Here is a 110,647-nt window from a genome sequence, read left to right as displayed (position 1 = left end):
AAGCTCGCCTAGGTCTCTCGGCATAGCTGCAACGCTCAGAGCGACCCGAGATCGGCGGTAGGGAGAATGGACCTTGGACAGATTGACTTTGTCGCAAGCCTGTTTGCGGTCTGAAGGCTGTTTCAACTCGGATTCCCCGTTCACGCGATGATCGAACGTTACAGCAAAACTTCCCGGACGATAAGACTCTTGAGATCTCTACATTATGGGGATGACCAAAACATCTGCGCACAGACGCCCCTTCACACCATTGCCGACGTTGGGGCGGGATGCCGCGAAGGTCTCGAAGGAGCCCAAACCGACCAATGCTGCGCCGGGCCTGAATGGACGCTAGTTGCGCGAAACCGACGTTGTGAAGACCAAGATTGGCCGCCGTTGGCGAGTTGAGATGACGCCATACCGCCGCCTCGGCGCTCCGAGCATTCCCGCAGGTTGCAGTATCTGGCTGAGAGGAAATTTACAGAAAACAGACACTGGCACGAAGGGAACTTTGGGCAGGATCCGTTACACTTTCGGACGGCGTGTTTCAGGAACCTGGGTCGGTTTCAGCCAAGTTGAACGAAACCGAATCCACGTGCGCCATGCGCGAGACGAGATGCGGGGCGCATGATCAGCTCCGGTTTGAACGCTTCTGATTCGGACGGCCCTCCCGGTATAGGCCGCCTCCGGTTGAGAGGCGGCCCCGGGTTTCAGAACCTCAGCCCAAGCTTTGGGTCATACCCCGTCCGACAAGGTTGATGTCATCAGGGTTGATCAAGTCGTTACCGGTCCAACCAGACAAGTCGTAGTCGCCCATACACTGCGCCACGAATGCTTGCATATTGCTCAGATCCCCATTGGCGGTTGCGGTCAAAAGCGTCTCGATCCGCACGTTTTCATAGTTACCGGCATAGTTGCGTTCATAAAGCTCGTGACGGCCACCGAATTCGGTTCCGATTGCATCCCAAAGCAGCTTCAGAAGCTTCACGCGATCAATCGCGGCATAACCATTCGATCCACGAACAAAACGATCAAGGTAAGGCCGTATCGCGTCGCTTTCGAAGTCTGCTGCCGACGATGGCAGATAAATCAAACCTGACGCCACATGCCGTTCGATAAGCTCTTTGATGCGACCGTATGCCATTGGGGCGAACACGCGATAGGCCAAGCCGACATTGGTGTTTGGCAAATTGAAGCCGTCTGTGCCTTCCCAAGGAATTGGTGATTTCACCATTGCATCAGACAGACCATGGAACAAATTACGCCAGGCAAGTACTTCACCCACTGCAGTTTGCACCCCACGGAAATCTTTCGAACCGGTGGCTTCCACCGCCATCGAGAACAGCCCAGCGATAAAGTCCAGCTTGACCGATAAGCGGGTTAAACCATGAAGGGTGAAGCGTGGAACAAACCCTGATGCAGGAAAGAAGCTGTTGATTTTCTCCACGTCGCCATAAACGAACACGTTTTCCCAAGGCACCAACACCTTGTCGAACACCAGAATTGAATCGTTTTCATCCATGCGCGATGACAGAGGATAATCAAACGGAGATCCCGTTGCAGCGGCATTGAATTCATACGACGACCGGGCAATCAGTTTGACACCTTCAGCATCCATAGGAGCCGTGAAGATAAGGGCAAATTCCTTGTCTTTCACAGGAATACCGTAATGCGCGATAAAGTTATAATGTGTCAAAGCCGACCCCGTGGCGACCACTTTGGCACCGGATACGATCAAGCCTTTGTCGGTTTCTTTTTCGACATGCATAAACACATCGCGGACGTCTTCGATTGCTCTGTCTCGGTCGATGGGTGGGTTTACGATCGCATGGTTCCAGTAATCCAGCCGGTTTTGGGTTTTCCCATACCAAGCCAACGCGTTGTCGGCATATTCCCCATAAAAGCTGGAATTTGCCCCAAGCGTGCCCAAAAAGGCTGCCTTGTAGTCAGGCGAACGCCCCATCCAGCCATACGAAACCTTCTGAAGCTCAGCGACCGCATCACGGCTTTTGATCAGATCATCTGATGTGCGCGATCCAAGGAAAAACGGGTGTGTGATGTTGTTGGTGCCATTGTCCGCCAATACACCGATTTCATCTTTTTTCTCGTGAAAGCGATCGTACCAACGGGCCACCATACGGGCGGAGTTGCGAAAGGCCGGGTGTTTGGTAACGTCTTTTACCCGTTCGCCATAAATATAGATTTCGCGGCTGTCCTGAATGCTCTCAAGAAATTCCGTACCTGTATAGGCTTCGGTTTTGCTTGCCGCTTCGTTGTTTTTGGGCATGGTTGTCTCCTCCGAATAAACTGAAACTCTCCGGTTCCGCACATCGGTATCGAAGCGGGTCCGGCGATATCAGAAGCCTGAGCAATTCGTGCGCCTCGCGCTAGGTATCACCCCATACCGTCCGATGTATCGCCGCAAGCACGGCTGGTGGGTATGGTTTGGAAAGGCACACCCCAACGGAGACCTCAGATGTTTGACGAATATGGACCAGCGACGATCTGCACCAACCGCCCGTCAGGGTTATCGGCAAGCGTGCTGACCATTGGCGCATTCGACGGGGTCCATGCTGGTCATCAAGCCTTGATTTGCGGAGCGATTTCGCGGGCACGACACCTCGGGGTTCCGGCTGTTGTCTGGACGTTTAACCCGCCCCCCAAAGTGTTTTTCGGGCGCGCCAATCAATTGACCCCCTTGGCAGCCAAGCTGTCACGGATTTCTGCTTTTGCACCTGACCTGATTGTCGTTTCTGAATTCAATTCAGTCTTCTGTGAAACGTCTGCCGACACCTTTATGGACAACATTTCACGCATCGCCCCAAGGGAAATACACGTTGGCGGTGACTTCCGGTTCGGTGCCCGTCAAACAGGCGACGTTGAATTGCTGGCAACAAGATTTGACGTACGCATCAAACCGCCAATCCTATGTTCTGCGGGTGAAATTGTCTCAAGCACCCGCATTCGTGCCCTACGTGAACAGGGCTTGTTCGACATGGCGGAAACACTTCTAAGCGCCCCGTCCCGACAAAAGGAGCTGACCCTATGACCAAGGTAACCACACGCAGTCTGCGTGATGCCTGTGGGCTGTTCGGCACTGGCGTCAATGTCATCTCGACCCGTCACAGCGATGGCGATCATGGGATGACTGCGAACGCCTTCATGTCGGTGTCGCTTGACCCACCGCTTATTTCGATATCAATCGGCCAGAACGCAAAAATGCTGCCGCTGCTGCACAAGGCAGGACAATTTGCGGTCAGCACTTTGTCAGAGGGAATGGAAGGGCTGGCATGGCACTTTGCTGGCCGTCCGGATGCCTCTTTGTCCGATCCTTTTGAAAATCTTGACGATCTTCCTGTCATTCGCGGCGCACTAGCTTGCTATGCCTGCGACGTCGTGAACGCGATTGAAGCGGGTGATCATACGATTTTCATCGGCGAAGTACGCGGGCTTTCAACAGATTCTGGCGCGCGCCCGCTCATTTTTTACAAGGGCCGTTTTGGTGCCGTCGCGGGACAAATGCCCGCACCTGAACTTTGTGACCCGGTCGCGGAGGCGATTTGGTGATCATTTCTAACAACGTGACGCAATTGGAGGAGAAAACATGCGTAACATTACACTCGATAACATCACCGACGCCGTAACGGGCGCAATGAAAGATGACATTCCCGTTCGCAATCGCGAGATTATGACCTCGGCAATCAAGCACTTTCACGCGTTTGCGAAAGAAGTGAACCTTACCCACGGGGAATGGCTGGAAGGCTGCGAATGGATGCGCCGTGCGGGGGAAATTTCAAGCGAAGCCCGCAACGAATTCATCCTGATCTGCGATATCCTTGGCTTCGAAGTTCTGGTGGATATGCTTGATAACAAAGTGACCGACGGGGAAAGTGAATCAACCGTTCTTGGACCATTTTATCGCGAAAACCCGCCGGTGCTTCCAAAAGGCGCAAGCATCATCCAGAAAGACTTCGACAATCAGCAAACGGTGCGTGTTTCTGGTCGCGTCGTCGACACTGATGGTACCCCACTTCAAAACGTTCAGATCGACGTCTGGGAAGACGCGCCAAACGGATTGTATGAACAGCAAGATCCGGAACAGCCGGATTACAACCTGCGTGGCCGTTTCCTGTCGGACGCTGACGGTTCGTTCGATTTTGTGGGCCTGCGTCCCGAACCCTATCCGATCCCTTATGACGGTGCGGCCGGTGAGTTGTTGAACTTCATGGGCCATCACCCAATGCGCCCGGGCCACATTCACTTCATGATCAGCAAAGACGGCTACAAGCCCCTCATCAGCCAAATCTACGACAGTGAAACCGAATACCTCGACAATGACTCGGTTTTTGCGGTGAAGGAAAGTCTGATCGGACAAATGAAAGCGGCACCATCTGGGGCGGATACCGACCTTGTGATGGAATTCGACTTCAAACTCAAACAAGCCACATCCGCCAAGGCGGTCGCGGCAGAATAACACCTCCCCACTGGGCGCTGCTTAATCGCAGCGCCCCTTTTTCAATATCTATAACCGGAGTAAACCATGACCCAATCCGCCGCTGATCTGATGCAGGATTTCGCCACACGAACTGATCCGGCAAGTGATACCACGATCCGCGAAATCACCACAACGATCATGGCCCTGCCTAGCATACGGCAGCACCGGCTTTCGAACACGGCCTTCAGCACACGTGAATTCGTGTTGGTTCATGTTCGTCTCGAAAATGGCATCGAAGGGATTGGTGAAGCGGCCGTGTTGGGTGGACCACGTTGGGCCGAAGAATCGGTTGAATCCATAAAAGCAGTGATCGACCGCTATCTATCGCCTGTGCTCATTGGATGCCCCGCGACTAACTGGACTGATACCGCCGCCAGAATGAAACGGGCGGCCTTTCGCAACAACGCTGCGAAAGGAGCGGTGGAAACAGCCGTCCTTGATGCGCTGACACGAACACTTAATGTGCCTCTGGTGAATCTGTTTGGCGGTGCATCGCGCGACCGGGTTCCTGTGCTGTGGGCATTGGCTTCGGGTGATGTGGACCAGGAAATCGCCGAAGCACAAGACAAACTGGCACGGCGCGAACACAAGGATTTCAAAGTCAAACTTGGATTCGCAACGCCAAAAGAAGACTTGTTTCGCCTGACAAGACTGCGCGAAGCGTTGCCAGAAATGGGGCGATTGATTGTCGACGTGAACCAAGGTTGGAGCGAAGCCGACTGTTTGCGCTTTCTGCCTGCCTTGGAAGAACTTGATGTCTCGCTGATCGAACAACCGCTGCCCTATGATGATTTCGAAGGTATGGCACGCGTGGCGAGCAAAAGCTCGATCCCGCTTATGGTTGACGAAGCCGCATTCACGCACCGCGAAATCGCGCGTGCCGGTAACATGGGTTGCGGCAGCGTCTATTCCCTGAAAATGGTGAAAAGCGGTGGCTTGATGGCCATGTCACAAGCCGCCAAAGTGGCTGAGTCGTCGGGGATGGAGCTTTATGGCGGTTGCCTGCTGGAAGGCTCAATCGGGGCTGCTGCTCATCTTGCGGTCTTTGCCGCCTTGCCACAACTTACATGGGGATGCGAACATTTTGGCCCCAAGATGCACCGGCGTGAAATTGTACGCGACCCGCTTCAGTTCGAAGACTTTCATCTGCTGTTGCCAGACGGCCCGGGTCTTGGCATGCAATTGGACGAAGACGCGGTTCGCGAATTCGCCCGTGTGGATTGACTCGTTGATACTGTTAGGGTGGGGATATGGACTTCAAACGACTGACCTACTTCGTAGCCGTAGCTGAAGAATTGCACTTCGGCCGCGCAGCTGCACGCCTTGATATTGCGCAGCCCCCTTTAAGCCGCCAGATCGCCCAGCTTGAGGCTGAACTTGGCGTGCAACTGTTTGACAGATCCCGCAGCCAGATCAAACGCACGCAGGCAGGCGATGCTTTGCTTATCCGTGCGCGCGATATCCTTGAACGTCTTGATCGCACCAAACGCGAGGTGAAACGCATCGGTGAAGGTGCCGCAGGTCGTCTTCGCATCGCTTTCATCGGCTCGGCCAGCTACGGAGTGCTTCCCGAACTGATCCGTACCTTCCGAAGCGAATATCCCGACGTTGAACTGGCGCTTTCCGCCCTGAACAACGCGGAACTCAAGACTGCACTGATTGAACGTCAAATTGACATTGCCTTCGCGCGTCCAGCGCTGGAAGACGATGAAATTCGCTGCGAGCTGATCCATCAGGAACCCCTAATTCTGGCAGTACCCGCTGAATCCGATCTGGCCGAAAGTGACGTGTTGAAACTGGCAGAGCTTAAACGCGAAACCTTTGTTTTATATCCACGTCGTCCCCGCCCCAGCTTTGCCGACTATGTGCTGGAGATCTGCAAGAAAGAAGGGTTTATTCCAGGCTCGGAAGTGTTGGCTCAGGACTACCAAACAGCAATCGCGCTGGTATCAGTCGGCGTTGGCATATCCGTGGTGCCGCAATCAGTTTCTCAATCCGACCGGCATGGCGTTGTTTTTCACCCCTTCGAAGGGGGCAATCTTGGAACTGCCATATCGTTGGCGGTGCGACGCGACAATCAAAGCGTCCACACCAACCAGTTCGTGACCGTTGCACAGAAATTTGCTCGCAAGGTCAAAAAGAGATCTGGTCAGGCGGGCAAAGGCGCTGACTGACGCAACCCCAATATACGCCTTGCATCAGTTGGTGATGCTACTTCGCGTTCATATCTCGCGCAATTCTCGACTGTAAGCCTGACAAGCGCCGCATTTGAATGGGCAAGTGTATGGCGATCCAATCGAATATTGTCTTCAAGACCCGTGCGTGCATGGCCCCCCGCAGCAATAGACCAATCATTAAGCTCTGCTTGATGACGACCAATGCCTGCAGCACACCATGGTGCATTTTCACCAAACAGGCGCTGCACCGTTCGAATGTAGTAATCAAACACCGCCTTATCCGCAGGCATTGCGTTTTGAACACCCATAACAAATTGCACATAAGGGACGTCGCGGATTTTACCCTGCTTCCACATTTTCCAAGCCTGAAGGATGTGGGACAGATCGAACGCTTCGACCTCTGGCTTAATACCATGAGTCATCATTTCTCCAGCTAGCCAGTCGACCAGATCCGGTGGGTTTTCATATACGCGTGTCGGAAAGTTGTTCGAACCCACTGACAATGACGCCATATCGGGCGACAACGGCAACATAGCGCCCCGGCTTTTGCCCGCGCCTGATCGCCCACCTGTCGAAAACTGAATAATCATATCGGGACAATATCGCCGCAGCCCTTCCTGAAGTCGTGCAAACTTTTCCGGATCAGAACTGGGTGATCCATCTTCATTACGTACATGTGCATGCACAATGCTAGCCCCGGCGTCATAAGCTTCGTGGGTGCTTTCCACTTGTTCTGAAATACTGATCGGCACAGCCGGATTATCTGACTTCTGGGGAAGACTGCCTGTGATTGCGACACAGATGATGCATGGGTCGAATTTGCTCATCTCAGGGCCTCATACCGTTTCCGTCAAAGCTTGATCCATACGGCCCAAAGCATCACAAAAGAATGGTTTGAATCCGTCTGGATGTTCGCTCATCGGGAAATGCCCCAGCTTATCCATCACCGCGATTGTAGCACCAGGTATGGCATCTGCTGTTCGGTGGGCATCTTCCGGCGTACAGGTCAGATCATAAGCCCCGACCAGTATATGCACGGGCGTGGACGTGGTATCGATCTTTGGCAGCCGAGCAATCAGACTGTCGTCACGGGTATAGAAACTTAGATCACCCCGAAACACACCCGGCCCGCTTGCCATGAACATCCAAAGCGTATTCCAACGTTCAGCCGACGGCGCATAAGGCGATATATTAGCCGACACAAGCGCCGCCCCCATTTCGCCACCGTGGGCGTCGGGCCGGTGAAACCAGTCAATATCATACCATGCGGGCTGAAAATCAGATGCTTCGATCGCGATGAAACCCGAGAACGAACTGGGATGAAGCGCGGCAAGTTGTAATGCGATCCGCCCCCCCATCGAACAACCTGCCAACACTGGACGATCCAAACCAATCCCTTCGACCATCGCCAACACCGTGGCGATATAGCTTTCTGTGGTTAGCAAATATTCTTCTGTTTCATATCCTTCCGGTGGAAGGGATTTTCCGTGCCAGGGCATATCAAACGCAATCAGCCGATGGTTGGCTGTAATCTCGGGATCGTTCATCAGGTGTCGCCATTGTCGCGTATCGGCACCAGCAGTGTGCAGACACAACACCGGCCTCCCCTGCCCCGCCTCTTCGAAATAGATGCGCTGAACCTGCCCCTCGATCTCAACGGTAAGGTAGCGTCCGGTGATAGGTTCGACGGTCATAATGCGGCCTCCTCACGCCCAAGCGCCATGAATTCTTTGAAAAACCGTAAATTCTTGACCAGCGCCAGAATATCGCCGTCAATCTGGGCACGATTGATTGTTACCAACCCGAACAAGTCGTGAAATCCCGCCTGTGGACGCGCTTCCCAGAACGCTTCCAGCGCTTCGGCGTCGGTCTTGATGGCAAAGCGCCAAGGGGTTTTCCGACTGGGTCCTGGCTCTACGCGAACAAGTGCACCTTTATCGAAATGAAGATAAAATTCAGCAGCATCCACCTGCAGCAATACAGTCTCTGAAAACAGCCGACCGAGTCTGACAAGATGTGGTTTGCGGTTAAGTGCATCCCGCATCGTTTCAATTTTCTTGCGCACAGCGTCCTCCGTTATCCGGTCAGGACACATGGTCAACGCTAACCCATGAAAGAACAATGCCGTGACCGGTATCGCGTGATACCGGGAAGGCCCGTTATGCTATAATGCGCCGCGCGAAGAGAGCCGGCAGCAAGAATTTATTTTCCAGGTTAAAAGGGGACAGTGTTTCGATTTCAGCTGTTGATATTGCCGCAAGCGTTACGAGTGCCAACATTGCCGAGCCCTAACAAGCCAATGGTCGCAAAGCGCCAGCACCGACCGTACAAAAAGAGGCAGCCAAGGTCCGTTTTGTCCGCATCTTATCAGTTCGTACACGATGCAGCGAACGGCAGGTGTACGGATAGGGAGGGACTTCTGAGAATTTCATCGTACCAGCCATATGACACACCAATGTCGCCTATTTCACTTGGCCCAAGTATGACGGCGATTGAAACGCATAATGCCCCCTTACTGGCAGCCTTAGCGTGGGATTCCGCTCCTTCAGGCATTCGACCCCACTTACCGATCGGGCGCCGCTTCAAGGGAAGTTTCGAACCGCTTGCCCGCCGCTGCAGCTTCTTTCAAGAGCGCGTCGAAATTGTCAGGTGGGTTGCCATCTTCCAGCATCCCTTTGAACGTCGCATAGGCATCCGTCTTGCTGCCATAGGCGCGCAGGGTCTTGTCGTCGTTCACCCAGGCCACCACGATGACCTTCGCATCGCTGTTGAACCGATAGAACAACCGGTACTGCTGGAAGAATTTCGCCCGGAACCAGTGCTTGCGGTGATCGCCGAGTGTGCCGCCTTGCCGGAAGGCGGCGGCACCCGGATCTGCCGGTATGGCCTCGGTCACCAGCTTGAAGATGGCGGCCAGCCGTTTCGCGGAATTTTTCTTGCGCCAGGTCTTGGGATCGCGTGCCTTACGCGCCTCGACCTCCAGGGTCAGCCCTTCGAGCTGGTCCAGAAAGAGCGGATGCGCATAAATCGACCATCCGTTTACGACAAGGGGCGCTTGAGCGGGCACGCTATCGCCGCTCATTCATCCTCGAGCGATAGCGGCGCATCGAGATCGACGTCAACGTCTCCGACCAGTGCTGCAAGACGGTCATGCAAAGCCCCATCGAACGCCCGAATGCGGTCCGGATGCGCCTTGATATCGGCCTCGACAAAATCGAGAAAGGCGCCGAGCACGGGATCTTCCTCGTCGCTGCGCACGGGCTCGATATAGACCCTGCCACTCGGCTCGGTGCAGTAACGAATCTGGTCGCCCTTTCCCAGCTTGAGCTGTTTGCGCACACCCGCCGGCACGGTCGTCTGATACCGATCCGTGAGTTTCGAGACATCTTGTGCGAGGGCTGTCATGGCAGTCTCCTGAAGAAAAGGGGCTTTGCTGCCCGCGATAGGTAATGCATTTGCATTGCCTTGTCAAGACAAGCCGCAGCATCTGCTGTCGCCGGGCAGGTCAATGAACCGTCCGGCGCAGGACCTAATTTCGCCCCGCCAGGAACTCCGCCAGCACCGGGCTAGCCGCACCTTTCGCGGAGCTGAGCAGCTCCGAGCCCGCAAGCGAGGCCTTCGACAGGCGTACGAGCCCACCAGTTTCCTCGATGCGGTAGCAGCGGCGCTTTTGCCGCCCGCGCCTGTAGTGGGTCGCGGTGACGATCTGGCAGGTACTACCATCGGTCAGGGTCACAGGTGCTGCGAGCTTGATCTTGTCGCCTTCCTCGTAGTCCGGGATCGCAGCCCAGTCCTGGCCGCGCTGGCGCCAGGCATGAGCATAGCTGTCTGGGTCTTTCAGCTCGGACAGCAGGGCCAATAGGCTCAGCGGCGCGCGGGATTCGACCGGTCCCGCGCTTTCCTCCATGTCCTTGTAGCCCCAGCAGCCGTCATCATATCGGGTAAGGAATACGGCGGCGAAAGTGATGGAGCCATCCGCATCGGTGACATAGGTCGTGTCTTCGACAGGGGTGCCGTCGATATTTGTGACCTTTGCCGCCGCGTACCAAGTCGAACCCACCTTGCAGGCTTTGACCAGTTCCGTCTTGCGCCTTTCGCCCTCGAAGGTGCATAGCCGAGCAATCTCCGCTTTCTCATCCGCGTAGGTCTGGACGCGGCCGTCGGTGTAGAAGAGCCAACCCATCACGCCGCCCTCCGGTCATCGATTTCCATCAGCGCATCGAGCGGCACGCGGTAGGGCTGCATGGCGTCGAAATCCTCGCAATTGCCGCAGTTCTGCACGATCGCGAAGGTGTCGCAGGCATCCTTGAGGATGACCCGGAAGGTGCCGCCAAGACCCGAGGGCACCTCGTAGGTTCCGCCGATGAGATAGTCCGAGGCCCGGCGCACGAAGACGCGGATGCTGTGGCCATCGGTAGCGAGCCGGATGGCCCCCCGCCCCCGGTCGATGAGCACCTGCACATCATCGAGGATGTCAGTGTAGAACTGGCCGGTCAGATCGCGAAACGCCATGCGGCGCTGCGCCATCCAGTCGGTGTCCCGAAACGGGTTCATGCCATCGGCGAAAGCAAAGGACGGATCGGCCTGCTCGGTGGTGACGATACGGGTGGTCGTGCCATCGATGCCGTTCGAGCGCAGATGCACGCCATTGCCGACGATGAGGATCAGGGCGGGCCTGTCCACGGGCCCGTTCCAGTTGGGCAGGAAGGTTTTGCAGGCGCGTGCATGGGCGATCTGCGCCGCAACAGCGGACGCAGAGAACTTGAGAATAGCCATGGGGATGTCTTTCTGTTCGGTTTGGAAGGGTCGACCCGCGCGGGGAATGCCTCGCGCGGGTCGCGTGATGGCTCAGGCCGCTTGCGCGACCTCGCTGTCAGGCTCCGGGGTTTCCACAGTGGGCTCCGCCTCGTCACAGGCGACACCGGCGGTCTGCATCATCGGCGGGCACCAGGCGGCCACGGCAGCGCGCTGTGTATCCGTGAGCGTGGCGAAGGGCTCGGCGAAGAGCTTGTCGCAGAAGGCCACGATCTCCTTCTTGCTTGACGAGGCCAGCGTCACCGCCTCTTGGGCCAGGCCCAGATCCTCGCCGAGGATCTTCAGGAGCCAGGCCTTCTTGAAGCGACTGAACAGCGCCGCGTTCGGCGTCCAGTGGGCCCGGATGTCGGGCATGATCTCGATCTCGAAATCATGCATCAGGCTGTCGCGTTGCCGGTCCCGCGCGAAGCAGGACTGCGTGGTGCTGGCCGTGGCATAGGCGACGAGTTTGGCCTTCCTCCCGGCCTCCAGCGCGCGAAACGCCGCGAACTGATCGGCGGGCGAGCGGCTGTCATCGAGCCAGGAGAGGTCAAGCACATCATGCGCCGCCGCCACCTGCTCGAGCGAGGTCTCGTCGATCTCGTCCATCTTGGCGTGGGTGCGGTATTCCTTGCGGGCCTCGATCTTGATCGCCTGCGTAACGCTCATGCCGGTGCCCAAGACGTCGCTCACCAGCTTGAAGAGCGTCAGATCGAGCGTGGCCTCCGGATGCAGTGCCATCGCGGCCCCGAGCGCCATGGCCCGCTCGGTCTTGAGGTCCTCGGCGAGCGAGGCCGGGTAGGTGATCTCACCGCCGTCAGGCGCGTCCTTGCCGCCCTGCGCGCCGGAGGGACTGCGCGCCGCGTCCTGCTTGTCCTCGGGACGCACGAGACCCACGTGGAGCGTCACCTGGCCGTTCGACCAGGACGCAACCACACCGGACCGCGCGAGGTCCTCGGCGCTGTAGGCCTCCTGCAGGTGGCGGGCTTCGTCTTCCAGAGCATCCACGCGCGCGTAGAGGGCATCGTAGCCGCCGTCCTCTAAGCCTTCGTCTTCCATCTCGAGCTGCAATTGCTCGAGTTCCACTGTGATCTCGTCGATGCGCTTTTGGGCAGCCTCATCTGGCTCGATCGGGCCGGGATAGACGCGGCCGTAGTCGGCCATGGTCGCGTAATCATAGCGCACCATCGCATCAGCCCAGGCAAAACCCAGTTTTGCGCGGGCCTCCTCGGCGGCGGCCCCGAGCTTCTCGAGCAGGATGGTTTCGACCAGCGCCGCATCCTCGAGCACGGAATGCTCTTCCAGAAGGTCAGCCGCAATGGCCCCGCCGCGCGCCTCATAGTCCTCACGCACGAATGCCCCGATATCGTCACTGACCTGCACACCACGCGACTTGAGCGCCTGCCGCACCGTGTAGGCCTGCAGGTAGCTGTCCTCCTTGGTGAGCGCCTCATAGACTTCGCGTTGCACCTCCTGGCTCGGATGCTCAGCAAAAGCCTTCATCGTATCGAGCGTGATCGTCTTGCTGCGGGCCGCCGCGCGGATGTCGGGGTGGATGAGCCCGTAGCGCAACCGGCCTTTCACGGCGGCCACCGTGGTGCCGAAGGTCTTTGCGATCGTCTCGGGCGTCTGGCCGTCGACCTCCATCATCCGGGCGAAGGCCTCGAACTCGTCGATGGCATTCATCGGCGCCTGGGTGACGTTCTCGGCGAGCGACAGTGCCGTGGTCACATCGCAGTCGTCCGGCACGAGGCGGCAATCCACCTTGGTCTTCGCCGTGAAGCCTTTGGCGGCCTTGTCCGCGACCAGCTCCTTCAGCGCCGCATGGCGGCGACCGCCGGCGAGGACGGCATATTTGCCGTCGAGTTTCTGGACCAGAAGCGGCTGCAGGAGACCCAGCACCGCGATGCTGGCTTTCAGATGCGCGATGTTCTCGGGGTCATAAGTTTCCGGCGCGTTGCTGCGCACATTGGCGGGATGCGGGACCAGATCGCCGATGGCGACGGTGAGAGGGGAAAAGCTTGTGGTCATGGGATATCCTTCCAGGTGGGTGAGATACGGCCCGCGCGCTTGCGCGTGACCAATCCCCGGCTTCAGGGATCACCACGACAAAAGGCCCACTTCCGTAATGGGGCGGGCCTCTGTCAAGGGTTTCGGGCAAGTCAAAAATCCCGGCGAAGATCTCATTCCTCACCAAGTTTAAGACACAAATTCAGAAGCTTACTTTTCCTTTTTCACTGCAACCGCACATCAGGACTGAGGGACACCCCCTGCACGGGCTTCGCTCTTCCGTCCGTAGTCAGCCTCATAGCTGCCACTCTATGCCTGGTCCAAATCTGGTCCTGGGTGCCCATCTTTCCCGCGTATTCAGCATTTGCTGATAACTTGCGGGCCTTCGGCATCTCCAGGAACCTCGTCCCGGCAAGGGACCTCGACGTACCTGTCATGAGGCGCAGCTCAACCCTCCGCTCTGAATTGTCCTTGAAGCTTCCCGCTCATGCAGTCGCGCCGGAGTTCTGCGTGTAGCGGAACGGCGTGCCGTCTATCCACATGCGGTGCAAGACGACGCCAATGCGTCGAGCAAGTGCAATCATGGCCCTCTTCGCTCCACGCCTGTGCGCTACTTTAAGTGCCCAAGATTGCAGCCAGTTCGGGGCACCACGGTGCATCAGGATCATCGCTGCCTGATACAACGCGGTTCGAAGCCCGCGATCACCGGCTCGCGTGATTTGTCCAACGATGTCCATCTCTCCGGATTGCGTGCGCCTTGGCGTAAGCCCCGCCCACGGTCCGACATCCTTCGACCGCGCAAAGCGGGTCGGATCATCAATCGCAGATTTGACTGTCAGGGCGACGATCGGACCGACACCCGGCATCGTCATCATCAAACGGCAAACATCGTCGTGTTTTGCCAGACCCGCGATTTTGGCATCCAAGTCAGCCAACTCGGCGCGCAACTGGGAACGCGCGCGCAGAAGAGCCTCAGTCGACGCGGACAGGATCTCATTCTGCTCAACCAGTTCCCGCACCCGGGCCTCGTACCTAATCCGGGTGACATGCCCCAGCTTCATGCCAAAGTTTCGCAGAACACCCCGCATGGAAAGCTCAAGGTTGATGATGGCCTGCTGAACTGACTTGCGCGCTGTTAGCAACGCGCGGATTTCCTGGGAGGACACAGATTTGCGGTGCACGGGCCTGTACCATCCCATTTGAAGCAAGCGCGCAATGCCCTGGGCATCGCGCCGGTCGGTCTTGATCGGCATGGCTTTCAAGGCTGCCTTCACTAATCGTGTTTCCATCATGACCACGTCAAAGCCAGCTTCTTCCATTCCCTTGCTCAGCCATTGGGACAAAGGTCCGGCTTCGAGCCCGATCGCATCGATCGAATATGACAATGACGCTATTGCACGTACCAATGCCTCAGGCTCGCTTTCCGCCTGTAATTCTTCAACAATCCTCCCCTGTGGCCCCAGCACACAAATCGCCGTGCTTGCCAGAGATACATCCAATCCGATAAATACATTCATGTCGTTGCCCTTCTATTCTTAGGAATTGAGGCGCATGGAAACATACGACCTCGTAGACGCGCTGCAGGCGCATCAAGGGCAACGGCACTTCAGATCATACTGACAAACAAGCGAAACCTGTCCGATTCGCCGAAAGCCCCATTACGGCATCTTTCCCTTTACTGGCACAAACCGTTCAAGCGGCCTTGGCGCCCTCCCCTGCTCTACCCGCCTCCGACCGTGCGATCAGGTAGTCGCAGGCGCGCTGCGCGTCGGCCGCATGCTTGAAGATCGCATTCTTGTCGGAGCGCAGAACGCGCAGCCAATTGTAGAGGTAAGCGGCATTCATCTCGAGCGTATGCGCTGTGAAGCCGAGCGTCTGGCCAAGGAACACCGAAGTCAGCTCGGCGACGATCTCTTCGCGGGCATAGGCCATGTTGCCGAAGCGTGAGAGGCCGTAGTCGCGGTTCAGCCGATGGCGCGCCTTGGTGGCATGGGCCAGCTCATGGGCCCAGACCCCGTAGAAATTCCGCGGGTTCTCGAAACGCGCGATCGACGGCATGAAGACCTTATCCACGGGCGGCAGATAGTAGGCTTCCGTCCCCGTGAAGACGGTCGTGATGTCGATGGCGTCGAAAAACACCTGCATATGCGGGATGGGCTCGGACGGCGGATGCGCGGGTGCTGGCTCCGGATCGGGGAAGAAGCTCTCGGGCAAGCCCTCGATCTGGCAGGCATTGAAGACGCGGTAGGATTTCTGGAAGCGGAAGATCCGGGCCTCCTCGGAACGATCATCGTTCTCCCTGTGCTGATCCTCATCGCCGGCGTCTTTCCGGCTTTGACCATAGTAGACCACGACGGAGGATTTCTCTCCCTTGCGCACCTTTGCATCCAACGCATTGGCCTGCGGCAGCGTCATCCAGAAGGGCGAGCTGTGGCCCGCCATCACGGTTCGCATGGTCAGCAGGAAGTTGTTCACTCCCTGGTAGGGTTCACCGCCCACGCGCAAGGGTCTGGAGCTACCGCCAGCCGTCCAGGGCTTGCGCCAAGGCAGAACGCCGCGCTCGATGATACGGATGATTTCGTTGGTGATGACCTCGGAGGCATCGAATTTGGGCGTGCGGGATCGGGCCATGGCTGGCGTCCTTTCGAGTTTTGGTGAGAGGGAATGGAGATCAGATTGACCGACGGGGCCGCGGATCGTTGGTGATGCTGGCACCGAGCTTTTCGACCATGTCGATGTAGGTGGTCAGCGAGACGGACCTGCCGGCACCCGAACGGTCCGGGTCGACCGAACCGTCCCGCGTAACTTGCGGCAGGTTCGCGAAGGCGTTGACATTGGTGACGGGTCGAATGTCGATGGCGGGTGTCCCTAGTGCGACCGCAAGCACGGCTAGGGGGAAGCGCTCGATAGGCGCGAGAGTCGACACGGTGGTCCAACCGAGATGGATGAACGTCCCACCATCCCCGCAGATCACATGCGCGTTTGGCAATGACGTAGCCTGCCTGAGATAGCCGAGATCGCGGAGAACGGCTTTCCGCTCGAGCTGCCGTGCCAGCTCCGTCTCGCCGGTTCGGCGCAGCTCTCTATGCCGCCACCAAGAGGCAGCGGTCGCGCGCAACACGCGCAAGACACCTGTTTGCATGGGAATGCCCTTCATCCGGAACGGCAGACCGGAACCCGGCCCGGACCCGTCCGAGGCACCCCAAAGGCCCTCATCCGTCAGTCACAAGACTCGAAGGACACTTTCACTTTTCCCGGGTACGGACCCTGTCCTCCTCAAAATCCAACGGGTCCTCAACAAGCGACTCAATACCGGGCCGTCTTCAGAAGCCCTTGATTTGGAACAGCAAATTCAGAACGGCAGGCAGGATCGGCAACGCATATCGGCAAAACCTTGCCTGCGACTCCAAAATGTGTATGTTTTTCAATTACTTTGCAAACATAGAAGATCGGCAAAAATGCTGGAAACACCCGCCAGAATCGAACCCTGCTTCTTTGAGGAGCATATTCCTACAGAATTGGCAGACCTTTCGGTCGACATCCAGAGGGAAGCCACCGGGCTGGGACAAGGGCTGCATCCTGACAGCGCAGCCGAGCTTGCCGATCTCGTCCGCGTGATGAACTGTTACTACTCCAACCTGATCGAAGGACACAACACACGCCCCCGCGATATTGAAAGGGCGCTGGCTGGTGCAGAGCTTGAAGAGGAAACCCGCCCTCTCGCCCTTGAGGCCCGGGCGCACGTCATCGTTCAACGGGCCATCGACGAGATGCATCGCAAGGGCACCCTGCCCTGCCCCACATCCGTCGAATTCCTGACTTGGGTCCATAAGAGCTTCTACGACGAGATGCCTGACGAGTTTCGGGTCATCGAACATCCCAACGGCACACAGGAGCCCATTGTTCCGGGACGTATGCGCCAGAACGATGATCGAGAAGTCGCGGTCGGGCGCCACCTACCTCCATCATCGTCACGCGTTGCGGCATTCATGGATCACTTTGACAAACGGTTTCAAATTGCGGCGCGGTCTTCAAGCGGACGGATCATCGCGATCGCGTCTGCACATCACCGGTTGAACTACATCCACCCTTTCCCCGATGGCAACGGTCGTGTCAGCAGACTGATGTCTCATGCCATGGCCCTCACAGCGGGGATTGGTGGCCAAGGGCTTTGGTCCGTATCGCGTGGGCTGGCCCGCGGGCTGACCGATCGGGGCGAGTACAAACGGATGATGGATCTGGCCGACAGTCCACGCCGCGGAGACCGCGACGGGCGGGGAAACCTGTCAGAAGCGGCACTGAAGACGTTCAGTGAATGGTTCCTAAAGGTGACGCTCGATCAGATCACCTTCTCAGCAAGATTGTTCGATCTCGGTGGATTGGACCAGCGGTATCGACGTCTTGTTGCAGATACCATTGATGACAAGCGCGCTCCGGAACTGATCTCAGCGGTTCTTCGGCATGGTGCACTGGAACGAGGCGACGCGCAGATTGTGCTCAAGACGTCCGAGCGCACTGCTCGCAACACGCTAAGCAAACTGACCGCCGCCGGATACCTGACCTCCGCGTCTCCGAAGACGCCGGTGCGGTTGGCTTTCCCATTGGACTACCGGGAACGTCTTTTCCCTAACCTGTTTGGCGATGGTGACCTGCCTGAGTGACGGGTAAGGTCGACACACTGCTATCGGCTGGATCGCCAGATGTTCGGACTCTGGCCATGCAGGGAGAAAGTTCACAGCTGTGAACTTGGCGGACAAGGAAGAAACCTCAGCACGGTTCACAACTGTGAACTCCTCATGCAGCATCCCGACGCATCAGCGCCATGATCATCGGCCCGCAAGAGAATTCGCCGATAGCCGCCTTGGCCGACAAGGATCTCAAATACCCACCCGGCGATCGGATATCCCCGAACCGTTCAAGCATCGCAACAACGACGACGGACGCTTCTTCGGGACCCATGTAGCGTTTTGCCTCATCCCAAGCGGACGGTGAGATTCCCATCATGGGCCTGACGATATCAGCAACCCTGACCAAGTCGTGCCAATGGCGCACGGGCTGTTCAGCATATGATTTGAATTCCTGGCAAGATGCGAGAACAAGTCCAAGCGGGATATTCGGCATGAGTTGGTCTTCAGGTTCTTCAGGGGGATCTCCTTCATCCTCAGGACGATCTACACGAACTCCAGCGTCTACTCGTTCAAGCGCTTTGTCTGGATCCCGCGCTTTTTCTAAGCGAGGTTCAAGATCATAAGGGTCTTTATTTGAATTCTGATAGTACTGCTCAGAAATAGCATCATTGGTGCTCATATTTTCTGTATTGCCATCCCCAAGAAGGTCTCGCGCCTGGTCCAAAGCCGCGCCCAAAGCCTTTTCGATCTGCTTGAGATCGGCCATCTCAAGCTTTCTACGAAGATCTCGGGCTGTAAGGACGGCAAGGTCGGAGAATTGATCCCAAAGGCCCAAATCCGGGCGCAGCGAGCTGCCGTACTCTGCCAGACCTGCCAAGTCGCGCCGCATTAGGCTTACGGTGGCGCGGAGGCGCTTGTAACGTTCCTCTGCAGCCCGGACGGCCTCGGCGGCCTCGCAGACCTCCTGAAAGCGCCGCACGAGCGGCGAGAGATCGAACCCGAACGCAACCTTTTCGTCCCCATAGCGGCGCGCATAGCGCTTGCCGTTGGGGCTGTCGCGGCGGACGACGAAACCGGTCTGTACGAGGTTAGAGAGGTGCCGCCGCATTGTGGAGCAGGGCATGCCGTTCAAGCGCTCGCAAATCGCCTTGTTGGACGGATGTACGATCAACTCGCTGTCATTCCCTCCGAGGATCGTCGCTTGGTGAAAGCTGACCAGTGCCTGAAGCACTGTCAGATCCCGATCGGACAAGCCGAACGCGACTCGAGCGGCAGCGAGCTCCCTCAAGACCTCCCACTTGTTGGCGCCGGTCGGGGGCAGGTCTTCCTGGGTCGCTGCCTGATGTTTCAGGATGGCAGCATCTATCGTTCGCCGAAACGGCGTTACGGGCGTGTAGTCCATTTTTTCAATCACGAAGACAAAGAATTCCTGGCCCGCGAATCACTTTGGACTTGCGGAAAACGGCTCCGGACACTACCTTGAAGGTGCTAGAAACAAGTTAGGGTCTCGTGGAGTGGTCGCTTTGCGGGACCTTTTCTTTTGCCTTTTTGTGCCTCCTTCGTTGGTTTCTGCTCTTCCTCAGTCTTCCGAACGGTGCTTCCAACGCTCGTGAAGTTCTTCAATCATATCATGTACTTGCGTCTCGAACCAATCGGCGAAATCTCCGCCTGCCAACTCGATCGAAAGGCCCTTAGCGGTGCGTTTCACCGTGCCGCCACGCTTGCCACCGATCTTCAGCGGTACGCTGGAGGGTCGGGCAGGGGAGGGGGGCTTGGCCGGCTTGACCGCTTTCGTCACGAGCTTGATCACCGCTTCGAACGCCTGGACGGACGGGTCATCGGCGGGTCCGGCGTTATCCACAACCACGGAGCCCTCGGCCCTAACGTGTGCTTCTTTCGCGATCCGGATCAGTTCCTCGCGGTCCAGACCATTCTCGTCGATGGCCCGACCAAGGGATTCCCACCGGGGTCGGCCAATGCCATGCGCGGCACCGATGGCGCGCACCAGATCCGGCCCGACCATGTCCACGATCGCGATTGCCATCGATATGGAAGACTTCGTGACGGTAAGAATCTCTGCAACCTGAGATTGATTTCCAAAGCCGGATGACACAAGTTCCTGCGCGAACAGGGCCTTTTCAATAAAGGACAAATCACGCCGAGCCATGTTCTCGGAAATCTGGGCACGTAGGGCGCTGTCGTCGTCCAGGTTGGCGACCAGCGCGCGAACCTTTGTGATCTTGTCGGATCGGCGGATCGCCTCCAGCCGCCTGCGCCCATAGACCAGGAGGTATCGGTCGGCTTCGCCTGGCGCACGGCGCACGAGGATCGGGACGGTCTGACCGTTCGCCTCGATCGCATCGCGCAGGTCCAGCACATCGGCCGGGTCGAGCCTGTCAGCCATGCGCCCGTCCTCGATGCTCGCCGGGTCCAGCTCCCAGACGTGATGGGCATCGACCGCGTCGCGGGCAGAGCGAAGGGCGCGGTTCGAGGTCATCATCGGTGTCACGGCATTAGCCTGCGGGGCAGGGGAGGGCGCGCTGGCCGTCGCGAGACTGTCCAGCATGGACATGCGCTTCTTCTTACCGCTGGTCATGTGCGCCCCCAGGTTTTCTGGATCAGCTCGGCGATCTCGTCATTCAGCGTGTTCAGGCTCTCGATCGCGCGGTCATAGGTGGAACGGGTGAACGCACTGCGTTCCACTTCGTAGAGCGTCTGCTTGGTCAGGCCAGCATCGGAGATTGCAGTGGACTTCAACATGGGCGAATTCAGAACGGCTTCCCCGTACATCGTTCGCAGGAATGCCACGATCCGGTTCTGCGGCGCGTCCTGCGGCTCGTAGCGGGTCAATACGTAGCGCATCCAGTCATGAGACATGTCGGCGCCGCTCTCCGCGATCACGTCCATAAGGTCGGCGGTCATTCGTAGGAATTGCGACATGGACATCACATCGAGCATTTCGGGATGAATCGTCACTAATACGCCGGTCGCCGCGGATAGTGCGGACATCGTCAGGAACCCCAGCTGCGGTGGGCAATCGATGACAACGACGTCGTAGTCATCATCCACCTGAGCCAGGGCTTCTTTCACGCGGAAGAAGAACAAACCGGCATTTCCCTGCGCCAAAGCACGGGGAGTATCGTGCTCAAACTCCATCAGTTCGAGATTACCGGGGATGAGGTCGAGATTGGGGATATAGGTCTTGCGGATGACCTGCCGGATCGGCTCCGGGTCTTCATAGCGGATCGCATCGTAGAGCGTTCCGCCATCTTCGAGGTCCAATTCCGGCTGAACGCCGTGCAGCGCTGTAAAGGAGGCCTGTGGGTCCAGGTCGATGCCCAGCACGCGATATCCGCGCAGGGCAAGCCGTTGGGCGAGATGAGCAGAAGTTGTCGTTTTCCCTGAGCCGCCCTTAAAGTTCATCACGCCGATGACCTGAAGGTGGTCGCCATCCCGCCGCCCGGGAATGTAATCACCCGGCTTGCGTGCGGTTTTTTCAAGAAGCACGCGCAGCGCCTGAATGTCCTGCGCCGAGTAGAGACGACGGTTGCCAGCAGTCAGCTCGGGAGAAGGCCCCTTGCCATCGAGGTTGAGTTTGCGAAGATAGGAATCGTTGACACCGAGCAGCGCGGCTGCCTCACCAGAGGTGAATTTGCGCATGGTCTTCTCGGCATCTGGTGGAAACAGGCTCTCACGTTGCGAATGCAATTGGTTGGCCAGCCATTCCGAATGCTGGCGGATCACCGCGTTGAGATCTTCATGCACAAAGGTCTTGTTCATCTGCCCTCTCGCCTCCGAGACACCGCTTCTCTGGCGTGTTCACGGAAATTGACGTTTTTTGCCTCGTTTCCGTGACTATTGGCGCAAGAGTCAGATTCGCGCAAGGTTTTTCCACATCTAGTGGACCAGCGCAGCTGAAACACAAGTATGTTCGGCCTGTGGCCTTCGACTACAATGCGGCAACGTACCGGATGAGAATCCGCTGCGGAGCGGCATTCACGTCAACTATTTGCTCATCGCATTGTCATTTTCTAGCAACGCAAGTTGTTCAGCCCGCTCCAGCAGCATCTTCACAGAGGACGGTTGCCATTTGGCCCGTCCACGCGGGGTCCGTTCGCGCATCGCCTCCAGTCGGTCGCAGATCGCCTGCAGCGTGACGTCGGGATCTGCACCCTTGATCGCAGCTACAATCGCCGGCAGGCGGTCGTCGGTTCCGCGGCGCCCTGCGCGGCCAAGCACTTCAGCGGGCAGGAACCCGTCCCGCACATATGCCTTCACAGCGCGGAGTAACCGGCTTTGCGTCCAGTGGCGGCCGTGGGGCAGGGAGCCATTAATGATCCGCAGCACGTCTTCCCAAGCCATATCGGGTCGAAGTCGTCGGACATGTGGCACCCAGTCCTGCGCCGTCTCGTTCAGCCGCTCCATGTAGCCGTCTTGCCGCGCCAGTCGCACCTTGCGTAGCGCCGCTGGATCGCGAGCGCGTAGGCCCGGGTTGCCGCCGACCCGGCCCTTGGTGCGGGCGCTGGCCAGCCCCGCCTTGGTGCGCTCGCGGATCAGTGCGCGTTCAAACTCCGCCGCCGCACCCAAAACCTGCAGCGTGAATTTGCCCTGCGGGGATGAGGTGTCGATGGGGTCCTGCAGGGAGCGGAAGAAGGCGCCCTTGGCCTCCAGACGCTCAATCACCTCGAGAAGATGCGACAAGGACCGCGCAAGGCGGTCGATACGAACGACGACCAGCGTATCGCCGCTCTGGACGCGTTCAAGCACACGCGCAAGCACCGGACGCGCGCGATTGCCGCCGGAGGCGTGCTCTTCGAAGATTTCGGCGCAACCCGCAGATTGGAGGGCCTCCGATTGGGGCAGGGGGGTCTGATCCTCTGTGGAAACACGGGCGTAGCCTATCAGGGACATAAAATCGGGCCGTTTGCAATTTAAGGTATCGCTACTAAACGACCGTTTGAAAACGAATGCAAGCAAGTGATCTCTTGTCGTGCTGGTGCACAATCCCTTGGTTTTCTTGCACTGAGCGCGATCTGAGAGGTTCCGCCGACAGTCGCGCGTCCGTACTATATAAAGAGCGCGGGCAACTGCCACAAAATCGCTTGGGTAATGTGCATAATATAGATATTTTGCACATATGAAGCCGCAAGCATCTACTTTTCCTGATGATTTTGACGACCCCCTCATCACCACCGAGGGGGATGTGGGGGCTCACGAGGACGACCTCTGGTTCCTGCCGGGGCCGCTCGAAGAAGAACCGGATGATTTGCCGCCCGGGCCACGGGCAGAACCGTCCGACATTGCTGTCATCGACGACTGGGCAAAGGCGGAAGCGGCTCAGGCTGCGCGGCTGGCAAAGGTGGCTGGACGCCTGGGTGCGCTGGATGACCGCTTGCTGCGTGGCCCGGATGGCTGGCGACACAGACTGGCACTGATCGAGGCGGCAGACCTCAGCTGGCTTGCAGGGGATCGGGTGAGTTCTGACCGCCTCGCTCTTTGGATATCAATGCGATTGTCTGGCGCACAGGATGACCCGAATGCCTTGGCAAGAGTTGGCTGGGCTGTTCGCCGCCTGATGGGTGGTCCGGGTCCAATGGTCGATCTGGCGGCCTTTCTGGACCGCCGCGATCCCGAGAACATCGAGGATGCCACCGAGCGGCTAGAGGAGCGCGCGGGCGGATGGCTGGAGGTGATGAAATCAGCTGTTCATCTACACCCGATCACGCGGGCTTGCATGGGGTTTCACCTCTGGAGCTTGGCGGGTCTCGGGCAACAAGGCGACCAGATCGAAGCAGCCGTTACCGCGGCAAGGATCACGGCCAGCGACGGAAAGGGAGCGAACTTTGCACCACTAGCTATGGGTGGGGCAGGGGGGTTGCGCGCGTCGGGCTTACCACCGGAGCGTCTTGCTCGCTGGCTGGATGGGATGGAGACTGCCTGCCTGACCGCGATGCGGCACTTGGACTATATCGAGACATGGTCAGCGAGGACAGAAGCAGAGATGAGCTCGCTCTCAGGCAAAACTCCACCGGCTTTGCGTGCCGTGCTGACCGAATGGCCGCTCCTCTCCGCACCGATGGCCGAGGCCCTGACCGGCACTAGCCGAGCGGCGGTCCAGCGGAACCTGACCTGGATGGAAGAAAGGGGATTGGTCCGTGAGGTAACAGGGCAGGGAAAGTTTCGAATGTGGCGGACAGCAAATTAGAATTTGCCTAAATGAGAACAAGAACATGCCCAAGCGGGATTTCAGCCATTCAGTTTCCAGTAAAATACGCGACCTTCAGGAGAGGCGCGAGCACCTCGAAGCCGCGGTGCCGGATCGAGCGATAAATCTTGCGGTAACTCTGTGCCTGCACCTGTCCGAGTTGATCAGCTTGGCCGGCTACGGCCTGATTCGTGGAAGCGGATGTCTAGGAAACTAGGGGCACCTCAGAGCGCGGTTTCTTCGCTGCCCGCGATATTGGTCACGGTGTTCCTAGCGCGGAAGCCAAGGACTGTCCGGTTTGATTGCCGCGGATTTCCTCAAGAAACCTTTTAGGCCTCCTCCCTCAGCGCATCTATGACGGGGCATTCGGGCACATCGTCTCCGCTACATTGCGCCACGGTGGACGACAGGACGTGCTCAATGCGCTTGAGATCCGCGATCTTGGCGCGGACTGAAGCGAGATGCGCATTTGCCAGACCCTGCACCTCGCCGCAGGTCTGGGCCCCGCCATCGACCAATGCGAGCAGATCGCGAACCTCGTCGAGCGTGAACCCCAACTCGCGCGCGCGCATGATGAAGCGCAGACGCGCGACATGTCTGTCATCGTAGACGCGATAATTTTTGCTGGAGCGCGGCGGCTCGGGCATGACGCCGATGTTCTCGTAGTAGCGAATAGTTTCGAGATTACAGCCGGTCAGCTTGGCCAGATCTCCGCGCCTGAGGACCTTCACCGATCTGTGATGATTATTCACACCAAACCCCCTTGAGCCTGTACCAGCTACAGACCCTAGATTGAGATCATCACTGAGGCAAGGATGATTCGAACCATGACTGAAACCACATCCGCCGGCCGCCAGTCGGCAATGGGCGAAACCCCGGCAGCTGACAAAAAGGCATGGGCGACAACCGGGCTCGGCGTACTCGGCGCGCTGGCCATGACCTCCTGTTGCATCCTGCCGCTGGTGCTGGTGAGCTTCGGCGTCACCGGCGTGTTCATCGCCCAGTTGGGCGCGTTCTATCAATATAAGTGGATCACCTTCGCACTGAGTGCCGCTTTCATCGGATACGGCTTTTACAAGGCGTATAGCCCGATCCCGGCCGAAGCCTGCGTTGATGGCACCTGCGCGCGACCGATGAACCGAACACTCATGCGGTCCATTCTCTGGATTGCCAGCGGGATCGTCGCCGTGGCGATGATCTTCCCCTACCTGACCCCCTACATCCTGTCCTACTGAAAGGCGTAACCGATGAAACATCTCTCTCTCGCACTCGCAACTCTCGGCATTCTGGCCGCAATGCCCGCCAGTGCCGAAGAACAGCGCATCAATGTCGGTGTCGCCGAACTGACATGCCCGACCTGCTCGTTCACCGTCGCGGCGGCGATGCGCGGCGTGCCCACGGTCGAAATCGTCGACTTCCAGGAAGGCGAGGAGTTTGGCACGGGCACTTACGTCGTGGCCTTCGACGATCAGGCGGCCAACCCAGACATGATCATCGAGGCGGTTCTGGCCAATGGCTATCCGGCCGAGGTGCTCCAGGCGGGGGAGTCCTGAGCACGGAAGGACGGGTATGGCCATGGATGACAAACATTTGGGCGGGCTTCTGGCCTTCATCATTGCCGCGCCGATCATGGTGATCTGCTGCGGCGGCGGTGGCGTCATCCTAGCCACCATTCTCGGCGGGATTGGCGGGTGGTTGATGGGGCTCGGCGGAATAGCCGCTGTCGTCGCGGCAATTGGCGCGGCGCTGGTTGTTCGCGAGATCAGGCGCAGGGGATCAGCAGGTGTCGATGGCGCACCGGATGAGACTTGCACCAAAACCCGGGCCGCCGGTGAGAGTATCCACCGCCCGGCCGATTTCGCGGCCGAGTAGAGCAACGCACCGGCACAGGTCTTTGGGCTGTTCGGGTCGATCCCGGATCCGGTGGCACCACGCAATTGATGCACCAGACATGAGGAAACAAATTACGATGCCTTCAGACGACACATCTTCGAACGGCCTTTTGAAAGTGGGCATCATCGGCACCATCATTGTGGCGCTCTGCTGCTTTACGCCCATTTTGGTGATCCTCTTCGGCGCGGTCGGCCTGGCCGCCGTCGTCGGATATCTCGACCTCGTGCTGTTTCCGGCACTGGGCATCTTTATCCTGCTGACCATTTACGCGCTCTGGCGCAAGAACGCGCGCGGCTCGGCGTCCTGAGGGAAACTGGGCTGACATCCATCCAAATAGCGCCTCAGACAAAGCATTGAAGAGAAAAACCTTATGACGAAGAGCTACGACCTTATCGTGATCGGCGGTGGAACCGGTGGCAATGGCGTCGCCCGGATGGCGGCGAATGCCGGCTGGAGCGTCGCCAGCATCGACAGCGAGCCCCATGGCGGCACCTGCGCCCTGCGCGGTTGCGATCCCAAGAAGATGCTGATCGCCGTCACCGAGGGCGTCGAGTGGGCGGAAAACATGAAGGGCAAGGGGCTGGAGGCGCAGCCTTCGGTCAACTGGTCCGACATGATCGCCTTCAAGCGCAGCTTCACCGACGCGATGCCACCGCGCATCGAGGCCGGGCTGGAAAAGGCCGGGATCGACGTCTTGCACGGAGAGGTACGGTTTACCGGCCCCGATGCGATCGAGTTGAACGGCGAGACCCTGAGGGCGAAGCATTTCCACATCGCCACCGGTGCCCGACCGATGACGCTGAACATCCCGGGCGAGGAGTATCTCGCCACCTCGACCGATTTCCTGGAACTGCCCGAGCGTCCCGACCGCATCGCCTTTGTCGGCGGCGGGTTCATCGCGATGGAATTCGCCCATGTGGCCAAGCGCGCGGGCGCGCGCGAGGTGACCGTGCTGGAGATGATGGACCGCCCCCTGGGCAACTTTGATCCCGATCTGGTCGCGATGCTGGTCGAGGCGACCGCAGAGCTGGGCGTCGATCTGCGCACCAAAGCGAAGGTGGCGAAGATCGAGAAACAGGGCGACGAAGTCGTGGTCACCGTGGAACGTCACGACGGCACCGAAACGATCACTTGCGATCTGGTGGTGCATGGCACCGGCCGCGTGCCCAACATAGACGGGCTGAACCTCGAGGCCGCTGGAGTCGAATACTCACGCCGTGGCATCAAGGTGAGCGACGCGATGCGCGCCACCAACCCGGCCATTTTCGCGGCCGGCGACTGCGCTGATAGCGGGTTGAATCTGACCCCGGTCTCGGCGGCAGAGGGACGCATCGCGGGGAAGAACATTCTGGGCGGCAAGGACGCGCGGGAGATCAAGTATCCGCCGATCCCGTCAGTGGTCTTCACCCTGCCCATGGTTGCTACCGTGGGCTTGTCGGAAGCGGCGGCCAGGGAGCAGGGGCTGAAGTTCGATGTGCATTTCGAGAAGACGGAGGGCTGGTATTCGTCGCTGCGCGTCGGCGCGAAACACACCGGATTCAAGGTTCTTGTCGAACGGGGCAGCGGGCAAATACTCGGCGCGCACCTGATCGGACCAGGAGCCGAGGAGCAGATCAATCTTTTCGCCATGGCCATGGGTGCCGGGCAGACCGCAAATCAGATCAAGGCGATGATTTTCGCTTATCCCAGTTACGCCTCCGACATCGGGTCGATGGTGTGAATTGAAATTTGACCGCCGCCAAGATGGTGGCGCCCGGTTCAAGTAAAGGAAATGAAAATGGATCAAACCGTCAAGGAACATGATTGCTGCTCTTCGAAGGATGTCGGCGCCGACAGTTATGACCTGATCGTCGTCGGTGCGGGCTCTGCCGGGTTCTCGGCTTCGATCACTGCAGCTGAAGCCGGAAAGCGGGTGGCGCTTGTCGGGCACGGCACCATCGGCGGCACCTGCGTGAACGTCGGCTGCGTTCCGTCCAAGGCGATGATCCGCGCCGCAGAGGCGGCCCATGGTGGCGCGTCCGCTGCCCGGTTCCCGGGCATTGCGTCCTGCGAACATGCGGTGGATTGGCCAGCCGTTGTGAAAGGCACGACCGATCTGGTCGCGGAGATGCGGCACAAGAAATATATCGACCTGCTGCCCGCCTATGAGAACGTCACCTATATCGAGGACGGCCCGGCGCGATTGGTCGAGGGTGGCGTCGCTGTCGGCGGGCGGGTGATATCCGCCCCGCGCATCCTGATCGCCACCGGCTCGCGCCCCCATCAACCTGCCATCAAAGGCATCGACACCGTGGAGACCCTCGATTCCACCGGTCTGCTGACCCTGCCCGACCGGCCCGAAAGCATCATTGTGCTGGGCGGCGGCTATATCGGCTGCGAGTTGGCGCAGATGGCCTCAAGGCTGGGGGTGAAAGTCACGCTTGTGACCCGCTCGCGCCTTCTGCCCGGCGCCGAGCCGGAGGTGGCCCAGGCGCTGACGCAAGCGCTGAAGACCGAAGGCATCGCGGTCGAGACCGGTCTTGCTTACGTCTCGGCCGCGAAAGCTGCGGGCGGCGTCATTCTGACTGTCGAACGCGATGGAAAGACCGAGGTTTTGTCCGCCGAACGGCTGGTTGTGACCACCGGACGGGTGGCCAATTCCGAGAACCTCGGGTTGGAAGACCTCGGGATAGAGACCGACGCGCGCGGCTCGATCAAGGTCGGTCCTGACATGGCCACGACGCGGGCCGGCGTCTGGGCGGCGGGCGATGTCACCGACCGTGACCAGTTCGTCTACATGGCCGCCTACGGTGCCAAGGTGGCAATCAACAATGCCCTTGGACTGGAGCCAATGCGCTATGAGAATGCGGCGATGCCATGGGTCGTGTTCACCGACCCGCAAGTGGCCGGTGTCGGCGTTTCAGAGGCTGGGGCCAAGGCGGCGGGGCACGAGGTCAAGATCAGCGTGATCACGCTCGACAACGTCCCGCGCGCCGCCGCGGCCCGCAACACCCGCGGCGTGATCAAGCTGGTGGCCGACGCCAAGACCGACCGCCTGCTGGGCGGCCAGATCGTGGCGCCCGAAGGCTCGGACACGATCCAGACGCTGGCAATGGCGCTCAAGTTCGGCATGACCTCCAAGGCCCTCGGCGAAACGATTTTCCCATATCTGACCACGGTTGAAGGGCTGAAACTTGCGGCCCAGACTTTCGACAAGGATGTGGCCAAACTCAGCTGCTGCGCGGGGTAATGCCATGGTGCTGAAGGAAAGGACCGATCTTCTGTCGACACTTCCCGGTGCGTTGATCGCGTCGCGTAGCCCTTAATTGGGCTCTGCCTCACTTTGTGTGGCGCAACTATCCTGAAACTGGAAAATTCAGGAGGGATAGTTGTGAGTTCGAAGAAGCACTGGTCGCCGGGCAGCGATGTTGCAGTTCAAAGCGTTGAACGAAGTGAATCCGGCGGGTGGATTGTATCTGGCGTCTTGGCACCCAACGGCATTTGCCCAGACTGTGGATTGCATTCACGCCGACGTCATGGCTGGCGGCGTCGGTGGCTGCAGGATTATCCCGCGCATGGAGACGCGGTAACGGTTGATCTCGCAGTTTGCCGTTGGCGATGTTTGGCGCCTGCTTGCCCGCGCCGGACTTTCTCGGACCAGATCAGCTCGATTGCGCGTCCATTTGCACGTCGTACTTCGCGTGTAGGGGAGATTGTCGGCCATCTTGGGCATGCGACAGGCGGACGGCCTGCGGAGCGGTTGTTGCATCGTTTGGGCCTTGGGGTCAGCGATGACACGGTGCTCAGGCAGCTGAAAAGGTGTGCTCAAGGCACCACCGAGGCGCCGACAATCATCGGGATCGACGATTGGAGCTGGCGGAAATCGCAAACCTACGGCACGATCATCGTGGATCTGGAGCGTCGCGTGGTCATCGACATCCTCGAGGATCGAGATGTCGTCACCTGCACCAACTGACTAAAGCGACACCCCGAGGTGGAAGTGATCAGCAGAGATCGGTGCGGTCTCTACGCCAAGGCTGCCCGGCAAGGGGCACCGCAGGCAAAGCAGGTCGCCGACCGGTTCCATATCGTGCAAAACCTGCGGCAGGCCATTGAGGAACAGATGAACCTTCACGGCCGTGCCACCGGCAGGGCGCTGCTGTCCGACGCCGACAACATCACCGCAGCCGGAAGCCTTCTGAAGTCCCGCCTTGCGCACAGGACGTCCCGGGAAGAGATTTTCACCACCATCCATGCGCTCCGAAATCAGGGACTTTCCTGCAGCGAGATCGGGCGGCGAACAGGGTTTCCGCGTCGCAGCATCGCGAAATGGCTGCAGTTCGAAACACCACCGGACCGCAGGCGGGCCGCTTTGAAGCCGAGTTCGCCATGGTATTTTGAAGAGTTCCTGAGCCAAAGCTGGAAGGAGGGCATTCGAACTGGCAGCGCCCTTTTCAGTCTGATCCAAGAGCGTGGTTACGAGGGGAGCCAGTCGCATTTGCAGCGGCTGCTGGCGGGTTGGCGCAGAGCCGAACAGCAAGCGAGCGATCCCAAGGTAGAACACAAGATCCTGGAGCCGGTTCGGGACCCGGAAACGGGGCACGCGATCTCCCCGGTCATCGCGGCCGCGCTGTGCATCAAACCGCGCGGCAAGCTCACCTCGGATCAGGCGCGTAAAGTCGATGCGCTCAAGACCCGCTCTCCCGCCTTCGTATCGATGCGCAGCCTCGCCATGCGGTTCAATGGTATCCTGCGCGGCCGCGTGGCAGACCCGCTCCCTGCATGGATCGACGACGCGATCGAAACCGACCTGGCGCCCATCGTGCGCTTTGCCCGCACAGTGAACCGGGACTACGAAGCCGTCAAAAACGCCATCGAGATGCCCTGGAGCAACGGCCAAGCAGAAGGTCAGATCAATCGCCTGAAGACCCTCAAACGCGCCATGTACGGCCGAGCCGGTCCAGAATTGTTGCGGGCGAGAATGCTACCGTTCCACCACACAGATTGAGGCAGAGCCGATTAAAGGGCAACGCGACACCAGGTGAATCGGATTCCCGAGCCGCATCGCGCCCATCCAGATCACCAGAAGCGCCATACCGAGAAGAAAGCCGCCATTCACCAGTGCCCCGATGATCTCGGCGCGGTACCAGCCGAAACTCCGCGCCGAATCCGCCGGGCGGCGCGCAATGCGCTGCGCGATGATGGCCACCAGAACGCCGCCAACCGCCGACAGGGTGTGAAACGCATCCGACAGGACGGCAATCGAGCCAGTCCAGAGCCCGACGGCCAGTTCAATCACGAAGTAGACGCCGGTGAGCCAGGCCGAAATCACAAGGGCCTTGCCGGAACTCGGCATATGCCCGGCGTGGGAATGACTGGCCATATCAGCTCTCCTTCCGTTTCGTACCGGTCTTTCGCGTCGCGGCGAAGAGAACCGACAGGCCGGTAAAGCCACCCAGCGCAAGTGCGGTCCATGTGGCAGTGCGGGCATCGCCGTTCATCGCCTGGCTGCCCATGTGAGCGAGCAAGAAACTCGCTGGAATAATCCCGGCCATCGTGGCCAGCGCGAACCTCCAAAGATGCAGCTTGCTCAGACCTGCGGCGTAACTGATCATATCGAAGGACAGAAACGGCAGCAGGCGACTGCCGAAGACCAGGAAGGTCAGAGTGTTCTGGGACCCGAACAGGCCTGCGTTAATCTTCTGACCGAGATGACGCTCAACGAAGGGACGACCCAAGCCGCGGGCCAGACCAAAGGCGGCAAGCGCACCGAGTTCCGCACCTAGAACGACGAAGAGCGTCCCGTACGTGTGTCCATAAGCCGCTCCGGCGGCGAGTGCGATTGGCGCCGAGGGCAGGGGGCTTGCGACAATAGCGATTGTCATGAGCGCCACGATGACAATTGGTCCGGCAAGACCTGCCGCCTCGATCCAGCGGTCAATTTCCGCGCGATCCGGCAGGCGAATGTCAACGCCAAGGACGTCCGGGAAGGCCAATGCGACGACTCCCATCAGGAACACCGCCATAAGAAGGATGCGCATCATCATGGATCAAAACACGGCATAGAGCAGAACGAAGAACGTCGCTGCCAAAAGGTCAAAGGCCACGCAGAATGGAATATACCAGTTCGGAATCCGGGCGAGACGATAAGAATTGTGGTGTGACATGTCCCAAAGGGCGTGAAGGGCCAAGCCCAAGGGGAGGAAGGCCCACTGCCATATCAGCCCCAGGAACGCTGCTAAGCCGAACAAAAGGGCGACCGCGAGCTCTGCCCAGAACACGCGCGCTCTGCCGTCCGCAGCGCCAAAGCCGATATAGGCACCGCCAATCAAAGCAAGCGTGATCGAAGCAAGAGCTATCGAGCTTTGCTCATCCAAAAAAAGGTGAGCCGGCAATGTGAGAACGACAAGCAACACGCCAACCCATACGGGAGATTTCAAGATATCCCCGTGTCGATGGTGCGATACGTGATCGCCTGTCTTTTCGAAAATCTGTGCCATGGCTTTGTACCTAGGGATTCCAGCAACTGGAAGGTCAAGGGCTATTCATCCACGCGCGCAACGCAGCGCTCACTCAACCGTTCCACGGTGAGGTCAAAGGACCGATATCAGGACGTATTTGACGCTGACGCCAAGCTCATGTCCGACGCGCGTGGCGATTTTCAGTCATCTTTCGCCTTCTGCCAGACTTGCTGGCAGGCTGAGTAAAGAAACGTCGCTGACCAGGTCAGCAACATGAAGCCCAAAAGCGATTGCAGCATCAGCAATAGTCGAAAGGGTCCGACCACCTCTATGGACGAATAGCCAAGGGTCGAGAACGAGATGCCCGTAACATAGAGAACATCCTGAAACATCGGAGGGCTGTTGCTGAACGATTGCGGCAGAACGCTTGCCACCACCATCGTGTTGAACACGGCGAGCGTCACAAGTTCCAAGACATGCAGCAACAGCAACGTGGAAAACGTCAGGATGATCCGAAAGCCGGAGCCATCCGACCGCTGCGGGGAAAACTTCAGAATGCCCGACAACGCATAATGATGGACAATTCCCATCACGATCGCCGCGCATATTCCGACAAACATAGCCATCAACTCGGTCATACACCCAAACCCGTCTTCCTGTTCAAACAGGTCAATTTGACCATACATCAGGCTTTTAGCACAACGGGACCAATTGATTCTTCACTGGTCAGGCCAACGCGGGGGGCAACCCGTTCAGGGCGACATCCACCGGAACGGTCGGCAAGTTCGATGCGATCCAGCCAGGCCCTTCGCCTGATCCCAACATCCCTTCCGAGATATCGGCGTAGCCCGAATAACCAGCTTGTCTCAACGCTCGAAGCAGCGATGCGGAGCGTCCGCCAGTGGCGCAGATCAGTCCAACAGTGCGATCACCGCTCAGTTCCTTGGCCCTGAACAATCGGTCCGGAAAACCGGACGCGTGCATGCTTATCGGCCATACACCAGCACCTACGCCGGTTTCTTGCCACTCTTTGTGCGTTCTGACATCGATGATCCGCGCCGTATCCGATAGAAGCGCGTCAAAGGCATTCTCTGCCGACCAGACAGATCGGCTCTGCGCCAACAGCGGTGACGCCGCGACGGTCAGCACCGTCATATGAGCACCCAGAACGAAACGGCGCCGGTTCAAATCAAGAGCCATATTCAAAAACCTCATCCTTTGATCGGTTGCGATCCCAAAGGTCACATAACATACGCGCGACGCTACCCGGGAGCACGACACGGTGCAGGCACAGATTTGTATCCATCTGTAGCAAGGGACTGACCTGATACAAACGGCTACAATTCTGCCCATGAAACAGAATGCAACGATGATCTAGGAAGGACGCCATGGGACCGCCACCTCATATCCTTATCGTGGACGACCACGCTCAGATACGCGAAAGCGTCGCGCGCTTCCTGGAGAAGAACGGAATGCGCACGACCGTCGCCAGGGATGCCGTGGAGATGGATGCCAAGCTGGCCACTGGTCACTTCGACCTCCTCGTGCTCGATGTCATGATGCCGGGCGAGGACGGTTTGTCGGTTTGCCGCAGACTTGCGCCAGAGGGTGATCTTCCGATCATCATGCTGACGGCGCTTGGTGAGGAAACGGATCGGATCGTGGGTCTGGAAATCGGTGCGGACGATTATCTCGCCAAGCCGTTCAATCCACGAGAACTGCTCGCCCGCATCAAGTCGGTTCTTCGGAGAAGCAACCGCGACGAACCTGTGGCCGGAAGCCTCGCTGGGAGGAAAGTCTCTTTTGCGCACTGGATACTGGATACCGACCGGCAGGTGCTGATTGACGAGTCCACCACCGAGACCCCATTGACGACCTCCGAGTTCAAATTGCTGGCGGTCCTGCTGGAACGCGCGAGGATGGTGCTCAGCCGTGACCAGTTGCTTGACCTGACCGCTGGTCGGACGGCAGGCCCGATGGATCGCACCATCGACAATCAGATCAGCCGTCTCCGCCGCAAAATCGAGCCGGATGTACTTAGGCCCAGTGTCATCAAAACGGTGCGGAACGGCGGATACTGTCTGGCTGCCGATGTCGAGGATGCGCCGTGATGCGCCGTGCGATGAGATCTCTGAGCGGCCAATTGATCCTGCTTGTGGTCGCGGCACTTGTCGTGGCCCAGGTGATCAGCCTGTTCCTGTTCGCCGACGAGCGCAGCCTTGCGATCCGTGCAGCTTTAGGATTCGAGGCCGCGGGTCGCGCAGCGAATGTCGCGCGGTTGATCGAAGAGGCCCCGCTGGATCTGCAGGACTCGATCCTTCGCGCGGCAAATTCGCCTCTGATCCGGTTCGATCTGTCGGACGCTCCGATCGTGGATCACACCGGTCATTCGGACGGCGGCATCGTGGAAGCGCGCATACGCGCCCTGATGGATGACAGCTACAGCCGGGATATTCGCGTTGAATTGCACGAGGTCGAGGGCGAGTTGCGGCCTCTTCCCAATCTCTCGGACGAGATGACAGAAATGCATCTCGCGATGATGCGCGGAGAGTTGACAGCGGTTGAAATGAACCTGTCCATCGCCATCAAGGGAGCGCGTTGGCTGAATGTCGGAACGCGGTTCGAGCGACCGCCGATCCAATGGCCTTTCTATTCGATGCTGACCTTCGGGATTTCCGCCGGACTGCTTCTGGTGGCGATCTTCTGGTTTGTAATGACGCGCCTGACGCGTCCTTTGCGGCACCTGTCGAAGGCCGCGGACCATCTTGGCCGGGGCGAAGATGTGGGCGAATTGGCGGTCACAGGGCCGACCGAGGTCAGAGATCTGACCGTCGCATTCAACCGCATGCAACGACGGCTGACCCGGTTTGTCAGTGATCGTACACGTATGCTCGCAGCCCTTGGCCACGATTTACGCTCGCCGTTGACTGCCATGCGTGTCCGCGCGGAGCTGGTTGACGAAGAAGAGACGCGGGACAGCCTCATCGCATCGGTCGAAGAGATGCAGAGTATGGTCGAAGCGACGCTCACCTTTGCACGCGGCCTTACCGGATCCGAAGGTGCCGAAGTGGTCGATCTGCGCAATTTTCTGGACAGCTTGTGCAGCGATATGGCGGCACACTGCACCTTTGCCCCGAGTGATAATGTTGCCGTGCGGCTTCGACCCAACGCGTTCCGAAGGGCACTGAGGAACTTGCTTGAGAACGCCGTTCGCTACGGTGGTGCCGCAAAAGTCAGCTGGGCGACCCACGGTTCGAACCTCGTACTCAACATCGATGACAATGGGCCCGGCATTCCCGTCGACCAGTTGGAAAAGGTCTTCGATCCGTTCTATCGCCTCGAGCAATCGAGGTCTCTGGAAACGGGCGGTTATGGGCTTGGGCTCTCAATCGCGAGGACAATCGTCCAATCCCATGGCGGCGATATCCAGCTGGTCAATCAGAACAGCGCGGGTTTGCGCGCTGTTGTCACCATCCCGTTGGATGAAACCGAACTGATCGAAGGAGAAACAGATGAAACTGAACGCGTTGATCCTGCCGTTGCTGGCCAGCTTGCCCGCCAGCATGGCGCAGGCTGATGGACCAGGCTCCTGGACGGGGCACATGTGGGGCAGTGGCTATGGCTTTATGGGCGGCTTCATGATGCTCGCCTTCTGGGGTGCGCTGATCGCATTGGTGGTGTTTCTGGTGTTCAGGCTGCGGGACAATGGCACCCGTCCCCCGGACTCGGACGCGCAGGAAGCGCTCAGGCGCCGCTTTGCAAATGGGGAAATCGACGAAGAAGAGTTCCGTCGCCGCAAAGCAACGCTCGACGAATAGACCCCGCCGCGGACGCCAAAGCCGTCCGACGCGACGCCCACCGACGCTGAATAGGAAAGAACGCCATGGTCCCGGAAATTGGTCACTTCGCACTGGCCCTCGCACTGGCGCTTGCGCTTGTTCAGAGTGTTCTACCGATTGCAGGTGCGTCGCGTAGAAATGCCGTCTGGATGAAATCCGCCCAGGCGACGGCAATAGGACAAGTGCTGTTTGTGGCCATCGCCTTCGCAGCGCTGATGCAGGCTTTCATCGTCAGCGATTTTACCGTCAGGAACGTCGTCGAGAACTCCCATTCGCTCAAGCCAATGCTCTACAAGGTGGCCGGGACCTGGGGCAGCCATGAGGGTTCGCTGCTGCTCTGGATCCTGATACTCGCGGTGTTCGGCGCGGGCGTCGCCTGGTTCGGATCGAACATCCCCGCCGAGACCAAGGCGCGCACCTTGTCGGTGCAGGCGTGGATCAGCGTCGGCTTCCTGTCCTTCCTGCTGCTGACGTCGAACCCCTTCGAGCGGGTGTTTCCGCCGCCGCTCGACGGCAATGACCTCAACCCGTTGCTTCAGGACATGGGTCTCGCCATGCACCCGCCGCTCTTGTATTTCGGGTATGTCGGCTTCTCCATCGTGTTTTCCTTTGCCGTTGCGGCTCTTCTGGAAGGGCGCGTCGATCCGGCCTGGGCCAGATGGGTCCGCCCGTGGACATTGGCCGCGTGGGTCAGCCTTACGGCAGGTATCGCTCTTGGATCGTGGTGGGCCTATTATGAACTGGGCTGGGGCGGCTGGTGGTTCTGGGACCCGGTCGAGAACGTGAGCTTCATGCCCTGGCTTCTGGGCACGGCGCTGCTGCATTCCGCCATCGTCACCGAAAAGCGCGACGCGTTCAAAAGCTGGACCATCCTACTTGCCATCCTGACTTTCTCGCTTTCGCTGCTCGGGACGTTCATCGTCCGGTCAGGCCTGCTTACATCCGTGCATGCCTTCGCCGTCGATCCAGAGCGCGGGCTTTACATTCTGGGTCTGCTGGCCGTGTCCATCGGTGGGTCGCTGGCGCTCTACGCCTGGCGGGCGCCCGAAATGGAGCCGGGTGGTCTGTTTCGCCCGATCAGCCGCGAGGCCGGGCTGCTCGTGAACAACCTCATTCTGGCCGCCGCTACGGGAACGGTCCTGTTCGGGACGCTTTATCCGCTGATCCTCGAGGCTATCACGGGGGACAAGATCTCGGTGGGTCCACCTTTCTTCAATGCGGCTTTCATTCCGATGATGCTGGCGCTGGTCGTGTTCATGGGTCTTGGTCCATTCCTGTCGTGGAAGCGGGCTGATATCGCCGGGTTGCTCGATCGCATTCGGTTCGTGGTCGTTCTGGCGTTCATCGCAGCTTTGGCCGCATGGTATCTTCTGAACGGTGGGCCGATCATGGCCTATCTTGCCATCCTTGGCGCAGCGTGGCTGCTTTTTGCAACCCTACGGGAATGGGCGCTACGCATCCGCCTGTTCGAGGTTCCCCTTGCAGAGAGCGCGAGACGCGCGCGCAATCTGCCACGCGCCTCTCACGGTATGACACTCGCCCATGCCGGCGTCGCTGTGTTGATGATGGGGATGATCGGCTCGACCGGATGGAAGAGTGAGGAGATCGTCTTTGCCGCCCCCGGGACCGAAGTCACGATCGCGGGGTTCGACATCACCTTCGAAGGGGCCACACAGGTTCAAGGGCCGAACTACATCGCGGATCGCGGCACCCTTGTGGTCCGTCGGGATGGCGAGCTGGTCACGACGCTTTTCCCAGAACGCCGGTATTACCCGGTCGCGGAAAGCCAGACGACGGAGTCGGCCATCCGCTCTACATTGGCGGGTGATCTCTATACGTCGATTGCAACGCCAGCCTCCGATCAAGTGAACAACGCCGGAGCATGGACCCTTCGGATCCTCTATGAACCGCTCGTCAACCTGATCTGGATCGGCTCGATCCTGCTGGTGATCGGTGGCTGTTTGTCCTTGTCGGATCGCCGTTTGAGGGTCGGGGCGCCGCGCCGCGCCAAACAGCCAGCCAGCGATGCTGTTCCTGCCGAGTAGGAGAGAAGATGAAACGTCTCATTGCCGGGCTGCCGTTTATTGCGGCGGTCATATTCGGGGGTTTTTTTCTCTGGGGGCTCAATCCCGACCGGGATCCCAACGAGATCCCTTCCGTCCTGATCTCGCAACCGGCCCCGGCGTTCGACCTCGATCCCGTGCCGGGGTTGGAGACACCCGGCCTGGCCCGAAGCGATCTTGTAGGCAACGAACGACCGGTCGTGGTCAATGTCTTTGCGTCCTGGTGCGTGCCCTGCCGCGCGGAACATGCCGTGTTGACACGCTTTGTCGAACGCGAGGGCATGCGGTTGTTCGGCATCAACTACAAAGACAAACCAGAAGATGCCGTGAAGTGGCTCAATGACCTCGGCAATCCCTACGAACGGATCGGGTCCGACCTTTCAGGCCGGACAGGGATCGAATGGGGCCTTTCAGGCGTGCCGGAAACCTTCATCGTCGATGGCGATGGTACTGTTCTGTTTCGCTATGTCGGGCCGGTCGTGGGTCCGGACGCCGTCGAACGGTTCACGCAAGCCCTGAAGCAGGCAGGCGCACTGCCAAAGGGAGCAGCATCATGAGACAGTTGATTTTCGCGTTTTGCATCGGGCTCTTTCCCTTTGCCGCCAATGCGGTCGAACCAGACGAAATGCTGACCGACCCGGTATTGGAACAGCGTGCGCGGGAGATTTCCAAGGATCTACGATGCGTCGTCTGTCAGAACCAGGACATCGACAGTTCGAACGCGGGTGTGGCGCGGGACTTGCGTCTGCTCGTACGCGAGCGCCTGGTCGTTGGAGACAGCGACGCGGAGGTGATCGAATACATACGGGCGCGGTACGGGGATTACGTGCTGCTGAAACCGCCTCTGGAGCCTGCGACCTACGCGCTTTGGTTCGCTCCGATCGCTTTCGTTCTGATCGGGGTTTTCGTTGGTGGCGGGCTACTGATGAGTCGGCGAAAGCAAGAGGCATTTGAAGACTTGGGCTCGGAGGATGAGAACACCGTGTCCGAAATTCTCAGGCAAAACGAAGCGAGGGATGCGTCATGATCTGGGGTATTTTCGTTCTTTTGACGCTGGTCGCAATCGGAATTGTCCTCTACCCGCTGCTGCTGTCCAAATCGAACACTCTCACCAGAGGGGATGCGGTACCGGCGATCCTCGCCGATCAGATGCGGGAAATCCAACGAGACATGGACCGCGGTTTGATTTCTGAACAGGAAGCTCAAGCGGCCAGACTCGAGATCAAGAAACGGATCCTCGCGACGACCCGCAATTCGGAAGAAAAAGCCGGATCATCCCGTAATGGTGGCAGAGTCACTCTCGTTGTCGCGGCGGTCCTCGCGCCGGTTATTGCCGCGGGCTACTATCTGACGATGGGATCGCCGGAGGTTCCTTCAATGGCCTTCGCTGCCCGTGCAGAGGAGCGGGCACAGACAGATGAAGTGACGGCGCTGGCAATACAACTTCGCGAAAGGCTTGTATCCGATCCGACCGGCGGCCCTAGCGAAGGGTGGATGCTGTTGGGCCAGACCTATCAGCGCATGGGCAGAGCAGCCGATGCCGTCGAAGCCTTCGAAGTCGTTGCCGAACGGGAGGATGCCACCTCCGCGACATTCTCCATGCTGGCAGAGGCTGTCGCGGTTGCCAATGACGGCGTTGTTATTCCACGGGCGAAATTGGCCATTGATCGCGCTTTGGACCTTGACCCATCCAATCCTGCGGCAACCTACTTCGAGTCTCTGTATTACTTTCAGCAAGAAGAGACGCGTAAGGCCTACGATCTGCTTGTTTCACGACTGAATCAGGAAGAGGCTTACGTTCCCTGGATGGAGACCTATGCAGCGCAGATCAACCGGATTGCAGCGGCAGCTGACCTTCCGGTCGTCAATCTACCCAGCGGGCCGACGTCGCAACCGGGCCCGAGTGCCGCAGATGTCGCGGCGGCGTCGGAGATGAATGACGCGGATCGCGCGGAGTTCATCCGATCGATGGTCTCGCGGCTGGCCGAGCGTCTTGAGGATGAACCGGACGATCTGGATGGTTGGATGCGGCTGGCAAATGCCTATACCGTCCTTCAGGAGCCCGATCGCGCCGTTGAGGCCTACCGCAAGGCTGAAGCGCTGTTGGAGCAGCAGCCCGCCAGTGATCCTCGGCGTGCGGCGGTCCGTGCCGCGCTTGAGCGGCTCGGCGGCTGACTACTGCTCGGTGTCCCGGTCGAGCAGGTCACTCCTGTCCGGCAACCTTTGCGGAAACATCCCGACCACTGGCTTGCGCCAAGGCGTTCATCACGTCCTCGGTTTTTAGCAATTCGGACAGCACAATGCCGTTCGGTGCCGATGGTCCGTAGACGGCATTGAAGGGGATGCCGTATCTGCCGAAACTCTCAAGGTAGCGGGAAATGCGCGTGTCCGGGCGTGTCCAATCTGCCTGCATCGCCGTGACTCCAGGCGCTTCAAGCGCGCTCCGGACTGGCTCCCGATCGATGATAAGTGTCTTGTTCGCTTTGCAAGTCAGACACCAGTCAGCGGTCACATCGACAAAAACGACCTCTCCTGCGGACACGCGTTTCGCTATTTCCGAACGATCAAATGCGATCCAAGCCATTGCCAACTGCGGCGTCGAACGCGCAGGTGCTGATTGCTGCAAGAGAGGACCTGCGGCAATGGCCAGGACAAGGCTGGCTATGGCAATAGACCACCTGAATTGGGACTGCACATTCGGGAGAGATAGTATCAGAACGGCGAGACCGGACAACGCCGCGACCGCGATGACAGACGCAAGCCCGGCGACACCGTCGAGCACCCAGAACAGCCACACGGCGGTTGCAAGCAACAAAACCCCCATGACGCTTTTGATGATCAGCATCCATCGACCAGGCTTGGGCATGAATGCGACCAGACGCGGGAACGCGGCGATGACGAGATAGGGCAGGGCGAGGCCGAGCCCGAGGCTCGTAAAGACGATGAGGATGTCCACGCCACGCCCGGCCAAAGCAAAGGCCACCGCGGTGCCGAGGAACGGTGCCGAACAAGGCGTCGCCATGACGGCACCGAACATGCCAGTGAAAAAGTCGGCGGAATACCCGTTGCGTCCTCCGGCCCCTGCAAGCCGCGTCTGCATGCCGTGTGGAAGGGCGAACTCGAACGCTCCGAACAGATTTGCCGAAAAGACGAGCAGGACAGCGATCATCGCCGCAAGAAACAGCGGGCTTTGAAACTGCAAACCCCACCCGACGCTGAGGCCTGCCGTCTGGAGCGCCCAGAGGACGAGCGCCAGACCCCACATGAACGTCATGATGCCGGCGCTGGCAGCGACGAAACCGAACCGGACACGGGTTGTGTCGTGATCGGTGTGTTTGAGCACAGACGACACCTTGATGGACAGCACCGGCAGCACGCAGGGCATCACATTCAGGATCAATCCGCCCAGCAGCGCGATCGCGGCAATCCAGATCAGTTCCATCATGTCCGGTGTCGTGGCGGCCAGTTCAAAGGGTGGTGCTATTCCTTGCGCCACGCGATCCGCGATGATCGTGAAGGCCCGGTTCTCGCCGTCGGTGACGGTAATCGACGGAGCCACTGTCACATCCGTATTCGACGAGAGGATCGGCAAGCGCGCCCAAAGCAAACGATCCTCTTCTCCCAAACGGATATCGGGTTTGCCAAGCGCAACACCCATACCCAGTTCGGGAAACACATCCGGCGACTGGAGTGGTTCATCGACGCGAAGGCTGACGATCAACTCCGTGAGGTCTTCGTCGATGAAGGCATTTGCCTCGCTGACGCCGCTCGTCTTGGCCCCTTCGGGGACGCGCTCGGAAAACGTACCGATCAGCCCAGCCGAAGTGCTGTCGATGACGTTGCCCCGTCCGAGGCGAAGTGACAGGTCAAACTCTTCCGGGACACAGACATTGGAGCACACCAGCAGTTTGACCTGCGCGGAAAGAGTCACAGGTGCGCCGGGATCTTTGAGCGTTATGCGCAGCGGAAAGACGACTTCACCCGCATAACCAAAATTTTCGATGCCGAAGGCGGTGAAGCGCGTCGGGGCGGGCCACATGAATTCGACATCTGCGACGTTTTCGGAACCGCTCCATTCGACCGAAGGCGGTATTCCCACCTCGCCCGCCGACCGCCAATAGGTCTTCCAGTTTTCGTTCAGTTGAAGGTGAAGCCCGGCTGACAGAGTCTGTGTGTTCTCGGGAACGCCGTCCTGTACACTAATGAGATGCGCGGTGAGTGGCGCGCTCTGGTATTCAGCAGAGGTTGCTGCCGCGACACTTCCAGAGACAACGGCCAGGAGCACGAAGGGAATAAGCAAAACCCGTCGCAGGATCAAAAGGCAATCGATCAAGATACCTGCTTTCTTCCCATATTTTCCGCAGATTTCGCCAGGACGGCGGAAATTGCGTCAAAGTCCACCTGTGGCAAAACCCTGACGACCGTCCGCACAGACAATTCGCGCAACGCCAGTCGCAGAAGATGAAAGGGTTCGACACCCATCCGGCAGAAGGTCTGACGCTTGCTTCGTGGACACGATAGCCTTCAGATCTAGGCAGTCTGCAAGGCTTCCCGCGCAACCTCCAAGTAATGTAACCATCAACAGCAATACGAATACCTTTGCTTTCCCTCGCACATCACTGCCTGTTGCGGGCGACGCTAGGAATCACGGAACTTATGGGCTCGGGCGCTTCCTCGATAGTATCGTTTGCCTTGTCGGAATGGCACGATTTCCCCATGAATCTATGCATCACAAGATGCGCTCCAACGCACAACAGGAGCGGGGCGAAAGCCGATGCATTGCCCCACATACCCGCAAGCGTTCCGCCAGCGAGAAAAAAACCGATCACGGGCAACAGCATCACAATGCAACACGCCATCATTCCGTAATGCATGAGCTTGTCTGTAATCGGCTTATTCTTGGGATTTTCGTCGTCCATGACACCCTCTTTGTCTCGTTCCTGGCGTCATTTGCGACCCTCCAGCAGGGTAAGGTCAAGGATACAAATGGATACACTTCTCGCGGCCTTGTCAGGTTGCCTGATGCCGGGTCTCCCGTAAAAGACATGTACAAACCGTAGGCTAGGAGTGTGTCATGACGACATCGCGAAACAACAAGATCAATCGACGAAGCCTGTTGGGGTATGCGGCTGTCGCTTTGGTTGCACCAAGCGTGGTTCGAGCCGAAACCATTCGCCGCAACATTTCTTCTTTCCGAGTTCATGACTGGCAAGACCATTTCGACACGCTCGGCAAAGGGATCATCATCTCAGACACCGTGACGATGGCGCTACAGCACTGGACAGCGGACGGCGAGATGCGGATTTACCCGACATCCGTTCCGCTGACCGACGAACTCACCAAACGCGGTTACACTGAAGTGGTGGAAAAACGCAAAAACCCCAGTTGGGCGCCGACGCCCTCCATGCGGGAACGCAATCCGGAATGGCCGGCACGTATCGAGGGGGGTGATCCGGACAACCCCTTGGGTACTCGCGCACTGTACCTGTCGTGGCAGTACTACCGTATTCACGGGACACAGGACACGCGCAAGATCGCCCGCCGGTCGTCAAACGGCTGCATCGGTTTGTTCAACGAACAGATCGAGGAAGTCTACGAGCGAGCGCCTGTCGGCACTCAAGTCAAACTCATCTGACCCAACGGGCAAGGCGGAAGATACAGGCATGGACAAATTAACTGCGCTGATTGGTGCCGTTTTTGTTATCGGCGGGGGTTTTGCCGTTTGGCAGTTCGTTGGAGCCGAAGATTTAGCGGTTGGCCACTCCATGACGCCACCTGACACAAGCGAGATTGCCGAAGGCGATCCGATCGTCCAGGTCCAGCTGCCTGACGCACTCTCGCAGCAGGCGGCGCTTGGGAAGAACATATTCGAGGCAAAATGTTCCGAGTGTCACGGCGAAAATGCCGCCGGTCGCAACGGTGTTGCGCCGCCTCTCGTGCACAAGATCTACGAACCGAGCCACCATTCGGACATGGCTTTTGTTCTGGCAGCTCAAAACGGCGTCCGTGCACATCACTGGAATTTCGGTAATATGCCTAAGATCGAGGGATTGACCCAAGGAGACGTCAAGATGGTGGCCGCCTATGTCCGCGAATTGCAGCGGGCCAACGGGATCAACTGATGCGTTGGTCGAAGACGAACCGATGGATTCTGTCGGCCGTTTTCGGCCTTTTCCTTGTAGTACTCGGGGTGCCAGAGGCGCCGGTATATCATGGTGAAACGTCGTTGGGGCAGGAATACCATGGTCACGAAGACGCAGGGCCATCGACCGAGGCCTCTGGCCACTGCCATCCAGGCCTCGATTGTTCTGTCCCGGCAGCGTTATTGCTTCAGCCGAACATGGCGTACGAGCCTTCTTTTCTGAAAGCCGTCATGCAAGACGGCGCGATCCAACGAACCGAATTGCGCCCGATCAGCGATCCTCCACCGCCCCGACGGTGGGTCTGATTTCACATCGCTCGAAAAGCAGACCCAAAGAAGGATCGAAGACATGAAAAAGACGACTATCGTAGCGGCAGTGTTGATTGCAGGTACTGCGGTCACGGCATTCGCGCATAGCGGTGCCACCGGCATCGTGAAAGAGCGCATGGATGCCATGCTTGCAATGGGGAAGGCGGTCAAGACCGTGGCCCCGATGATGCGGGGCGAAACGGCCTATGACGCAGAAACAGTGCGCGATGCCGCGCGCCTGTTCCAGCAGCACGCCGGTGAGAGCATGACAAAGCTGTTCCCAGAGGGCACAGGGGGCATGCCCTCGGAAGCCAAGGACGAGGTGTGGACCGACTGGGAGCGCTTCGCGGCATTGGCAAGTCAGCTGGAAGAATACTCTGAGGGCCTGGAACGCGCAGCCGACAATGGATTGGGCGGCATGAGCGGCAATACCTCCATGGATGGCGCCTCGATGATGGGCGGCGGGTCAATGATGGGAGGCGATACAACCATGATGGGCGGGAGCACGATGATGGGCCGAGGCGACATGATGGATGCGGCCGCCATTGCCGAAATGCCCGCCGACGCAGCATTCGCGATGACGACCCAGGTCTGTTCCGCATGCCATGAACGCTTCCGGGCGGAAGAAGACTGACCATGCGCCGGTTCTTGACACTCGTCAGCGGGGCCGCCGTGCTGGGCGCGGCCAGCCTCGGCGTCGTGATTGCATGGCCTGTCGGCAGTGCAGTGACTCCGATTGCAATAGAGGGCAATGTCGACCGGGGCGCATATCTGGCGCGCGCCAGTGGGTGCATTGCCTGTCATACCAATTTTGAAGCGGGCGGCGCACCACTTGCCGGAGGGGCGCCGCTCGAAACCCCGTTCGGAACGTTCTACCCGCCCAACCTGACGACAGACCCGGAACATGGCATGGGCGAATGGACGGCAGAACAGTTCGCAAAAGCCGTGCGGCAAGGCATCGGCCCCGATGGAACGCCGTACTATCCGTCTTTCCCGTACACCTTCTATGCGGATTTTTCTGATCAGGATATCGCTGACCTCTGGGCGGCGTTTCAAACCGTGCCGCCCGTGGACGAGCCTGCACCAGAAAATGATGTCAGCTTCCCATTCGACCAACGATGGGGGCTGAAGCTCTGGCGAGCGGCGTTCTTCTACGATCCGGATACCGAACCGATTGAAGGGCGAAGCGACGCATGGAATCGAGGACGGGAATTGGTGCGCGGTGCGGCACATTGCGGAGCCTGCCATACGCCGCGCAATCTTGCGGGAGGCCGCGATATCGGTGCTTCCTTTGCAGGCAACGCCCAGCTTCCCGGTGGCAGCAAGGCCCCCGCGATACGGCCAAAAGACCTGGTCAAAAATGACTGGACGGTTTCAAACCTCGCTTATGCGCTCCAGACCGGCATCACCCCTTCGGGCGATGCTTTCGGCGGCAGCATGGCGGAAGTGGTTCGCGAGGGAACTCGGTTTCTGACACCTGCCGATCGCGAAGCGATGGCGCTTTTCCTGCTGAACAAGGACACGGTCGAGGCGGAGAACCCCGCGTCGAACTAACACCACGCGGGGGCAACACGCCCCCGCTTTCTCGAGGATCGAAATGAGACAAACACGTCGGGATTTCTTGCGCCATGCAACACTGGCGGCCTGCGCGGCGGCCATCCCGCAGTCGGCTTTTGCCGCGACCCCGTTCGAGGACCTGATTGCCAAGGTTGCACGTCGACAGCTTCTTCCGGACACCTACCCGGAAACAGAGATCTGGGGCTATGACGGCCTCGTTCCGGCCCCGGAAATCAGGGTCACACAAGGCGATCGGGTGCGTCGCAGGTTTCGCAACGAGGTACCCGATCCCAGTTCGGTTCACTGGCACGGAATCCGGATCGACAACGCGATGGATGGCGTTTCAGGGCTGACCCAAGAGGCCGTAGCGCCGGGTGGAACCTTTGACTACGACTTCGTCGTACCGGACGCGGGCACCTATTGGTATCACGCGCATAATCGCTCATACGAGCAAGTCGCGCGTGGTCTGCGCGGTGCCTTGATCGTCGAAGAGGTCGATGGACCGGACATCGACCGCGAGGAAGTCATCGTTCTGGAGGACTGGTTGCTCGACCCTGAGAGCGGGCAGCTGTTCGACAATTTCGAACAGCCCATGATGATGAGCCACGGTGGACGTACCGGCAACTTTATCACGACCAACGGGCGCTATGACCTGACCTTGCCCGCGCAGCGCAACGAGCGCATTCGCTTGCGGATCATCAACGCAGCAAGCGCTCGAATTTTCCCGCTGAGGCTCTCTGGATTCAGTGGCTGGACGGTGGCCGTGGATGGAATGCCAACCGGCCAACCCCAGTCGGTTGACGGCGAGTTGATCCTCGGCCCGGCACAGCGCGTCGACTTAATTGTGGATGTGACCGAAGACGAAGGCGGCACCGCCCAATTGCTTCGCATCGGCGATGATGATCAATTGACCCCGTTGGTGAGTTTTCTGGTCAACGGCACAGCCAGTTCAGTACCAAGAGGCAAGCCACTGCCGTTGCCGCCGAACCCCGCGGCACACGCCCCGGACCTTGCCGATGCGCGTGATTTGCGACTGGTCATGTCCGGCGGGGCAATGGGGCGAATGCAGTCCGCATTGCTTGGCGGGGAACGTCTTGGATTCCGTCAGCTTGCCCAAGCGGGCAAATTCTGGGCCCTGAATGATGTCGCCGAAATGACCTACACGCCACTGGCCGATCTATCCCTGAACGAGCCGGTGCGCCTGAAGATCGAGAACCAGACCGTTTTCCCACATGCGATGCACCTGCACGGGATGCATTTCCGCGAGCTGCGCCCCGACGGCGCGTTCGGGCCGATGCGGGACACGATCCTGTTGGCCGGCAACGAGTCCCGGGAGATCGCCTTTACGGCAGACAATCCCGGCAAGTGGCTGTTCCATTGCCACATGCTCAGCCACGCCGCATCTGGCATGACAACCTGGATACGGGTCACATGAGATATCTCGTTTGGTCCCTTCCGATCACTGTCGCAGCAGCCGCCTTCACGTATTGGCTCTCGACCAGTGCATCCTCGGATGTCGGCAGCGCGTCCAGGGCGGAGAGCTACGACATCGAAGAAGGCGCGTTGCTCTACGCAGAAAACTGTGCGTCTTGTCATGGCGCGGGTCTGGAAGGCCAGCCGGAATGGCGAACGCCCGGCGCGGATGGGCGCCTGCCAGCACCACCACATGATGAGACGGGTCACACCTGGCATCATCCTGACAGCCTGCTCTTCGATTACACAAAACTGGGGGGTGCGGCGCTTCTGGCGCGTCAGGGCGTCGAATTCGACAGTGGCATGCCCGGTTTCGCAGACGTGCTGACCGACCAGCAAATTCACAACATCCTGGCCTTCATCCGGTCCACCTGGCCAGACCGCATCCGCGAAGTCCAGGCCGCGCGGACAGAAGCCGACGAACAACGGGGAGAGAACTAAAATGCGTTTCAGACAAGCCTTCACGACGGTCGCGATAGCTGCCTTGCTTCCGATACCGGCACTCGCGGACGAACTGTCAGAGTCCCGGGTCAAGGAACTTGTGCTCGAGGCAATCCGCGAGAACCCGGAGATTGTCATGGAGGCCGTGGCGATCCTCGAACAAAGGCAGGCGCAAGCGCAGGAGCTCAGTCAGGCCCAAGTTCTGAATGACCAGCGCGATCTAATCGAGAACGATCCGAATGCGCCGGTTCTCGGCAACCTGGAAGGGGACGTCACTGTTGTGGAATTTTTCGACTACAACTGTCCCTATTGTCGGCGGGTCAAACCCGAGGTGCGGGCTTTGATCGAAGACGATCCCAACATTCGCCTCGTCTATCGTGAATGGCCCATTCTCGGAGACGGATCGGTGTTTGCCGCGAAAGCGGCCTTGGCAGCGCGCAAGCAGGACAAATACGAAGAGTTTCACTGGGCAATGATGGGGCTGGAAGGCCGCGCGGAAGAGGCCTCCGTGCTGCGCGTGGCCGAGGAGATCGGCCTGGATATCGCGCAGTTGCGCAAGGACATGGAGGCCCCCGAGGTCGAAGAGCACATTGCGACCTCCATGCAACTGACCCAAGCTCTGGGCTTTAACGGCACGCCGTCTTTCGTGATCGGGGATGCGCTGGTCCCGGGCTTCGTCGAAAAGGCGCAGCTTGCCGACTTGGTCGAGGAAGCCCGCAAAGTCGAAGACTGAAATTCTGTGCCCGGACCACCCTTGGGTGGTCCAGGCACTGCATCAAGCGGCCGCAGGTTCCACGTTGTAGCCCGCATCCCGAATGATCGCTTGGACCTGATCGGCTGGTAACACGCTGTCGACATGCACCTGTCGGGCAGAAAGGTCACATTCTACGCCTGCATTCGGATCTGCGCTCTTCACCGCGCTTTCGATTGCTGCGGTGCAATGCCCACAGCTCATGTCCGGAACGCTGAACTTCATCGGAACCACTCCTTGATCTGATTTCTATCGGTGACATGGGGCTTCCCCCCGCTGGAAGGTCAAGTGAAGAAATTTATTTGGCGCCCTCCCATTGACCCTCCAGTAACTGGAAGCCTCATATTCCACTTCGAATGGAAAAACAGGTGACACATATGCCCGAACCCAAACAGATCAGCCTGCCGATCGAAGGCATGTCATGCGCGTCCTGCGTTGGCAGGGTCGATCGCGCATTGAATGCAATCGACGGCGTAGAGGATGTGTCGGTGAACCTTGCCTCGGAAACTGCTCGCATGAGCGTGGACGCGCTCAAGCGCATTCCCGACATCATCGAATCCCTTCGCGAGCTGGGCTACCCCGCGCGGAAGGCCAGGGCCGAACTCACGATTGCAGCGATGTCCTGTGCCTCTTGCGTCGGGCGGGTCGATAAGGCGCTTGCCGCGGTGCCCGGGGTGGTCGAGGTGAACGTCAACCTCGCCTCAGAGACGGCGACGGTCGTTTACGTCGAAGGTCTTGTCACGACATCCGATCTGATCGAATCAAGTGGCGCGGCAGGGTATCCAGCAACCGTGGCAACGGCCCAGGCCGGTGACGACAGAGTTGCGCGCAAGGAGGAAGAGGCTCAGGCGCTTGCCAAACGGGTCACCTTTGCGGCCATCCTCGCCTTGCCGGTCTTCCTGATCGAAATGGGTGGCCACGTCATTCCGGCCGTTCATATGCTGATCGAGACCACGATTGGCCAGCAGACGAGTTGGCTTCTTCAGTTCGTGCTGACGACAATCGTTCTCTTCGGCCCGGGCCGGACGTTTTACACCAAGGGTTTCCCGGCCTTGTTCCGGGGTGCCCCCGACATGAACAGCCTCGTCGCGGTCGGCACCGGGGCGGCTTACCTTTATTCCGTGGTTGCGACATTCGTACCGTCGGTCCTGCCTGACACGCTGCGCACCGTCTATTTCGAGGCGGCAGCGGTCATCGTCGTTCTGATCCTTCTGGGGCGGTTTCTTGAAGCGCGCGCCAAGGGGAGAACGGGCGCGGCCATCCAGAAGCTATTAGGGCTTCAGGCGCGGACTGCACGCGTGATGCGGGACGGAGAAAGCGTCGAGATCGAGATCGATGCGCTGGTTCAGGGTGACATCGTCATCGTGCGCCCTGGTGAACGCATCGCGGTCGATGGCGAGGTCATCGAGGGGACCAGCCGCGTCGACGAAAGCATGCTGACAGGCGAGCCGATCCCCGCTGAAAAAGGTGCCGGAGATACGGTGACCGGCGGGACGGTCAACGGCGCCGGAAGCCTGCAGTTCCTCGCCACGCGGGTCGGCGCCGACACGACCCTGGCGCAGATTATTCGCATGGTCGAAGAGGCCCAGGGCGCCAAACTGCCGATCCAGGGATTGGTCGACCGGATCACCTTGTGGTTCGTGCCTGCCGTGATGGCGATCGCGGCGGCGACCGTGCTGGTCTGGCTGTTTTTCGGGCCTGATCCGGCCCTGACGATGGCGCTGGTCGCCGGTGTGTCGGTGCTCATCATCGCGTGCCCCTGCGCGATGGGGCTTGCGACGCCGACCTCGATCATGGTCGGGACGGGACGTGCTGCGGAAATGGGTGTCCTGTTCCGTAAAGGTGACGCCTTGCAGCAACTTGATTCCGTTGATGTGGTCGCCCTCGACAAAACAGGCACGGTGACCGAGGGGCGACCCGCACTGACTGACCTTGTGCTGGCGGAAGGGTTCGATCGCCCAACAACGCTCTCGAAGATCGCTGCCGTGGAGTCGCTCTCCGAGCATCCTGTCGCGGACGCCATCGTGCGGGCCGCGCGGGCCGAGGGCGCACCTCTTGTGGCGGCCGAAGGCTTTCAATCGGTCACAGGTTACGGCGTGCGCGCCGTGGTCGAAGACGTGGAGGTGTTGGTTGGGGCCGACCGCTACATGGCGCGCGAAGGCATTGACGTCTCGGCATTGGCTCCAGAGGAAACGAAGATCGCAAGCAAGGGTCGCACGGCGCTTTACGCTGCCATAGATGGGCGTGTCGCCGCCGTGATCGGCGTGGCCGATCCGGTCAAACCGGCAAGCCGCGCAGCCATCGCAGCGCTGCACGAAAAGGGTCTTGCGGTTGCGATGATCACCGGCGACAAACGCGAAACCGCCGAAGCCATCGCCCGCGAAACCGGTATCGACCACGTCATCGTCGGCGTCCTGCCGGACGGCAAGGTTGCGGCGCTCGACAGTTTGCGCCAAGGGAACAAGCGCATCGCCTTTGTCGGCGACGGGATCAACGACGCCCCGGCGCTGGCGCATGCCGATGTGGGCATCGCCATTGGAACCGGCACCGATGTGGCCATCGAATCTGCGGATGTCGTCCTGATGTCGGGCGATTTGCGCGGCGTGGTGAACGCCTTCGAAGTATCGCGGCGGACCATGCGCAACATCCGGCAGAACCTGTTCTGGGCCTTTGCCTACAACGTGGCACTTATTCCGGTCGCTGCCGGGGTGCTTTATCCCGCCTTTGGGTTGCTCCTGTCACCAATCCTTGCGGCGGGTGCGATGGCGTTGTCCTCGGTGTTTGTCCTGACCAATGCCCTGCGGCTGCGGCGCATCGCGCCTGCGATGGACGAGCAGCGCGCAATCCCGGCAGAGCTGGCAGCCGCCACTCCTGCTCCAGCAGAATAACGGAGGTTCGACATGAACATCGGAGACGTTGCCCGACAATCGGGTGTGCCCCCAAAAACAATCCGCTACTACGAGGACATCGGGCTGATCCGCCCGAACCGTAGCGAGAACGGCTACCGCGCGTTCACCGAGAGCCACATTCACAAGCTGGCGTTTCTGGGTCGCGCACGGGCCTTGGGGTTCACCATCGAAGATTGCAGGACGCTCCTGTCGCTCTACGAGGATGAAAACCGCGAAAGCATGCAAGTGAAGGCGGTTGCGGAAGACCATCTGCGCCAGATCGAGGAAAAGATCGCGAAACTGCAATCCATGCGCGCGACGCTCGCCGAACTGGTGGAAAAATGTGCCGGGGATCACCGGCCCGACTGCCCCATCATCGAGGATCTGTCGCCGGAGCGGTTGGCCAAGTGACAGGCAAGAAGGGGCTGTACCTCAGAACCAGATCGCGCGGACCGGCATCCAGATACCCATGAAGATCATCATCAGGTTTTCCGTCAGCGAAATGAACCCCAGCGGGACGGAACTGTCACCGCCGACGCAGGCGCATTTCAGCTCTCTCTTGTCGATATAAACAGCCTTGAACACGCTGACAGCGCCGACCGTGCCGATAAACAGGGCGACAGGCGCCGAGAGCCACAGCAGCGCGCCGGCAGTCATCAGGACACCTGCCAACGCTTCGCCGAACGGGTAGACCTTGCCGTATCGCACCCATTTGCGCGCCAGCAGATCGTAGTTGAGGAACATCGTCGAAAACCCTTCGACATCCTGCAATTTCTGGATCGCGAGAATGGTCATGGACAGCGAAATGAACCATTCGAACCCCCGCAAGGTAAGGACCGACCCGTACTGGTGCCAAGACAGGCCCAATGCCAACAGCGCGGCAACGGAAAAGATCGCGATGACCGGCTGGTAGGTCGTGTCGCTTTGCTCTTCCTCGGGTGGGTCAATGTCGAAAAACACCCTGAGATCATCGTAACCGCCGATCCGTTCGTCCCCGATGAAAGTCTGCGGCGTCGTCTCGACCCCGTGCTTCTCCATGAAAGCATCGGTGTCTTCACGGGTGTCAAGCGGATGGTCTTCCACCTCGAAGCCTTGCCGCTCCAGCAGGTCTTTCGATTTCAGACCGTAGGGGCAGACATGGCCCGGCATGACCATGCGATAAAGCTGCGCGGATTTACTGTCTGTGTCGCGGGGCATGTCCTTTCCTCCTTATCCGCTGCACGTAAGTTGACCACGGAACCCGGCTTCGTAGTCGGTTCCCGCGCTGACGATCAGATCGGTCAGGTCACCGTTCGTCTCTGCGATCTCGGCCGACAGCGGGCCTTCAGAAAATGCATTTTCGCCCTGCGCATTCAGGCGCACCAGATCACCGCTGATCTTCATTGCGGCGGCAGACCCTTCGCCGGTTTCACCAGTCACCAGTACAGCCGGACTGTCCGAGGTGTAAGCAAAGCGGCAATTTCCGCCATTCGGGAACACCGCAGCGATTTCGTCTTCCGTCAGAAACTCAGGATCGACCTTCGACACGACCTCCGTTTGAAGCGCCTGTTGCGCATCCACAACCTGCGCCGGCGTTTCGCTTCGCGTGGCCGATGCTTCGCCGTTTGCTCCAATGTCAGCAATAAGGTAGCGCATTTCGGCGATTTCCTTGTCCTGCGCATAGATAATGTCGTCTGCGAGCCCCCGGACGCGCGGGTCGGTGATCTCGGCACGAGTCGACGTCATGATGGCGATCGAGTGGTGCGGGATCATGGCGCGCATGTAGGACCTGTCCTGTACCGTGAATTGCCCGCGAACCAGCCAGAGGCTCGCCGCGAAAAGGACTATTGCGCCAACGAAAATCGCGATGTTGGCTTTGGTGTTCTGATACATGGACAACATGTACGCCAACATGATCACGGCCATGGTCGCCCCCATCAGGATGGCCATGTAAAGGCGTGTCTCCGAAAAGAAGATATGGCCCCAAAGATAGGTGTTCAGGTACATCAGAACGAACATGACCACGGTCGATGTTCCGATCATCATAAAGAATCGTGAGTAGTGCATTTCCAGTCACCTCCTTGCAGTTCTCTGTAAAACAACAACATTCCAGCGCTGGAGAGTTCCAAAAGCACGAATTTTCGTAGTTTCAAGGCAACAAAGGCGCGTCGTTTGCCCCGGTTCACGGCTTCTTTTCTTTGCCCCTGACGCGCACTGAATTTTCATGGGTCCGAGGAGATCGCGCCATGCAGAATTTCACGAGACGAGAATTGATTTGTGCCGGAGCGATGGGTTGCTTTCTGCCCACAACTGCCTGGGCCCACAAAGTCAAATTGCCCGAACGGTTCGAACCACAATTGGTAAACACCCGTCGTGGTGACTGGGTTAAAGGCGATGTCCACGTCGTTCCCGACGATTTTTTCCTTTATTTCATGCTCGAGGACGGGATGGCGATCCGCTACGGGGTCGGGGTAGGGCGCAAAGGTTTGTACGAACCCGGAGAGTTCACGGTAGCGCGCAAGGCCTAATGGCCATGGTGGCGGCCAACGAACGCCATGATCCGGCGCGAGCCACGCAAATACGCAAAGTACAAGGATGGACTGAAAGGCGGGCCAAACAACCCGCTCGGGGCCCGCGCGCTCTATCTCTACGATGCCGAGGGACGCGATACCTATCTTCGCATTCATGGAACGAACGCCCCGGAGACAATTGGGTCTGCCGTGTCGAATGGATGCGCGCGGTTGACGAATGAACATGTGAAGGATCTGTACGAACGCGTTGAAATCGGCGCCCGCGTCTTCCTGTATCCCAAAGTGACAACGGCGTGAGGAGTGTTCTGTCGCCTTGAAGTTCCTCTTCCGGAAATGGCACAAGTGCGGCAGTTGGCGAAAGCCAGTCTATCATTCATGAGGTGACGGAATTGTCTTTGAGCCGGAGGTCTTTCCTTGGCGGGATGACCGTTGCGCTGGCTGGTACCCGCTTGCCAGCAGCGACACACGAGTTGATCCTCGCGCCCCAATCGATCAAGGCGCACCTTGCTGGGTACGACGTGTCGATGTTGGGCTTCAACGGTGGTCTGCCGGGCCCAGAAGTCAGAATGCGACAAGGACAAACCGCCCGCATTACCCTCGATAACCGATTGGAGGAGGGCGCTCTCGTTCACTGGCATGGGTTGCGGGTTCCAAATCGGATGGATGGTGTCAACGTCCTCACTCAGGATGTGGTCATTCCGGGCGACTCGTATCGTTATCAATTCGGCGTCCCGGATGCCGGCACGTATTGGTATCACTCGCATTACCTGTCTTACGATCAGGTCAGCCGCGGTCTTTTCGGCGCCTTCATCGTCGAGGAGCAAAATGCGCCGGCTGTCGACCATGACATCGTTGTTCAGTTCTTCGATGTCTTGCTAGATCAGTCCGGGCAGTACGACGAAGCGTTCAACCCGGCCCACTTCGCAACCGAGGGCCGTATCGGCAATACGGTCACGGCACTTGTTTTCAATGGAACCGGCAAGACTGTGAAACGAGGCGACCGTCTGCGACTGCGTCTCATAAATCCCTCTATCGACAGGGTGTACCGTGTCGGCCTGGATGGTTTGATAGGCAAGATCGTTGCACTGGATGGCATGCCTCTGGCGCATCCTCGGACGCTCGAACCGATCCTTCTCGCTCCGGGGCAAAGATGCGATGTGATTGGTGATGCGACCGGGCCTATTAGATTCGACGACAGCTTTGGAGAACAGACGTTGAGCCTTGGCGAAATCGCTGTTTCCGGTTCCCGTGAGCCCGCGAAAGCGCCCATCACCGCATTGCCCGCCAACCGAATGCCCGCCCCGAAAGACCCCGGCCAAACCGCGGAGCTGGTGCTCCAGGGAGGTGCGGGAAGCGCGTCCCACAACGGCACAGGGACATGGGCGCTCAATGACGTATCCGGCCTGCCTCGAAGGCCTTTCCTATCCGCCGCGCAGGGGACGACCGCGCGCATTTCGATCCGCAACGAAACCGGGTTCCCACACGTCATGCATCTGCATGGCCACCATTTCTGGGAACTCGATGCGGCGGGTGAAGCCGGTCCATACCGGGACTCGACCTATCTGGATACCGGCGAGACGCGGGATATTCTCGTCGTCCTGGACAATCCGGGATCGTGGATGCTGCATTGCCACATGTTGAGCCACCAAGCCGACGGTATGGCAACGTGGATCAGAGTCGGCTGAGGGTCGAGACGGATACATACCGTTACAAATCTCTGAATGATAACAGGCCTTTCGCCGTCTACGTAACCTGACAAGCGAGAAACAGGTCCATCGACTGCCAATGGGAGCGTTCATTGACCCTGACACCAAAATCTCTCGGCATGACTGCGGCGGCAGGATCAGCCGCCTTGCTGTTGGGGGCCTTCGTTTTCCAGGCTCTTGGGTACGCGCCGTGCGCAATGTGCATCTGGCAACGCTACCCACACGCAATCGCCATTGGAATGGGCGCTCTGTTGCTCTTTGCTCTGCCGATTTTGCCAATCCTGATAATCGGTGCCCTGTCGGTACTCAGCACATCCGCGTTGGGAGTGTTTCATACCGGTGTCGAGCGCGGCTGGTGGGAGGGACCGACTTCTTGCACGGGATCCGGCCTCGATGTTTCCCAAATGTCGGTATCGGAATTGCTGCCCTCTGCCAGTTCAAATACGTCCAATCTTGTTCTGTGCAGTGAGGTTGTCTGGGAATTTCTGACGTTGTCCATGGCCAGTTGGAACGCGATCCTAAGCGGTGTCCTTGCTTGCCTCTGGTTGGTCGCGATCGCAAGACATCAAAAGGTTCGGTGGCATGGGGTCGCGGACGTTTCTTGAATCGTCCCGCATTCATCGAAAACAAACAAAGGGCTTCGCTTCATGGTTACAAGACGACACTTCCTTGCACTTTCCGGCTCGCTGTTTTCAGCGTCTCTGAGTTCGCCAGCATTCGCTAAGACCTGGCCGTCAACAGCCGAAAAAGCAGCTTGGGATGCGCAGATCACGCCCGCCAACTATGACCCGGCAACAACCAACCCATGGGGGCTGCATCCCAGGCTGCTGCCGCAACGCGTTTTGGCGAATGACGGTTTGCGCCCGGGTGACATTCACGTCGATGCGATCGCGCGCTATCTGTACCATATCGAGGAAGGTGGCACCGCGATGCGATACGGGGTGGCGATTGCCAAGGGCGATCTCTATGAACCCGGCACCTATACGATCCGCCGAAAGGTCGAATGGCCGCACTGGACGCCAACGCAGTCAATGATCGAACGCGATCCGGAGGCTTACGAGCGGTTTGCCGACGGTATGGAGCCCGGCCCCAACAATGCCTTGGGCAGCAGGGCTTTGTATCTATTCGTCGGAGATCGGGATACGTACCTTCGAATTCACGGAACGCCGAGCCCTCGCAGCATTGGCGGCCGGGCCAGTTCGGGATGCGTGCGCATGGTGATGGCCCACATCAATGATCTCTATCCGAATGTCGCTGTCGGATCGACGGCGTTCCTTTACTCGGCCGAAGACAGCGTTACCGCTCGAAGCTAACCTATTGCATCTTTGGCTCACACGCCGAGGACTGCGTCGTGCAGGGACATCTTCCAATGAATTGTTGGACGAACACTCACGGCTGTGTCGCAAGTGAACTTTCGAACTGTGCGATCGCTACGGATTTGTCGTCCTCATCGTTCTCGAACAGCTTTGTGGTTCGCACGCCCGGCAACTTGCCAAAATCCGCCATCAGGCGCTTTGGAAAAAATGTGCGTCCGATGGATTCAAATCCTGGTAATTGTCTGAGTACCGCGGAGGTACTGGCACTACAAAAACCGGAAGCGGCTGGGCCGCTGGCAATTGCAAGGCGCAAAGCCTGCTCCGCGACTTCGGGAGACACATCGATCTCTTGTATGACGACATGGTAGGTCTCGCGAGCATGAGCCCGCGCATAAAAATCGGCCACTTGTGGAGTAATGCCATAAAGCACATCTCCCCGTTCCGGTACAGCGCTCAGCCGGACCGTTCCTGCCGGATCGAAGATAACACGCTGCGACCCATTAATCATGACGCTGCTATGCGCACCCGCCCCGGACCTGTTGTTGATCATGGTGTACAACGTCAGCGCGGCCGGTCCATCGTGACGGTAGGATGCGCTACTGATGACTTCGGCTGAAGCATCCGGGCGCATGTCGTTTCCTGCACCGCACCCCGCCAAAATTACCAAGGTTAGAACTGAGAAAATGCGGTTCAAAAAGAGCACCCTGCAGCCTCCTGCCATGGGTTGAATGATTGAATTTTCGGGATATTCAGGGCCTCTAGCAATCTCGACATCAACTCTTCCGGATTTCACCTCTACCGAAACATGGGTTCGGTTTCGGTTGGTATACGGATCCTCGACACCTTTTTTTCTGGATATCGCATGTTTCAGATGAAGAGGAGCGTTCGCCCCGAATTGATTTGTCGCAATTTGTAACAGACCCCGCCTTTGTGACCTCGCGATACAAAACACCGGCTCGCGTGGCATTCCGCATCTGCAGGTGCCCCCCATATGCTGGGTATCGCAACACTGACACGAGGTGATCGAAATGAAACGCAACACTTTACTCGCTGCAATGACCCTGGCTGCAACCGCCCTTGGCGGTGCCGCATTCGCGGACGCCAACCACGGGCGTGGGGGACAATTTGGCGCCCAGAGCGGACCAGGCATGATGCAGAACGGTGGTCCCGGTATGATGGGGAACATGGGCGGAATGATGGACATGATGAAGCGCATGCACGGAAACATGATGGGCGCAGGCATGATGGGCGCAGGCATGGGCAGTGGTATGATGAGCCCAGGCATGGCTGGCGGCATGATGCAAATGTTCGACACTGATGGAGACGGCACAACGACGCCGGAAGAAATGCGCACGCAGCTGCAGGCCAAGCTTTCCGAGTTTGACAGCGACGGGGATGGAAGCCTCTCGATTACCGAGTTTGAAGCTCTCCACAGCGCGATGATCCGCGAAATGATGGTGGATCGCTTCCAACACCTCGATGCCGATGGCGACGGCGCGGTGACGCCGGAAGAGATGGCCGCTCCTGCCGATAGGATGGAGCGGATGCAGATGATGCGGTCGAATATGGCAGATGCGCCTGCGCGGCCTGGCAACGGTCAGGGCATGGGCAACGGCTCCATGATGCAGGACAACTGAGCCAATGGGTGCCGGTTTTTTTCCGGCACCCGTCCTCACAACCCCAAAACCATTCGCGGTCGGGACATTGAACCGAACCGCGACCTGAACCGTTTAGCCTCGGTATGCCAACAAATAGAGACACGGAAAGGAAAATTCCCATGGCCTATACCTATGATCGCGTCCTGAAAGACACCAAAATCGATGACGCAGAGATGCGTGTTCGGGATGCTTTGGCAGACAAGGGCTTCGGCGTTCTGACTGAGATTGACGTCAAAGCGACGATGAAAAAGAAACTTGATGCGGACATGCCGCCTTACCGCATCTTGGGGGCCTGTAATCCGGGCATGGCGCACAAAGCCATCGAGATCGAGCCTCGCATCGGTGCGATGCTTCCCTGCAATGTTATCCTGCGGCAACTGGACGGCGACACCGAGGTCAGCGCGGTCGATCCTGTCGCTTCGATGCAGGCGGTGCAGAACCAAGACCTGGACGCGGTCGCCGGCGAAGTCCGCGATCTCCTTCGGGACGCCCTCGACACCGCGTGATGGCGGGATGGGCGTTGGATGCCCTGTCGCAGATCGAGCGCCTTTAGCGGTGCTCGATCAATGCCATCTAATCCCCACGTAAATTCCTGATGAGGAACTCACCCAGTGCTGCCAGCGGGATTGCCATTTCCGGATATTGGAACCGACCTCTTCTCCTTCGACATCGGGGGGGTCACATTCGCACTCCGCTGGTACGCGCTAGCCTATATCTTCGGTATCCTGATTGGCTGGCGCATTTGTTCGAGTGCCATAAGCCGTCCCGCGCTCTGGACGTCAGCTGGACCGCCGCTTGACCGAACGCAGATCGAAGATCTTCTGACGTGGATCATCATCGGCGTGATTGCTGGTGGTCGCCTGGGCTTTGTACTGTTCTACCAGCCCGCATATTATCTCGCCAATCCCTTGGAAATTCTGATGGTCTGGCAAGGCGGCATGTCTTTCCACGGGGGGTTCGCGGGAGTTGTCATCGCGGCCTTGCTGTTCTGCCTTAGACAGAACGCGTCATTGCTCAGCACTGGCGACTTGCTGGCTTTGGCAACACCACCAGGCTTGTTTCTTGGAAGGCTGGCGAACTTCACCAACAATGAGTTGTGGGGGCGTCCAACGGACGTTCCCTGGGCGGTGATCTTTCCCGGCGAAGTCGCGCAGGCCTGCCCAGGGGTTAGCGGCCTCTGCGCCCGACACCCGTCCCAGCTGTACGAGGCGGTATTGGAGGGGCTCATTCTTGGAATACTGCTCATTTATCTCGCTTGGGGCCGGGGCTGGCTGAAAATGCCCGGTGCCTTGGCTGGCGTGTTTCTGACCGGCTATGGTCTTGCCCGAAGTTTCGTCGAGATGTTCCGGCAACCGGACCAACAATTTGTGACGGCGGACAACCCGATCGGCCATGCGCTTCATTTTGGTGAGTGGGGTTTGACCATGGGCCAGTTGCTCTCCATGCCAATGGCGCTGGTCGGGCTGGCGTTGATCGTGTTCGCCCGGCGGGAACGGGGCCGGACAGCGCCACCCCGCAGAGCCGCAATGTAATCGCCGTACTGATCTCTCTTGACCCTCCCGCGGATGGAAGCCCTAGGCAAGAGAAGCATTCTCGGAAAGGACCGCAAAATGAGCACTCCCGACAGTTCTGAAACCACAGCAGCTTCTTCGGTATTCGTTTGCCCCATGCACCCTGAGGTGCGGCAGGACGAGCCCGGCAATTGTCCGAAATGCGGGATGCACCTCGTGCCGGAATCGGAGCTCGAGGTCCATTCAGCACATGATCATCACGAACACCACGCGGGTGCCACGCCGGCCGATGGCCGATATGATCTGGTTCCTACAGGACATGATGGTCCCATTTTCACCTGCCCGATGCACCCTCAGGTGCGGCAGCCTGATCCGGGCGCGTGTCCGATCTGTGGTATGGGATTGGAACTGGAATCCGGTGTGCCGGGCGATGAAGGTCCAAATCCCGAACTGGTGGATTTCACACGGCGGTTCTGGGTCGGCACAGTCCTGACGATCCCGCTCCTTGTCCTCACGATGGGGCCATTCGTCGGTTTCCCCGCAGTCCGGACTTTTTTTGGCGAAAGCACCACACAATGGATCGAATTGATCCTGGCAACGCCAGTGGTCTTGTGGTGCGGCTGGCCGTTTCTGGAACGCGGATGGATTTCGTTCCGCACATTGAACCTCAACATGTTCTCCCTGATCGGCATGGGCGTTCTTGCCGCCTGGCTCTTCAGCGTCGTTGCCGTTCTCGCACCGGACATATTCCCTGATGGGTTCCGAGACTCCGAAGGCCATGTCGGCGTCTATTTCGAGGCGGCGGCGGTGATCGTGACGCTGGTGCTGCTCGGCCAGGTGATGGAACTACGCGCCCGCGAGGGGACCGGCAAGGCGATCCGCGCGCTTCTCGACATGGCGGCAAAGACCGCGCGGGTCATCCGGGACGACGGATCCGAGGAGGAAATCCCGCTGGAGGACGTGCAAGTCGGGGACCGGCTGCGCGTGCGGCCCGGTGACAAGGTGCCGGTCGATGGCGTGGTTCTGGACGGCCGGTCCTCGGTCGACGAAAGCATGATCTCCGGTGAACCCGTGCCGGTCGAGAAGACCGAGGGCGACCCGCTGACCGGCGCGACGATCAATGGCACCGGCAGTCTGGTGATGGAGGCGACGCGTGTCGGGTCCGACACGATGCTGGCTCAAATTGTCGAGATGGTGTCGAACGCGCAGCGCTCGCGCGCCCCGATCCAGAAATACGCCGACAAGGTGGCGGGATATTTCGTTCCGGCCGTCATCGGTATCGCGGTCCTGTCCTTCATCGCCTGGGCGATCTGGGGGCCCGCGCCTGCGCTTTCCTACGCATTGATTTCGGCGGTGGCGGTTCTGATCATCGCCTGTCCTTGTGCGCTTGGCCTGGCGACACCGATGTCGATCATGACAGCGACAGGACGGGGCGCTCAGGCAGGGGTGCTGATCAAGAACGCCGAGGCGCTGGAGCGGTTCGAGAAAGTCGATACCCTGATCGTCGACAAGACCGGCACGTTGACCGAAGGCAAGCCGCGGCTTGTCGACGTACTCCCGCAACCCGGCCACGACGAAGCCGAGGTCTTGCGTCTCGCCGCATCGCTTGAGCGCGGATCGGAGCACCCCTTGGCCGAAGCGATCGTCAGGGGTGCGGAGGAGCGAGATGTCAAAATGGACGAGGCACGGGACTTCGAGGCGGTCACTGGCAAGGGCGTCAAGGGGGTCGTTGACGGCAAAGCGGTCGCGCTCGGCAATTTGGCGATGATCCGCGAATTGGGGCTCGAGGCGGGCGCGTTGACCGCCAAGGCCAATGCCCGCCGCGACGAAGGCGAGACGGTCATGTTCGTTGTGCTGGATGGCGAGATCGCCGGTCTAGTTGCTGTCGCCGACCCAGTGAAGGAGACCACGCCAGAAGCCATCGAGGATCTGCATGAACTGGGGTTCCGCGTCATCATGGCGACCGGCGACAACGAACGCACGGCCAAGGCCATCGGCACGCGGCTCGGAATCGATGAGATCCGGGCCGACGTGCTGCCGGAGGACAAGGCGCGGATCATCCTTGAGTTGCAAGAGGCGGGCCACAAGGTCGCCATGGCCGGGGATGGCGTCAACGACGCCCCCGCGCTCGCGCAGGCCGATGTCGGCATCGCCATGGGCACCGGCGCCGATGTGGCCATCGAAAGCGCGGGCGTCACGCTGGTCAAGGGCAACCTTGATGGTATCGTGCGTGCGCGGCGGCTCGCCCGGGCCACGATGCGCAACATCCGCCAGAACCTGTTCTTCGCGCTGATCTACAACGCCTCCGGCGTGCCGGTCGCGGCGGGAGTTCTGTTTCCCTTCTTTGGCATCCTCATCAGTCCGATGTTTGCTGCCTTCGCCATGAGCGCGTCGTCAATCTCGGTGGTGCTCAATTCGCTGCGCCTTCGCGGCGTTCGTATCTAGAAGCGCGCAACAGCGTTCGGATGAACCAAAATTAAAAGGGGGCCATTTATGCAGAGCGAAAAAGAAACGTACCGCGAAAATTCCATCAGTCTGGGCGGAGCCGTTGCGATGGGGACAGGCGTGATGATCGGCGCTGGAATCTTTGCGTTGACGGGGCAAATCGCGCAGCTCGCCGGCCCGCTTTTCCCGCTTGCATTCATCGCCGGCGCGGTCGTCACAAGCTTCAGCGCCTACAGCTACATCAGGATGTCGAACAAATGGCCGTCCTCGGGTGGCATCGCCATGATCCTGCAGAAATGCTATGGCCCCGGAGCCATCGCGGGCGGGGCCGCACTGCTGATGGCGCTCAGCATGGTGATCGCGGAAAGCCTCGTCGCGCGAACCTTCGCCACCTATGTCCTGCGCCCTTTCGATATCGAAGGTGGCCCATTGGTCCCCGCTCTGGCTGTGGCCGTGATCGTTTTCGCCTTTTTGGTGAACATGGCCGGAAACCGCTCGGTCGGGCTGTTCTCGTTGATCATGGCCGCGATCAAGATCGGAGGCATAGCTCTGTTTGGCATCGCGGCCCTGTGGTCCAGTGGTTTTGCGTTCGCCGCGGCGTCCGAGACCTCACAATCCTACGGGCTCACGGGGTTCATCGCCTCTACGGCGCTGGCCATCCTTGCGTTCAAGGGATTCACCACGATCACCAACAGCGGAGCCGAGATCACTGAACCAAATCGCAATGTTGGCCGAGCGATCATGTTCTCTATCGGAATCTGCGTCGTCGTCTACCTGTTGGTCGCCTACGGGGTCGGTTCGAGTCTCACGATCGAGGAGATCATCTCAGCGCGTGACTATTCGCTGGCACAAGCGGCGCAGCCCGCCCTTGGACAAACCGGCTTCATACTCACGGTGATCCTGGCCGCTGTCGCAACGGCGTCCGGCGTTCTGGCCAGCGTCTTCGCGGTGTCGCGTATGCTGGCGATGCTGACCGACATGGAAATGATCCCGCACAGCCACTTCGGTATGCCAGGTCCCATCCAACGCCACACCCTGGTCTATACTGTCGTCATCGCCGCGACGTTGGCCGTGCTCTTTGATTTAGGCCGGATCGCATCCCTCGGTGCTTTCTTTTACCTCGTCATGGACATGGTCATACATTGGGGCGTGTTCCGCTATCGTCGAGCAGACGTCGGCGCCTTCGGTATCGTGCTTTTGACTGCCCTGGCGCTCGATGCGATAGTACTGGCAGCTTTCACCGTGATGAAGCTTCAAAGCGACCCGATGATCGTTCTCTACGCCGCTGTCGGGATGATCGCTGTGTTCGCCTTCGAGCGCGTTTACTTGTCGCAATGGGTGGCACCGCAAGTCGCCCCCGCCCCCGCCCACGCCCACGGTGATTAGCCTGCCATCACCTGGCCTGAAGAGATGCGATGCCTTGTGCGCCGATCGTGATCAGCCCGACCGACAAGGCAAACGCAGCCAGGGCAAGCAGCATCACGCCCGTGTTCATGGGCAAGCGACGTACAACCGGTCCAAGAAATTCCGACCGCCCGAAAGCCGAGACGTAGAGCGGCAACGCGCTTATCATAGTCGCATAGAGGTAAACGCCGGAGATGTTCTCGAAAAACGCCGAACGCGCAAGAGTCGGGGATACAACCGCCAAAGCGGTTGAACGATTGCCGCCGAATGACCCGAACCAGTCGGCAGATAGAACGTATATCAGCACGTGGAGACCTGGAAAGAGAAGGGCTCTGAGCAAGACATCGACCAGCACGAAAAACGCCGTGTCTCTTGAGCCCGCCTTTGGTTGCTTTGTCATAGCGAAAAGGAAAAAACTGACATAGTTGACGGCAAAAACCACGGGCAAACCGTTGGTCGCAACCTGCCTTAGTAAGCGCATGAGTGCCGGTCCGCCGGCAGCAAGAGCCGGAGCAAAGCCCGGAGCCAGTAAGACGTAGAACAACAGGACCGGCAGTAATGCAGCGAAGCTGAACAGCAGGACATTTCTAACAAACTGAGCCGCGGGCATACTGATAGAGAAAAATCTATCCATTGAAATAGCCTGCCATGTGGGCACCACTAGGTCGATGATACGGGGCGTTGTTGCACAAGTCTGACGCCTCAGGATTCCCTTCGCGAACCCATGCTGTTAGCCGCATTCCATGAGCAACCCATCTCCCGCCCGCTATCGTACGACCAACTGGTCCAGCTACAACGCATCGCTGCGCAAGCGGGGGTCCCTGCTGATCTGGGTCGACGAAGACATCACTTGGCGCGCGCCCTCACCGCCGCCCTCCTAGCCGGCACGATATCATTTCTGTCCCCCTGCGTGCTACCTCTTGTGCCAGGTTATGTCTCCTACGTAACCGGGCGCACAGCCGCTGAGGGCGGGGTGGTCGGCGCTTCGCCGTCGCGCGCGGTCTGGCTGAGCCTGTGTTTTGTCCTCGGCTTCTCCACCATCTTCATGGGACTTGGCGCATCCGCGACTGCAATGGGTCAGGCCCTGCTTCGGTGGCGGTATGAACTCAACCTCGTTGGGGGCGGCATCATCATTTTCTTCGGGCTCTTCATGATAGGAGCCGCGCGTGTTTCGGTCATGGAACGCGACTTCCGATTCAATCTCAACATCCCCGGGGGCCAACCCGCTGCGTCCTATGTCCTCGGTCTTGCCTTCGGTTTCGGCTGGACTCCGTGCATCGGCCCGATCCTCGGCGCGATCCTGACAGCCAGTGCGGCGAGTGCCACGATGGGCGAAGGTATCATGCTGCTTGCCGTCTATTCCGCCGGCCTTGGAATACCGTTTCTGATCGTGGCCGGATTCACCGACCAGATCGCGGGACGGTTGCGGGCCATCGGCCGGGTTGGCCGCCGCCTCCACCAGCTTGCGGGCATAGTGATGATCTTGATGGGGCTGGCGATGATGACAGGGCAGTTGAGCGCGCTGTCATACTGGATGCTCGACGTATTTCCGGTTCTGGGACGGATCGGATAGCTCCATTAGTAGCAGCGTCTATTGATAACAGAAAATTTTCTTGAACCTCTAGTAGCTTTAGGAGTTAAGCCACCGACAAAGAACGGCACCATGGAGCAAGTTGCCAATAACGCCTCACTCCTTCCCGGGCGAACAACACTGCGTTCGGGGTAAGGTTCGGTTTGCCGTCCAATGCGTGAACGGAGCAATCTATATGCTGACAAGACGACATTTCATCCAGACGACCACCGCGCTGTTTTCGGCATCGATATCCAGCCCGCTCCTTGCAGACACGTGGCCTACCGATGCGCAGAAGGCAGCTTGGGACGCACAGGTTACACCTCCCGGCTACGACCCGGCCACGTCCAACCCTTGGGGCCTTCACCCTCGCTTCCTGCCACAGCGGGTCCTCGCGAAGGACGGACTTGTACCCGGTGATATCCATGTCGATGCTGTTGCGCGCTATCTCTACCACATCGAAGAAGGCGGCACGGCGATGCGCTATGGCGTGGCGATCGCGCGCGGTAAACTTTACGAACCGGGCACCTATACGATCAAGCGCAAGGTCAGGTGGCCGCATTGGCAGCCGACACAAAACATGATCGACCGCGACCCAGAGCTCTACGCCGATATCGCTGACGGTATGGAACCCGGACCTGAAAACGCGCTCGGATCGCGAGCCCTCTATCTCTTCGTCGGCGACCGAGACACCTATCTAAGGATTCACGGGACACCGTATCCAAGAAGCATTGGCGGCCGTGCGAGTTCCGGCTGCGTCCGAATGGTCATGGCACACATCAATGATCTCTATCCCAACGTCGAGATTGGCTCGACGGCATTCCTGTACTCGGCGGAAGACAGCGTCACTCCGAGAAGTTGACTGGCGCATCATGTGTTACGCGTGGGCTTGACGCATCTATGGGCTGATCAGGACTGGCGCGAAGTGCAGATGGGGTTGCCACCTGCCGAGCGTAGCGGAACCAAGGTGTTTTCCACCGGACCGCTGTGTTCATACCAATAACAGCCATCCTCGGGACGAAGCCGCGCCGTGGTGAGATCCTGACCAGGCGCAGCAAGGGCAATGACGGCCTCGGGAACACTTCCCACTTCGTTGCGAGCGCCGCCGTCGTCCAGCGTTGGCACCGCGCAGCCAGCAAGCACCAATGTCGCTGCGATAATCGGCGCGTTTCGTTTCTGCATGTCTACCTCACTCATTCTGATCGCTTCGTACCGGCAAGCGTTGCTCCAACCGCGTCGTTTCAAGGGGGCGGCTAGCTTCAAGCCTCCGCAGGGCGCCTTTCTTGCTGGACGAATATCCACTTGTTGCCCTTGAAGCTCTAGTTACTGTAGGGGCTATGTCAATGTGGAATCAATGAATCCTGAGGTCAATCCATGTCTTCCGACGGCAACCGCAACGATCACGGCCATCCGGGTGATCAAGAGCATTCTGACCCAAGAGGCAACTCCTGTTGCGACGCCAGCAAGGACGTCGCGTCCACGGCGCCAGCGCCGTCTGGCGGAAGGAGCTTTCAGGTCTCCGGGCTCGATTGCGCCGAAGAGGTGGCGATCCTGAACCGGGTTGTCGGGCCGAAAGTGGGCGGAACCGAACACCTGGCATTCGACGTGATCAACGGGCGAATGACCATCCTCGATAGCGCCGAGAGGATACCAGACGACGAAGTCACGCAGTTGGTCGCAACGACCGGCATGAGCGCCAAGCCATGGGATGCCGACAACGCAGCAGAGGACCAGGCGGCGCATCTGGCACGTCAGAAGCGCTTTACCTCGTTGAGCGGCGGCTTCTGGGCGGCGGGATTCCTTTTTCACATTGTCGAGACCGGCATGGGCGGCGCGCTCGGGCTCTTTGCGGGCCATGGCGAGGTGCCTATGCCTATGGTGGAAGCAGGGATCTTCGCCGTCGCGATTCTTTTTGGCGTCTGGCTTGTCGCGCCCAAGGCCTGGTCTTCGGCGCGGAGGCTTAGCCCCGACATGAACCTGCTCATGGTGGTGGCCGTCGCGGGCGCCATCGGCCTCGGCGAGTTTTTTGAGGCCGCGACGGTCGCCTTCTTCTTCTCGCTTTCGCTTTATCTTGAGAGCTGGAGCGTGGGGCGGGCGCGTAATGCGGTTTCCGCGCTCCTCGATCTGGCGCCGCCAACGGCGCGGGTTCTTTACGACGACGGATCTGAATCCGACGTTCCGGCCGCGGCCGTGGCAGTCAATGCAAGGTTTATCGTGCGCGGCGGCGACCGGATCCCCCTCGACGGTGAGGTCGTGGACGGGGCAGGGGCCGTCGATCAGGCCCCAATTACTGGGGAAAGCGCGCTAGTGCCCAAGGAACCAGGCGACGAGGTCTATGCCGGCACGATCAACGGCGAGGGCACACTGACGGTGCGGGCGACGAAGGCCGCCTCGGACACGGTGCTCGCGAAAATCATTCGCATGGTGGGCGATGCCCATGCCCGCCGCGCGCCGGTCGAACAGTGGGTGGCCAAGTTCGCGCGCATCTACACACCCATCGTGATGGCTTTGGCGATCGCCATCGCGCTGGTGCCGCCACTGCTGCTCGGCGGCGCCTGGGACTACTGGTTCTACAATGCTCTGGTCCTTCTGGTCATCGCATGTCCTTGCGCGCTGGTCATTTCTACGCCGGTCTCCATCGTGGCAGCGCTGACCGCGTCGGCACGGGCGGGGGTGCTCATCAAGGGCGGCGCCTATGTCGAGGCGCCGGGGCGGACCACGGCACTGGCGATGGACAAGACCGGGACGATCACCATGGGCGAGCCTGAGGTGGCGGCGGTTCACCCACTGGTCGGCGTTTCCGCACGCGATCTCATGGCGCTGGCAGCAAGCCTGGAGGCGCGGTCTTCACACCCGCTGGCACGCGCCATCCTCTCGCGCGCCGAAGCCGATGGTGTTTCCGTGTCTGCCGCAGAGGACACCCGTACCGTGCCCGGGCGCGGTCTGGAAGGACGCGCCGACGGGCGCGCTATCTGGCTCGGCTCGGATCGCTTCGCCGAAGAGAAGGGGTTCGGCAATGCCATTCCGGCGGATCTGCGGGATCGGATCGAAGGGGCAGGGAGCACCCTCGTTGCCGTGGGTGACGAGACCGGCGTGACCGGCGTACTGGAGCTTCGCGACCGCATCCGCCCAGATGCAAAGGGGATCGTTGCGCGTCTGCATGCGCAGGGTGTGAAGACCATCGTGATGTTGACGGGCGACAACGAACGCACCGCGCGCGCGGTGGCAGCCGAAGTCGGCATCGACGAGGTGCGCGCCGAACTTTTGCCAGAAGACAAGGTGACGGCCATTGAGGAACTCGTCGAAAGCCACGACATGGTGGCGATGATCGGCGACGGTGTGAATGACGCACCGGCCATGGCGCGGGCGCATTATGCCATCGCCATGGGCGCTGTCGGATCGGATGCCGCGATCGAGACGGCCGACATCGCGCTGATGACCGACGACATCGGCAAGGTACCCTGGCTTATCGGCCATTCGCGCCGTGCCATGACGATCATCCACCAGAATATCGGCATATCGCTGGCGACCAAGGCGCTGTTCGTCGGGCTGACCGCGTTCGGTATGGCCTCAATGTGGGGCGCCATTGCTGCGGATGTAGGCGTGTCTCTGCTGGTGGTCGCCAACGCACTTCGGCTCCTGAACGGCCATCAGGTTGAGGCCGGGCCTTCAGGCGGAGAACCGGTGGGCGAGCAGATGGCGAAAGGAGCACTGGCGCACGGTCATTGATCCGGCGGTTTCGGTAGCTCGATATCGCTTTTGCGGTCCAGCCACGCCAGCGCCCCGACAGAGAATTCCGAACCCCGGTAGGGTTCCGTCCAGGCGGTCTCGATGTCGTCCCAGGGCAGAGGCTCGAGATTTCCAAGAAAGAGCGTCAGACGGTAGGCCGCTGCCTCGGGAAGCCAAGGCGCCTCCTTGGCCGGCGTCGCGGCGACAGGTCCGGACAGGAGGAGCGCACTTGCGAGTGTGGCGAGCAGCACTCTCATAATATTTCGCATCACCACGGCCTCCAAAGTAAAAAGTTAGACATGGCTAACTTATCTACCCGAAGCAAACAAGTTGTCAATCCCGCTGTTTCGCTGCAAAGTCCCGAGTATGACAAAGCTACAATCACAAGGGCGTGAGCCATTCGAAGCGGTCGACCGGGCTCCCGAGGCGCAGGCCGATGGCTTTGCGACCGTGCGTCAGGCACATCAAAGCGAGATGGCGGAGGATTACGTCGAACTGATCGCGGAACTGATCGAGACGCGCGGGGAGGCCAGACCGGTCGAGATCGCCGAGCGGCTTGGCGTGAAGCCGCCGACCGTGACCAAGAACATCTCGCGGCTCAAGGCTGCTGGTCTGGTCCGGCGGGAGCCATACCGCGCGATATTCCTCACCGATGCCGGGCAGGACCTCGCGGAGATCTGTCGACGCCGCCACAGGGTCGTCGTCGCCTTTCTTCTGAGCCTGGGAATCGACGAAGAGACCGCGGAACGCGATGCGGAAGGGATCGAGCATCACGTCAGCGGGACGACATTGGAGGCGTTCGAGCGACGGCTCAATCAGAAATGAGCTCGCCTAGATGCACATTCGCGCGATTCTCTATCGGGACCTCGAGCTATCAGGTCTTCAAGCCGCTGACACGTTTGCGCAATTTCGAAGCTCGCTAGCCGAGAACCCGCGACAGCACGATGGTTGCAAACAGGGCGACAAGTCCGAAGGCGATCGCAGACGCTACCGCATATTGGAGGATATCCAGGTGATTCCCCCTCCTCCGTCGTGCCAGATAGCCACCCCAGATCGCGCCTCCGATAGCGCTCACGATCACAAGCATCAGGATACCTCCGTTCCAAAATGCCGCGCATCGGGATCTCGTCCGAGCAAACTGGCCAGCCAGCCGAAGACCCAGCACCCAAAAACAAGAACCAACAAGGTCCAGTCGCCGAACCGCGCATAGGGCGTTGGAGTACGCGCGCCCGGCAGGCCGGCATCAATGGTGCCTGTTTCCCCGGTATCAAGACGCGCGACGACATTTCCATTGGCGTCGATGATCGCGGATATCCCAGTGTTGGCCGCCCGGACCACGGGAAGTCCCTCCTCGACCGCGCGCATCCGCGCGGAGGCGAGGTGCTGCTCGGGTCCGATGCTGGTTCCGAACCAGGCATCATTTGTGGCGTTGAATATCCAGTCGGGGCGGAAAAGGTCATCGACCACGTGGCCCGGAAAGATGATCTCGTAACAGATCGCCACCGCGACCAGAGGCGCGCCAGGGATCGCCAGCGTGCGCGGCCCTGGTCCCGGCGTGAAATCGCCCAACCCTTCGGTCAGCCGCTCGATGGGCAGCCAGCCTTTCAGGGGCACATATTCCCCGAACGGAACAAGATGATGTTTTGCATACCCCGTCAGAACCTCGCCGCTGCCGTCATAGGCCTGAACCGTGTTGAAATATCTGGTTCCCCCATCGCCCTCCACTCGGTCAGGCGCACCTGTCAGTAGGATCCTGCCGTCTGGCAAAGCTGCAGATATCCGCGCGCGTGCCGCAGCATCTTCGTCCAGAAAGCCGGGGAAGGCCGTTTCCGGCCAAAGCAGCAAATCGAAACGTCCGGGTTGCGCGGACAAGCCCAGGTATTTTTCCAAGGTTCGCTGGCGGCTGCCCGGTACCCACTTCTCGACTTGTGGCACATTGCCTTGGACGATGCGCAAAGCAACGTCTGTCGGCGGCACGTCCTGCCCTGACCGAAGCGCACCGCCAACCCAGAAACCCGCCACAGCAACGGCGAAGAGCACGAGAACAGGCGCGCGTCTCTTTGGCGCCGCCACAGTCAACACACCTGGCAATATGCCGATGAAGACCGTGAGAAAGCCCAAACCGTAGCTTCCGACCCAGGCGGCGGGTTGGCGCAGGGCGGCATAGTCGACAAGGGCATAAGCGGCAAGGTTCCAGGGAAACCCTGTCAGGACATGACCCCGCAGCCATTCCGTGGCCACCCAGCAGGTTGCAAACAGCAGGCCCGCCGCAATGCCGCCGACAGCTCGGCGCTGCATGATGGCGGCAAAAAGCATCGCCGCCATGCCCGGGAAGATGGCAAGTCCGGCGGACAGACCCGCGACCGCCGGAATCGCCAGTGCGCCGAAACGTTCGGCATCGACGTAAAAGCTCTCGGCGATCCAGGAAATTCCAATCCCGAATTGGCCCAGTCCGAAAGCCCAACCGACAAGGAAAGCGCGCGAGGTTGAGATGTTCCGGAGAACGATAAAGAGCACGGAGAAGGCGACAGGGACCGCGATGAGCCAAGAAAACGGCGGAAGAGTCAAAACCGTCAATCCGCCGGCAGCAAGGGCAAGACCCATGCGCTGGAACAGGTTCAGGTCCTCACTAACGAACTGCGGCAATCCCGGCTTCATGAATCGGTCTGAAGTCGAGCGCCAACCCACGGCGCAATGAGCAGCAGCATCACGCCGCCAACCACAAAAACATCGGCCATGTTGAAGGCAGGCCAGTGCGCCGTCCCGATGTAGAAATCGAGGAAATCCGTCACCGCACGATAGCGCAGGCGGTCCAGAATATTGCCGAGTGCACCGCCGATGATCGCACCATAGGCAATGGCCTCGACCCGGCTGCTGGTACGGACCAGCATGAACGCCAGCCAGACGCAGATGCCAAGCGCCAGTAAGACAAGGCTCCACCACGGCGCGCCGCCGAGAAGCCCGAAGGTCACTCCGTCATTGCGCAGGTAGATGAGATTGAAGCCGGGAAAGACCGATACGCCGGAACTAAGAACAGTCGCATTGGACACAACGATTGCCTTCGTTGCCTGATCGACAAGAAAGGCGATCAGCGCAGCAAGCAGACCGACGAAGAGGCAAGTTCTCATCAGCTTATCCCAGCCAGACGTCGAGGAACAACATGATCACAAGACCAACGGCGAGGCCGAGCGTCGCCCTGTTCTGATGGCCGGATCGGTGGGTTTCCGGAATGATCTCGTGGCTGATGACGTAGAGCATCGCACCTGCTGCGAAGGCGAGACCCCAGGGCAGCAGCGGTTGCGAAAGACTGATAATCCCTGCGCCGAGAAGTCCACCGACGGGCTCGACGAGACCGGTCAGAGCGGCGATGCCCCAGGCGCGAAGCCTGGAATAGCCCTCGCCGAGCAACGAAACCGCCACCGCCAGACCTTCGGGGGCATTCTGTAATCCAATACCGATCGCAAGTGGCAACCCGCCCGACAAACCGTCAGCCCCGAACCCGACGCCGACGGCAAGCCCTTCGGGAAAATTGTGGATAGTGATCGCGATGATGAAAAGCCAGACGCGCCGCAGCGATGCGGCGTCGGGACCTTCCCGCCCCGTCTTGAAATGTTCATGCGGTAGCCGTTCGTTCATCAGAGCGATCGCGCCCATGCCAAGCAGGATCGCAACACATACGATGGCCGCCGGGAGAGCACCGTTGTCGAACTGTCCTTCAGCTGCGTCGAGAGCCGGGATGATCAGCGAGAAGAACGAAGCCGCGAGCATGACACCCGCCGCGAAGCCAAGCAGCAGATCGCGCGTGGCCCGGGACGGGATGCGCCCAAAAAGAACGGGGACCGCCCCGACCGCGGTCAGCGATCCGGCGGCCAGGCTTCCAAGAAAGCCAAGCGCTATGGGGGAGAGGGGTTCCAATTGTTAAGGTTCTGCCGCGAGTTCAGTCAGGAGCCGAGTAGCTGGTGTAGACCTCGGTCGATCCGTCTTCGTGGATCAGGAAGACATCGTAAGCCTCCCGGTCGTCCTCCGGTCCCATGCCGGGCGACCCGTAGGGCATTCCCGGCACCGCCAGGCCTACCGCGTCTGGCCGGTCCTCCAGCAGGCGTTGGATGTCAGCCGCCGGCACGTGGCCCTCGATCACATAGCCGTCGACCAAAGCCGTATGGCAGGAGACCATGCGCTGCGGCACGCCATTGTCGAGTTTGAAGCGCACAAGAGATCCTCCGAACATGTCCTCGCCCATCGGCGCGAAGCCATTCTCCTCGAGGTGCTTCATCCAGGACAGGCAACAGCCGCAGCCGTTTGTCTTCCGGACGTCGATCTGAATCGCCTCTGCGACGGCCTGCGCCGCAGGAAGCAAGGCAAATGCGATGGCAAGAGCGGGAGTAAATCGTTTCATGGATCAAAGCCTTTCGGTTGTCGTCTGTGCAAATTCGCTGGCGAGCCTCTCAGCAAGAAGTGAACGCGCCTCACGCAGTCGCTCAAGCGCGGCCGTGTCGTCCGCTTCACGCTCGGCCGCCTCTGCCAATCGGTCGTCAGAGAGAGGGTCGGTTGGGCGACCGTCCACCAGCACTTCGTAATGTAGGTTGGGGCCTGTCGCGGTACCCGTCGCACCGACCCGCCCGATCATATCTCCGGCCATCACGCGTTGCCCTTGTGTGAGCCCGTCCGGTACGGCGCTCAGATGCGCATAGCGCGTCAGGGTGTCGGAGCCATGAGCGATCTCGACGACCCGGCCATACCCACCGCGTCGGCCGATGAAGCTAACGCGGCCCGGCGCCGTCGCCTGTACCGGCGTGCCGCGCGCCGCCGCGAAGTCGACTCCTGTGTGCATCCGTACATTGCCGTAGACCGGATGGGTGCGGCGCCCGAACACAGAACTCAGCCGTGCACCTTCGACCGGTTGCGCAAACACGCGCAGGACTTCTCCGTCGACATAGATCGTCGCTTGGCCGCTGCCGTCGTTCGGCCAGACGATTTCATAGACCGAGCCATCGATATCCAGTGCGGCAAAGGCAAGCTCGGGCTGACCAATCCTCTTGTTCCCGTCTCGGGCCTCGCGCCAAAGGAGGCGCATCGTCTCGCCACCCGCAAGATCACGACGGAAATCCACGGTGCCGCCCAGCATCTGCGCCAGGTCCACCGCAAAACGGGCGGGGATGTCTGCCGTGTTCAGGGCGGCGAAAATCGAGCTCTCGATCACCGCCTCGCCGGCGAAAGTCACCAATTCGGGATCCGGGTCCAACACGCGGGCGGCAAGCTGTTCGCCGAAGACCGCCTCTATCCGGACACCGTCTTCGACGGCGAGCTCTACACGACGCGGGTTGTCGTCCGTTGTGGAAACCACCGTAATGATGTGACCCGGACGCAGACGGCGCAGATCGTATTCCGTGCCAATCGCCAAGGCGATTTCGGCGCGATCCGAAGCATCCAGCCCCGCATCGGAAAGGACCGCATCAAGCGTCTCGCCGGACGCAATCTCCCGCGACCAGGTGACCAGCGGGGGCTCGATAGATGGCAAGGAGGTATCAGCGGGGGAAACGGTCAGGAGCGGCCGGGGTCTGAACTCGAATGCGATATCCGCCTGGGCGAGTGTAGGGCGGACCGAATTGGTTTCGGTAATCCGAGGCGGCGCAAGCGGATTGGGAGTCCAGAGGGTCGCTTCAGCAATCGCAGGGGGCACCGGTTCTTTGGACAGAACGCCAGAGATGGCGATGGCGGTCACCGAAAATGCGCCTGCGACCGCAACGGCCGCCAAGACAGTTCTTATCTTCATGTTGCCCCCTCTACGTCTTCTGTCAGTGCGCGCTGGATCTTCGGCACCGCGAATTCTCTTTGCTCGTGATAGTCGATCATGGTGACGAGCTCACCCTCGGCATCGAACAGGAATACGCTTGCCGTATGGTTCATCGTATAGCCGCCGCCCTCAGTCGGGACGCGCTCAAATGAGGCACGAAACCCTTCTGCAGCGCGGGCAATTTGGTCTTCCGGCCCCGTCCAGCCACGAATGACCGGATGAAAATAGCCGACATATTCGGCCATGGCCTCGACCGTGTCCCGCTCCGGGTCGACCGTGATGAAGACCACGTTCATCTCTGATGCTTCGTCGCCCAGTTCCTCAAGCCAGCCGGAAATATCCGATAGGGTCGTCGGGCAGACGTCCGGGCAGTAGGTGAACCCGAAAAACACCATTGTGGGACGACCGATCAGGTTGCCAGGCCCTACCTCATTTTCCTCGTGGTCGGTCAGCCGGAACTCCATCGCCGATAGGGGCAGGGGCCGCTGCCCTTTTGGTTCAGGCGCACCGGGCCCGTCCACCCGCCACCAGCCCACGAAGAGCGTCAGGCCAAGAACGCCGGCACCGGCTGCGCCGTATAGAAGGAGCTGCCGACGTTGCATCAGCCCTCCGGTCCACGCGCGGCGATTCCGAGGATTGGGACCTCGACCGTCACCTTGCCGCCATCCGAGAAGGTCAGTGTCAGCGGGAAATTCTCGCCTTCGGTCATCGGCTCTTGCAGCTTCATGAGCATGGCGTGCAACCCGCCCGGCTCCAATGCCACGCTTTGGCCGGGCTCAATCGTGATCTCGCCTGCAGGCGCCATGGAACTGACGCCATCGGAGTTGGTTTTCGACTCATGGATCTCGGGCATCATTGCCAGCGGTGTCGCAAGTCCGGTCAGCGTAACGGCGTCTTCACCCGTGTTGCGCACGGTCATATAGGCGGCACCTGGCCTGTTGACGCCGATCGAGGCGCGGGACCACGCATTCTCGACCACGACATCCTCCGAACCGGCCAGTGCGGGGGCCGACAGCCCTGCAACCGTCAAAAGCACGGCCAATGCATTGGTATATCTCAACTTCTTCACCACTCGTTTCTCCTGCCTCCGCAAATCAGCTTTGGCTTGCCGCAACTTCCACTGCCACCAGCCTCTGCAATTCGGCCTCACCGAACGGATCGAGAGGCTTGCCGTTCACGAAGAACGTGGGCGTTTGGCGGACCCCGACTGTCTCGACATCGGCGCGGTCCTGGTTGAGCACCGCCACAACACCGGGGGCCAGCATCTGTGTCCGGGCAGCTTCGACATCCAGACCTCCGCTTGCTGCAATCTCAAGGATCAATCCGGGTGCCGGGGTCCCGTGAGACGCCCATCTGGGCTGCTCTCGCAAGACTGCCTCGAGCACAGGTTCAAACACGTCCTGCATGCGCGCCGCCTCGAGCACACGGATCGCTTCTACCGACGCCTCGCCGTGAAAAGGCGTATAGCGGATTACAACGCGCACCGCGTCTCCGTGCTCCGCCATGATATCCTCGACGACCGGATAGAAAGCGCGGCATGCCTCGCAGGCCGGGTCGAAGAATTCAACGATGGTTACGGGCGCATCCTCGGGCCCGAGGATCGGGGAATAGGGTCGGATCAGCGCGTCGGCCATTTCAGGGTCGATGGGATCGGACGCGGCAATCGGGTCGGGGCGGGTGGCATACCAGGCGGCACCGCCGAAACCGGCGACCCCGAGCGCGAGAACGGACAGGATGAGGCCGCGTCGTTTCATTTTTGTGTTTCCTTCAGTGAGAGAGCCGACAGCAGACCGATCATCGCGAAGGCGACGAGCGCCATCAAAGGAATCGGAATGCCGAAGACCAGTTGATTGTCGTCGGTACAGGATGGGCCGGTCGCCGTGCAGGGCTGGATACGCTCGGGGATAACGCCGACATAGAGGCCCAAGTGCCAAAGCGCGACGGCGGCACCGCCCAAAGCCAGCGCGATCCCGTAGCGACCCACGCGCCGATCCTGCCACCACAGCCCAAGCCCGAGGATGATGGCCAAGGGGAACATGAAGGCACGCTGGAACCAGCAGAGCACGCAAGGTGTCTGCCCCAGAACCTCGCCGATGAAGAGCACGGCAAGCGACGCGGTGAGCGCGATGATCCAGGCCAGGCCAAGGGCCGTCTCTCCGGAAAGTCGGGTCATGACGATCAGATCCTCTGTCTCAGATCGGCGAGGATCTCTTCGGCGGGCGTGCCGTAGGGCCAGGAGTCCGCGAAGCCTGCTTGCGTGTCGAAAAGGAAAAGATGCGACGTGTGACCCATCGTGTATCCGCCCGGCGCAGTCGCCTGCTCGATCCGCTCAAAGAATATCGGAAAGGTTTCGGATGTCGCGGCGATCTGCTCCGGTGTACCGGTCAGCCCGATGATCCCTGCGTCGAACAGGGGCACATACTCGGCAAGTGCAGTCGGCGTATCCCGCTCCGGATCAATCGTTATGAAAATCGGCTGAACCATTGCTGCCTCATCGCCCAGGCCCTCCATCACGGCCGCGACTTCGGACAGTGTTGTCGGACAGACGTCGGGGCAATTGGTGAAGCCAAAGAAGACCAGCATCCAGCGCCCTGCGAAATCTTCGTCCGTTTGGACCATGCCGCGATGATCGGTCAGTTCGAAATCAGCAAGAAACGGTGGTTCACTCTCGGTGCGGGCAAGATCGGCACGGTAGTCGGACCATAGCAACAGCCAGATGAAAACGAACGCCGCCGCGCCCGCCAACACCCACAATACCTTCTGAAGACCTGAAAGCCTCACGCCGCTCCGCCCGAACCTGATTCTATATTTTGTGTGCGTTTACATCCTCTAGCTACTGTAGGTTCAAGCGTGATTGTCATCGATCGGCCAACAATCACCGATCTGTGAAACTCGGGTGAAGCTTGTGATGCGCACCGCATAAAGCTACACCCACTGTAGGTAATGTGGGGAGCGGAAATGCTGACGATTGGGACGCTGGCGAAGAAGACCGGAACAAAGGTGCAGACCATCCGGTATTACGAGCAGATCGGACTTATGCCTGAGCCCGGCAGGACCGAGGGGGGCCAACGACGCTATGGCGACGCCGAACTCGACCGCTTGTCATTCGTCCGGCACGCACGGCAACTGGGGTTCTCGTTGGACGCGATCCGTGAGCTCCTCGATCTCAGCGATCATCCGGGAAAGTCCTGCGCTGAGGCGGATGCAATAGCCCGTCGGCAACTCAAACAGGTCGAGCAACGATTGGCGCGGCTCGAGGCGCTGCGGACGGAATTGAAGCGGATGGTGCATGAGTGCAGCGGCGGACAGACTTCTGATTGCCGTGTGCTCGAGGTACTGCGCGACCATTCCGAATGCCTGACCGACCATGAAGAGATCGGCGCCTGAGCAATTTCGACGACCTTTGATCGGAACGCAAAAAGCCCGGTGTTAGTTACTCATTGGCAATTCACTAATTTGGATACCCGGCATGGCGGAGCAGAGAAACGCAACGGAAAGACGCACACTCTGGATCGTGCTGGGTCTCAACATCGGGCTGGCAGTCGCTTTCTTCGCCTCGGGCGCATTCGGCGAGTCAAGCGCGCTTATCGCCAATGGCCTCGACAATCTGTCGGACAGTTTCGTCTACGCGATCAGCCTCTTCGCGCTGTCCCGCTCCGCCAAGTGGAAGCGCGGAGCGGCGAACGTTTCGGGCGGCCTGCTGATCCTCTTCGCCCTTGGAATCCTGTATGACGCGTGGCGCCGCTACGTCGGCGGATCGGATCCTCTTGGCACGATCATGATTGTCATGGCGCTGGTAGCGGCGGCCATCAACGCACTTTGCGTCTGGCTGCTGGCACGGCTTCGCGATCCAGACGTAAACATCCGAGCGGCGAATACGTTCAGCTGGAACGACTTCGCGGCCAATCTCGGAATCGTCGTCGCAGGCGGGCTCGTAGCCTGGCTCGGAACGAATTGGCCGGACCTTGTCGTGGGCGTGATTGTCGCCGGCATCGCGGCCTGGGGTGGCGTCGGAATCCTGAGAGACGCGCATGGTGAACACCACAAGGCGGTGCACAATGACGATCAGGTAACCAAGGACTCGGCCTGAAATCGGGGCTTGAAGCTACAGTGACTGTAGCAACTACATATTCTCGTGAACGATTCGAGGAGGTATCCCGTGAACCCCGCCGACCCTCATTTGGCCAAAACCCGGCTGCTGGATTTTGACGCGACCTCAATTGCAAAACTGATCGAGGAGCGCGGCTGGGCAGACCTTCCCAGCGACGACCGAATTGGGGCCATCTACGATTTCGTCAGGAACGAGATTACCTTCGGCTACAACCGCGCCGACGACATTCCGGCGTCCGAGGTCCTCGCAGATGGCCACGGGCAGTGCAACACCAAGGGCACGCTCCTCATGGCCCTGCTGCGTGGCGTGGGAGTTCGCTGCCGACTGCACGGGTTCACAATCCACAAGGCGCTTCAGAGAGGCGTCGTTCCGGAACTCGTCTATCCCCTCGCGCCGTCCGAAATCCTCCACTCCTGGGTAGAGGTGGACTTGGGCGACGGATGGGTCAATCACCGCCAGAACTTCGGATTTGTGCGCGACTTGCTCTATCGCCACGTCATCCGTCACTGGATGAATGCCAGGGTTCGCCGCATCCGCCGCGGAATCTTGCCGCCGGTCCCCGGATTCGATCGGCCGAACCGCCGCCATGAGGAGACGAACCGTGCCGCATGATCACGGCCACGCCCACATCGATCCTCAATCCGGTGATCGTCGCGTCTCCATCGCCATCTGGGCCAACGGCCTCCTGACGGTCGCGCAGATCGTCGGCGGGATCCTTTCCGGCAGCCTCGCGCTGATCGCGGATGCCCTCCACAATTTCTCGGACATGGCGTCGCTGGTGATCGCCTTCTTCGCGCGTAAGATCGCTCGCCGCCCGGCGGACAAGCGCATGACCTTCGGCTATGGGCGGGTAGAAATCGTCGCAGCGCTCATCAACTACACGACACTTATCCTGATCGGCTTCTACCTGATCTACGAGGGTGGCATGCGCATGATCGACCCACCAGAGGTACAGGGCTGGACGGTGGTGATCCTGGGCGGTGTGGCACTGGTCGTCGACACGTTGACGGCGCTGCTCACCTATTCGATGCAGAAAGGCAGCGTGAACATCCGTGCGCTCTTCCTGCACAACCTATCGGACGCTTTGGCCTCCGTGGCGGTCATCATCGGCGGCTCGCTCATCCTCCTCTACAACATGCGGTGGGTCGACCCGGCGATCACCATCGGCATCGCTCTCTACATCCTCTACCTCGCATTTACCGAGATCGGCGGTCCGATTCGGACGCTGATGCTCGGCAGTCCACCGGACATCGATAATGAAACCGTCGTTCAGGCGATGCGGGGTGTGGATGGTGTCGCGGACGTTCATCACGTGCATCTGTGGCAGATGCAGGAGCACGAGGCGGCTCTGGACTGCCACGTCGTGCTGACAGCGGACGGCTGGGGTCAAATCGAAAAGATCAAGGCCGCGATCAAGGACCGGCTGAAGGACGATTTCAGCATCGGTCATTCGAGTCTGGAATTTGAGCACGAAGACCGCGCACACGAAAACGCTGACCTTTACGGTCACGGCAAACCGGAAAAAGAGGAGGAAAACCATGTTCACCGAGACACTGACAGCTCATGACGACACGATTGGCCTCGCCTGCGAGGGCAAGCTCAGCGAAAGCGACCTGAAACGGATGCACGCCCTGCTTCATGAGCGCCTGCAAGAGACAAGTAAGCCCGGCCTGGTTCTCGATCTCACGAGGTTCGAAGGCTACGATGGGCCGTCCGCTCTGCTCGAAGATCTGAAAATCGACACAGCCCATAGGAATGACTTCCGCCGCGTCGCTGTGGTGGGCGAAGGGGCTTTGTTGGAGTGGGGAACCAGGTTCGCCGACGTGCTGACCACGGCAGAACTCCGTTAGTTCGACCCGGCGGAAATGAAGGCGGCAATCGCCTGGGCAAGTGAAAGGTAGAGTAGCTTTCAATCAGATGCCTTCGCAGAAGACAGCATCTGTTCGAAACCATAAACAAAAGAACTACAGCAGTTGCGAGACCCAAGAGCAATCCGAAAGTTCTGAACATGGTCGCTCCTTTCGCAAAGGAGTAACTTTGGTACGGTGGCACTGCCCTTGCCGGGGCATTATCAAATCGTAATGTTTTAGCGGCTCAGGGCGCCAGTTGGTTAACATAAACTTCATTATGCGACTTTATACTTAGCGTTGCGATAGTATATTATTGTATGTATGCTGAACTCCTATCACGGAGGCTCCACAGCATGCGCCATTTACTCAAGAAGCTCCTCCCCTCGGTCGCAGTCGCTTTGACCGTGACAGGTTCTTCGCTGCCAATACCCGCCCGCGCGCAGACATACCCGATCGATTGCGCGATCCTCTTGTGCCTGTCTGGCGGCTGGCCTGCTTCCGTCCCTTGCGCCCGAGCCCGCGCCGAATTTATCCGGCGGATTACACCTTGGCCGGTCGAACCACCGCTGCAAATCTGGCGCTGTCCCATGGGCGCCTCCTACGAGAACGATCGGTTACAAAACAACGCTGGCGGCATCTTTGAAGCCTTGTACCGAACCGACAGCCGTCGACCGCTTCAATCCTTGCCAGTAGATAATCTCGTTCCCACCGACCTCGCCCTGCGGCTCGTTCAGGACCGCGCGGACATCGATATCAGCGGGCCAGAGTTCAATTTCGTGCGGTCCATCCGCGTCTTCGATGTACGGTATGCACGACAGCACGAGTCCGGGCGCGATGGGGATTGTAACCGAAGCGCGACCGTGGTCCTCGGCACCTACGGGACCCAAGGCGATTTCTCATGGCAGCGATCTTCGATAACTGCCCTGCCCGAGGCCCATGTGGGACTTGAACGTTGGGGCGAGCATTGCCCTGGCATTTATCACCGATCCGTCTTCGTCGATTGGCGTGACTATGACGGCAACTACGGGTTCGAGCAGGTGAACTACTGACCTGCCGCTACGTAGATTTGTCATGGAAGACGGCTTCTTTGGCTTGCACGACCGCACCGCATACGCTTCGCGGTCCACATGCTGTTTGGCGTTTAGGCAAACACCGCGGGTTCGCTCTGTTCACCCGTCGTCGCTTCTTCCGATCCTCGTCAGCGCATCGAAGTCGATTTCTTGCTTCTGTTCGTCACTTATATCCGGCCGGGTTTCCGATACCGGCTGGGGCCCTTGGACGTCCCACATCACCGCATGTGAGCCTGTCCTCCAGCGATAAACCCAACCAACAACACTGCACCCATCGGTCCCGATCAGATTGGCGATCGCGACGCCCTCACCCTTATCTTCGTTCACTGTTTACTGGCTTCCTGCACTGCGGCGCTGCGAATTGCGGCGTGGGGTTGCAGAGCGTTCACTACGACCGCGCGCCGGGCTTCTTTGATGTTGGCTAACTGGTCCTCGATGAGGAAATGATCATCAGACCGGGAAAGTGGGTTCCCGTGTTCTCAACAATTCATTGGCTTCAAATCCTGTGGTCGGGCTCCGTGGCGGCTTCAACGATCGCCAGAACCTCGAACGGGTCAAAGCCGATGGCGCGCGCCAAGACGACCAGCTCGACAACGTCGACCCGGCGCTGGCCGCTCTCAAGGCGGGCAATAAGGGACTGGTGGCATCTGAGCCTGTCTGCCAGGTCTTTCTGACCAAGGCCCGCTTTGACACGGGCGTCGACCAACGCCTGACAGAGTGCCACTTGTCCCTTGCTTCTGATTGTCTTTGCCACGCGTCACATACCTTTTGTGACGTCGCTAGCGGATGAAATCTGTTATCTAAAAAGTAGATATATGAGGGTGTTATCGGCGTCTGGTTTCCATGGGCTGCAAGTCTGATGCTCCCGAGGTTGCCCATCAATCCCCTACCAATTGCAGGAACCGGCCATATTCCTCGCTGACTTCGCGCGCTTCCTCGAAGGCGCGGGCCCGTTCACCGTCGAGGCAACGGAAGTAGCTCTGGATATCCTGAATGTAATCTTCGAAGTCGCCGCGGATGATATCCGCATAGTCCCGCGCGGCCTGCGAATCGCTTGGCAGGAAAGGACGGGATGGCGCAAAGCAGGATTCCGCCAAAACCGGCCCAGGAACGCAGATCAGAAGGGCCATAGCTTGCAATGGGAGCAGGCATGTCAACCTTGGGTTTCTCAAACCTGTTATCTCCTTGATCGCGGACACTGGCCGTGACTAGTGTTTGCGTAACCAAACTACAGCCAAAGCACGATATTACATCTTGCGGTTGATAATATACTATCGTAACTCTGGGCTTCAAGTAGGAATGCCTGGGGTCGCGCCATTGGAGAAAGCGTGAGCCGGGCCATGAACTGGGACATCGAAGCACCAAATGTGGTTACGGAAGCCAGGTTCCGCGAACTCGTGGAAAGCGGCTATAGCGCAGAAATCCTGTGCCAAGAGTCGGCACACAAGAAAGGCCCCAGCTATTACGGGGTCTGGATCATGCGTGTTGTCTCTGATGACGGGGTGGAAAAGCTCCTCGTCACCGCCCGCACGCGGACGACCTACAACGATATCAAGATCCGCGAGTTCAAGACGATCTCCGGCGTGGTGTCTTTCTTCATTGGCCTTGGTTTTGCGCATGTCGACCTGCCGCTTGAGGCGGGGACAAGCCGTACGCACAAATTTGCGCCGCCAGACAAAGCCCCATCAGACAAGGGCGCTGGCAGCTAACCTCGTCTGTCTCTGGCTGGTCGCAGCACCTGCCTCAGCGCAAATGGTCCTGGTCATGGAGAGCGACGGCTCCCTGACCCCGTCCCGCTCTCAGAGCAGCTTTGCTCGAAACTACAATGAAGGGATTGGTCAGAGTTCGGCCTCCGATGGGATCGCGATCTTCGGCGAGGTAGAGGCCGAGCAAGAGGGCGTCCAAGTCGCGGCCCTTGCCCGCCCGACTCCCCTGCCCCGCGCCGATGTCCTCTCCGGGATTCAGACCACGGCCTTGCGCTATGCCGGCCATCCCGGCCTGCGTCGCGCGGGGCTTTCCGTGACGGATTGGCTAGCTCTCTATCGAGCCAATATCGAGGTTGAGAGCGCCTACCGGCAGGATGCGATTTCAAGTGCAGGTGCCATTGGCCTTGGTCAATTGATGCCCGACACCGCGCGCGACCTCGGCGTTGACCCGCGTGACCCTCAACAGAACCTCGACGGCTCTGCCCGCTACCTCGCGATGATGCTGGAGCGCTTCGGCGATCCGCATCTGGCGCTGGCGGCCTACAACGCGGGACCGGACGCCGTGCGCCAACACGGTGGCATTCCCCCTTACCGAGAAACCCAGAACCACGTGGCCCGCGTCATGGCTGTCGTGGCCCGATTGGAAGGATCGAATTCATGAAAAAGATTTCAAACCTCTTTGTCGCCTCGCTGGCGCTATTCCTGCTGATTGCCGAACCCGCCCTCGCCCAGAGCATTGATCTCTCCCCGATCCAGAGCCTGTTACAGGGCATCGTCGATGCGCTGACCGGCCCGCTTGGTGTTGTCATCGCGACGCTGGCCGTTCTCGGGGTCTTTCTCAGCTGGTTCTTCAACATCATCGATCTGCGCCAGGCGCTTTGGGTGCTTGTCGGCATTGCCGGTGTCGCGGCTGCCCCCACCATTGTTGCCGCGGTCTTTGCCGGTGGCTGAGCGCGCGCCCCTCTTTCTCGGGCTCGTGCGCCCGCCGAAGCTTCTGGGCCTGCCCATCATGTATGCGATGGTCTGGCTCTTCGGCTCTGTGCTCTTGTTCGTCTGGGTCCAGCATATCGCGGTACTGGCTGTCGCGGCCCTGCTCTATCCGGTGCTCTGGAAGGCCGCCGATTGGGACCCGCGTTTCATCGACGTGATGATGACGGCGCTGCAGGAGACACCGCCCACGCGTAACAGGTCCATTCATGGCGGGGACAGCTATGCCCCGTGATGACGCCCGTGATGCTGCGCTCGATGCCCGCACGATGACCCCGGAATGGTATGCGCGCGAGACCCGCCTCGCGCACATGCTGCCCTATGTGAGCCTCGTTGACGACCAGACCGTGCGGACCCGGGTGAACGAACTCTTCCGGTGCATCCGGCTCGAGGGGATCAACAGCTACACGACCGACGATGCCTATCTCGACAAGTTGACGGCACTTTTTGCCCGCATCGTCGCGCAGCTCGGGCCGGAATTCAGCTATTACGTCCACAAGGTCTCCAAGGCCATCAGACCGGATCTGGACCCAATTCGTGAGGACAGCTTCGCAGGCGAGGTCGACCGGCGCTGGCGCGCGAAACTCGAGACCAGCGGGCTCCGCGACAAGACCCTGACGCTCACCGTCATTCACCGCCCGCCCCCGAAAAGCCTCCTGCCGTTCCTCAGCCGCAGCGCACCGGACCGCCTGAGAGAGGAGACGCGCAAACGCCTGCAGCGCCTGGGCGAGGCCGTGAACGTCTTCCTGTCCGGCCTCGCAGAACTCAAACCGCGCCTGCTGTCAGCCGCATCAGGGGAGTTGGTGGGGTTTCTGGGCGCGCTTAACACGGGGCAAGAGCTGCCGCTTTACCCTGCCAATACCTATGGCTTTTTGTCCTTCAACGTCGCCAATACCCGCGTGACGTTCCACGGCGACCATTTCGAGCTTTCCGAAGGCGTCGTGGGCCATCGCTACGGCAAGAGTTTCACCATCGGGGAATATGCTGAGGCCACCTCCTGCACCATGTTCGACATGCTGAACCTGCCGGTCGACATGATCGTCACCCATTCCTTCACACCGATCAATTCCAACCTCATGGCGGGCCGCATCAAGCGGCAAAAGCGTCAGATGCAGGCCAGCCAAGATGCGGCGCTCTCGCTGATGGAAGCGCTCGATATCGCCGCAGATGATCTCGAGGCCAAGCGCCAAAGCTTCGGCGAGCACCACATGGTCGTGACGCTCTTTTGCGACACGCTGGACGAATTGCAGACCCTTAGCGCGGAAATCGTCAACGCGGCCGCCGCCGAAGGCGTGAAGATGATCGGCGAGCGAGTCGCGGCCAAAGCCCATTATCTGAGCCAGCATCCCGGCAACCAACCCAAACGCGTGCGTGCCAGTGCGATCACCAATCGCAACTTCGCGGATTTCGCGGCGTTTCATCGGACCCAGCTCGGCAAACCGGCCGCGAAAACCCCATGGGGCCGGGTCGTCACTTATTTGCCCACGCCCGAGCAGAGCGCCTACCGGTTTTCCTATCACGAGCAAGGCTCGCCCGACAAAGAACCGACCAGCGGGCATACGCTGATCATGGGACGGCCCGGATCGGGCAAGTCAGTGCTCTCGGCATTCCTCATGACGCAAGCCCGTCGAGCAGGGGCGCGGATCTTCGTCTTCGATTACCGTCTCGGTATGGAGATGGCGGTCCGCGCCAATGGCGGGCGCTACGCGTCTTTAAAAGCCGGACAACCTACTGGGCTCAACCCGCTCTGGACCGAAACCGATAATCGCGGCACGGCATGGCTTTCGGACTGGCTTGCCACCTTGCTCTACCGCGCCGACAAGCCCCTCACACCCGCGCAGACCAACCGCATTCAGGAAGTCGTCCGCCAAAATGCGCAGGCCTCGAACCCGGCCTTGCGGAACTGGCGGGATTTCGCATCGCTGTTCGTTTCGACCGATGATGGCGGCGACCTGCATCAGCGCCTGCTCGAATGGACGGAAGAGGGCCGCTACGGCTGGATTTTCGGACAGACGCTGGAAGACACGTTCTCGCTGGAAGGCGATGTTGTCGGCTTCGATCTCACCGGGATTCTCGACAGCGAGGCCGAGAAGGAACGCATGGCCGTCCTCTCCTATCTCTTCCGCCGGGTTGAGCGCGAGATCGAGGATCGGCGCCCCACCATCATCGTGATCGACGAGGCCTGGAAGGCCCTCGATAACGCGTATTTCGCCGAGCGGCTGTCGAACTGGCTTGTGACCGCGCGCAAGCAGAACACCGTTGCGGTAATGATGACGCAATACGCCAGCCAGCTCGAGCGCACCCGAACCGGCAAGACCATCGTCGAAGCGGTGCCCACACAAATCCTGCTTCCGAACATCCGCGCCCATGCCGCCGATTACGCGATGCTGAACCTCTATGAGAAGGAACTCGATGTGCTTCTCAACACCGGCAGCGACAGCCGCCTTGCGCTCATCCGCGACGACCAGGGCTCGATCGTCATTGATGCCGATCTGAGCGCCCTCGGGTCCAATCTCACCATCCTCGGCGGCATGGAAAAGGGCGAAGCGCTCGTGGGCGCCGATTACCGCGACCGCCCAGACTTTTGGAGACTTTCATGACACGCATTTTGTTGCTTCTCGCCGCGCTCGGCGCCTTGGCTTCCTGCGCCCAATACCAGGAATCGCAGGCCAATTGCTTTATCTTCCTGGCCTCGACGGCCCCTGTCGCGCCGGATTGTACCTTCACGCCCCTCGGCGCATCGGAGGGTGACGTTGAGGTCTAAGCTGCCCCATATCCTGGCCCTTTGCCTGCTGCCCGGTCTCGCCCTGTCCCAAGGTGTGCCGACCAATGACAGCGGGCTGACCGCGCGCGATATCGTCGAGACCGGCGATCGCGAGGCCGACCTCGCGATCCAGACGGACAAGCTCTCGGTGCGCGAACTCATCGCCGAGATCGAACGGGAGCAACTGGAGACCCTGCAACGCATCCTCGACGCCCAGACAAGCTTCGGCGGTCAGGGACTGCCAGCCATGGTATCTGGGCTGGAGAGCGGCAGCGGCGATCCGGCACGGTCCGTTGAAGCTGTCTACGGCAGTGCCGACATCGATCCCAATCCCGGCGGCGCGCAGATGTTTGGGGATGCGTCAGAAAATATCGAGCAGCTCATCATCCGGGTCGCTCAAGAGACCAGCGGCTTTGCGGGCGTGGGCCGCGCGGGTCTCTCGCCGGTCCAATGGCGCGCCCTGCTGCAGGCGCTCATCTGGCAGGAAAGCCGGTTCACCATCGGTGCGCGGTCACCGGTCGGCGCCTTTGGCCTCACCCAGATTATGCCGGGCACGGCCAGCGATCTCGGCATCAACCCGGAATACTATGACAGCCCTTACCTTCAGGTGCATGGCGGCGCGCGCTATCTCGCAACGCAACTCAACACCTTCGATGGCAACATCATCAACGCGCTCGCGGCCTATAATGCCGGCCCCGGCCGCGTCTTCGAATACGGTGGCGTGCCGCCCTTTGCCGAAACCCAGCACTACGTTCAGGTCATCCCCGAACGCTACAATCTCTATCTGAGCCGCATCGGCGGGATCGAAGCGCTCGGCACGATCGATCCGGCGCTTCTCGCCAAAGCCAACCTCTCGATCACCGGGCATGGTGCCGCCATTTATGGCAACAACTCCCCCGCCGCGATCAGGCAAGCCGCCCTGCGTATTGCGGATATCGTCGAGCGGATTTCCACGACCGAAGATGTGCAGGAAAGCATCGCGCTCAACACCTATGCCCGCGCCGAACTCGTGCGACTCGTCGCCGCGCGTATTCGGCTTCAGGCGGCGCGCACCCGCGTTCTCTCCGCCGAAGAGCTGGCCCAGGCCAGCGCCCGCATGGCCGAGGGCGCGTTCATGGAATTCACGATCAGGGAGATAGACTGATGAGAGATTTACTCTTGAGAACGGCCTTGGCCACGACACTTGGGATCGGTCTGCATCTCGGCACCCTGTCCCCTGCCCTGGCGCAAGGCGTGCCCGTCGTCGACACCCAGAACATCGCGCAAAACATCCAGCAGCTCCGGCAGATGATCGAAGACGAGATCCTGCAAAACGAGCAGCTGACGCAGCTCCGCGAACAACTCGCCACACTCACGGACCAACTCGCGGAGCTGCAAAGAACCTATGAAGCCCTGACCCGCCTTGCCGAACTTCCCGAGATCATCCGCACGGAAATGGAAGACGAGCTGAACGGCCTGCTCGACCAGGAATTCGGGGACATCCTCGCCACAATCGAAGCCATCAAGACGGGTGACTTCTCCGGCCTCTCTGGCTCCGGCGCAAGCGAGATCGAAACCCAGATGGACCGGGTGCTGGCCGATCTCGGATTTGACGACGACACCCTCTCCGAGATGGCCACCAGCGGCAATCCCGGGGCCAATCGCGTGGCGACACAAGCCACGACCGGGGCGCTGGTCTCGGCGGCGGCCCAGAACAGCTATGAAGACGCAGGGCAATCGCTGGAACGCGTCAACCGTCTCGTCGGGCTGATCGATGACATGGACGAACTCAAGGAAAGCATCGACCTCAATACTCGCGTGACGGCGGAACTCGCCATTGCTCTCGTTGCCATGTGGCAGCTCGAAGCGGTCCAGACGGTGGGCGATGGCACAGGCGGCGTGATCGATGCCGCCACCATCGCCGAGGAACAGCGCTTCATGGACTTCACTCTGCCGGACCTGCGGGCTGACTGATCGTGAGGGAATGAGGGGTGGCGACTGAACAGGAAATCATCGAAGAAGAGCTGGTCTATGGTGCCCTGCGCCGTGAACGGCTCTGGCAGCGCCTTGGGCTCATCGGGCTCATCTTCGGCATTCTCGGATGCCTGAGCGCTGCCGCGGTCGCGATCCTCGATGTCGATCCGCCTCCCGTGGTCGTGCCCTATGATCCCGCCACCGGCTTTGCACTCCCCGAGGCCTCGGTGGGAGCGACCTCGGTGACCGCCAACCAGGCCATCATCGAGGCGGAGGTCTTCCGCTATGTGACTGACCGCGAGGTCTACAACCAGCTCGACAACGATCTGCGCATCCGCAGCGTCTTGCGCCGCTCGGATGGTGCTGCCGAGAGCGGGTTGCGCCAGATCTGGAACAGCGCCAACGAGAATTACCCGCCCACGGTCTATGGCCCCAATGCCCGGCTGGATGTGGAAATCCTCAGCATCAACCGGATCGGCACCAACCGCGCCACGGTCCGCCTGCGCAAGCGCCTGACATCCATCAATGGCGTCCAGACGGGCCTCTTCACCGCCACGCTGCTCTTCGAGTTCCGTCCCGAGACCCGCCGCTCCATCGACGAGGTCTGGACGAACCCCTTCGGCTTCACCGTGCTCGAATATTCCATCCGTTCCGACAGATTGGAGAACTGACTTTGTTGTTCCCAAGATCGCTTGTTTTCGTCATTGCCCTGTTGCCCGGCCTTGCCTTCGCCGAAGCCATCCCGCGTGGCGGCCCCAACGACAGCCGCGTACGCCTGGCCACCTACCAGGAAGGCCAGGTCTATCGTCTCAACGTCTCGCTCACCCATGTGACCACGGTCGAGTTCGGGGAAGGCGAGAGCATCCGCTCGATCATCGCCGGCGACACGGAGGGCTTCGAGATCGACGGCGTTCCGGGCGGCCAGGCCTTCGCGATCAAGCCTGTCGCGCGCGGCGTCCATACCAATGTGACAGTCTATACCAACCGCCGCAGCTACTATTTCAACGTCGAGGAGACCCGCAGTCCGACCTTCTACGTGGTGCAGTTCCGCTATCCGGAGGACGATGCGCGCCCGACCCGGGCCATCGCGGCCCAAGCGCCGAACTACAACTACGGTGCCAGCGCGCGGACCGAGTTCACGCCAACGCGCATCTGGGATGACGGGACGTTCACGTATTTCGCCTTTCCAAGAAACGCGCCTGTGCCAGCGATCTTCCGCTACGCGGGCGGCCGCGAGCGCACGGTCAACACGCAAACTCCTGAAGACGGCGTGATCCGCGTCAGCGGCGTGAACCGCCAATGGGTCCTGCGACTGGGCGAAGAGGTGGTCTGCATCGAGGCGATCCCGCCCGCGGAGGCCACCTCATGAGCGATACCGAGAACACCGAGCTGGAAAAGCGCCTCGCCGCCCTGGAGAAAGGCAGTGCCCGCGCCCCCATAGCGGCGCAGCGCCGGTCGCCCCTTCTCGCGCTGATCGTGGTCCTCGTCATCGGCGCAGGTGGTGCCCTGCTTTATCTCCTCTCACAGCCCGACGAAGAGGAAGCCTTGCCGACGGCTACCCCGGATGTCTTCCAAAACGAGGGGGACGGCTTTGGCGCCATCGAGACCTTGCCCCCGCCCGAACCCGAGGTGGTTCTGGTCGCGCCGGAACCGGCCGAACCCAATGCCGAGCTGCTGGCGCAGCTCGCAGCTCTGCAGGCCCAGATCGAGGAATTGCGCAACGCGCCTGAGCCGGTGGTCGAAGAAGATACCGCCGCCGCCGAAGCCATCGATGCGCTGACCGCCCAGATCGCGGCGCTGCAGTCTGCCTCGGAAGCCGCACAGCAGCAGTTTCGCGAAGAGCTCACAGAGCGCGATCGCGAGCTGGAGCAACTCCGCCTGGATCTCGAGCTGGCCCAGCTCGAGGCCAACCGCCCCCTCCCAGCACCCATCGGGCCCACCGAGGACGAGCTGCGCGCGCGGGAAGAAGAACGGCTCCGCCGAGAGGAAGAAGCACGGCGGCTGGCGGACCTCGAACGCCGCGCGGCCGAGGAACGCGCGTTTCAGGAGCGCCGCATCGCCTCGCCCACCATCGCCTTTGGTGGCACATCCGGTGCAAATGAGACGGCGCTGACCGAGCGCACCTTTGGCGAGGTGACGGATTTTGTGCTGAATGGTGCGCTGCCCACTTCGGTGACGCAAGCTGAGGTCATCGCCAACCCCTCCAACACGATCATCCAGGGCACGATGATCCAGGCCGTCATGGAAACCGCCCTCGACAGCTCTCTGCCCGGCCAGACCCGGGCCGTTGTTTCCGAAGACGTGTTCAGTTTCGACGGTTCTCGGCTCTTGATCCCGCGTGGATCCCGCCTCATCGGGCGCTATCGTTCGGGCGTTGATATCGCGCAGCGCCGGGTCACGATCGCTTGGGACCGGATCATTCTGCCCGACAACCAGACCATCCAGATCAGTTCTTTTGGGGGCGATGAATTGGGTCGCTCCGGCGTCACCGGCTTTGTCGACACGCGCTTTGACGAGCGCTTCGGCTCGGCCGCGCTGATTTCACTGATCTCCGCCGCGCCTAGTGCAGCCGCTGCAAATGTGCAGGACGAAACCGCCGCGGATGTGCTCGAAGACGTGGGCGATGATCTTGCCGATGCCACGGACAGTGTGATTGGCGATTACCTCTCGATCGGCCCGGTCATCTATGTCGACCAGGGCGCCCGCGTCACGGTCATGGTCGACCGCGATCTGGAGATATTCTGAGCCCATGTCGCTGAGCTATCTTCAAACCTCGCTCGACCGGATCGACGCCGCCGCCCGCGACGATGTCATCGAGATTTGCATCAACCCAGACGGAACCTGCTGGGGCGAGTTCCAGGGCGATCACTTCATGAGAAAGCTGGACCAGAAGCTGACAGCAACCGAAGTGAAGGACCTCGGCAACCAGATCGCCTCCTCTGCCAACACCACGATGAGCAAGGACCGCCCCATCGTCTCGGTCTCGATCACTTACAAGGGCCGTCCGATCCGCGCACAGGTCATCACCCCGCCTGCCGTGCTCTCGGCCATGTCGATCAGCCTTCGGTTCTTCTCAAGCCTGCCGCTCGAGGGAATTGCGCTTGATTTCCTTTTTGGCAAGGAACGCAAGCTTGAAGAACTCCGCCTCGAGAAAACCCACGAACTGCGCGAAGTCGTGGCCGCGGGCGTGATCGACGATGCGCTGGCCTTTTGCGTCGACAACAAGCTTAACATGATCGTCTCTGGCGGCACCTCCACCGGCAAGACCGTGGCTGCACGCAAGATCCTCTCGCACGTGCCATCCGAGGAACGCATCGTCACCATCGAGGAAGCCGCCGAGCTTCTGCCGACCCAGCCCAATGCCGTGACCCTCATCGCCAATCGCGATGCGGAGTTCCAGACCGCCGATGTGCTGCTCACCGCAACGTTGCGCATGCGCCCCGACCGGATCATCCTGGGCGAGGTGCGCGGCAAGGAGGCCATGACCTTCCTCGAGGCGATCAACACTGGCCATGGCGGGTCCATGACCACGCTGCACGCAGAAACCCCGCAACTTGCCGTGCAGCGTCTGGCCATCGCCGCACTCAAGACCGAGATCCCGATGACCTATGCCGACATGATCCAATACATCGAGAACTCCATCGATGTGATCATCCAGGCCGGTCGCCACGATGGCCGGCGCGGCATCACCGAATTTTACCTCCCCGGCGCAACTGAGATTGGAACTTCCCGATGAAGACATTTGAATACGACATCCTGTCCTTTCCCATGACCCGAAAAACCAGTCTCACCGACATGCAGGCCAGCCTAAATGTGAAGGGGGCCGAAGGCTGGGAGGTCGTGTCGATCAGCTCCTCGGAATTCGCCAACGTGGGACACACTGTCTTCCTGAAGCGCGAGACCACACCCGCCAGAGCCACGGCATGAGGCAGGCGGGCTGTACCCTCGTACTGACTGCGCTGGTCTTGGGCCTGACGTCGGCACCCGGCTTCGCTGAGCGCAATCTCGTGCCGACCCTCGAGCGCAGTTTCGACGTCTGTCCAGACCGGCCCGCCGAGCCCGTCTGGATGCAGGAGATCCCCCTGCGCCAAGCCTATCAGCGCGTGTTGGTTCAAGACATCTACCACGCCCAAAATCTGGAACGGGTCGTCGAGACCGGCAACTGCGACTGCGCGACCCGGTTCCCATCGTGGGATGCGGCAGAGGCGGTGTTTCGTGAGCGCCACGCCAGTGATGAACGGTGGGAGATGCTTCAGGCCTCGGACGCCTACAACCGCCGCGCCAACGACGTTCGCCTTGAGGCTAAAGCCATCTGCGAAACCGCAGGCAATTGGTAAGGCTGATCCCCGATGAGCGTCGTCACCTATTTCGTTGAAACCTCCCAGGGCTATCTCGACACCGCCGCTGAAACCCAGTTCGGGTCGGTCGCGGCAACGGTCGGCACGCTTCTGGTGCTGGGAACAACGCTCGTGGTGATCCTCGTCTTCCTGAACATGATCTACCAGTACAAGGCGATGGACGGCCGCACGGCCTTCTGGCTCGCGGTCAAGATCGGGCTCATCGGGATATTTGCAACCAACTGGGTGCAGTTCAACGCCCTCTCCTCCGCCATCCTGGCCGGGATCGACAGCATTGCGGGGGCGCTCGTGGCTTCGGTCGGTGGTGGAACTCCTGGCCCTTCTGGCACCTTTGCAGAAGAATTCGACCGGTTGATCGCCGAGTTGGGGGACTATTTGAACGCTGCAGGCTCAGAGCTGAACTGGATGGCCGGCGCCATGCTCGACATCGTCGGTGTTCTTCTGCTCTCTATCCTCGGCGGGCTAGCCGCTTTCATCCTTGTGGCATCTCGCCTGATGATCGCCCTTCTGATCGGGATCGCGCCGGTCATGATTTTCCTGACCCTCTTCGAGGTCACCAAGGATTATTTCGCGCGCTGGCTGTCGGCGCTGGTCTCCTTCGCACTCTACCCCATCGTCGTGGCCGGCGTGTTCGCGACAATCACGGGCGTCTCCTCTGCGCTCATCGGTGAGCTTGGCGACCCGGAAGGGGCGTCAAATATCGGCGCGCTCATCCCCTTCTTCATGATGGTCCTCATGGCCAAGGGCTTCATCATTGCCACGCCCTTCATCGTCCGCGCGGTCTCCGGCAACATCATGATGCCCGCCCTCTCTGGTGGCCTAGGCGGCAGCTACAGCTTTGCCCGCGCCGCAATGGGCAGCCAGCAGGCCTACAATCGCTATCTGATCGGCGGGGCAAGTGGCGCAGAATACGCCGCCCTCAGGGCGCGGCAGTTCTTCGGCGTGCAGCAGATGCCCGTGAGACAAGGCATGGGGCAGACGGGTCAGGCAAGCGGCACAGGGTCACCGGGGGCCGGGTCTCAAATGTTGGCACAGCTGGCCCGGTTGGGAAGGTTGGGGCGGAGATGATGAAGCTTTGTTTTGCAAGGCTACCGAGCCATGGATGAACGGAGGTCCCATAAACATTCACCAGTAAAAACGGTACCACTAGAGCGGGTTCAAGCAGTCCTGCGCTCAGCAGTGAATGGAAGATCTGTCGGGCTTGAAGAGGCAATACGTGTCCTGGATTGCGATGCACATCACGCCAACCGCGTCTTGCGCCATATGGCCGAGGCTGGGTACTTGGAGCCTGCCGATATCCTTGACGGTCTGTATTATTGGCAGCTAACGCCGAACGGAACTCGCCTGGCAATGGAACCCAAGCGAAAGCGTATCGGGCACGATAAGGTTCAGACCATCATTTCTGAACTTCTTGCTCGGGCCAAGGTCATCAACAGCGATCCGAACCGCCTGCAACGTATCACATTGAAGCTGTTCGGCAGCGCGCTCGAGGAGCATGACGACTACGGGGACGTGGATGTTTCGATTGCGTATGTGCGACGCCAGCTAAGCGATATCGAACGTGAGCGCCTCGAAAACAGACTGAAAGCCCGTCAAAGCAAGTCAGACCGCCAATCCTTTCACGGACGCCTCATGGGGGCGGAACGTCAGGATACGCGCGAGATCATGGCGTTCCTGAAAAAGGGTCTGCCACATCTTTCGCTCATGAATGATGATCCTATGGACCTCGGGACACCGTACCGCTGGCTGGTCGACCACGACGTGAAAACGGACAGACCAGTTGATGTTTCTGACGATATCGTTCGACCCAACGGGCCTTCGATCCTCGACCAATACCCGAGGAAACCGCTACCGCCCATCACACTGCTTGAAGCACGACACAGAACCATTTCCGCGGATACCAAAGTTGCGATTCATGACTTACACATAGGTTTGGAGGACGCAGCCACGCTCGAGGAACAAATGTGGTCTCCGAAGGTCACGCGCGAAGGCGCTTTCATTGCCAATGACATCAGAAGTCAGAAGCGGGTCAAATTCGCCGGGTTTCAGCACCTATGTCCGATCTGGAAGAAAGACCTCGGCGGCGTAGCGATGCTGAAGGAAGCCCTCGACTGGTGCGATGAACATAAGGTTTGGGTCAGAGACCTATTTCCGGGAGTTTCAATCCAACGGTCCGACCGGACACATATCATACGCCTCGGGTGGGGCCATGACCTGATCTATTTCAATGTCGGCGGCAAATCGACAACTGGGAGCCTGCTGCCCAGAAATAGAACACGCGTTTCCAAAATTGACTTGGCCGGAGCCTATGCGGTCGGAAGGGCACTTTCGAAGATGTATGATGAAAGCAGGTCCGCGAAAATGCCATGGTTCAGCGCTGACATTTTGCTTCCGTTAGTCGAGCTAGACAGGCTTCCAGATTTCCCTCGGCTGCATAAAACGGGCGCGTTTAGAGAAGGTGCATTTCAAGGTCTGCGGGAGATCACCTTCTTCTGAGCCGGGATCATACCCCCGTGTGCACCAACGGGCCACTAAGCCGTGGATTGAAACTAAACTTGCTATTCATCTCCAACCGCAAGGTGCAGGAGCCCGTCGACCCGCTCCAGACCGGCCGGCAGCAACATGTTTTCAAGCCATCCGATCGCTTGTCCGCGCTCACTGCAATAAGCGAAGAAGGCCCTTTGCATGGCACGCGTGAAGGCGACAAAGAAGGAATTCAGCTCTTCATCCCGTCCGGGTGAAAGGCTCCACCAAGTCTGTGCATCGAGACCGAAGAAGATCATTGTGTGAAACTCAAGACCCTTGCTTTTGTGGATCGTCATAAGTGGCACCTGGCCTATGCCTTCGAAGCGATCGAGAGCGTCTGACCAAGCGTCCACAGCTTCGGCGCATTCGCAAAACAGCGTGATGAACCCTGTCCGTACCCGTTCGAAGTCCGCGTCCCGTCTATAGGCGGGAAAAGCCTGGCGCAGCCGATCGGCACCGACAAATTCAAGGGCGATCTGAAACACATTTGCCGCGCTCTCGCCATTCTGTTCGTTATCGCGCATAGCCGCACGCAAAGTGGAGGAGAATTCTTCAATACTTCGCTGCAGCCGCTCCTGGGCTCGTGCATCGCCAGTATCGATGGCGAATAGCGCTTGCAGCTGTTCTTGAGTGGCGTTCCAGGCACCCGGGCTACGTTCACCAGTACCGAGCCTCAAGAGCGGTATAAAGATACCTGTCAGTTCTTCGGCAAGTAGTTCCTGAATCGCAATTCCACCAACACTACGCGCCAAGTTTCTGATCTTCAGGCCTTGCGCTGCAAATACGTCCGTCAGTTCGGCTTCAACATCGTCGGCGCGCATACGCACGAGAATGGCGCAGTCATGCGGCTCCAGAATGCCGTGCTCAATTTCTCTATCGATCCAAGCCGCGATTTGCTGTGCTTCCTGCTCGCGTGTATCGAAACGCCAAAGCGCAGCGACCTGACCGTCGACGGCGCGCTGCCCCCTGGCTTCAACGTCTTCTACGTTTGGATCGATGCGCTCCGCAATCACCTGTTGAATGGCGACCAGATCCGCATGAGACCGCCAGTTAAAGCGTAGCGCTCCGTTCACTGCATTGAAGTCAGAAGCAAATTCCTGAAAGGCGTTGTCCATCGCCCCGGCCCAGCCCATAATGCGTTGCTTGTCGTCGCCGACGGCTGTGAAAACGGCATCACTGCCATGAAAAGCACTCTTCACCAGATCATATTGTGCATATGTCGTATCTTGGAATTCATCGAGGAAAACGAAAGGATAGGTGAGCTGCAGGGCACGCCGTATCGCGGGGTTCTCGCGCAGCAAATAATCGACAAGTCTGTTAATCATGGCAAACGAGAGCAACGTACCGGTTGGACGCTCCAATTGCTCCTGCCAATAAGTATGAAGTAGCTCGCGCCAAGCCGGTGGTATTCCCTCCGCATCGAACGGAAGCGGCGCGCGTGCGATCGCCTTTTCGAATTTTTGCCAGCCGATGTCACGCCGACCGCTCCGGGTGAGGAAGTCCTCCAAATCATCGCGCCGCGGAAACCCAATTTCATAGTTGCGGGGCGGCCCAAAGGGTTGAGGGATCGCGGCCCGAAAGCGGTCTAACATATTTTTGGTGAACGCATCGAAGGTAAGCGAGTGAAAACGGCGCGCCTGATCGGGCGGACAACGCTTGCCTACGCGCGCCTTGAGCGTCTGTGCAGCATCCCTTTTAAAGCTGATGGCCAGGATGCATTTGGGCGGCAGACAGATGCCAGTTTGCAGGAGGTATGCTGCTTTTTGCGCTAGGAATTCTGTCTTGCCCGCGCCTGCGCCGGCGGTAACGCATACGCTTCGGTCCGTTTCGCGCAGCGCTTGCCACGCGCCCGGCTCGAGATCGTCGACGCCCTGAGGCCTCCAATCATCGGGAAGCACCAACATCAATCTGCGCCGTTCTCGAGACCGAGCTTCATTTTGACATGTTGAACCAGCGCGCACAGTTCAGGCGGAGCGTTTGCGGCAAGATCTGCCTTCGGAATGCGATTAATCGCGGCCAGATGCGTTTCAGGCTTGCTTCGGCTCAAGAACAGGTATGGATACCAGATAAAGCAATCATCCCACTCAGGATCGTAGAGACCAGCGTTCCCGCCCTTTTTGAGAGTGGCGGCTTTCTTGCGCTCCAAGGCCTCTTCACTGTCGTCAGGACCGTGCGCGCCCGGATCGAGCTCCTTATAGGCGTCTGGAAATGCCGCGAGCATCGCGAAGTCCAGATCGAGTGGATCGGAGAAAAAAACACCTTCGTCTTTCAGCGCCTGCATCCAGTTGTTTTCAGCAAATCCATCAGTCATCTCTTCGTCGGACAGGGCAGGAAGGTTGGCGAGCTCGACCACTTCCATCATCACATCCAAGTTGTTGCTGAGATCGTTTCCAATTTCGGCGAGCGATCCGACGGTCGCCCTTATCGTGTTCGCACCGCCATGTGAGCGCCCCAGGTCGAGATCAATCAGCGTTGCATGCGGTATCTTCAGCGCGTCAAGAAGCCGCCAAAAGTGATCGACATGGCGACCGCCGAGCGGCACAACAGGCACGAAAGAAGGATCAAGAGGGACGCCCATCGCCTCCGCGAGCAGAGGCAACACAATTCGTTCGGACTCCCCCTCGCCGAGGATGACGAACCGCGCGAAGTAGAGCTCCGGATACGCCCGCACGGCGAGCCGGACATACTTACCCGCCTCGGTCGCATCGTCAGGTAGCGTCAAAGATTTTACCGATGAGGCCCTGCTGGTCGTATCGAGCCGGAAGTAGCGCACCTCGTCCGGCTTGATACGGCTCAAAATGCTAGCGCTGTGGCTAGAGATCAGTACTTGCGCCGAGCTGAGCGCTCCGATGTCGCGCGCTTGGTTCATAATGCGAGAGAGGAAGAACGGCGACAGGCTGTTTTCCGGTTCTTCGATGGCCAGAATCGTAAGATGAGCACGCCGCAGCTTATCCTGATCGAACGGGCTATCGGCAGCGGCCAGTCGCAGAGCATCTTTTTCGGTTTCAAGCGTCGCCGCAGTTAGAGCTATATGAAACAGAGAGCGTTGACCGTCGCTTAGGTCGACAAGCGCCCGCTCGCGACCGGCCTCATCGGGATGGAATGCAAATTCGACGCGCCTGACCAGTTCCTCGAGCCGACTTTCCACAAGTCTGAGCACTGGCGTCGTATCTGTGTCGGCTTCGTGGACCTGCCGCCAGCGCTTCGTAAGCCGCTCGACGATGAATTCTGCGGGTGCTTCGCGCTCAAAACGCTTCTGGATGAGCTTGGCTCCGCGCTCGGTCGTCTTGGACAGGCGATCCGACCATTTCGCAGCCCGCCACAAACGCCCCTTAAGCAAATCAGTGACACGATCCGCCGGATTACGGGTCGCCGGCACATAAACAAGTTGGATGGTGCCACGATCAACGGCGGCGACCCTTTGGCACTCATCCCAATCGTAATCATCCCCGAGCGTACCAATCCAGCGAATGTCCTCTTCCACCGTACCATCGGGCGTTCCGTCATCCGTCCAGACTGCCTGCAGGCGCATGCGCGCTTTAAGCGGTTCTCCAGGGCCGGTTGCTGCCATATGGTTGAAAAAATCCGGCACGGCGTCGGCCGCCGCCGCCTCGTCAAGACCGTCTAATTCTGGGAAGGACAGGATACACTCGATCGACAGCGTCGCTCCAGGATCGAGCTCGGTTTGGTCAGGCCTAAGATGAAAATCGCGTGTCTGGATCTGTCTTTCTGCACTTGAGACACCAAAAAGCCGTGCTAACGCCTGAAGCGCCGCCGTTTTTCCGGCTCCGTTTCCGCCAACCAATGCCGTAACCCCGTTCTCAAACCTGAGAGTTTCAGCCTCTGCGCCGAAGCATCGGAAGTTCCGTATAAAAAGTGTGTCAATCTTCATCCGAATTCCCTAGCGTTCTATTTTTTCAAATCGGTTTTCTGCAAATTCCCGAAGGCCCAAGAGGCTCTAAATGTACTTCCGATAGTCACTGCTGACCTTTTGCCCCGAGGGAACGTATTTCAACACGTCACCAACCTTACGGGCTGCTCGGATCGGAATCGGCAAGCGTTGGTTCATCTGGGTCGAGTTCCAGTTCACCTTCGTGAGGCTGAAAACTTCCTTCGCAATCTGTTCGATCGTGCTCTCGCTTTGCGGGTGCGGACAGAGCAACAGGGGGTTCGGGACATAGAGGCCAGGATAGGTCCCATAGTAGGGAATGCTGCCGTTGGTATAGAGCAGCCCATTGCCGTCCAGTTCAACGAAGGTGCCGCGGAGGACAGGGAAGTCGCCGTCGCGCAGCACCTTGACTGAGTAGCTCTCATGAATCCAAACGAGATCGCGCAGTTCCACACCTGCCTCGTCGAGCGCCTTGCCAACACCCTCGGCCTCGTCCTCGCGAAAGCGTGACGTCTTCATGACGATCACGCGTGCCGGCATCGTTCTATGGACCGACTTGTAGGCGGCCAAGGCGCTCTCGGTAAGCTTGTGAGCCTCATCGATAGTGAGGAACGGGTGGCGACCCCGCGACTCTGACTGCGCAGGACCGCCTCTAAGAATGAACCCTCTGCCCCGCTCGTCGAACATTTGCGCAGCACTGGTCCATATCTCGTCGGTTTCGGCATCCTTGAAAAAGCTGATGCCAATGTAACAGGCGGTGAACTCGCCTTCTTCCGGCAATCTGCGCCAGGGCACCTTGCCGCTGCCCTTGTAGTAGAGCGTCGTCATGAGGTTCCATGCGAGGTCAGCTCGATCTTGGGTTTGGCGGTCAGAGTTCTCCTTGATCTTGCGAGGGATCTTGGCACCGGGGTTGATGACATCCTCCCAGACAATCTGAATTGAGAATCTGAGGTCCATCGCTCTGGCCTTGAGCAAGCCACGGAAGTTCGGAGAGGTTTCTCTGCCAGCTTTCGCGTCGGCCGCTTCGCCCTCTAGGTTGGAGCCACGCCAATAGTCGAAATCTGAAGCGCGGACACGATAGGTGAAACCGGCGTTCGTCTCGCCGACATAGCTGCCACGCTCAGTAGCCTTGACCTGAACGGCAATCATCTTCGCAGTCGGCTGATCATCGTCCATCACCTCAGCGATGCCGTCTATCCCTGCTTCCAACCGCGAACGCCCATCGAATTGGAACCCAATTCGCAAGAATTGAAGATTAGCCGCCTTCTCCCCGATTTCGCCAATTCGCTGGCTGGTTGTAACTTTCTTATTCACATCTCGATTCCCGAAAACAGGCTTTTCGAGATGTAACACTTTATCTGGAGCAACATAAGGGAGGAGCAACAAGATATGGAGGTTACCCTTGCAAAGGGTCAAACCTGATAGAGAGCGAAATCTCAGACTTCTAGAACACGGCTGGTGACCACCTCTTACTGCATCAACTTCTGGATGCGACAACCCATCAAGTTAGAGCCCCTGTGTTAGGGCTGTCTCCAACTCGCCCAAATCATGTACGGCCGTTCGTACCTGCTCGACATCCGCATCTTTCACCGAACCAAGAGCAGCCACTTCCCCCCCAAAATCCATTTCAATCTGTCGCTGTTCCTCGGCGATAACGGCTTGAACGACCGGCGAAGTTTTCTTTGGAGCGACATCAGTTTTCCCTGACGATTGGCCATCAGCAGCCTGACGTTCGGCCTCAACGTCGGCCTCGGATCCGCCAGACCCGTCCAGTGGCGGTGTCATCGGCATGGCGCGCATGCTCAGCGGCAGCGTGCCTTGCGGCCCCCCTCCCCCAGGCTGCGGAAACGGCAACTCGCCTGTCTGCGCCGCATGGATGGCCTTAAACAGCCGGTCGTCAAAATACTGGATCCGCTTCGCCCGGACAGGCATCTGGGCATCGATCACCATGACGATCTCGTCGAGCGGTAGGCGGCGCGCCTCATCTTCGGGCAGCAGAGAGCTCTCTTCAGTCCGTGTAGATTGGCTGCGCCCTTCGAAGGGGTTCTTGCCGATGGACTGTGAGCGGGTGACGACGGTTTTCGTGGTCTTTCCGACCGCCTTGCTCAGCTCCTCGACGGTCTTCTCATCCGAGGGCGTCAGGTAGAGTTTCACGCCAGCGTTGCCCTGCAGGGCACGACGGGTGTTTTCACCATAAATTTCATCGAGGGCGGGGATTGTCTGGGTGACCACGGCCAGATGGCCACGATAGGTCCGCAAGGTCTCAATGCTTTCGACCACAATGGGCATCTTGCCGAGGCGGTTGAACTCGTCGAGCATGATCATCACGGGCCAGGGTTCGTCGGGGCCGGGATCCTTTTCCTGCATGGCGGAGAGGAGATCGGAGAAGAACAGGCGGATCAGCGGCGCGAGGGGCTTCACCATCAGCGGCTGGACCACGAGATAGACCGAAAACGGCTTCTTTCGGATCGTGCGGAAATCAAAATCCGACACCGCCGTCGCCTCATCGATGGCAGGGTTCTGCCATTGATCGAGCCCCGAGGTCATCAGGAGCGAGACGTAAGAGGTCAGCGTGTCGTTGTTGGTCGAGGCCAACCGCGTGAAGATCAGCTTGGCCGGCCTGTTGTCGACTTCATGGCCCCGCGCGAAATACTCCTTCTGCTTGTTCCCGCCCGAGGCCGCGATGCGGTAGATCTCGCCCAAGGTCGGGCGTTTGCGCTGAAACGCCAGCAGGCCTGCTGCCACAAAGAGATCGATCCCGCCCTTGAGGAGGCCCTGCACCCGGTCATTGTCGCTTTGCAGGAAGAGCGTCGCGAGGAGCTGCAATTCCATCTGCTGGCGTGCGGGGTCTTTCAGTTCGAAGATGCGCAGCAGCGGGTTGTAGCGATGCGTGCGCTTGCCCTCCCAATCGGTTGGGGCAAAGCGATAGACCTTGTCGCCTTGGGCGGCGCGGTGCCGGGCGGTGGCCTCGAAACACTCGCCCTTCACATCGAGCGTCACGGCGGAGCCTTGCCAGGTCAGCAGGTTCGGAATGACGAAGCCCGTGGTCTTGCCGCGACCCGTGGGCGCCACGATCAGCGCATGGGGAAAGACCTTCGAGCAGATGTACTTCGCGCGGGAGCCCGGCGGCCCCAGCTTGCCAAGGATGAACCCGGTCCCGGGCGCCCCGAAAAACCCGTTGGCCTTCATCTCGCGCGCAGACTGCCAATGGGTCTGGCCAAAGCGTGTGAGGGCGGAGCCCGAGAGGGCGAGGCTCAGCATCAGGCCGACGGCGGCGAAGCTGCCGATGATCAGGTGGATGAGTTGGGCGTCCTCCGGGCGGCGGTCCAGGATCGCCATGTAGTTTTGCGCAATATAGGCAAAGTCGATCTCGGCCCCAAACCCGAGATCCTGGTAGGTCAGCACCGCCGAGGCGATGGTGTAGCCCATGGCCCCGGTCACCAGCGTTACCAGAAGGACCCCTGTGGCGATCCGCGCTTTGCCCATGGAGGCGCTCAATGGACCTGACCCCGCTCGGTCTCGCCATCCACGTCTGTCGTGCGGTGTTTTTCGTATTCGGTGTCGGCAAGATCATCGACCACCTGGCGCAAGGCCTCCGTGTTGGCCGTCGCGGCATCGGATTGCAGATAGACCTTGGCGACATAGAACCGGTCGAGGCGGTCCTCGAGAACCTTGTCCAGCGCATCGGCATCGCCGGATGTGAGCCGGTCGAGTTGGCGAACGTCCAGCACCCGCGCGATCTCGCCGCGGAAAGCGTTACGCTCCGCCTCGGTCTCGAAGGGTGCGGTCAACTCCCCCGCCCGTTCATGGTCGAGGACACGCGCAATTTCGTCTGCGACACGGTCGGTACGGTCAGACTGCGGCGCAGTTTCACCGCCAGCGGCGAGGATGTCGTCGCGCGTGCCGGACCCGAGCCTTTCGCGCATCTCGTTGTCGCGGCGGACCTGATTGATGACCTCCGTGTCGCGTATCTCTACGACGGCCGCATAGGTCGCGCCGAGCCCGCGGGCGAGGTGGGAGGGCATGTCCGGATAGCGCGCCCTGAAATCATCCGTGACAGCATCCGCAACGGGCGTGCGGAGGTCGCGCTCCGCCATGATCCGGTCGACCTCGCGGGTGATCTCGCTGGCGCGGGTCGCATCGGTGATAATCTCCCTGTAGGGCTCAGACCGGTCGATTACATCGCCAGGGCGTGCGAGCAGATCCGGATGTGCCTCGAGATACGCGCGCTGCTCCGTCTCGATCCGGCGCTCCGCCTTTGAGACAACCTCCCGGTCCCGGTCCTCGATCTGCTCTGCTGTCAGGCCGTCTGCGCGCATCTCCTGACGGATTGTCCCTTCCATCGCCTGCACCGCGTCGCGGTGATAATGGAACCGCTCGCTGACCACTTCCGCGTCCATGACCCCATCCCGGCGCAGCACGTTTTCCCGCTCCAGCAGCGTGCCGAGGTTAACATGCACATCGTTGAGAATGTCGCGCGCCTGTTCCAGATCGGTGCGGCGTTCGAGGTTCAGATCGCGCGCCTCGGCGACCTTGGAGAGATCATCGGCGATCCATTGATGCTCGAGCGCTGCATTTGAGGCGCCCGTCTCTATCCGGGCCACCACTTCCGATGTGCTAATCCCGGTGCCCCGTAGTGCTGCGTCAATGCGCGCTCTCAGGTCGGGCTCGGTCAGACGCTCAAGCTGGTTGGTGTCGATGTTCGCCTCGGAATAGATCCCGCCCTCCGAGGGGGTCTCTGACAGCGTGGATGATCGCAAACCCATAGGCTGCATGTGCTCGACCTGCGTCTGGATCTCGATAAAGCGTTTTTCCAGCGCGGGACGTTCCGCGTCGGACTTCTCGGTGATCATGCCCTGCACCCGCGCGAGCTTCTCCGCATAGAGGCTTCTGAGATCCTCGAAGCTCTGATCCTCGGCCATATAGACATCTCCTGTTCGGTCCACCTGCCCGCCGCGCGCCAGAACCTCGCCCGCGCGGAAGAGTGCGGCGGCAATATCTTCGCGGGCCTCCCGGGAGGCTTCCGCGGCAAGCGAATGGTAGACGGTTCTGGTATTGACGATCTCCGCCAGCGTCCGCGTCAGGTCCTGCCCCACACGCTCCCGCTCAACAGGCGCGCGGCCCTCTTCTTTCGCCGCATAAACTTCGCTGGTACGGGCCGGGTAATGCACGACACCGCGATCAACCCGACGCGTAGCCTCCAGGCGCACACCGTACTTCTCCGCCTCCTCGACCATGGCGAGGCGGAAATCGTCGTAGTTGAAGCGATGATTGCGCCCGAGAAAGAAGAACTCCCCTTCCTGCGAGCGGCGGTTCAGCACCAGATGCGCATGGGGATGATCGCGGTCCTCATGCACCGCGATGATGTAATCAAAATGCCCCTCACCCGTCTGGAAGAACCGCTCGGCCACATCCGTCGCGATGTCACGCACATCCTCGCCCCGCGTGCCAATGGGGAAGGACATGAGCATGTGGGTGGTCTGGCCTAGCTTGGGCTTGAAGCCGCCGTCCCACCGCTTGGCAAAGCGCTCGGTCAGGTCCTTGATGTCACCCGCCTCGAGCTTCGCCTTGCCATCCAGGAACCCGCTACTGTCCACAATATGCGTGGACTTGGTGGTGAGGTAATCGAGCTGGTTTGCGAGCTGCGACTTGGTATGCGTGCCGCCGCCCCGGATCGCCTTGAAGACCGCCGGCCGGTGCCCTGCCGCCGCGCGGATGAGCTGCTTTTGCTTGGCCACATGCAGCCCCTGCATCGAGCCCCGGACGCGGCTCCAGCCATCCCGGAAGACCTCGCCCGTGACGGAATGGACAGCATCATTCAGCCGCATGGGCAAACTCCCTCAGCGCGGCCGTGGCCTCGAGCTGCATCGCGTCCCGACGGCGCCGGATCGCCAAGTCGATCTCGTCGGCGGAATCCAGGATGAACCGTGCCAGCCCGCGCATCTGCGCGAGGCGCAATTCCGAAAACTCCGGGCCAGCCCCTTGCCCCTGCCGGTTGGCCTGCGTCATCTGCTTGGCGATCTGCGCGACCCCATTGCCGACCTCGTGCAGCGAGGCGCGGTAGCGCGCCATCTCGGCCGCCAATTGCGCGTCCGGAACGAACACCCCGCCTGCCGCCTGGATGAGCCGCCGCAGTCCCTCGGCCCGGCTCTCGATCCCCGCCTTCGCCAACACCTCGTCGAGCGCCTCAAGCTCCGCAGCCGTGACCTTTACACTGACAGCGGAGACCGGGATCGCGGCATCTGCCTGGCGCTCAGCATCGGCTTTGAGGACGTAGCGCACGGCCCGCGATGTAACCTCGAAACGCTCGGCCAGCTCAGACGTCGACACACCCTCCGCGGCCTCGCGGACGATCTGCATCTTTTCGATCTCTGTCAGGCGTTTTGTTCGGGACATGCGGAAGAAAGACCCCCTATTTCCTGCCACCTTCCACCAAGGCTGCCTATACCTTACGATAATATACCAAGCTGTCAATTATATACTTACGTCGAATTCAGGCTCAGGCAGCCTTGGTGTCCGCTTGACGCCGCGGCCCGCAGGGACGCGGCTCTGCCGCCCTCACCACCAGCACAGCCTCCAGCTTCAAAGGCCCCTTCTCCAGCACCGCCCGAGGGTCTGGACGAACACGCATGTGTTCGGACGGAACCGCGGGCGGGCGCAAACCCCACCGACAGGGCGGACAGTCAGGGTCAAGGCGGGCCAGATTTGGCTTGCCAAATCTCTGCCGCAAAAACCGGGAGGCCAAGGCCGATAGGTTTTTGTGGATGGCCCCCTTGAGGCTGACTGGCCGGTCTGTCGCGGCCTGATCATTTCGGGGGGAGTGCGTCCGTTGAACGCGCAGCGGCCGACGGCTTCGTGAAGTCGCCTCGGGCGATCTGACCGCCGGACGCGGCATCCCTGGAACAGGGATCGGGCCGCCCCAAGATCGTCCCGGGGCGGCCCATCCTCGTCAGAGGATTCAGTCCTGGGGATCTTTCGCGCTCGGCGGGAACATCACCAGCTCCGAGACCGCGACCGGGAAGTCGAGCTTGAGGCTGAAGAACTCCGAGCCGTCCCCGTTGCGGGTGTTGCGGAACATAGCGCCCACGCGCTGAAAACGGGTGCGCTCCTGGCCATCGGTATCGGTGAACTTGACGGGGACGGTGGCGACGTAGTGGTTGGTCATTTGGGTTACTCCTTGTTGCGATGGGGATCACCCGGCACGGGGCAAGAGGCCCGGTCGCAAGCGCAAATGCGGAGGGTCCGCGGCCAGCCATGGAAGCCGTATTTGTGCTTGCCGAAGCGTGAGCTGAGGGCACGATTGGGCCGACCCCGTGCGATCCACATCTATGAGCAAAAGGAGTGACCCGGATGACCCTTGCCATCACGCAGCCGCCACCATCCGCGTCCGCGTCCCGCCGAGCCTGGCCGAGGTGCTGACGGAGCCCGCCCGCGTGGATGCGATGTTCCGAAACACGCCCCGAGGGACGTGCAGGTCTTCAGCCTCAAGTGCGACGTCTCGATCTCTCGCGTCTTGTGCTGCTAAGGATGTGCGTGAGGTGCGTACCATCCCGAGCCCATACCGATGCGGATGGACCGCACTCTGACGGACCGGGTAGAGGGATAACGGTACTGGACGCCGCAGACTGCCGATCACGCGTGACCGACCGCACGCGCCATGAGACATGACGAAAGGGCCGCGCCAAGCGCGACCCCCTCTCTTCAATCCTGCGACGCCGTCTTCGCCGGGTCCGCAACCCGCATGACCGTCAGGCCTTTCGCTTCCGCCTTCTGCCCGAGGTTCAGCGCGACCCCGTTGCCGCCGAAGAGAACAACCCCCGTCGCCGCGAACTTGTCGTCCAGCATTTCGTCGTTGCACTTGAACGGTGCCGCCCGCCCGTGCGCGGACCAGCGCGGATCGAAGCGCGCTTGTGCTATCCCGCGTGCCCGGGCCCACCGGGCCGCAATCATCTCTGCCCCGTGCTTGCCACCCTTGTGGCAGAGGAAGATCTCCTGGTTGCGGTTCTGCCTGATCCGCTCGCGAACCTTGTCGAGCGTGTTGAAGATCACATCGACATCTGTCCAGTCGGTGGCGCCTGAGGCGATCAGGGGCACCCCCACGACTTTCGACTTCTCGGCGGTCTCGCGGTCGTGCTGCTCCAGGAGCTGCCGCGCCTCGAAGACCGCCCCGGTCTCTTTCGCCCGGACGCTTGCGCGCGACCCGGCTGCCGGGATGTAGGCGTGGCCCGTCTCGCTCTCGTAGCATTCCGCCGCCGCCTCGCTCATCACCTCGATGGCGCCGACGATCTCGCGCAGCTGCACAAAGCGCGCCTGCGCCTCTTCGAGCGCGGTCTCGGCGATCTCCGATCCGTCGTGGGATTTTGCCAGCGCGCCGATCTTGTCGGCGGTGCGGTCGACCTCCTTGCCAAGCGCCACCTTGCGCCGCTGCAGGATTGTGGCGAGCCCATGGGCCAGCGGTTCGATTTCGGCTTCAAGCCCGGTCCCGCGCAGCTGCCCGAGCAAAGCCTCGAAGCTCTCGCGGATGATGCGGTCGGTCAGGACGTGATCCTCCGGGATCGGCAGGTGGGCGTCCTTCTCGGTCAGCCCGAAAAGCTCGATGGTCTCGTAGGTGTTTGCGTTGTCGTAAGCCATGTCTGGTCTCCAGTATTCAGTTCCAAGGCCACCACGTGAGTGTGGGGGCATGGCCGAATGCCTGGTTTCCGAATCTGCCCGGGTCATGGACGGCGCAGCCGCCGGCTTGCCGGGCGCAAAAGTTTTCCGAGCGCGGCACCCGACACATGCGCGTCCTCACCCACGGGACCGCCCCGCACCACTGGCGCCGCCCTCGCCGAAAAGTTTTGCGATCCTTGACGCGGGCTGATTTGGGGGCCATCCGGAGGATATGCTTCCACGCTCATGTGTGTGTGTTTTGACGGTAGGTTTGACCGACCCGAGCAGGCAAACGGCCCGACCGGACGCGGGAGACGGATGGAGTGGCGGGATCGTTTTGCGCTTAAGCAAAACAGACCAGAGCGCAATCCGGCGGAGCGGCCGGGGAGGGACGTGCTCGCGAGGCGGGCAAACCGGGATGCCAGGCGCGACGCCGCGGTGAGGCCGCATGGCCGAATGCGCGACGGACCGAAGGGCCGTTCTCCCCTGCGACACGCGAAGCCGAGCGGGGGAGGCCGCAAGGCTGGTTGCTAAGCAGAGGATCAGGTGCTCGCGCTTCCTACTAGAGATCGCACGGCACGACGGAGGTGATTTACTCGAAGTCTCGCAGAACCGGCGAACAGTGTTCCAAAGAAGGCAGGATTGTCGCCAACACGTTAGGCTCGCGAGCTCGAGGTTGTAGGCTTTCATTCAGTCGGACTTCAACTTTCAATTGGTCGGTGGTTGACTTTCAATTGGTCGGAGACGTACTTTCAATCGGTCAAAAGGAGTCGCGCGGCGATGTACCCAAGATTTGCCAAGGCTAGAGTGGAAGAGGCGCTGTCCGACACCCGCGTGGTCCTCATCTCGGGGCCGCGTCAATCCGGTAAAACGACACTTGCAACCGAAATCGCGTCGGACAAGACACCCTTTCTGACACTGGACGATGCCAACGTATTGCGGTCGGCGATCGATGATCCGGTCGGTTTCGTCCGCGGATTGGACCGCGCAGTAATCGATGAAATCCAACGCGCACCCGACCTTCTACTCGCCATTAAGAACTTGGTCGATGACGACA

At 59.8% G+C, this 110,647-nt stretch carries 120 protein-coding genes and 3 pseudogenes; 71 read left to right on the top strand and 52 right to left on the bottom strand.

Features of this window, described 5'->3' with window-relative positions; translation table 11 throughout:
• Positions 1 to 697: 697 nt before the first annotated feature.
• Positions 698 to 2,266: a 4-hydroxyphenylacetate 3-hydroxylase N-terminal domain-containing protein gene (locus AC2FPW_RS13395; protein ID WP_496814099.1), complete on the bottom strand. Its 1,569-nt coding sequence runs from the start codon at positions 2,264 to 2,266 to the stop codon at positions 698 to 700.
• A 189-nt stretch (positions 2,267 to 2,455) separates the two neighbouring features.
• On the opposite strand from AC2FPW_RS13395, the gene AC2FPW_RS13390 reads away from it, so the two are divergent.
• The 5 genes from AC2FPW_RS13390 to AC2FPW_RS13370 all read left to right on the top strand — a co-directional run bounded on the left by AC2FPW_RS13390 (position 2,456) and on the right by AC2FPW_RS13370 (position 6,648).
• Positions 2,456 to 3,028 carry an FAD synthetase gene (locus AC2FPW_RS13390; RefSeq protein ID WP_496814097.1) on the top strand — a complete coding sequence of 191 codons (573 nt, stop codon included), beginning with the start codon at positions 2,456 to 2,458 and terminating at the stop codon, positions 3,026 to 3,028.
• The gene (locus tag AC2FPW_RS13385) at positions 3,025 to 3,546 is read left to right on the top strand and encodes a flavin reductase family protein (protein ID WP_496814096.1); all 522 of its coding nucleotides are present in this window, start codon (positions 3,025 to 3,027) and stop codon (positions 3,544 to 3,546) included. Before AC2FPW_RS13390 ends, AC2FPW_RS13385 begins: the two co-directional genes overlap by 4 nt.
• Positions 3,547 to 3,583: 37 nt before the next feature.
• The gene (locus AC2FPW_RS13380; protein ID WP_496814095.1) at positions 3,584 to 4,453 is read left to right on the top strand and encodes a dioxygenase family protein; all 870 of its coding nucleotides are present in this window, start codon (positions 3,584 to 3,586) and stop codon (positions 4,451 to 4,453) included.
• A gap of 66 nt (positions 4,454 to 4,519) precedes the next feature.
• Positions 4,520 to 5,698, top strand: coding sequence for a muconate/chloromuconate family cycloisomerase (locus AC2FPW_RS13375; RefSeq protein WP_496814094.1), 1,179 nt, complete (start codon positions 4,520 to 4,522; stop codon positions 5,696 to 5,698).
• Positions 5,699 to 5,724: 26 nt separating this feature from the next.
• On the top strand, positions 5,725 to 6,648 hold the full coding sequence (locus AC2FPW_RS13370; protein WP_496814093.1) for a LysR substrate-binding domain-containing protein: 924 nt from the start codon (positions 5,725 to 5,727) through the stop codon (positions 6,646 to 6,648).
• Here AC2FPW_RS13370 and AC2FPW_RS13365 read toward each other — a convergent pair.
• The 11 genes from AC2FPW_RS13365 to AC2FPW_RS13315 all read right to left on the bottom strand — a co-directional run bounded on the left by AC2FPW_RS13365 (position 6,624) and on the right by AC2FPW_RS13315 (position 16,612).
• Entirely contained in the window at positions 6,624 to 7,478 is an 855-nt protein-coding gene (locus AC2FPW_RS13365) for a 3-oxoadipate:acetyl-CoA acetyltransferase (RefSeq protein WP_496814091.1), read from the bottom strand. The genes AC2FPW_RS13370 and AC2FPW_RS13365 overlap by 25 nt on opposite strands.
• Before the next feature lie 9 nt (positions 7,479 to 7,487).
• On the bottom strand, positions 7,488 to 8,345 hold the full coding sequence (locus AC2FPW_RS13360) for an alpha/beta fold hydrolase (protein ID WP_496814090.1): 858 nt from the start codon (positions 8,343 to 8,345) through the stop codon (positions 7,488 to 7,490).
• Positions 8,342 to 8,716, bottom strand: coding sequence for a hypothetical protein (locus tag AC2FPW_RS13355; RefSeq protein ID WP_496814088.1), 375 nt, complete (start codon positions 8,714 to 8,716; stop codon positions 8,342 to 8,344). The genes AC2FPW_RS13360 and AC2FPW_RS13355 overlap by 4 nt, the downstream gene beginning before the upstream one ends.
• A gap of 498 nt (positions 8,717 to 9,214) precedes the next feature.
• Positions 9,215 to 9,733 carry a type II toxin-antitoxin system YhaV family toxin gene (locus AC2FPW_RS13350; protein WP_370284989.1) on the bottom strand — a complete coding sequence of 173 codons (519 nt, stop codon included), beginning with the start codon at positions 9,731 to 9,733 and terminating at the stop codon, positions 9,215 to 9,217.
• Positions 9,730 to 10,056 carry a type II toxin-antitoxin system PrlF family antitoxin gene (locus tag AC2FPW_RS13345; protein ID WP_005668772.1) on the bottom strand — a complete coding sequence of 109 codons (327 nt, stop codon included), beginning with the start codon at positions 10,054 to 10,056 and terminating at the stop codon, positions 9,730 to 9,732. Before AC2FPW_RS13345 ends, AC2FPW_RS13350 begins: the two co-directional genes overlap by 4 nt.
• 124 nt (positions 10,057 to 10,180) lie before the next feature.
• Entirely contained in the window at positions 10,181 to 10,834 is a 654-nt protein-coding gene (locus AC2FPW_RS13340) for a DUF6927 domain-containing protein (RefSeq protein WP_496814111.1), read from the bottom strand.
• Positions 10,834 to 11,427 (bottom strand): hypothetical protein, encoded by a 594-nt coding sequence (locus AC2FPW_RS13335; protein ID WP_025042408.1) that lies wholly within the window; start codon positions 11,425 to 11,427, stop codon positions 10,834 to 10,836. The genes AC2FPW_RS13340 and AC2FPW_RS13335 overlap by 1 nt, the downstream gene beginning before the upstream one ends.
• Positions 11,428 to 11,499: 72 nt before the next feature.
• The gene (locus tag AC2FPW_RS13330; RefSeq protein WP_496814086.1) at positions 11,500 to 13,476 is read right to left on the bottom strand and encodes a ParB/RepB/Spo0J family partition protein; all 1,977 of its coding nucleotides are present in this window, start codon (positions 13,474 to 13,476) and stop codon (positions 11,500 to 11,502) included.
• Between the two features lie 464 nt (positions 13,477 to 13,940).
• Positions 13,941 to 14,972 (bottom strand): IS110 family RNA-guided transposase, encoded by a 1,032-nt coding sequence (locus AC2FPW_RS13325; RefSeq protein WP_055296358.1) that lies wholly within the window; start codon positions 14,970 to 14,972, stop codon positions 13,941 to 13,943.
• A 175-nt stretch (positions 14,973 to 15,147) separates the two neighbouring features.
• Positions 15,148 to 16,086, bottom strand: a complete 939-nt coding sequence (locus AC2FPW_RS13320) for an ArdC family protein (protein WP_496814085.1) — start codon at positions 16,084 to 16,086, stop codon at positions 15,148 to 15,150.
• Between the two features lie 40 nt (positions 16,087 to 16,126).
• Positions 16,127 to 16,612, bottom strand: a complete 486-nt coding sequence (locus AC2FPW_RS13315) for a hypothetical protein (RefSeq protein ID WP_496814084.1) — start codon at positions 16,610 to 16,612, stop codon at positions 16,127 to 16,129.
• A gap of 301 nt (positions 16,613 to 16,913) precedes the next feature.
• On the opposite strand from AC2FPW_RS13315, the gene AC2FPW_RS13310 reads away from it, so the two are divergent.
• Complete coding sequence (locus AC2FPW_RS13310; RefSeq protein ID WP_496814083.1) at positions 16,914 to 18,116, top strand: Fic family protein; 1,203 nt, start codon at positions 16,914 to 16,916, stop codon at positions 18,114 to 18,116.
• Positions 18,117 to 18,249: 133 nt separating this feature from the next.
• Here the strand turns inward: AC2FPW_RS13310 and repC are convergent, their stop codons facing one another.
• From repC to AC2FPW_RS13290, 4 genes are all read right to left on the bottom strand, one after another.
• Entirely contained in the window at positions 18,250 to 19,485 is a 1,236-nt protein-coding gene (repC, locus tag AC2FPW_RS13305) for a plasmid replication protein RepC (protein ID WP_496814082.1), read from the bottom strand.
• Positions 19,486 to 19,662: 177 nt separating this feature from the next.
• On the bottom strand, positions 19,663 to 20,679 hold the full coding sequence (repB, locus tag AC2FPW_RS13300) for a plasmid partitioning protein RepB (RefSeq protein WP_496814081.1): 1,017 nt from the start codon (positions 20,677 to 20,679) through the stop codon (positions 19,663 to 19,665).
• Positions 20,676 to 21,863, bottom strand: a complete 1,188-nt coding sequence (gene repA / locus AC2FPW_RS13295; protein WP_496814080.1) for a plasmid partitioning protein RepA — start codon at positions 21,861 to 21,863, stop codon at positions 20,676 to 20,678. The genes repB and repA overlap by 4 nt, the downstream gene beginning before the upstream one ends.
• Before the next feature lie 225 nt (positions 21,864 to 22,088).
• A complete protein-coding gene (locus AC2FPW_RS13290; protein WP_496814110.1) occupies positions 22,089 to 22,994 on the bottom strand; it encodes a recombinase family protein in 906 nt (301 codons plus the stop codon).
• A gap of 226 nt (positions 22,995 to 23,220) precedes the next feature.
• Here AC2FPW_RS13290 and AC2FPW_RS13285 point away from each other — a divergent pair, with 226 nt between their 5' ends.
• Positions 23,221 to 24,288 (top strand): hypothetical protein, encoded by a 1,068-nt coding sequence (locus tag AC2FPW_RS13285; RefSeq protein WP_008335981.1) that lies wholly within the window; start codon positions 23,221 to 23,223, stop codon positions 24,286 to 24,288.
• A gap of 329 nt (positions 24,289 to 24,617) precedes the next feature.
• Here the strand turns inward: AC2FPW_RS13285 and AC2FPW_RS13280 are convergent, their stop codons facing one another.
• The gene (locus tag AC2FPW_RS13280) at positions 24,618 to 25,019 is read right to left on the bottom strand and encodes a MerR family transcriptional regulator (protein ID WP_008335980.1); all 402 of its coding nucleotides are present in this window, start codon (positions 25,017 to 25,019) and stop codon (positions 24,618 to 24,620) included.
• Positions 25,020 to 25,115: 96 nt separating this feature from the next.
• On the opposite strand from AC2FPW_RS13280, the gene AC2FPW_RS13275 reads away from it, so the two are divergent.
• The 9 genes and pseudogenes from AC2FPW_RS13275 to AC2FPW_RS13235 all read left to right on the top strand — a co-directional run bounded on the left by AC2FPW_RS13275 (position 25,116) and on the right by AC2FPW_RS13235 (position 31,168).
• Entirely contained in the window at positions 25,116 to 25,523 is a 408-nt protein-coding gene (locus AC2FPW_RS13275; RefSeq protein ID WP_176244179.1) for a mercuric transporter MerT family protein, read from the top strand.
• 12 nt (positions 25,524 to 25,535) lie between these two features.
• Complete coding sequence (locus AC2FPW_RS13270) at positions 25,536 to 25,841, top strand: heavy-metal-associated domain-containing protein (RefSeq protein ID WP_009807473.1); 306 nt, start codon at positions 25,536 to 25,538, stop codon at positions 25,839 to 25,841.
• Positions 25,842 to 25,863: 22 nt separating this feature from the next.
• Positions 25,864 to 26,160: a mercuric ion transporter MerT gene (merT, locus tag AC2FPW_RS13265; protein WP_222481190.1), complete on the top strand. Its 297-nt coding sequence runs from the start codon at positions 25,864 to 25,866 to the stop codon at positions 26,158 to 26,160.
• Between the two features lie 97 nt (positions 26,161 to 26,257).
• The gene (gene merF / locus AC2FPW_RS13260) at positions 26,258 to 26,488 is read left to right on the top strand and encodes a mercury resistance system transport protein MerF (protein WP_050759304.1); all 231 of its coding nucleotides are present in this window, start codon (positions 26,258 to 26,260) and stop codon (positions 26,486 to 26,488) included.
• A 63-nt stretch (positions 26,489 to 26,551) separates the two neighbouring features.
• Complete coding sequence (locus AC2FPW_RS13255) at positions 26,552 to 27,901, top strand: dihydrolipoyl dehydrogenase family protein (protein WP_008335974.1); 1,350 nt, start codon at positions 26,552 to 26,554, stop codon at positions 27,899 to 27,901.
• A 57-nt stretch (positions 27,902 to 27,958) separates the two neighbouring features.
• Complete coding sequence (gene merA, locus AC2FPW_RS13250; protein WP_009807474.1) at positions 27,959 to 29,410, top strand: mercury(II) reductase; 1,452 nt, start codon at positions 27,959 to 27,961, stop codon at positions 29,408 to 29,410.
• Positions 29,411 to 29,551: 141 nt separating this feature from the next.
• Positions 29,552 to 29,725, top strand: a pseudogene (locus AC2FPW_RS13245) (hypothetical protein); the annotation flags it as partial.
• Positions 29,726 to 29,923: 198 nt separating this feature from the next.
• Positions 29,924 to 30,136: a hypothetical protein gene (locus tag AC2FPW_RS13240; RefSeq protein WP_420837136.1), complete on the top strand. Its 213-nt coding sequence runs from the start codon at positions 29,924 to 29,926 to the stop codon at positions 30,134 to 30,136.
• Positions 30,137 to 30,154: 18 nt separating this feature from the next.
• Positions 30,155 to 31,168, top strand: coding sequence for a transposase (locus AC2FPW_RS13235; RefSeq protein ID WP_420854810.1), 1,014 nt, complete (start codon positions 30,155 to 30,157; stop codon positions 31,166 to 31,168).
• On the opposite strand, the gene AC2FPW_RS13230 is transcribed toward AC2FPW_RS13235, so the two are convergent.
• From AC2FPW_RS13230 to AC2FPW_RS13210, 5 genes are all read right to left on the bottom strand, one after another.
• On the bottom strand, positions 31,145 to 31,543 hold the full coding sequence (locus tag AC2FPW_RS13230; RefSeq protein WP_425463158.1) for a cation diffusion facilitator family transporter: 399 nt from the start codon (positions 31,541 to 31,543) through the stop codon (positions 31,145 to 31,147). The two genes, AC2FPW_RS13235 and AC2FPW_RS13230, sit on opposite strands and share 24 nt — an antisense overlap.
• Position 31,544: 1 nt before the next feature.
• A complete protein-coding gene (locus AC2FPW_RS13225; protein ID WP_008327266.1) occupies positions 31,545 to 32,207 on the bottom strand; it encodes a TVP38/TMEM64 family protein in 663 nt (220 codons plus the stop codon).
• Between the two features lie 3 nt (positions 32,208 to 32,210).
• Positions 32,211 to 32,660, bottom strand: coding sequence for a DUF6010 family protein (locus AC2FPW_RS13220; protein WP_008327267.1), 450 nt, complete (start codon positions 32,658 to 32,660; stop codon positions 32,211 to 32,213).
• Between the two features lie 161 nt (positions 32,661 to 32,821).
• Positions 32,822 to 33,307 (bottom strand): ion channel, encoded by a 486-nt coding sequence (locus AC2FPW_RS13215; RefSeq protein WP_008327268.1) that lies wholly within the window; start codon positions 33,305 to 33,307, stop codon positions 32,822 to 32,824.
• Positions 33,308 to 33,347: 40 nt separating this feature from the next.
• Positions 33,348 to 33,821: a rhodanese-like domain-containing protein gene (locus AC2FPW_RS13210; RefSeq protein WP_008327269.1), complete on the bottom strand. Its 474-nt coding sequence runs from the start codon at positions 33,819 to 33,821 to the stop codon at positions 33,348 to 33,350.
• Positions 33,822 to 34,009: 188 nt separating this feature from the next.
• On the opposite strand from AC2FPW_RS13210, the gene AC2FPW_RS13205 reads away from it, so the two are divergent.
• From AC2FPW_RS13205 to ccmI, 7 genes are all read left to right on the top strand, one after another.
• Entirely contained in the window at positions 34,010 to 34,732 is a 723-nt protein-coding gene (locus AC2FPW_RS13205) for a response regulator (RefSeq protein WP_007803380.1), read from the top strand.
• The gene (locus tag AC2FPW_RS13200; RefSeq protein ID WP_335949221.1) at positions 34,732 to 36,198 is read left to right on the top strand and encodes an ATP-binding protein; all 1,467 of its coding nucleotides are present in this window, start codon (positions 34,732 to 34,734) and stop codon (positions 36,196 to 36,198) included. Before AC2FPW_RS13205 ends, AC2FPW_RS13200 begins: the two co-directional genes overlap by 1 nt.
• A complete protein-coding gene (locus AC2FPW_RS13195) occupies positions 36,134 to 36,439 on the top strand; it encodes an SHOCT domain-containing protein (RefSeq protein WP_222481198.1) in 306 nt (101 codons plus the stop codon). The genes AC2FPW_RS13200 and AC2FPW_RS13195 overlap by 65 nt, the downstream gene beginning before the upstream one ends.
• A gap of 65 nt (positions 36,440 to 36,504) precedes the next feature.
• Entirely contained in the window at positions 36,505 to 38,505 is a 2,001-nt protein-coding gene (locus AC2FPW_RS13190) for a heme lyase CcmF/NrfE family subunit (protein ID WP_040884124.1), read from the top strand.
• An 8-nt stretch (positions 38,506 to 38,513) separates the two neighbouring features.
• Positions 38,514 to 39,080, top strand: a complete 567-nt coding sequence (locus AC2FPW_RS13185; RefSeq protein WP_007803389.1) for a DsbE family thiol:disulfide interchange protein — start codon at positions 38,514 to 38,516, stop codon at positions 39,078 to 39,080.
• Positions 39,077 to 39,550 (top strand): cytochrome c-type biogenesis protein, encoded by a 474-nt coding sequence (locus AC2FPW_RS13180; RefSeq protein ID WP_127657317.1) that lies wholly within the window; start codon positions 39,077 to 39,079, stop codon positions 39,548 to 39,550. The genes AC2FPW_RS13185 and AC2FPW_RS13180 overlap by 4 nt, the downstream gene beginning before the upstream one ends.
• Positions 39,547 to 40,698, top strand: a complete 1,152-nt coding sequence (gene ccmI, locus AC2FPW_RS13175) for a c-type cytochrome biogenesis protein CcmI (protein WP_008327282.1) — start codon at positions 39,547 to 39,549, stop codon at positions 40,696 to 40,698. The genes AC2FPW_RS13180 and ccmI overlap by 4 nt, the downstream gene beginning before the upstream one ends.
• A gap of 28 nt (positions 40,699 to 40,726) precedes the next feature.
• Here ccmI and AC2FPW_RS13170 read toward each other — a convergent pair whose 3' ends face one another.
• Positions 40,727 to 42,856: a protein-disulfide reductase DsbD family protein gene (locus AC2FPW_RS13170; RefSeq protein ID WP_009807485.1), complete on the bottom strand. Its 2,130-nt coding sequence runs from the start codon at positions 42,854 to 42,856 to the stop codon at positions 40,727 to 40,729.
• Between the two features lie 283 nt (positions 42,857 to 43,139).
• Positions 43,140 to 43,442 (bottom strand): DUF2933 domain-containing protein, encoded by a 303-nt coding sequence (locus AC2FPW_RS13165; RefSeq protein WP_007803398.1) that lies wholly within the window; start codon positions 43,440 to 43,442, stop codon positions 43,140 to 43,142.
• Between the two features lie 155 nt (positions 43,443 to 43,597).
• On the opposite strand from AC2FPW_RS13165, the gene AC2FPW_RS13160 reads away from it, so the two are divergent.
• The 8 genes from AC2FPW_RS13160 to AC2FPW_RS13125 are packed head-to-tail and all read left to right on the top strand — an operon-like array spanning position 43,598 to position 49,178.
• Positions 43,598 to 44,158: a L,D-transpeptidase gene (locus AC2FPW_RS13160; RefSeq protein ID WP_496814073.1), complete on the top strand. Its 561-nt coding sequence runs from the start codon at positions 43,598 to 43,600 to the stop codon at positions 44,156 to 44,158.
• Positions 44,159 to 44,186: 28 nt separating this feature from the next.
• Complete coding sequence (locus AC2FPW_RS13155) at positions 44,187 to 44,645, top strand: c-type cytochrome (RefSeq protein ID WP_007803401.1); 459 nt, start codon at positions 44,187 to 44,189, stop codon at positions 44,643 to 44,645.
• Positions 44,645 to 44,971, top strand: a complete 327-nt coding sequence (locus tag AC2FPW_RS13150; protein WP_103911584.1) for a hypothetical protein — start codon at positions 44,645 to 44,647, stop codon at positions 44,969 to 44,971. The genes AC2FPW_RS13155 and AC2FPW_RS13150 overlap by 1 nt, the downstream gene beginning before the upstream one ends.
• 43 nt (positions 44,972 to 45,014) lie before the next feature.
• On the top strand, positions 45,015 to 45,608 hold the full coding sequence (locus tag AC2FPW_RS13145) for a c-type cytochrome (RefSeq protein WP_007803403.1): 594 nt from the start codon (positions 45,015 to 45,017) through the stop codon (positions 45,606 to 45,608).
• A gap of 2 nt (positions 45,609 to 45,610) precedes the next feature.
• On the top strand, positions 45,611 to 46,528 hold the full coding sequence (locus AC2FPW_RS13140; RefSeq protein WP_007803405.1) for a c-type cytochrome: 918 nt from the start codon (positions 45,611 to 45,613) through the stop codon (positions 46,526 to 46,528).
• Between the two features lie 43 nt (positions 46,529 to 46,571).
• Positions 46,572 to 47,966 (top strand): multicopper oxidase family protein, encoded by a 1,395-nt coding sequence (locus AC2FPW_RS13135; protein ID WP_007803406.1) that lies wholly within the window; start codon positions 46,572 to 46,574, stop codon positions 47,964 to 47,966.
• Positions 47,963 to 48,445 carry a c-type cytochrome gene (locus tag AC2FPW_RS13130; RefSeq protein WP_007803408.1) on the top strand — a complete coding sequence of 161 codons (483 nt, stop codon included), beginning with the start codon at positions 47,963 to 47,965 and terminating at the stop codon, positions 48,443 to 48,445. Before AC2FPW_RS13135 ends, AC2FPW_RS13130 begins: the two co-directional genes overlap by 4 nt.
• A 1-nt stretch (position 48,446) precedes the next feature.
• Positions 48,447 to 49,178, top strand: a complete 732-nt coding sequence (locus AC2FPW_RS13125) for a DsbA family protein (RefSeq protein WP_009807488.1) — start codon at positions 48,447 to 48,449, stop codon at positions 49,176 to 49,178.
• Positions 49,179 to 49,220: 42 nt separating this feature from the next.
• Here the strand turns inward: AC2FPW_RS13125 and AC2FPW_RS13120 are convergent, their stop codons facing one another.
• Entirely contained in the window at positions 49,221 to 49,421 is a 201-nt protein-coding gene (locus tag AC2FPW_RS13120) for a heavy-metal-associated domain-containing protein (RefSeq protein ID WP_007803412.1), read from the bottom strand.
• A gap of 152 nt (positions 49,422 to 49,573) precedes the next feature.
• Here AC2FPW_RS13120 and AC2FPW_RS13115 point away from each other — a divergent pair, with 152 nt between their 5' ends.
• The gene (locus AC2FPW_RS13115) at positions 49,574 to 52,084 is read left to right on the top strand and encodes a heavy metal translocating P-type ATPase (RefSeq protein ID WP_496814069.1); all 2,511 of its coding nucleotides are present in this window, start codon (positions 49,574 to 49,576) and stop codon (positions 52,082 to 52,084) included.
• Between the two features lie 12 nt (positions 52,085 to 52,096).
• Positions 52,097 to 52,495 carry a Cu(I)-responsive transcriptional regulator gene (gene cueR / locus AC2FPW_RS13110; protein ID WP_007803416.1) on the top strand — a complete coding sequence of 133 codons (399 nt, stop codon included), beginning with the start codon at positions 52,097 to 52,099 and terminating at the stop codon, positions 52,493 to 52,495.
• A gap of 21 nt (positions 52,496 to 52,516) precedes the next feature.
• On the opposite strand, the gene AC2FPW_RS13105 is transcribed toward cueR, so the two are convergent.
• Positions 52,517 to 53,281 (bottom strand): MauE/DoxX family redox-associated membrane protein, encoded by a 765-nt coding sequence (locus tag AC2FPW_RS13105; protein WP_012187037.1) that lies wholly within the window; start codon positions 53,279 to 53,281, stop codon positions 52,517 to 52,519.
• 12 nt (positions 53,282 to 53,293) lie between these two features.
• Positions 53,294 to 54,130 carry a DUF305 domain-containing protein gene (locus AC2FPW_RS13100; protein WP_012187184.1) on the bottom strand — a complete coding sequence of 279 codons (837 nt, stop codon included), beginning with the start codon at positions 54,128 to 54,130 and terminating at the stop codon, positions 53,294 to 53,296.
• Between the two features lie 179 nt (positions 54,131 to 54,309).
• On the opposite strand from AC2FPW_RS13100, the gene AC2FPW_RS13095 reads away from it, so the two are divergent.
• The 5 genes and pseudogenes from AC2FPW_RS13095 (at position 54,310) to AC2FPW_RS13075 (ending at position 57,613) form a co-directional block, all read left to right on the top strand.
• Entirely contained in the window at positions 54,310 to 54,591 is a 282-nt protein-coding gene (locus tag AC2FPW_RS13095; protein ID WP_335949223.1) for a L,D-transpeptidase family protein, read from the top strand.
• Positions 54,592 to 54,606: 15 nt separating this feature from the next.
• Positions 54,607 to 54,891 (top strand): annotated as a pseudogene (locus tag AC2FPW_RS13090) (L,D-transpeptidase); the annotation flags it as partial.
• Positions 54,892 to 55,016: 125 nt separating this feature from the next.
• Positions 55,017 to 56,279, top strand: a complete 1,263-nt coding sequence (locus tag AC2FPW_RS13085) for a multicopper oxidase family protein (RefSeq protein WP_007803424.1) — start codon at positions 55,017 to 55,019, stop codon at positions 56,277 to 56,279.
• Positions 56,280 to 56,392: 113 nt separating this feature from the next.
• Positions 56,393 to 56,905, top strand: a complete 513-nt coding sequence (locus AC2FPW_RS13080) for a disulfide bond formation protein B (RefSeq protein WP_012187181.1) — start codon at positions 56,393 to 56,395, stop codon at positions 56,903 to 56,905.
• A 42-nt stretch (positions 56,906 to 56,947) separates the two neighbouring features.
• Positions 56,948 to 57,613: a L,D-transpeptidase gene (locus AC2FPW_RS13075; RefSeq protein ID WP_012187180.1), complete on the top strand. Its 666-nt coding sequence runs from the start codon at positions 56,948 to 56,950 to the stop codon at positions 57,611 to 57,613.
• A 76-nt stretch (positions 57,614 to 57,689) separates the two neighbouring features.
• Here the strand turns inward: AC2FPW_RS13075 and AC2FPW_RS13070 are convergent, their stop codons facing one another.
• Positions 57,690 to 58,247: a hypothetical protein gene (locus AC2FPW_RS13070; RefSeq protein WP_012187179.1), complete on the bottom strand. Its 558-nt coding sequence runs from the start codon at positions 58,245 to 58,247 to the stop codon at positions 57,690 to 57,692.
• 397 nt (positions 58,248 to 58,644) lie between these two features.
• On the opposite strand from AC2FPW_RS13070, the gene AC2FPW_RS13065 reads away from it, so the two are divergent.
• The 5 genes from AC2FPW_RS13065 (at position 58,645) to AC2FPW_RS13045 (ending at position 64,616) form a co-directional block, all read left to right on the top strand.
• A complete protein-coding gene (locus tag AC2FPW_RS13065; protein ID WP_012187178.1) occupies positions 58,645 to 59,253 on the top strand; it encodes an EF-hand domain-containing protein in 609 nt (202 codons plus the stop codon).
• Between the two features lie 140 nt (positions 59,254 to 59,393).
• The gene (locus tag AC2FPW_RS13060; protein ID WP_007803435.1) at positions 59,394 to 59,780 is read left to right on the top strand and encodes a DUF302 domain-containing protein; all 387 of its coding nucleotides are present in this window, start codon (positions 59,394 to 59,396) and stop codon (positions 59,778 to 59,780) included.
• A 105-nt stretch (positions 59,781 to 59,885) separates the two neighbouring features.
• Positions 59,886 to 60,806, top strand: a complete 921-nt coding sequence (gene lgt / locus AC2FPW_RS13055) for a prolipoprotein diacylglyceryl transferase (protein WP_007803438.1) — start codon at positions 59,886 to 59,888, stop codon at positions 60,804 to 60,806.
• A 78-nt stretch (positions 60,807 to 60,884) separates the two neighbouring features.
• On the top strand, positions 60,885 to 63,230 hold the full coding sequence (locus AC2FPW_RS13050) for a copper-transporting P-type ATPase (protein ID WP_012187177.1): 2,346 nt from the start codon (positions 60,885 to 60,887) through the stop codon (positions 63,228 to 63,230).
• 48 nt (positions 63,231 to 63,278) lie between these two features.
• The gene (locus AC2FPW_RS13045) at positions 63,279 to 64,616 is read left to right on the top strand and encodes an APC family permease (protein ID WP_335949224.1); all 1,338 of its coding nucleotides are present in this window, start codon (positions 63,279 to 63,281) and stop codon (positions 64,614 to 64,616) included.
• 7 nt (positions 64,617 to 64,623) lie between these two features.
• Here the strand turns inward: AC2FPW_RS13045 and AC2FPW_RS13040 are convergent, their stop codons facing one another.
• Positions 64,624 to 65,268, bottom strand: a complete 645-nt coding sequence (locus tag AC2FPW_RS13040; protein ID WP_007803445.1) for a hypothetical protein — start codon at positions 65,266 to 65,268, stop codon at positions 64,624 to 64,626.
• Between the two features lie 109 nt (positions 65,269 to 65,377).
• Between AC2FPW_RS13040 and AC2FPW_RS13035 the strand changes: the two are divergent.
• The 3 genes and pseudogenes from AC2FPW_RS13035 to AC2FPW_RS13025 all read left to right on the top strand — a co-directional run.
• A pseudogene (locus AC2FPW_RS13035) lies at positions 65,378 to 65,497 on the top strand (IS5/IS1182 family transposase); the annotation flags it as partial.
• Entirely contained in the window at positions 65,485 to 66,207 is a 723-nt protein-coding gene (locus AC2FPW_RS13030) for a cytochrome c biogenesis CcdA family protein (RefSeq protein WP_007803446.1), read from the top strand. The pseudogene AC2FPW_RS13035 and the gene AC2FPW_RS13030, both read left to right, overlap by 13 nt.
• Before the next feature lie 193 nt (positions 66,208 to 66,400).
• Entirely contained in the window at positions 66,401 to 67,066 is a 666-nt protein-coding gene (locus tag AC2FPW_RS13025; RefSeq protein WP_007803448.1) for a L,D-transpeptidase, read from the top strand.
• Between the two features lie 47 nt (positions 67,067 to 67,113).
• Here AC2FPW_RS13025 and AC2FPW_RS13020 read toward each other — a convergent pair whose 3' ends face one another.
• A complete protein-coding gene (locus AC2FPW_RS13020) occupies positions 67,114 to 67,401 on the bottom strand; it encodes a hypothetical protein (RefSeq protein ID WP_369817429.1) in 288 nt (95 codons plus the stop codon).
• A gap of 177 nt (positions 67,402 to 67,578) precedes the next feature.
• Between AC2FPW_RS13020 and AC2FPW_RS13015 the strand changes: the two genes are divergently transcribed.
• Positions 67,579 to 69,933, top strand: a complete 2,355-nt coding sequence (locus AC2FPW_RS13015) for a heavy metal translocating P-type ATPase (protein ID WP_207287124.1) — start codon at positions 67,579 to 67,581, stop codon at positions 69,931 to 69,933.
• Here the strand turns inward: AC2FPW_RS13015 and AC2FPW_RS13010 are convergent.
• Positions 69,927 to 70,202, bottom strand: a complete 276-nt coding sequence (locus AC2FPW_RS13010; RefSeq protein WP_012187175.1) for a hypothetical protein — start codon at positions 70,200 to 70,202, stop codon at positions 69,927 to 69,929. The genes AC2FPW_RS13015 and AC2FPW_RS13010 overlap by 7 nt on opposite strands.
• Positions 70,203 to 70,299: 97 nt before the next feature.
• On the opposite strand from AC2FPW_RS13010, the gene mntR reads away from it, so the two are divergent.
• The gene (gene mntR, locus AC2FPW_RS13005) at positions 70,300 to 70,758 is read left to right on the top strand and encodes a manganese-binding transcriptional regulator MntR (RefSeq protein WP_335949225.1); all 459 of its coding nucleotides are present in this window, start codon (positions 70,300 to 70,302) and stop codon (positions 70,756 to 70,758) included.
• 261 nt (positions 70,759 to 71,019) lie between these two features.
• Here mntR and lnt read toward each other — a convergent pair whose 3' ends face one another.
• Genes lnt through AC2FPW_RS12955 form a run of 10 tightly spaced genes read right to left on the bottom strand, consistent with a single transcriptional unit; the run spans position 71,020 to position 78,472 of the window.
• Positions 71,020 to 72,591: an apolipoprotein N-acyltransferase gene (gene lnt / locus AC2FPW_RS13000; RefSeq protein WP_009807490.1), complete on the bottom strand. Its 1,572-nt coding sequence runs from the start codon at positions 72,589 to 72,591 to the stop codon at positions 71,020 to 71,022.
• Positions 72,588 to 73,061 carry a signal peptidase II gene (gene lspA / locus AC2FPW_RS12995; protein WP_007803461.1) on the bottom strand — a complete coding sequence of 158 codons (474 nt, stop codon included), beginning with the start codon at positions 73,059 to 73,061 and terminating at the stop codon, positions 72,588 to 72,590. The genes lnt and lspA overlap by 4 nt, the downstream gene beginning before the upstream one ends.
• Positions 73,062 to 73,065: 4 nt before the next feature.
• Entirely contained in the window at positions 73,066 to 73,848 is a 783-nt protein-coding gene (locus AC2FPW_RS12990) for a ZIP family metal transporter (RefSeq protein WP_007803463.1), read from the bottom strand.
• A 22-nt stretch (positions 73,849 to 73,870) separates the two neighbouring features.
• A complete protein-coding gene (locus AC2FPW_RS12985) occupies positions 73,871 to 74,329 on the bottom strand; it encodes a DUF411 domain-containing protein (protein WP_007803465.1) in 459 nt (152 codons plus the stop codon).
• A 3-nt stretch (positions 74,330 to 74,332) separates the two neighbouring features.
• Positions 74,333 to 75,706, bottom strand: a complete 1,374-nt coding sequence (locus tag AC2FPW_RS12980; RefSeq protein WP_007803467.1) for a M23 family metallopeptidase — start codon at positions 75,704 to 75,706, stop codon at positions 74,333 to 74,335.
• The gene (locus AC2FPW_RS12975; RefSeq protein WP_007803468.1) at positions 75,703 to 76,329 is read right to left on the bottom strand and encodes an SCO family protein; all 627 of its coding nucleotides are present in this window, start codon (positions 76,327 to 76,329) and stop codon (positions 75,703 to 75,705) included. The genes AC2FPW_RS12980 and AC2FPW_RS12975 overlap by 4 nt, the downstream gene beginning before the upstream one ends.
• Positions 76,329 to 76,799 (bottom strand): copper chaperone PCu(A)C, encoded by a 471-nt coding sequence (locus AC2FPW_RS12970; RefSeq protein WP_008327335.1) that lies wholly within the window; start codon positions 76,797 to 76,799, stop codon positions 76,329 to 76,331. The genes AC2FPW_RS12975 and AC2FPW_RS12970 overlap by 1 nt, the downstream gene beginning before the upstream one ends.
• A 22-nt stretch (positions 76,800 to 76,821) precedes the next feature.
• The gene (locus tag AC2FPW_RS12965; protein WP_007803472.1) at positions 76,822 to 77,481 is read right to left on the bottom strand and encodes a DsbA family protein; all 660 of its coding nucleotides are present in this window, start codon (positions 77,479 to 77,481) and stop codon (positions 76,822 to 76,824) included.
• A complete protein-coding gene (locus AC2FPW_RS12960; RefSeq protein WP_007803474.1) occupies positions 77,478 to 77,900 on the bottom strand; it encodes a disulfide bond formation protein B in 423 nt (140 codons plus the stop codon). Before AC2FPW_RS12960 ends, AC2FPW_RS12965 begins: the two co-directional genes overlap by 4 nt.
• A 5-nt stretch (positions 77,901 to 77,905) precedes the next feature.
• Positions 77,906 to 78,472: an SCO family protein gene (locus tag AC2FPW_RS12955; protein WP_007803475.1), complete on the bottom strand. Its 567-nt coding sequence runs from the start codon at positions 78,470 to 78,472 to the stop codon at positions 77,906 to 77,908.
• A gap of 213 nt (positions 78,473 to 78,685) precedes the next feature.
• Here AC2FPW_RS12955 and AC2FPW_RS12950 point away from each other — a divergent pair, with 213 nt between their 5' ends.
• From AC2FPW_RS12950 to AC2FPW_RS12925, 6 genes are all read left to right on the top strand, one after another.
• Positions 78,686 to 79,114, top strand: coding sequence for a MerR family transcriptional regulator (locus AC2FPW_RS12950; RefSeq protein WP_007803476.1), 429 nt, complete (start codon positions 78,686 to 78,688; stop codon positions 79,112 to 79,114).
• Between the two features lie 82 nt (positions 79,115 to 79,196).
• Positions 79,197 to 79,817, top strand: coding sequence for a cation efflux transmembrane domain-containing protein (locus AC2FPW_RS12945; RefSeq protein ID WP_008327361.1), 621 nt, complete (start codon positions 79,197 to 79,199; stop codon positions 79,815 to 79,817).
• Positions 79,818 to 79,886: 69 nt separating this feature from the next.
• A complete protein-coding gene (locus tag AC2FPW_RS12940) occupies positions 79,887 to 80,450 on the top strand; it encodes a transglutaminase-like domain-containing protein (RefSeq protein WP_127657309.1) in 564 nt (187 codons plus the stop codon).
• Positions 80,440 to 81,405, top strand: coding sequence for a cation diffusion facilitator family transporter (locus AC2FPW_RS12935; protein WP_007803480.1), 966 nt, complete (start codon positions 80,440 to 80,442; stop codon positions 81,403 to 81,405). The genes AC2FPW_RS12940 and AC2FPW_RS12935 overlap by 11 nt, the downstream gene beginning before the upstream one ends.
• Entirely contained in the window at positions 81,377 to 81,688 is a 312-nt protein-coding gene (locus AC2FPW_RS12930) for a SpoIIAA family protein (RefSeq protein ID WP_007803481.1), read from the top strand. The genes AC2FPW_RS12935 and AC2FPW_RS12930 overlap by 29 nt, the downstream gene beginning before the upstream one ends.
• Positions 81,689 to 82,041: 353 nt before the next feature.
• A complete protein-coding gene (locus AC2FPW_RS12925) occupies positions 82,042 to 82,737 on the top strand; it encodes a hypothetical protein (RefSeq protein WP_173674657.1) in 696 nt (231 codons plus the stop codon).
• A gap of 120 nt (positions 82,738 to 82,857) precedes the next feature.
• On the opposite strand, the gene AC2FPW_RS12920 is transcribed toward AC2FPW_RS12925, so the two are convergent.
• From AC2FPW_RS12920 to AC2FPW_RS12910, 3 genes are all read right to left on the bottom strand, one after another.
• Positions 82,858 to 83,085: a hypothetical protein gene (locus tag AC2FPW_RS12920; RefSeq protein WP_027238601.1), complete on the bottom strand. Its 228-nt coding sequence runs from the start codon at positions 83,083 to 83,085 to the stop codon at positions 82,858 to 82,860.
• Positions 83,086 to 83,254: 169 nt separating this feature from the next.
• A complete protein-coding gene (locus AC2FPW_RS12915; protein ID WP_017470289.1) occupies positions 83,255 to 83,512 on the bottom strand; it encodes a helix-turn-helix domain-containing protein in 258 nt (85 codons plus the stop codon).
• A gap of 124 nt (positions 83,513 to 83,636) precedes the next feature.
• Positions 83,637 to 83,888: a hypothetical protein gene (locus AC2FPW_RS12910; protein ID WP_008327366.1), complete on the bottom strand. Its 252-nt coding sequence runs from the start codon at positions 83,886 to 83,888 to the stop codon at positions 83,637 to 83,639.
• Between the two features lie 210 nt (positions 83,889 to 84,098).
• Here AC2FPW_RS12910 and AC2FPW_RS12905 point away from each other — a divergent pair, with 210 nt between their 5' ends.
• The 16 genes from AC2FPW_RS12905 to AC2FPW_RS12830 all read left to right on the top strand — a co-directional run bounded on the left by AC2FPW_RS12905 (position 84,099) and on the right by AC2FPW_RS12830 (position 97,022).
• Positions 84,099 to 84,467 carry a hypothetical protein gene (locus tag AC2FPW_RS12905; protein WP_008327368.1) on the top strand — a complete coding sequence of 123 codons (369 nt, stop codon included), beginning with the start codon at positions 84,099 to 84,101 and terminating at the stop codon, positions 84,465 to 84,467.
• 43 nt (positions 84,468 to 84,510) lie between these two features.
• Complete coding sequence (locus AC2FPW_RS12900) at positions 84,511 to 85,125, top strand: lytic transglycosylase domain-containing protein (RefSeq protein ID WP_496814060.1); 615 nt, start codon at positions 84,511 to 84,513, stop codon at positions 85,123 to 85,125.
• Entirely contained in the window at positions 85,122 to 85,415 is a 294-nt protein-coding gene (locus AC2FPW_RS12895) for a TrbC/VirB2 family type IV secretion system protein (RefSeq protein WP_073038186.1), read from the top strand. Before AC2FPW_RS12900 ends, AC2FPW_RS12895 begins: the two co-directional genes overlap by 4 nt.
• Positions 85,408 to 85,686 carry a VirB3 family type IV secretion system protein gene (locus tag AC2FPW_RS12890; RefSeq protein ID WP_025042451.1) on the top strand — a complete coding sequence of 93 codons (279 nt, stop codon included), beginning with the start codon at positions 85,408 to 85,410 and terminating at the stop codon, positions 85,684 to 85,686. Before AC2FPW_RS12895 ends, AC2FPW_RS12890 begins: the two co-directional genes overlap by 8 nt.
• Positions 85,676 to 88,051: a VirB4 family type IV secretion/conjugal transfer ATPase gene (locus AC2FPW_RS12885; protein ID WP_496814059.1), complete on the top strand. Its 2,376-nt coding sequence runs from the start codon at positions 85,676 to 85,678 to the stop codon at positions 88,049 to 88,051. Before AC2FPW_RS12890 ends, AC2FPW_RS12885 begins: the two co-directional genes overlap by 11 nt.
• Positions 88,048 to 88,215 carry a hypothetical protein gene (locus AC2FPW_RS12880; protein WP_496814057.1) on the top strand — a complete coding sequence of 56 codons (168 nt, stop codon included), beginning with the start codon at positions 88,048 to 88,050 and terminating at the stop codon, positions 88,213 to 88,215. The genes AC2FPW_RS12885 and AC2FPW_RS12880 overlap by 4 nt, the downstream gene beginning before the upstream one ends.
• A 55-nt stretch (positions 88,216 to 88,270) precedes the next feature.
• The gene (locus AC2FPW_RS12875; RefSeq protein WP_496814109.1) at positions 88,271 to 89,359 is read left to right on the top strand and encodes a lytic transglycosylase domain-containing protein; all 1,089 of its coding nucleotides are present in this window, start codon (positions 88,271 to 88,273) and stop codon (positions 89,357 to 89,359) included.
• Positions 89,359 to 90,168: a type IV secretion system protein gene (locus tag AC2FPW_RS12870; RefSeq protein ID WP_496814055.1), complete on the top strand. Its 810-nt coding sequence runs from the start codon at positions 89,359 to 89,361 to the stop codon at positions 90,166 to 90,168. Before AC2FPW_RS12875 ends, AC2FPW_RS12870 begins: the two co-directional genes overlap by 1 nt.
• 17 nt (positions 90,169 to 90,185) lie before the next feature.
• Entirely contained in the window at positions 90,186 to 90,839 is a 654-nt protein-coding gene (locus tag AC2FPW_RS12865) for a VirB8 family type IV secretion system protein (protein ID WP_496814053.1), read from the top strand.
• Positions 90,840 to 90,841: 2 nt separating this feature from the next.
• Positions 90,842 to 91,537: a TrbG/VirB9 family P-type conjugative transfer protein gene (locus tag AC2FPW_RS12860; RefSeq protein ID WP_496814052.1), complete on the top strand. Its 696-nt coding sequence runs from the start codon at positions 90,842 to 90,844 to the stop codon at positions 91,535 to 91,537.
• On the top strand, positions 91,534 to 92,913 hold the full coding sequence (locus tag AC2FPW_RS12855) for a TraB/TrbI/VirB10 family type IV secretion system protein (protein WP_496814050.1): 1,380 nt from the start codon (positions 91,534 to 91,536) through the stop codon (positions 92,911 to 92,913). The genes AC2FPW_RS12860 and AC2FPW_RS12855 overlap by 4 nt, the downstream gene beginning before the upstream one ends.
• Positions 92,914 to 92,917: 4 nt before the next feature.
• Positions 92,918 to 93,904, top strand: coding sequence for an ATPase, T2SS/T4P/T4SS family (locus AC2FPW_RS12850; RefSeq protein ID WP_496814049.1), 987 nt, complete (start codon positions 92,918 to 92,920; stop codon positions 93,902 to 93,904).
• Complete coding sequence (locus AC2FPW_RS12845; RefSeq protein ID WP_496814048.1) at positions 93,901 to 94,095, top strand: hypothetical protein; 195 nt, start codon at positions 93,901 to 93,903, stop codon at positions 94,093 to 94,095. The genes AC2FPW_RS12850 and AC2FPW_RS12845 overlap by 4 nt, the downstream gene beginning before the upstream one ends.
• Before the next feature lie 80 nt (positions 94,096 to 94,175).
• Positions 94,176 to 94,505 carry a hypothetical protein gene (locus tag AC2FPW_RS12840; protein WP_496814046.1) on the top strand — a complete coding sequence of 110 codons (330 nt, stop codon included), beginning with the start codon at positions 94,176 to 94,178 and terminating at the stop codon, positions 94,503 to 94,505.
• Positions 94,506 to 94,517: 12 nt separating this feature from the next.
• Entirely contained in the window at positions 94,518 to 95,594 is a 1,077-nt protein-coding gene (locus AC2FPW_RS12835) for a TrbL/VirB6 family protein (protein ID WP_496814045.1), read from the top strand.
• Positions 95,595 to 95,705: 111 nt separating this feature from the next.
• A complete protein-coding gene (locus AC2FPW_RS12830; protein ID WP_496814044.1) occupies positions 95,706 to 97,022 on the top strand; it encodes a hypothetical protein in 1,317 nt (438 codons plus the stop codon).
• A 62-nt stretch (positions 97,023 to 97,084) separates the two neighbouring features.
• On the opposite strand, the gene AC2FPW_RS12825 is transcribed toward AC2FPW_RS12830, so the two are convergent.
• The 8 genes from AC2FPW_RS12825 to AC2FPW_RS12790 all read right to left on the bottom strand — a co-directional run bounded on the left by AC2FPW_RS12825 (position 97,085) and on the right by AC2FPW_RS12790 (position 109,572).
• Positions 97,085 to 98,956, bottom strand: coding sequence for a UvrD-helicase domain-containing protein (locus AC2FPW_RS12825; RefSeq protein WP_496814042.1), 1,872 nt, complete (start codon positions 98,954 to 98,956; stop codon positions 97,085 to 97,087).
• Entirely contained in the window at positions 98,956 to 100,944 is a 1,989-nt protein-coding gene (locus tag AC2FPW_RS12820; protein ID WP_496814041.1) for an ATP-dependent nuclease, read from the bottom strand. Before AC2FPW_RS12820 ends, AC2FPW_RS12825 begins: the two co-directional genes overlap by 1 nt.
• Before the next feature lie 66 nt (positions 100,945 to 101,010).
• The gene (locus tag AC2FPW_RS12815; RefSeq protein WP_496814040.1) at positions 101,011 to 102,255 is read right to left on the bottom strand and encodes a DUF4365 domain-containing protein; all 1,245 of its coding nucleotides are present in this window, start codon (positions 102,253 to 102,255) and stop codon (positions 101,011 to 101,013) included.
• A gap of 192 nt (positions 102,256 to 102,447) precedes the next feature.
• Complete coding sequence (locus tag AC2FPW_RS12810; protein WP_496814039.1) at positions 102,448 to 104,427, bottom strand: type IV secretory system conjugative DNA transfer family protein; 1,980 nt, start codon at positions 104,425 to 104,427, stop codon at positions 102,448 to 102,450.
• Between the two features lie 8 nt (positions 104,428 to 104,435).
• Positions 104,436 to 106,769, bottom strand: a complete 2,334-nt coding sequence (locus AC2FPW_RS12805; protein WP_496814037.1) for a relaxase/mobilization nuclease domain-containing protein — start codon at positions 106,767 to 106,769, stop codon at positions 104,436 to 104,438.
• Entirely contained in the window at positions 106,756 to 107,337 is a 582-nt protein-coding gene (locus tag AC2FPW_RS12800) for a transposase (protein WP_496814036.1), read from the bottom strand. The genes AC2FPW_RS12805 and AC2FPW_RS12800 overlap by 14 nt, the downstream gene beginning before the upstream one ends.
• A gap of 562 nt (positions 107,338 to 107,899) precedes the next feature.
• Positions 107,900 to 108,106 (bottom strand): hypothetical protein, encoded by a 207-nt coding sequence (locus AC2FPW_RS12795; protein ID WP_007120662.1) that lies wholly within the window; start codon positions 108,104 to 108,106, stop codon positions 107,900 to 107,902.
• Positions 108,107 to 108,642: 536 nt separating this feature from the next.
• Positions 108,643 to 109,572 (bottom strand): DUF2493 domain-containing protein, encoded by a 930-nt coding sequence (locus tag AC2FPW_RS12790; protein ID WP_496814035.1) that lies wholly within the window; start codon positions 109,570 to 109,572, stop codon positions 108,643 to 108,645.
• Positions 109,573 to 110,370: 798 nt separating this feature from the next.
• On the opposite strand from AC2FPW_RS12790, the gene AC2FPW_RS12785 reads away from it, so the two are divergent.
• Positions 110,371 to 110,647 (top strand): AAA family ATPase (locus AC2FPW_RS12785; protein ID WP_496814033.1); only part of this gene is annotated, 277 nt, incomplete at its 3' end.

The organism is Ruegeria sp. SATB027 (genome assembly GCF_059613825.1).
Note: the sequence above shows the minus strand (reverse complement) of the source record. Positions and strands in the feature narration are given on the sequence as shown.

Excerpts from the sequence above, each read along its gene's own strand:
- AC2FPW_RS12930 (WP_007803481.1), top strand. The coding sequence starts at position 81,377 with ATGTTCACCGAGACACTGACAGCTCATGACGACACGATTGGCCTCGCC.
- AC2FPW_RS12850 (WP_496814049.1), top strand. The coding sequence starts at position 92,918 with ATGTCGCTGAGCTATCTTCAAACCTCGCTCGACCGGATCGACGCCGCC.
- AC2FPW_RS13290 (WP_496814110.1), bottom strand. The coding sequence starts at position 22,994 with ATGTCCCTGATAGGCTACGCCCGTGTTTCCACAGAGGATCAGACCCCC.
- AC2FPW_RS13395 (WP_496814099.1), bottom strand. The coding sequence starts at position 2,266 with ATGCCCAAAAACAACGAAGCGGCAAGCAAAACCGAAGCCTATACAGGT.
- AC2FPW_RS12965 (WP_007803472.1), bottom strand. The coding sequence starts at position 77,481 with ATGAAACGACGCGGCCTCATCCTGTCCGTTCTCGCGCTCGGGGTCGCC.
- AC2FPW_RS12800 (WP_496814036.1), bottom strand. The coding sequence starts at position 107,337 with ATGTCCCGAACAAAACGCCTGACAGAGATCGAAAAGATGCAGATCGTC.
- AC2FPW_RS13145 (WP_007803403.1), top strand. The coding sequence starts at position 45,015 with ATGAAAAAGACGACTATCGTAGCGGCAGTGTTGATTGCAGGTACTGCG.
- AC2FPW_RS13180 (WP_127657317.1), top strand. The coding sequence starts at position 39,077 with ATGAGACAGTTGATTTTCGCGTTTTGCATCGGGCTCTTTCCCTTTGCC.
- AC2FPW_RS13340 (WP_496814111.1), bottom strand. The coding sequence starts at position 10,834 with ATGGGTTGGCTCTTCTACACCGACGGCCGCGTCCAGACCTACGCGGAT.
- AC2FPW_RS13025 (WP_007803448.1), top strand. The coding sequence starts at position 66,401 with ATGCTGACAAGACGACATTTCATCCAGACGACCACCGCGCTGTTTTCG.
- AC2FPW_RS13070 (WP_012187179.1), bottom strand. The coding sequence starts at position 58,247 with ATGCGCCCGGATGCTTCAGCCGAAGTCATCAGTAGCGCATCCTACCGT.
- AC2FPW_RS12910 (WP_008327366.1), bottom strand. The coding sequence starts at position 83,888 with ATGGCCCTTCTGATCTGCGTTCCTGGGCCGGTTTTGGCGGAATCCTGC.
- merF (WP_050759304.1), top strand. The coding sequence starts at position 26,258 with ATGCCTTCAGACGACACATCTTCGAACGGCCTTTTGAAAGTGGGCATC.
- AC2FPW_RS12985 (WP_007803465.1), bottom strand. The coding sequence starts at position 74,329 with ATGAAACGATTTACTCCCGCTCTTGCCATCGCATTTGCCTTGCTTCCT.
- mntR (WP_335949225.1), top strand. The coding sequence starts at position 70,300 with ATGACAAAGCTACAATCACAAGGGCGTGAGCCATTCGAAGCGGTCGAC.
- AC2FPW_RS13320 (WP_496814085.1), bottom strand. The coding sequence starts at position 16,086 with ATGGCCCGATCCCGCACGCCCAAATTCGATGCCTCCGAGGTCATCACC.
- AC2FPW_RS13210 (WP_008327269.1), bottom strand. The coding sequence starts at position 33,821 with ATGGCTCTTGATTTGAACCGGCGCCGTTTCGTTCTGGGTGCTCATATG.
- AC2FPW_RS13220 (WP_008327267.1), bottom strand. The coding sequence starts at position 32,660 with ATGGCACAGATTTTCGAAAAGACAGGCGATCACGTATCGCACCATCGA.
- AC2FPW_RS13060 (WP_007803435.1), top strand. The coding sequence starts at position 59,394 with ATGGCCTATACCTATGATCGCGTCCTGAAAGACACCAAAATCGATGAC.
- AC2FPW_RS12895 (WP_073038186.1), top strand. The coding sequence starts at position 85,122 with ATGAAAAAGATTTCAAACCTCTTTGTCGCCTCGCTGGCGCTATTCCTG.
- AC2FPW_RS13385 (WP_496814096.1), top strand. The coding sequence starts at position 3,025 with ATGACCAAGGTAACCACACGCAGTCTGCGTGATGCCTGTGGGCTGTTC.
- AC2FPW_RS12960 (WP_007803474.1), bottom strand. The coding sequence starts at position 77,900 with ATGACCCGACTTTCCGGAGAGACGGCCCTTGGCCTGGCCTGGATCATC.
- AC2FPW_RS13310 (WP_496814083.1), top strand. The coding sequence starts at position 16,914 with ATGCTGGAAACACCCGCCAGAATCGAACCCTGCTTCTTTGAGGAGCAT.
- AC2FPW_RS13075 (WP_012187180.1), top strand. The coding sequence starts at position 56,948 with ATGGTTACAAGACGACACTTCCTTGCACTTTCCGGCTCGCTGTTTTCA.
- AC2FPW_RS13015 (WP_207287124.1), top strand. The coding sequence starts at position 67,579 with ATGTCTTCCGACGGCAACCGCAACGATCACGGCCATCCGGGTGATCAA.
- AC2FPW_RS13330 (WP_496814086.1), bottom strand. The coding sequence starts at position 13,476 with ATGACCACAAGCTTTTCCCCTCTCACCGTCGCCATCGGCGATCTGGTC.
- AC2FPW_RS13165 (WP_007803398.1), bottom strand. The coding sequence starts at position 43,442 with ATGGACGACGAAAATCCCAAGAATAAGCCGATTACAGACAAGCTCATG.
- merT (WP_222481190.1), top strand. The coding sequence starts at position 25,864 with ATGGATGACAAACATTTGGGCGGGCTTCTGGCCTTCATCATTGCCGCG.
- AC2FPW_RS12810 (WP_496814039.1), bottom strand. The coding sequence starts at position 104,427 with ATGGGCAAAGCGCGGATCGCCACAGGGGTCCTTCTGGTAACGCTGGTG.
- AC2FPW_RS13045 (WP_335949224.1), top strand. The coding sequence starts at position 63,279 with ATGCAGAGCGAAAAAGAAACGTACCGCGAAAATTCCATCAGTCTGGGC.
- AC2FPW_RS13335 (WP_025042408.1), bottom strand. The coding sequence starts at position 11,427 with ATGGCTATTCTCAAGTTCTCTGCGTCCGCTGTTGCGGCGCAGATCGCC.
- AC2FPW_RS13325 (WP_055296358.1), bottom strand. The coding sequence starts at position 14,972 with ATGAATGTATTTATCGGATTGGATGTATCTCTGGCAAGCACGGCGATT.
- repB (WP_496814081.1), bottom strand. The coding sequence starts at position 20,679 with ATGACCAGCGGTAAGAAGAAGCGCATGTCCATGCTGGACAGTCTCGCG.
- AC2FPW_RS12870 (WP_496814055.1), top strand. The coding sequence starts at position 89,359 with ATGAGAGATTTACTCTTGAGAACGGCCTTGGCCACGACACTTGGGATC.
- cueR (WP_007803416.1), top strand. The coding sequence starts at position 52,097 with ATGAACATCGGAGACGTTGCCCGACAATCGGGTGTGCCCCCAAAAACA.
- AC2FPW_RS12975 (WP_007803468.1), bottom strand. The coding sequence starts at position 76,329 with ATGCAACGTCGGCAGCTCCTTCTATACGGCGCAGCCGGTGCCGGCGTT.
- AC2FPW_RS12900 (WP_496814060.1), top strand. The coding sequence starts at position 84,511 with ATGGTCCTGGTCATGGAGAGCGACGGCTCCCTGACCCCGTCCCGCTCT.
- AC2FPW_RS13135 (WP_007803406.1), top strand. The coding sequence starts at position 46,572 with ATGAGACAAACACGTCGGGATTTCTTGCGCCATGCAACACTGGCGGCC.
- AC2FPW_RS12835 (WP_496814045.1), top strand. The coding sequence starts at position 94,518 with ATGAGCGTCGTCACCTATTTCGTTGAAACCTCCCAGGGCTATCTCGAC.
- AC2FPW_RS13065 (WP_012187178.1), top strand. The coding sequence starts at position 58,645 with ATGAAACGCAACACTTTACTCGCTGCAATGACCCTGGCTGCAACCGCC.
- AC2FPW_RS12945 (WP_008327361.1), top strand. The coding sequence starts at position 79,197 with ATGGCGGAGCAGAGAAACGCAACGGAAAGACGCACACTCTGGATCGTG.
- lspA (WP_007803461.1), bottom strand. The coding sequence starts at position 73,061 with ATGAGAACTTGCCTCTTCGTCGGTCTGCTTGCTGCGCTGATCGCCTTT.
- AC2FPW_RS13155 (WP_007803401.1), top strand. The coding sequence starts at position 44,187 with ATGGACAAATTAACTGCGCTGATTGGTGCCGTTTTTGTTATCGGCGGG.
- repC (WP_496814082.1), bottom strand. The coding sequence starts at position 19,485 with ATGGACTACACGCCCGTAACGCCGTTTCGGCGAACGATAGATGCTGCC.
- AC2FPW_RS13275 (WP_176244179.1), top strand. The coding sequence starts at position 25,116 with ATGACTGAAACCACATCCGCCGGCCGCCAGTCGGCAATGGGCGAAACC.
- AC2FPW_RS13345 (WP_005668772.1), bottom strand. The coding sequence starts at position 10,056 with ATGACAGCCCTCGCACAAGATGTCTCGAAACTCACGGATCGGTATCAG.
- AC2FPW_RS13380 (WP_496814095.1), top strand. The coding sequence starts at position 3,584 with ATGCGTAACATTACACTCGATAACATCACCGACGCCGTAACGGGCGCA.
- merA (WP_009807474.1), top strand. The coding sequence starts at position 27,959 with ATGGATCAAACCGTCAAGGAACATGATTGCTGCTCTTCGAAGGATGTC.
- AC2FPW_RS12820 (WP_496814041.1), bottom strand. The coding sequence starts at position 100,944 with ATGAAGATTGACACACTTTTTATACGGAACTTCCGATGCTTCGGCGCA.
- AC2FPW_RS13130 (WP_007803408.1), top strand. The coding sequence starts at position 47,963 with ATGAGATATCTCGTTTGGTCCCTTCCGATCACTGTCGCAGCAGCCGCC.
- ccmI (WP_008327282.1), top strand. The coding sequence starts at position 39,547 with ATGATCTGGGGTATTTTCGTTCTTTTGACGCTGGTCGCAATCGGAATT.
- AC2FPW_RS13375 (WP_496814094.1), top strand. The coding sequence starts at position 4,520 with ATGACCCAATCCGCCGCTGATCTGATGCAGGATTTCGCCACACGAACT.
- AC2FPW_RS12980 (WP_007803467.1), bottom strand. The coding sequence starts at position 75,706 with ATGAAGATAAGAACTGTCTTGGCGGCCGTTGCGGTCGCAGGCGCATTT.
- AC2FPW_RS13160 (WP_496814073.1), top strand. The coding sequence starts at position 43,598 with ATGACGACATCGCGAAACAACAAGATCAATCGACGAAGCCTGTTGGGG.
- AC2FPW_RS13215 (WP_008327268.1), bottom strand. The coding sequence starts at position 33,307 with ATGTATGGTCAAATTGACCTGTTTGAACAGGAAGACGGGTTTGGGTGT.
- AC2FPW_RS13255 (WP_008335974.1), top strand. The coding sequence starts at position 26,552 with ATGACGAAGAGCTACGACCTTATCGTGATCGGCGGTGGAACCGGTGGC.
- AC2FPW_RS12790 (WP_496814035.1), bottom strand. The coding sequence starts at position 109,572 with ATGGCTTACGACAACGCAAACACCTACGAGACCATCGAGCTTTTCGGG.
- AC2FPW_RS13230 (WP_425463158.1), bottom strand. The coding sequence starts at position 31,543 with ATGGCCAGTCATTCCCACGCCGGGCATATGCCGAGTTCCGGCAAGGCC.
- AC2FPW_RS13225 (WP_008327266.1), bottom strand. The coding sequence starts at position 32,207 with ATGATGATGCGCATCCTTCTTATGGCGGTGTTCCTGATGGGAGTCGTC.
- AC2FPW_RS13105 (WP_012187037.1), bottom strand. The coding sequence starts at position 53,281 with ATGCCCCGCGACACAGACAGTAAATCCGCGCAGCTTTATCGCATGGTC.
- AC2FPW_RS13020 (WP_369817429.1), bottom strand. The coding sequence starts at position 67,401 with ATGAGTGAGGTAGACATGCAGAAACGAAACGCGCCGATTATCGCAGCG.
- repA (WP_496814080.1), bottom strand. The coding sequence starts at position 21,863 with ATGAACAAGACCTTTGTGCATGAAGATCTCAACGCGGTGATCCGCCAG.
- AC2FPW_RS12855 (WP_496814050.1), top strand. The coding sequence starts at position 91,534 with ATGAGCGATACCGAGAACACCGAGCTGGAAAAGCGCCTCGCCGCCCTG.
- AC2FPW_RS13350 (WP_370284989.1), bottom strand. The coding sequence starts at position 9,733 with ATGAGCGGCGATAGCGTGCCCGCTCAAGCGCCCCTTGTCGTAAACGGA.
- AC2FPW_RS12805 (WP_496814037.1), bottom strand. The coding sequence starts at position 106,769 with ATGCGGCTGAATGATGCTGTCCATTCCGTCACGGGCGAGGTCTTCCGG.
- AC2FPW_RS13185 (WP_007803389.1), top strand. The coding sequence starts at position 38,514 with ATGAAACGTCTCATTGCCGGGCTGCCGTTTATTGCGGCGGTCATATTC.
- AC2FPW_RS12795 (WP_007120662.1), bottom strand. The coding sequence starts at position 108,106 with ATGACCAACCACTACGTCGCCACCGTCCCCGTCAAGTTCACCGATACC.
- AC2FPW_RS13125 (WP_009807488.1), top strand. The coding sequence starts at position 48,447 with ATGCGTTTCAGACAAGCCTTCACGACGGTCGCGATAGCTGCCTTGCTT.
- AC2FPW_RS13205 (WP_007803380.1), top strand. The coding sequence starts at position 34,010 with ATGGGACCGCCACCTCATATCCTTATCGTGGACGACCACGCTCAGATA.
- AC2FPW_RS13365 (WP_496814091.1), bottom strand. The coding sequence starts at position 7,478 with ATGAGCAAATTCGACCCATGCATCATCTGTGTCGCAATCACAGGCAGT.
- AC2FPW_RS13040 (WP_007803445.1), bottom strand. The coding sequence starts at position 65,268 with ATGGATAGATTTTTCTCTATCAGTATGCCCGCGGCTCAGTTTGTTAGA.
- AC2FPW_RS13390 (WP_496814097.1), top strand. The coding sequence starts at position 2,456 with ATGTTTGACGAATATGGACCAGCGACGATCTGCACCAACCGCCCGTCA.
- AC2FPW_RS13190 (WP_040884124.1), top strand. The coding sequence starts at position 36,505 with ATGGTCCCGGAAATTGGTCACTTCGCACTGGCCCTCGCACTGGCGCTT.
- AC2FPW_RS12950 (WP_007803476.1), top strand. The coding sequence starts at position 78,686 with ATGCTGACGATTGGGACGCTGGCGAAGAAGACCGGAACAAAGGTGCAG.
- AC2FPW_RS12925 (WP_173674657.1), top strand. The coding sequence starts at position 82,042 with ATGCGCCATTTACTCAAGAAGCTCCTCCCCTCGGTCGCAGTCGCTTTG.
- AC2FPW_RS12885 (WP_496814059.1), top strand. The coding sequence starts at position 85,676 with ATGCCCCGTGATGACGCCCGTGATGCTGCGCTCGATGCCCGCACGATG.
- AC2FPW_RS13140 (WP_007803405.1), top strand. The coding sequence starts at position 45,611 with ATGCGCCGGTTCTTGACACTCGTCAGCGGGGCCGCCGTGCTGGGCGCG.
- AC2FPW_RS13100 (WP_012187184.1), bottom strand. The coding sequence starts at position 54,130 with ATGCACTACTCACGATTCTTTATGATGATCGGAACATCGACCGTGGTC.
- AC2FPW_RS12880 (WP_496814057.1), top strand. The coding sequence starts at position 88,048 with ATGACACGCATTTTGTTGCTTCTCGCCGCGCTCGGCGCCTTGGCTTCC.
- AC2FPW_RS13200 (WP_335949221.1), top strand. The coding sequence starts at position 34,732 with ATGCGCCGTGCGATGAGATCTCTGAGCGGCCAATTGATCCTGCTTGTG.
- AC2FPW_RS13195 (WP_222481198.1), top strand. The coding sequence starts at position 36,134 with ATGAAACTGAACGCGTTGATCCTGCCGTTGCTGGCCAGCTTGCCCGCC.
- lnt (WP_009807490.1), bottom strand. The coding sequence starts at position 72,591 with ATGAAGCCGGGATTGCCGCAGTTCGTTAGTGAGGACCTGAACCTGTTC.
- AC2FPW_RS12825 (WP_496814042.1), bottom strand. The coding sequence starts at position 98,956 with ATGTTGGTGCTTCCCGATGATTGGAGGCCTCAGGGCGTCGACGATCTC.
- AC2FPW_RS13095 (WP_335949223.1), top strand. The coding sequence starts at position 54,310 with ATGCAGAATTTCACGAGACGAGAATTGATTTGTGCCGGAGCGATGGGT.
- AC2FPW_RS13115 (WP_496814069.1), top strand. The coding sequence starts at position 49,574 with ATGCCCGAACCCAAACAGATCAGCCTGCCGATCGAAGGCATGTCATGC.
- AC2FPW_RS13370 (WP_496814093.1), top strand. The coding sequence starts at position 5,725 with ATGGACTTCAAACGACTGACCTACTTCGTAGCCGTAGCTGAAGAATTG.
- AC2FPW_RS13270 (WP_009807473.1), top strand. The coding sequence starts at position 25,536 with ATGAAACATCTCTCTCTCGCACTCGCAACTCTCGGCATTCTGGCCGCA.
- AC2FPW_RS13085 (WP_007803424.1), top strand. The coding sequence starts at position 55,017 with ATGACCGTTGCGCTGGCTGGTACCCGCTTGCCAGCAGCGACACACGAG.
- AC2FPW_RS13360 (WP_496814090.1), bottom strand. The coding sequence starts at position 8,345 with ATGACCGTCGAACCTATCACCGGACGCTACCTTACCGTTGAGATCGAG.
- AC2FPW_RS13050 (WP_012187177.1), top strand. The coding sequence starts at position 60,885 with ATGAGCACTCCCGACAGTTCTGAAACCACAGCAGCTTCTTCGGTATTC.
- AC2FPW_RS13010 (WP_012187175.1), bottom strand. The coding sequence starts at position 70,202 with ATGCGAAATATTATGAGAGTGCTGCTCGCCACACTCGCAAGTGCGCTC.
- AC2FPW_RS13120 (WP_007803412.1), bottom strand. The coding sequence starts at position 49,421 with ATGAAGTTCAGCGTTCCGGACATGAGCTGTGGGCATTGCACCGCAGCA.
- AC2FPW_RS12905 (WP_008327368.1), top strand. The coding sequence starts at position 84,099 with ATGAACTGGGACATCGAAGCACCAAATGTGGTTACGGAAGCCAGGTTC.
- AC2FPW_RS13285 (WP_008335981.1), top strand. The coding sequence starts at position 23,221 with ATGAAGCCGCAAGCATCTACTTTTCCTGATGATTTTGACGACCCCCTC.
- AC2FPW_RS12845 (WP_496814048.1), top strand. The coding sequence starts at position 93,901 with ATGAAGACATTTGAATACGACATCCTGTCCTTTCCCATGACCCGAAAA.
- AC2FPW_RS13150 (WP_103911584.1), top strand. The coding sequence starts at position 44,645 with ATGCGTTGGTCGAAGACGAACCGATGGATTCTGTCGGCCGTTTTCGGC.
- AC2FPW_RS13315 (WP_496814084.1), bottom strand. The coding sequence starts at position 16,612 with ATGAAGGGCATTCCCATGCAAACAGGTGTCTTGCGCGTGTTGCGCGCG.